The organism is Streptomyces sp. NPDC048434 (assembly GCF_043200375.1).
In the GTDB taxonomy this organism is placed as follows: domain Bacteria; phylum Actinomycetota; class Actinomycetes; order Streptomycetales; family Streptomycetaceae; genus Streptomyces.
In genome coordinates this window covers 122,128-235,540 of record NZ_JBICXQ010000005.1, presented here as the reverse complement: position 1 = coordinate 235,540, position 113,413 = coordinate 122,128, and the positions used below count along the sequence as shown (strand labels likewise).

At 70.3% G+C, this 113,413-nt stretch carries 100 protein-coding genes (1 of these 100 cut by a window edge); 49 read left to right on the top strand and 51 right to left on the bottom strand.

The genetic code is table 11. The features are described 5' to 3' along the window. The 3 genes in view from ACGFWI_RS08525 to ACGFWI_RS08515 are tightly spaced (at most 3 nt apart) and all read right to left on the bottom strand, a layout consistent with a single transcriptional unit that may run on beyond the window. Positions 1-2,316 carry the 5' portion of an FtsX-like permease family protein gene (locus tag ACGFWI_RS08525; RefSeq protein WP_393905154.1) on the bottom strand. It extends 24 nt beyond the left edge of the window, so only the first 2,316 of its 2,340 coding nucleotides appear in the window; its start codon is at positions 2,314-2,316; its stop codon lies beyond the left edge, outside the window. 3 nt (positions 2,317-2,319) lie between these two features. Further along, positions 2,320-3,081: an ABC transporter ATP-binding protein gene (locus ACGFWI_RS08520; RefSeq protein ID WP_393905153.1), complete on the bottom strand. Its 762-nt coding sequence runs from the start codon at positions 3,079-3,081 to the stop codon at positions 2,320-2,322. Next, positions 3,078-3,584, bottom strand: a complete 507-nt coding sequence (locus ACGFWI_RS08515) for a PadR family transcriptional regulator (RefSeq protein WP_393905152.1) — start codon at positions 3,582-3,584, stop codon at positions 3,078-3,080. The genes ACGFWI_RS08520 and ACGFWI_RS08515 overlap by 4 nt, the downstream gene beginning before the upstream one ends. A 172-nt stretch (positions 3,585-3,756) precedes the next feature. On the opposite strand from ACGFWI_RS08515, the gene ACGFWI_RS08510 reads away from it, so the two are divergent. The 6 genes from ACGFWI_RS08510 (at position 3,757) to ACGFWI_RS08485 (ending at position 11,546) form a co-directional block, all read left to right on the top strand. Next, a complete protein-coding gene (locus ACGFWI_RS08510; protein WP_393905243.1) occupies positions 3,757-5,028 on the top strand; it encodes an ABC transporter substrate-binding protein in 1,272 nt (423 codons plus the stop codon). Positions 5,029-5,234: 206 nt separating this feature from the next. Beyond that, positions 5,235-7,031 (top strand): glycoside hydrolase family 13 protein, encoded by a 1,797-nt coding sequence (locus ACGFWI_RS08505; protein WP_393905151.1) that lies wholly within the window; start codon positions 5,235-5,237, stop codon positions 7,029-7,031. A 55-nt stretch (positions 7,032-7,086) separates the two neighbouring features. After that, positions 7,087-8,421 carry an ABC transporter substrate-binding protein gene (locus tag ACGFWI_RS08500; RefSeq protein WP_393905150.1) on the top strand — a complete coding sequence of 445 codons (1,335 nt, stop codon included), beginning with the start codon at positions 7,087-7,089 and terminating at the stop codon, positions 8,419-8,421. 18 nt (positions 8,422-8,439) lie between these two features. Then, positions 8,440-9,843 carry an ABC transporter permease subunit gene (locus ACGFWI_RS08495; RefSeq protein WP_393905149.1) on the top strand — a complete coding sequence of 468 codons (1,404 nt, stop codon included), beginning with the start codon at positions 8,440-8,442 and terminating at the stop codon, positions 9,841-9,843. Next, positions 9,840-10,721, top strand: coding sequence for a carbohydrate ABC transporter permease (locus tag ACGFWI_RS08490; RefSeq protein ID WP_393905148.1), 882 nt, complete (start codon positions 9,840-9,842; stop codon positions 10,719-10,721). The genes ACGFWI_RS08495 and ACGFWI_RS08490 overlap by 4 nt, the downstream gene beginning before the upstream one ends. Positions 10,722-10,991: 270 nt before the next feature. Next, a complete protein-coding gene (locus ACGFWI_RS08485; protein WP_393905147.1) occupies positions 10,992-11,546 on the top strand; it encodes a GNAT family N-acetyltransferase in 555 nt (184 codons plus the stop codon). Positions 11,547-11,645: 99 nt separating this feature from the next. Here the strand turns inward: ACGFWI_RS08485 and ACGFWI_RS08480 are convergent, their stop codons facing one another. From ACGFWI_RS08480 to ACGFWI_RS08465, 4 genes are all read right to left on the bottom strand, one after another. Next, a complete protein-coding gene (locus tag ACGFWI_RS08480; protein WP_393905146.1) occupies positions 11,646-13,901 on the bottom strand; it encodes a HelD family protein in 2,256 nt (751 codons plus the stop codon). A gap of 217 nt (positions 13,902-14,118) precedes the next feature. Next, complete coding sequence (locus ACGFWI_RS08475; RefSeq protein ID WP_393905145.1) at positions 14,119-14,688, bottom strand: hypothetical protein; 570 nt, start codon at positions 14,686-14,688, stop codon at positions 14,119-14,121. Between the two features lie 286 nt (positions 14,689-14,974). Continuing rightward, the gene (locus ACGFWI_RS08470) at positions 14,975-15,763 is read right to left on the bottom strand and encodes a DeoR/GlpR family DNA-binding transcription regulator (protein WP_393905144.1); all 789 of its coding nucleotides are present in this window, start codon (positions 15,761-15,763) and stop codon (positions 14,975-14,977) included. A gap of 38 nt (positions 15,764-15,801) precedes the next feature. Continuing rightward, positions 15,802-16,842, bottom strand: a complete 1,041-nt coding sequence (locus tag ACGFWI_RS08465; protein WP_393905143.1) for an NAD(P)-dependent alcohol dehydrogenase — start codon at positions 16,840-16,842, stop codon at positions 15,802-15,804. Positions 16,843-17,083: 241 nt separating this feature from the next. On the opposite strand from ACGFWI_RS08465, the gene ACGFWI_RS08460 reads away from it, so the two are divergent. Continuing rightward, positions 17,084-18,433, top strand: coding sequence for an MFS transporter (locus tag ACGFWI_RS08460; protein ID WP_393905142.1), 1,350 nt, complete (start codon positions 17,084-17,086; stop codon positions 18,431-18,433). 14 nt (positions 18,434-18,447) lie between these two features. Here the strand turns inward: ACGFWI_RS08460 and ACGFWI_RS08455 are convergent, their stop codons facing one another. Further along, the gene (locus ACGFWI_RS08455; RefSeq protein WP_393905141.1) at positions 18,448-19,842 is read right to left on the bottom strand and encodes a tetratricopeptide repeat protein; all 1,395 of its coding nucleotides are present in this window, start codon (positions 19,840-19,842) and stop codon (positions 18,448-18,450) included. A 653-nt stretch (positions 19,843-20,495) separates the two neighbouring features. Between ACGFWI_RS08455 and ACGFWI_RS08450 the strand changes: the two genes are divergently transcribed. From ACGFWI_RS08450 to ACGFWI_RS08440, 3 genes are all read left to right on the top strand, one after another. Continuing rightward, on the top strand, positions 20,496-22,166 hold the full coding sequence (locus ACGFWI_RS08450) for a purine-cytosine permease family protein (RefSeq protein WP_393905140.1): 1,671 nt from the start codon (positions 20,496-20,498) through the stop codon (positions 22,164-22,166). Positions 22,167-22,342: 176 nt separating this feature from the next. After that, positions 22,343-22,582, top strand: coding sequence for a chaplin (locus ACGFWI_RS08445; protein ID WP_393905139.1), 240 nt, complete (start codon positions 22,343-22,345; stop codon positions 22,580-22,582). 148 nt (positions 22,583-22,730) lie between these two features. Beyond that, entirely contained in the window at positions 22,731-23,243 is a 513-nt protein-coding gene (locus ACGFWI_RS08440) for a DinB family protein (RefSeq protein WP_393905138.1), read from the top strand. A 16-nt stretch (positions 23,244-23,259) separates the two neighbouring features. On the opposite strand, the gene rho is transcribed toward ACGFWI_RS08440, so the two are convergent. Beyond that, positions 23,260-24,492, bottom strand: coding sequence for a transcription termination factor Rho (gene rho / locus ACGFWI_RS08435; RefSeq protein ID WP_393905137.1), 1,233 nt, complete (start codon positions 24,490-24,492; stop codon positions 23,260-23,262). 334 nt (positions 24,493-24,826) lie between these two features. On the opposite strand from rho, the gene ACGFWI_RS08430 reads away from it, so the two are divergent. After that, a complete protein-coding gene (locus ACGFWI_RS08430; protein ID WP_393905136.1) occupies positions 24,827-25,558 on the top strand; it encodes a class I SAM-dependent methyltransferase in 732 nt (243 codons plus the stop codon). A 15-nt stretch (positions 25,559-25,573) separates the two neighbouring features. Here ACGFWI_RS08430 and ACGFWI_RS08425 read toward each other — a convergent pair whose 3' ends face one another. Together ACGFWI_RS08425 and ACGFWI_RS08420 are read right to left on the bottom strand one after the other, a co-directional pair. Then, positions 25,574-26,485, bottom strand: a complete 912-nt coding sequence (locus tag ACGFWI_RS08425; RefSeq protein WP_393905135.1) for an MBL fold metallo-hydrolase — start codon at positions 26,483-26,485, stop codon at positions 25,574-25,576. Positions 26,486-26,888: 403 nt separating this feature from the next. Continuing rightward, positions 26,889-27,644 carry an alpha/beta fold hydrolase gene (locus tag ACGFWI_RS08420; RefSeq protein WP_393905134.1) on the bottom strand — a complete coding sequence of 252 codons (756 nt, stop codon included), beginning with the start codon at positions 27,642-27,644 and terminating at the stop codon, positions 26,889-26,891. A gap of 62 nt (positions 27,645-27,706) precedes the next feature. Here ACGFWI_RS08420 and ACGFWI_RS08415 point away from each other — a divergent pair, with 62 nt between their 5' ends. Both ACGFWI_RS08415 and ACGFWI_RS08410 read left to right on the top strand, forming a co-directional pair. Next, positions 27,707-28,297: a TetR/AcrR family transcriptional regulator gene (locus ACGFWI_RS08415; protein ID WP_393905133.1), complete on the top strand. Its 591-nt coding sequence runs from the start codon at positions 27,707-27,709 to the stop codon at positions 28,295-28,297. A 208-nt stretch (positions 28,298-28,505) separates the two neighbouring features. Continuing rightward, positions 28,506-29,180 (top strand): hypothetical protein, encoded by a 675-nt coding sequence (locus tag ACGFWI_RS08410; protein WP_393905132.1) that lies wholly within the window; start codon positions 28,506-28,508, stop codon positions 29,178-29,180. 244 nt (positions 29,181-29,424) lie between these two features. Here ACGFWI_RS08410 and ACGFWI_RS08405 read toward each other — a convergent pair whose 3' ends face one another. After that, positions 29,425-30,390 carry a 2-hydroxyacid dehydrogenase gene (locus ACGFWI_RS08405; RefSeq protein ID WP_393905131.1) on the bottom strand — a complete coding sequence of 322 codons (966 nt, stop codon included), beginning with the start codon at positions 30,388-30,390 and terminating at the stop codon, positions 29,425-29,427. A 167-nt stretch (positions 30,391-30,557) separates the two neighbouring features. On the opposite strand from ACGFWI_RS08405, the gene ACGFWI_RS08400 reads away from it, so the two are divergent. From ACGFWI_RS08400 to ACGFWI_RS08390, 3 genes are all read left to right on the top strand, one after another. Continuing rightward, the gene (locus ACGFWI_RS08400) at positions 30,558-31,949 is read left to right on the top strand and encodes an MFS transporter (protein ID WP_393905130.1); all 1,392 of its coding nucleotides are present in this window, start codon (positions 30,558-30,560) and stop codon (positions 31,947-31,949) included. A 121-nt stretch (positions 31,950-32,070) separates the two neighbouring features. Further along, positions 32,071-32,832: an IclR family transcriptional regulator gene (locus ACGFWI_RS08395; protein ID WP_393905129.1), complete on the top strand. Its 762-nt coding sequence runs from the start codon at positions 32,071-32,073 to the stop codon at positions 32,830-32,832. A gap of 106 nt (positions 32,833-32,938) precedes the next feature. Continuing rightward, positions 32,939-33,751, top strand: a complete 813-nt coding sequence (locus ACGFWI_RS08390; protein ID WP_393905242.1) for an endo alpha-1,4 polygalactosaminidase — start codon at positions 32,939-32,941, stop codon at positions 33,749-33,751. A 40-nt stretch (positions 33,752-33,791) separates the two neighbouring features. Here the strand turns inward: ACGFWI_RS08390 and ACGFWI_RS08385 are convergent, their stop codons facing one another. The 3 genes from ACGFWI_RS08385 to ACGFWI_RS08375 all read right to left on the bottom strand — a co-directional run bounded on the left by ACGFWI_RS08385 (position 33,792) and on the right by ACGFWI_RS08375 (position 37,249). After that, on the bottom strand, positions 33,792-34,913 hold the full coding sequence (locus tag ACGFWI_RS08385; protein WP_393905128.1) for a cytochrome d ubiquinol oxidase subunit II: 1,122 nt from the start codon (positions 34,911-34,913) through the stop codon (positions 33,792-33,794). After that, positions 34,910-36,394, bottom strand: coding sequence for a cytochrome ubiquinol oxidase subunit I (locus tag ACGFWI_RS08380; RefSeq protein WP_393905127.1), 1,485 nt, complete (start codon positions 36,392-36,394; stop codon positions 34,910-34,912). The genes ACGFWI_RS08385 and ACGFWI_RS08380 overlap by 4 nt, the downstream gene beginning before the upstream one ends. 516 nt (positions 36,395-36,910) lie before the next feature. Then, a complete protein-coding gene (locus ACGFWI_RS08375; RefSeq protein WP_393905126.1) occupies positions 36,911-37,249 on the bottom strand; it encodes a hypothetical protein in 339 nt (112 codons plus the stop codon). A 222-nt stretch (positions 37,250-37,471) separates the two neighbouring features. Here ACGFWI_RS08375 and ACGFWI_RS08370 point away from each other — a divergent pair, with 222 nt between their 5' ends. The 3 genes from ACGFWI_RS08370 (at position 37,472) to ACGFWI_RS08360 (ending at position 41,077) form a co-directional block, all read left to right on the top strand. Beyond that, on the top strand, positions 37,472-38,704 hold the full coding sequence (locus tag ACGFWI_RS08370; protein ID WP_393905125.1) for a PucR family transcriptional regulator: 1,233 nt from the start codon (positions 37,472-37,474) through the stop codon (positions 38,702-38,704). Positions 38,705-39,032: 328 nt separating this feature from the next. Continuing rightward, positions 39,033-39,518, top strand: a complete 486-nt coding sequence (locus ACGFWI_RS08365; protein ID WP_393905124.1) for an alanine racemase C-terminal domain-containing protein — start codon at positions 39,033-39,035, stop codon at positions 39,516-39,518. 98 nt (positions 39,519-39,616) lie between these two features. Further along, positions 39,617-41,077, top strand: a complete 1,461-nt coding sequence (locus ACGFWI_RS08360; RefSeq protein WP_393905123.1) for an amino acid permease — start codon at positions 39,617-39,619, stop codon at positions 41,075-41,077. Positions 41,078-41,213: 136 nt separating this feature from the next. On the opposite strand, the gene ACGFWI_RS08355 is transcribed toward ACGFWI_RS08360, so the two are convergent. The 3 genes from ACGFWI_RS08355 to ACGFWI_RS08345 are packed head-to-tail and all read right to left on the bottom strand — an operon-like array spanning position 41,214 to position 43,567. After that, on the bottom strand, positions 41,214-41,459 hold the full coding sequence (locus tag ACGFWI_RS08355) for a non-oxidative hydroxyarylic acid decarboxylases subunit D (RefSeq protein WP_393905122.1): 246 nt from the start codon (positions 41,457-41,459) through the stop codon (positions 41,214-41,216). A 60-nt stretch (positions 41,460-41,519) separates the two neighbouring features. Next, positions 41,520-42,944, bottom strand: a complete 1,425-nt coding sequence (locus tag ACGFWI_RS08350) for a non-oxidative hydroxyarylic acid decarboxylases subunit C (protein WP_393905121.1) — start codon at positions 42,942-42,944, stop codon at positions 41,520-41,522. A gap of 32 nt (positions 42,945-42,976) precedes the next feature. Continuing rightward, entirely contained in the window at positions 42,977-43,567 is a 591-nt protein-coding gene (locus tag ACGFWI_RS08345; protein WP_393905120.1) for a non-oxidative hydroxyarylic acid decarboxylases subunit B, read from the bottom strand. A 214-nt stretch (positions 43,568-43,781) separates the two neighbouring features. Here ACGFWI_RS08345 and ACGFWI_RS08340 point away from each other — a divergent pair, with 214 nt between their 5' ends. Together ACGFWI_RS08340 and ACGFWI_RS08335 are read left to right on the top strand one after the other, a co-directional pair. After that, a complete protein-coding gene (locus ACGFWI_RS08340; protein ID WP_393905119.1) occupies positions 43,782-44,672 on the top strand; it encodes a helix-turn-helix transcriptional regulator in 891 nt (296 codons plus the stop codon). Between the two features lie 48 nt (positions 44,673-44,720). Beyond that, the gene (locus ACGFWI_RS08335) at positions 44,721-45,077 is read left to right on the top strand and encodes a hypothetical protein (protein ID WP_393905118.1); all 357 of its coding nucleotides are present in this window, start codon (positions 44,721-44,723) and stop codon (positions 45,075-45,077) included. A gap of 81 nt (positions 45,078-45,158) precedes the next feature. On the opposite strand, the gene ACGFWI_RS08330 is transcribed toward ACGFWI_RS08335, so the two are convergent. Continuing rightward, on the bottom strand, positions 45,159-46,418 hold the full coding sequence (locus ACGFWI_RS08330; protein ID WP_393905117.1) for a LuxR C-terminal-related transcriptional regulator: 1,260 nt from the start codon (positions 46,416-46,418) through the stop codon (positions 45,159-45,161). A gap of 166 nt (positions 46,419-46,584) precedes the next feature. Between ACGFWI_RS08330 and ACGFWI_RS08325 the strand changes: the two genes are divergently transcribed. Together ACGFWI_RS08325 and ACGFWI_RS08320 are read left to right on the top strand one after the other, a co-directional pair. Next, positions 46,585-47,520 (top strand): NADP-dependent oxidoreductase, encoded by a 936-nt coding sequence (locus ACGFWI_RS08325; RefSeq protein ID WP_393905116.1) that lies wholly within the window; start codon positions 46,585-46,587, stop codon positions 47,518-47,520. 369 nt (positions 47,521-47,889) lie between these two features. Further along, positions 47,890-49,212 (top strand): M64 family metallopeptidase, encoded by a 1,323-nt coding sequence (locus ACGFWI_RS08320; RefSeq protein WP_393905115.1) that lies wholly within the window; start codon positions 47,890-47,892, stop codon positions 49,210-49,212. Positions 49,213-49,313: 101 nt separating this feature from the next. Here the strand turns inward: ACGFWI_RS08320 and ACGFWI_RS08315 are convergent, their stop codons facing one another. Next, positions 49,314-50,813, bottom strand: coding sequence for a sigma-70 family RNA polymerase sigma factor (locus ACGFWI_RS08315; protein ID WP_393905114.1), 1,500 nt, complete (start codon positions 50,811-50,813; stop codon positions 49,314-49,316). Between the two features lie 328 nt (positions 50,814-51,141). On the opposite strand from ACGFWI_RS08315, the gene ACGFWI_RS08310 reads away from it, so the two are divergent. Next, positions 51,142-52,068, top strand: a complete 927-nt coding sequence (locus tag ACGFWI_RS08310) for a CAP domain-containing protein (RefSeq protein WP_393905113.1) — start codon at positions 51,142-51,144, stop codon at positions 52,066-52,068. Positions 52,069-52,182: 114 nt separating this feature from the next. Here ACGFWI_RS08310 and ACGFWI_RS08305 read toward each other — a convergent pair whose 3' ends face one another. Beyond that, positions 52,183-52,992, bottom strand: coding sequence for an alpha/beta hydrolase (locus ACGFWI_RS08305; RefSeq protein ID WP_393905112.1), 810 nt, complete (start codon positions 52,990-52,992; stop codon positions 52,183-52,185). Positions 52,993-53,161: 169 nt separating this feature from the next. Between ACGFWI_RS08305 and ACGFWI_RS08300 the strand changes: the two genes are divergently transcribed. Then, positions 53,162-53,674: a MarR family winged helix-turn-helix transcriptional regulator gene (locus ACGFWI_RS08300; RefSeq protein WP_393905111.1), complete on the top strand. Its 513-nt coding sequence runs from the start codon at positions 53,162-53,164 to the stop codon at positions 53,672-53,674. 10 nt (positions 53,675-53,684) lie between these two features. Here the strand turns inward: ACGFWI_RS08300 and ACGFWI_RS08295 are convergent, their stop codons facing one another. The 8 genes from ACGFWI_RS08295 to ACGFWI_RS08260 all read right to left on the bottom strand — a co-directional run bounded on the left by ACGFWI_RS08295 (position 53,685) and on the right by ACGFWI_RS08260 (position 61,923). Further along, positions 53,685-54,947 carry an amidohydrolase family protein gene (locus ACGFWI_RS08295; protein WP_393905110.1) on the bottom strand — a complete coding sequence of 421 codons (1,263 nt, stop codon included), beginning with the start codon at positions 54,945-54,947 and terminating at the stop codon, positions 53,685-53,687. Continuing rightward, a complete protein-coding gene (locus ACGFWI_RS08290; RefSeq protein WP_393905109.1) occupies positions 54,944-55,471 on the bottom strand; it encodes a nuclear transport factor 2 family protein in 528 nt (175 codons plus the stop codon). The genes ACGFWI_RS08295 and ACGFWI_RS08290 overlap by 4 nt, the downstream gene beginning before the upstream one ends. 68 nt (positions 55,472-55,539) lie before the next feature. Next, on the bottom strand, positions 55,540-56,217 hold the full coding sequence (locus ACGFWI_RS08285) for an O-methyltransferase (protein WP_393905108.1): 678 nt from the start codon (positions 56,215-56,217) through the stop codon (positions 55,540-55,542). Further along, positions 56,214-57,155: a TauD/TfdA family dioxygenase gene (locus ACGFWI_RS08280; protein WP_393905107.1), complete on the bottom strand. Its 942-nt coding sequence runs from the start codon at positions 57,153-57,155 to the stop codon at positions 56,214-56,216. The genes ACGFWI_RS08285 and ACGFWI_RS08280 overlap by 4 nt, the downstream gene beginning before the upstream one ends. Then, positions 57,152-58,723, bottom strand: coding sequence for an AMP-binding protein (locus ACGFWI_RS08275; RefSeq protein ID WP_393905106.1), 1,572 nt, complete (start codon positions 58,721-58,723; stop codon positions 57,152-57,154). The genes ACGFWI_RS08280 and ACGFWI_RS08275 overlap by 4 nt, the downstream gene beginning before the upstream one ends. After that, positions 58,710-59,360 carry a thermostable hemolysin gene (locus tag ACGFWI_RS08270; RefSeq protein ID WP_393905105.1) on the bottom strand — a complete coding sequence of 217 codons (651 nt, stop codon included), beginning with the start codon at positions 59,358-59,360 and terminating at the stop codon, positions 58,710-58,712. Before ACGFWI_RS08270 ends, ACGFWI_RS08275 begins: the two co-directional genes overlap by 14 nt. A gap of 29 nt (positions 59,361-59,389) precedes the next feature. After that, entirely contained in the window at positions 59,390-60,394 is a 1,005-nt protein-coding gene (locus ACGFWI_RS08265; protein WP_393905104.1) for a methyltransferase, read from the bottom strand. A 917-nt stretch (positions 60,395-61,311) separates the two neighbouring features. Beyond that, on the bottom strand, positions 61,312-61,923 hold the full coding sequence (locus tag ACGFWI_RS08260) for a flavodoxin family protein (protein ID WP_393905103.1): 612 nt from the start codon (positions 61,921-61,923) through the stop codon (positions 61,312-61,314). A gap of 530 nt (positions 61,924-62,453) precedes the next feature. Between ACGFWI_RS08260 and ACGFWI_RS08255 the strand changes: the two genes are divergently transcribed. The 3 genes from ACGFWI_RS08255 (at position 62,454) to ACGFWI_RS08245 (ending at position 63,931) form a co-directional block, all read left to right on the top strand. Next, positions 62,454-62,753, top strand: a complete 300-nt coding sequence (locus ACGFWI_RS08255) for a hypothetical protein (protein ID WP_393905102.1) — start codon at positions 62,454-62,456, stop codon at positions 62,751-62,753. A gap of 412 nt (positions 62,754-63,165) precedes the next feature. Then, complete coding sequence (locus tag ACGFWI_RS08250) at positions 63,166-63,462, top strand: putative quinol monooxygenase (RefSeq protein WP_393905101.1); 297 nt, start codon at positions 63,166-63,168, stop codon at positions 63,460-63,462. Between the two features lie 157 nt (positions 63,463-63,619). After that, positions 63,620-63,931 (top strand): DUF4326 domain-containing protein, encoded by a 312-nt coding sequence (locus tag ACGFWI_RS08245; protein ID WP_393905100.1) that lies wholly within the window; start codon positions 63,620-63,622, stop codon positions 63,929-63,931. Positions 63,932-64,091: 160 nt separating this feature from the next. On the opposite strand, the gene ACGFWI_RS08240 is transcribed toward ACGFWI_RS08245, so the two are convergent. Next, positions 64,092-64,490 (bottom strand): DUF3662 domain-containing protein, encoded by a 399-nt coding sequence (locus ACGFWI_RS08240; RefSeq protein WP_393905099.1) that lies wholly within the window; start codon positions 64,488-64,490, stop codon positions 64,092-64,094. A 148-nt stretch (positions 64,491-64,638) separates the two neighbouring features. Between ACGFWI_RS08240 and ACGFWI_RS08235 the strand changes: the two genes are divergently transcribed. Further along, positions 64,639-65,205, top strand: a complete 567-nt coding sequence (locus ACGFWI_RS08235; protein WP_393905241.1) for a GNAT family N-acetyltransferase — start codon at positions 64,639-64,641, stop codon at positions 65,203-65,205. Positions 65,206-65,394: 189 nt separating this feature from the next. Next, the gene (locus tag ACGFWI_RS08230; protein ID WP_393905098.1) at positions 65,395-65,832 is read left to right on the top strand and encodes an HIT family protein; all 438 of its coding nucleotides are present in this window, start codon (positions 65,395-65,397) and stop codon (positions 65,830-65,832) included. A 16-nt stretch (positions 65,833-65,848) separates the two neighbouring features. On the opposite strand, the gene ACGFWI_RS08225 is transcribed toward ACGFWI_RS08230, so the two are convergent. The 7 genes from ACGFWI_RS08225 to ACGFWI_RS08195 all read right to left on the bottom strand — a co-directional run bounded on the left by ACGFWI_RS08225 (position 65,849) and on the right by ACGFWI_RS08195 (position 74,567). After that, on the bottom strand, positions 65,849-66,268 hold the full coding sequence (locus ACGFWI_RS08225; protein WP_393905097.1) for a hypothetical protein: 420 nt from the start codon (positions 66,266-66,268) through the stop codon (positions 65,849-65,851). Continuing rightward, a complete protein-coding gene (locus ACGFWI_RS08220) occupies positions 66,265-67,896 on the bottom strand; it encodes a hypothetical protein (protein ID WP_393905096.1) in 1,632 nt (543 codons plus the stop codon). Before ACGFWI_RS08220 ends, ACGFWI_RS08225 begins: the two co-directional genes overlap by 4 nt. 15 nt (positions 67,897-67,911) lie before the next feature. Next, positions 67,912-69,171: an OmpA family protein gene (locus ACGFWI_RS08215; RefSeq protein ID WP_393905095.1), complete on the bottom strand. Its 1,260-nt coding sequence runs from the start codon at positions 69,169-69,171 to the stop codon at positions 67,912-67,914. Further along, entirely contained in the window at positions 69,168-70,070 is a 903-nt protein-coding gene (locus ACGFWI_RS08210; protein ID WP_393905094.1) for a hypothetical protein, read from the bottom strand. The genes ACGFWI_RS08215 and ACGFWI_RS08210 overlap by 4 nt, the downstream gene beginning before the upstream one ends. Before the next feature lie 30 nt (positions 70,071-70,100). Then, entirely contained in the window at positions 70,101-72,416 is a 2,316-nt protein-coding gene (locus ACGFWI_RS08205) for a hypothetical protein (protein ID WP_393905093.1), read from the bottom strand. Further along, positions 72,413-73,021, bottom strand: a complete 609-nt coding sequence (locus ACGFWI_RS08200) for a toll/interleukin-1 receptor domain-containing protein (protein ID WP_393905092.1) — start codon at positions 73,019-73,021, stop codon at positions 72,413-72,415. Before ACGFWI_RS08200 ends, ACGFWI_RS08205 begins: the two co-directional genes overlap by 4 nt. A 232-nt stretch (positions 73,022-73,253) precedes the next feature. Next, positions 73,254-74,567 (bottom strand): helix-turn-helix domain-containing protein, encoded by a 1,314-nt coding sequence (locus ACGFWI_RS08195; RefSeq protein WP_393905091.1) that lies wholly within the window; start codon positions 74,565-74,567, stop codon positions 73,254-73,256. A gap of 1,117 nt (positions 74,568-75,684) precedes the next feature. Here ACGFWI_RS08195 and fabV point away from each other — a divergent pair. Then, a complete protein-coding gene (fabV, locus tag ACGFWI_RS08190; RefSeq protein WP_393905090.1) occupies positions 75,685-76,893 on the top strand; it encodes an enoyl-[acyl-carrier-protein] reductase FabV in 1,209 nt (402 codons plus the stop codon). Between the two features lie 398 nt (positions 76,894-77,291). On the opposite strand, the gene ACGFWI_RS08185 is transcribed toward fabV, so the two are convergent. The 4 genes from ACGFWI_RS08185 to ACGFWI_RS08170 form a co-directional block, all read right to left on the bottom strand. Next, positions 77,292-77,729, bottom strand: a complete 438-nt coding sequence (locus ACGFWI_RS08185) for an ATP-binding protein (RefSeq protein WP_393905089.1) — start codon at positions 77,727-77,729, stop codon at positions 77,292-77,294. Between the two features lie 547 nt (positions 77,730-78,276). After that, positions 78,277-79,380, bottom strand: a complete 1,104-nt coding sequence (locus tag ACGFWI_RS08180; protein WP_393905088.1) for a type II CAAX prenyl endopeptidase Rce1 family protein — start codon at positions 79,378-79,380, stop codon at positions 78,277-78,279. Positions 79,381-79,737: 357 nt separating this feature from the next. Continuing rightward, positions 79,738-81,156 (bottom strand): purine-cytosine permease family protein, encoded by a 1,419-nt coding sequence (locus ACGFWI_RS08175; protein WP_393905087.1) that lies wholly within the window; start codon positions 81,154-81,156, stop codon positions 79,738-79,740. A 287-nt stretch (positions 81,157-81,443) separates the two neighbouring features. Further along, positions 81,444-83,237 carry a coagulation factor 5/8 type domain-containing protein gene (locus ACGFWI_RS08170; RefSeq protein WP_393905086.1) on the bottom strand — a complete coding sequence of 598 codons (1,794 nt, stop codon included), beginning with the start codon at positions 83,235-83,237 and terminating at the stop codon, positions 81,444-81,446. A 246-nt stretch (positions 83,238-83,483) separates the two neighbouring features. Here ACGFWI_RS08170 and ACGFWI_RS08165 point away from each other — a divergent pair, with 246 nt between their 5' ends. Next, the gene (locus tag ACGFWI_RS08165) at positions 83,484-83,771 is read left to right on the top strand and encodes a hypothetical protein (RefSeq protein WP_393905085.1); all 288 of its coding nucleotides are present in this window, start codon (positions 83,484-83,486) and stop codon (positions 83,769-83,771) included. A 55-nt stretch (positions 83,772-83,826) separates the two neighbouring features. Here the strand turns inward: ACGFWI_RS08165 and ACGFWI_RS08160 are convergent, their stop codons facing one another. Beyond that, complete coding sequence (locus tag ACGFWI_RS08160) at positions 83,827-85,662, bottom strand: glycoside hydrolase family 15 protein (RefSeq protein WP_393905084.1); 1,836 nt, start codon at positions 85,660-85,662, stop codon at positions 83,827-83,829. 317 nt (positions 85,663-85,979) lie between these two features. Here ACGFWI_RS08160 and ACGFWI_RS08155 point away from each other — a divergent pair, with 317 nt between their 5' ends. The 4 genes from ACGFWI_RS08155 to ACGFWI_RS08140 all read left to right on the top strand — a co-directional run bounded on the left by ACGFWI_RS08155 (position 85,980) and on the right by ACGFWI_RS08140 (position 88,914). After that, positions 85,980-86,717, top strand: a complete 738-nt coding sequence (locus ACGFWI_RS08155) for an HAD family hydrolase (protein WP_393905083.1) — start codon at positions 85,980-85,982, stop codon at positions 86,715-86,717. A gap of 213 nt (positions 86,718-86,930) precedes the next feature. After that, a complete protein-coding gene (locus tag ACGFWI_RS08150; protein ID WP_393905082.1) occupies positions 86,931-87,941 on the top strand; it encodes a trypsin-like serine peptidase in 1,011 nt (336 codons plus the stop codon). 42 nt (positions 87,942-87,983) lie between these two features. Further along, positions 87,984-88,481, top strand: a complete 498-nt coding sequence (locus tag ACGFWI_RS08145) for a potassium channel family protein (protein ID WP_393905081.1) — start codon at positions 87,984-87,986, stop codon at positions 88,479-88,481. Between the two features lie 88 nt (positions 88,482-88,569). Further along, complete coding sequence (locus ACGFWI_RS08140; protein ID WP_393905080.1) at positions 88,570-88,914, top strand: MmcQ/YjbR family DNA-binding protein; 345 nt, start codon at positions 88,570-88,572, stop codon at positions 88,912-88,914. A gap of 210 nt (positions 88,915-89,124) precedes the next feature. Here ACGFWI_RS08140 and ACGFWI_RS08135 read toward each other — a convergent pair whose 3' ends face one another. Next, positions 89,125-89,277 (bottom strand): hypothetical protein, encoded by a 153-nt coding sequence (locus ACGFWI_RS08135; protein WP_393905079.1) that lies wholly within the window; start codon positions 89,275-89,277, stop codon positions 89,125-89,127. A 503-nt stretch (positions 89,278-89,780) separates the two neighbouring features. On the opposite strand from ACGFWI_RS08135, the gene ACGFWI_RS08130 reads away from it, so the two are divergent. The 6 genes from ACGFWI_RS08130 to ACGFWI_RS08105 all read left to right on the top strand — a co-directional run bounded on the left by ACGFWI_RS08130 (position 89,781) and on the right by ACGFWI_RS08105 (position 96,790). After that, positions 89,781-90,227: a hypothetical protein gene (locus tag ACGFWI_RS08130; protein WP_393905240.1), complete on the top strand. Its 447-nt coding sequence runs from the start codon at positions 89,781-89,783 to the stop codon at positions 90,225-90,227. 107 nt (positions 90,228-90,334) lie between these two features. Next, complete coding sequence (locus ACGFWI_RS08125; protein WP_393905078.1) at positions 90,335-90,730, top strand: nitroreductase/quinone reductase family protein; 396 nt, start codon at positions 90,335-90,337, stop codon at positions 90,728-90,730. Positions 90,731-90,818: 88 nt separating this feature from the next. Further along, positions 90,819-93,632, top strand: a complete 2,814-nt coding sequence (locus tag ACGFWI_RS08120; protein ID WP_393905077.1) for a LuxR C-terminal-related transcriptional regulator — start codon at positions 90,819-90,821, stop codon at positions 93,630-93,632. A 541-nt stretch (positions 93,633-94,173) separates the two neighbouring features. Next, positions 94,174-94,749: a dioxygenase gene (locus ACGFWI_RS08115; RefSeq protein WP_393905076.1), complete on the top strand. Its 576-nt coding sequence runs from the start codon at positions 94,174-94,176 to the stop codon at positions 94,747-94,749. A 68-nt stretch (positions 94,750-94,817) separates the two neighbouring features. Further along, positions 94,818-95,999, top strand: coding sequence for a hypothetical protein (locus tag ACGFWI_RS08110; protein WP_393905075.1), 1,182 nt, complete (start codon positions 94,818-94,820; stop codon positions 95,997-95,999). A 95-nt stretch (positions 96,000-96,094) separates the two neighbouring features. Then, positions 96,095-96,790 (top strand): hypothetical protein, encoded by a 696-nt coding sequence (locus ACGFWI_RS08105; RefSeq protein ID WP_393905074.1) that lies wholly within the window; start codon positions 96,095-96,097, stop codon positions 96,788-96,790. A 61-nt stretch (positions 96,791-96,851) separates the two neighbouring features. On the opposite strand, the gene hemC is transcribed toward ACGFWI_RS08105, so the two are convergent. Then, a complete protein-coding gene (gene hemC / locus ACGFWI_RS08100) occupies positions 96,852-97,787 on the bottom strand; it encodes a hydroxymethylbilane synthase (RefSeq protein WP_393905073.1) in 936 nt (311 codons plus the stop codon). A gap of 89 nt (positions 97,788-97,876) precedes the next feature. On the opposite strand from hemC, the gene ACGFWI_RS08095 reads away from it, so the two are divergent. After that, positions 97,877-98,533, top strand: coding sequence for a maleylpyruvate isomerase N-terminal domain-containing protein (locus ACGFWI_RS08095; RefSeq protein WP_393905072.1), 657 nt, complete (start codon positions 97,877-97,879; stop codon positions 98,531-98,533). Between the two features lie 91 nt (positions 98,534-98,624). Here the strand turns inward: ACGFWI_RS08095 and proP are convergent, their stop codons facing one another. From proP to ACGFWI_RS08075, 4 genes are all read right to left on the bottom strand, one after another. Continuing rightward, positions 98,625-100,136 carry a glycine betaine/L-proline transporter ProP gene (gene proP, locus ACGFWI_RS08090; RefSeq protein WP_393905071.1) on the bottom strand — a complete coding sequence of 504 codons (1,512 nt, stop codon included), beginning with the start codon at positions 100,134-100,136 and terminating at the stop codon, positions 98,625-98,627. Between the two features lie 1,258 nt (positions 100,137-101,394). Then, positions 101,395-102,093, bottom strand: a complete 699-nt coding sequence (locus ACGFWI_RS08085) for a class F sortase (protein ID WP_393905070.1) — start codon at positions 102,091-102,093, stop codon at positions 101,395-101,397. Between the two features lie 128 nt (positions 102,094-102,221). After that, entirely contained in the window at positions 102,222-103,046 is an 825-nt protein-coding gene (locus ACGFWI_RS08080; RefSeq protein WP_393905069.1) for a hypothetical protein, read from the bottom strand. 936 nt (positions 103,047-103,982) lie between these two features. Continuing rightward, a complete protein-coding gene (locus tag ACGFWI_RS08075) occupies positions 103,983-104,711 on the bottom strand; it encodes a Mut7-C RNAse domain-containing protein (protein WP_393905068.1) in 729 nt (242 codons plus the stop codon). Positions 104,712-105,183: 472 nt separating this feature from the next. Between ACGFWI_RS08075 and ACGFWI_RS08070 the strand changes: the two genes are divergently transcribed. Further along, on the top strand, positions 105,184-106,473 hold the full coding sequence (locus ACGFWI_RS08070; RefSeq protein ID WP_393905067.1) for an ATP-binding protein: 1,290 nt from the start codon (positions 105,184-105,186) through the stop codon (positions 106,471-106,473). 77 nt (positions 106,474-106,550) lie between these two features. Continuing rightward, positions 106,551-106,793 (top strand): hypothetical protein, encoded by a 243-nt coding sequence (locus tag ACGFWI_RS08065; protein ID WP_393905066.1) that lies wholly within the window; start codon positions 106,551-106,553, stop codon positions 106,791-106,793. Between the two features lie 19 nt (positions 106,794-106,812). On the opposite strand, the gene ACGFWI_RS08060 is transcribed toward ACGFWI_RS08065, so the two are convergent. Next, positions 106,813-107,574: a chitinase gene (locus ACGFWI_RS08060; protein ID WP_393905065.1), complete on the bottom strand. Its 762-nt coding sequence runs from the start codon at positions 107,572-107,574 to the stop codon at positions 106,813-106,815. 502 nt (positions 107,575-108,076) lie between these two features. Between ACGFWI_RS08060 and ACGFWI_RS08055 the strand changes: the two genes are divergently transcribed. After that, entirely contained in the window at positions 108,077-108,775 is a 699-nt protein-coding gene (locus ACGFWI_RS08055) for an aspartate/glutamate racemase family protein (protein ID WP_393905064.1), read from the top strand. 45 nt (positions 108,776-108,820) lie between these two features. On the opposite strand, the gene ACGFWI_RS08050 is transcribed toward ACGFWI_RS08055, so the two are convergent. Next, entirely contained in the window at positions 108,821-109,486 is a 666-nt protein-coding gene (locus ACGFWI_RS08050; RefSeq protein WP_393905063.1) for a GNAT family N-acetyltransferase, read from the bottom strand. A gap of 448 nt (positions 109,487-109,934) precedes the next feature. Here ACGFWI_RS08050 and ACGFWI_RS08045 point away from each other — a divergent pair, with 448 nt between their 5' ends. After that, a complete protein-coding gene (locus ACGFWI_RS08045; RefSeq protein ID WP_393905062.1) occupies positions 109,935-110,216 on the top strand; it encodes a hypothetical protein in 282 nt (93 codons plus the stop codon). A 318-nt stretch (positions 110,217-110,534) separates the two neighbouring features. Here the strand turns inward: ACGFWI_RS08045 and ACGFWI_RS08040 are convergent, their stop codons facing one another. After that, positions 110,535-110,765, bottom strand: a complete 231-nt coding sequence (locus ACGFWI_RS08040) for a DUF6296 family protein (protein ID WP_393905061.1) — start codon at positions 110,763-110,765, stop codon at positions 110,535-110,537. 600 nt (positions 110,766-111,365) lie between these two features. Between ACGFWI_RS08040 and ACGFWI_RS08035 the strand changes: the two genes are divergently transcribed. Both ACGFWI_RS08035 and ACGFWI_RS08030 read left to right on the top strand, forming a co-directional pair. Further along, positions 111,366-111,746, top strand: coding sequence for a VOC family protein (locus ACGFWI_RS08035; RefSeq protein WP_393905060.1), 381 nt, complete (start codon positions 111,366-111,368; stop codon positions 111,744-111,746). Between the two features lie 803 nt (positions 111,747-112,549). Then, positions 112,550-113,302 carry a hypothetical protein gene (locus ACGFWI_RS08030; RefSeq protein ID WP_393905059.1) on the top strand — a complete coding sequence of 251 codons (753 nt, stop codon included), beginning with the start codon at positions 112,550-112,552 and terminating at the stop codon, positions 113,300-113,302. The last annotated feature ends 111 nt before the right edge of the window (positions 113,303-113,413 follow it).

The window sequence follows — 113,413 nt, the reverse complement described above, 5'->3', positions numbered from 1 at the left end:
CGCGAGCCGGCGCCGGGCCGCGCGGGCGGCGGGCAGGGCCGAGGCGACTGCGGCGATCGTCACCGCGATGGCGATGACCAGCAGCAGGATGGCCGGGGCGGGGCGCTGGGCGATGCCGGTCCCCCAGCCGCTGGTGCGGCCCTGGAGGTTGATGAGCCACTCGGAGGCGAGGAGGCCCAGCGCCGTGCCGGCCAGCGCGGCGGCCAGCGTGATGAACGCGGTGGCCGAGACGATGACGGCGGTGATCTGGCGGGGCGTGAGCCCGACGGCCTTGAGCGCGAGCAGGTCGCGGCTGCGGTCGCGTACGCCGGCACCGACCGTCGTCGCGAGCTCCGCCAGCCCGATCAGAATCAGCACCGCGATCAGGCCGATGGCGACGGCACGGACCGCCGACAGCTGGTCGGCGGGGTTGGGGATCTCGCGCACTTCGAGACGGCCGGCCGACGCCTTGGTCAGGGCGTCGCGCGCCACCGTGGGGTCGGCACCGTGGTGCAGGACCAGGTTGTAGAAGTCCGGGCGGGGTGCAGGAGACGCAGCAGGCGTCGCGCCGGCGGTGTCGTCGTCGCGCAGGGTGTCCAGGGTGGTGGAGATGACCCGGCCGCCGTCCGCGGTTTCGATGTTGCGGCCGACGATGTGGAGGACGTGCGGTCGGCCGGCGACGGTCATCCGGACCCAGTCGCCGACGTGTGCGTCCAGGAGTTCCAGCAGGCCCTGTCCGGCGATCGCTTCGTCGGGACCGCGGGCGGCTCGGCCTTCCACGATGGCGAAGGGGTACGGCTTGGCATCCGTACCGAGTCCACGCAGGGTGATCGTCCCGGTTTGCCCCGGTACGAGCGCCTGCACCTCGGCTCCGGGGTAGGCGGTCATCCGTGGCTGGGAGGTGAGGAGTTGGCGTAGCTCCTGGTCGCCGAGGGTGTCGGAACGCGCGGTGAGCGCCGCGGGCAGGCCGACGTTCTCGGGGTGTGAGGTGAAGCGGTCCAGGGTGGTCCAGGTGCCCAGCGCGATGGTGATGAGCAGCAGTGGGACCGCCAGCCGGGCCACCGCCGCCGACGAGCGCAGCGGACGGTGGAAGGCCCCCCGCCAGCCGAGGACCAGGGCCGGTGGGACCCGGAGGCCGAGCGCCCGCCGGGTGAGGCCGGAGGCTCGGCCGCCGGTGGCCGTGGCGGCGCGGGCGACGGGCACCGGCGGTACCCGCCCGGCGCGCCACGCGGTCAGACAGGTCGCCGAGCCGATGAAGACCACCACTCCGCCGGAGATCACCAAGGACAGCCAGGCGTGCTCGGGAAGCTGCTGCCAGAGGACCATCGCCTCGCCGATCCGGCCGGGGACCAGCGTGCCGAGCACCTGGGTCACCAGTGCCCCGAGGGCGACGCCCAGCAGCGCGAAGCCGAGGTGGAGGGCGAGGAACATGCGGACCACCTGGCCGGGCGTGAACCCGATGGCCTTGAGGATCGAGATGTCCCGCAGATGTCCGCGGATCCGGGTGCTGATCGCGCCGCCCACCGCCAGCGCGGCGGCGAGCAGCGCGCCGAGCCCGAAGAGGCCGAGCAGCCGTCCCAGAAGCTGATTGTCACCCTCGGCTTCGGCCTTGGCCTGCCGCCAGGTGGAGACATCGGTGATCTGATCGGCGCCGAGCAGGGTGACCGCGCGCTGGACGACGTAGTCGGTGTCCGCGGGGTCGGTGAGCTGGAGGCCTATGGTGCGGCCGCGCTGGTCGCGGCCCGCGTCGGAGGCGGCGAGGGTCTTGGGGAGCACCCAGGCCACACCCGGGGATTCGCCCGCGCGGAAGGAGACCTCGGCGGTGTCCGCAACGCCCACCACGCGCAGATGTGCCGCGATACCGCTCAGCACGAGGGAGTCACCCGGCTTGGCCCACATCGCACGGGCCACCGAGCTGTCCAGCACGATGCCCTTGGTGGTACCCGCATCGGTGCCCGGGTCGAGCCAGCGGCCCGCAACGATGTGGGGGGCGGCGGTGGCGGGACGCTTCGCCACGCCGCGCAGCTCCAGTGTTGCCTTGGCGCCGCCGGGCTGGAGGCTCGCGGTGGTGCGGACCGTACGGAAGGGGCCGGAGGTGGCTCGCACCTCGTCCAGTCCGGCGAGCGACCCGGCGGCGGTGCCGGCTTGGGTGTGGATCCATACGTGGGCGCCGGAGGACTGGGTGAAGGCCCGTTGCCAGGGGTCGGTCGCGTAGGCGAACAGTGCGGTGGCCAGCAGCAGCGAGATGGTGATCCCGGCGGTGGCCAGCACGATGAGCACCGCGGCCGGTCGGTGTGCTCTGAGGTGCGCCTGTGTCCAGCGTGCCGCTGCTCGCACGGGTCAGCCCTTGAGCTTGAGTACGTCGGCCACACCGGCCGCGGGGCGGTGCCGGCTGCCGCCGAGGTGGGCATCGTCGGCCACCTGGCCGTCGTAGAAGCTGATCACCCGGTCCGCGGCGCTGGCCATCCTGGCGTCATGGGTGACGAGCAAGATCGTCTGGCCGCGCTGGTGGAAGCGGGCGAGCAGCCGCAGCACCTCCCTGGTGCCCTTGCTGTCCAGGCTGCCGGCGGGCTCATCGGCGAGCAGCAGGCTGGGGGTGTTGACCAGGGCGCGGGCCAGCGCGACGCGCTGCTGTTCGCCTCCGGACAGCTCGCCGGGTGTGCAGTTCTCCTTGCCCGTCAGGCCCAGTTCGTCGAGCAGCTCGGCCCGGTCGGTGCGGGCCTGCCGGGGGGACCTGCCGGCCAGCAGGGCGGGGAGTTCGACGTTGTCGGCGACGCTGAGGTTCGAGACCAGGTTGAAGAACTGGAAGACGATGCCGATGTGGTTGCGGCGCAGCTCCGCCCAGCGTGCCTCGCTGTAGGCGTCGACCTGGCGGCCGTCGAGCCAGAGCGAACCGCTGTCGGGCCGGTCGAGACCGCCGAGGAGGTGCAGCAGGGTGGATTTCCCGGCCCCCGAGGGCCCGGTGACGGCGACGAACTCGCCGCGCTCGATGCACAGATCGACACCCCGCACCGCATGGGCGGGGGCGCCGCCTTCCGGCCGGTGGGTCTTGACCAGGCCGGCTGCCCGGACTATCGGGCCGGACGGCTCGTCCCGGTTCATTCCAACTCCTCTTGACAGCGCTCCAGCCAGTCGAGATCCGCCTGCAGATGCAGCATCGCGCCCTCTATCAGCAGCTGCGCGACCCGGTTGTCCCGGTCCTCGCCCGCCGCGAGTTTCGACAGGTCACGCATGGTGTTGAGGTAGTGGCGGCGCTGCTTGTTGATCAGGGCGACCTGGTCCGCGGTCCCCGTGTGGGGGGCCAGGGCGAGTTTCATGAAGAATTCGTCCCGTACCCGCGGCTCTGCGGTGGATTCCTCGAACCACGCGTCCACCGTTTCGCGTCCCGCCTCGGTGATCCGGTAGATGCGCTTGTTCGGGCGGTCCGACTGCTCGACGTCCTCCCCTTCGATCAGGCGCGCCTTCTCCAGCCTGCCCAGGGTGACGTAGATCTGGCCGACATTTGGCTGAGGGTATGCCGCGCCCAGGAGGTTCTCAAGGGCTTGCTTGAGTTCATAGCCGTGTGCGGGGCCGTTGACCAACAGCGCCAGGAGTGGCAGCCGCACGCTCTCCCTCTCCCTCCCCGCCCTAGTTGACGGTCATCTGAACTCATCCGACTGTGAGCCGGGTCGCCGTCGTATCTTCCTGCAGCATCTAGTATCCCGCATGGCTAACAGGTATACATGGGGCGGGCTGTCGGTCCAGTGTCCCGTCGACGCCTGGTACGAGGAGGAGCCCATGCGGTGGAAGCGTGCCGCGGGAAGGGCTCTCCTGGTCTGCTCGCTGCTGTTCGCGGGCCATGCCGGTGCGCAGGCCGGGGAGCCGGCCGGCGGCTCGGAGGGACGGGGCCCGATCACCCTGGTGACGGGCGGCGACCTCACGGGCTATCTGCGGGGTGTCCTCAACGGCTGGAACGACCGGCACCCGCGCGAGAAGGTGACGCTGGTCGAGCTGCCCGACGCGGCCGACGAGGTGCGGGCGCAGATGGTCACCGAGCTGCGCTCCCACAGTGACCGCTTCGACGTGCTGAACATCGACGTGGCATGGACATCCGAGTTCGCGGCCGCGGGCTGGATCAAGCCCGTGAACGGCGACCAGTTCCCGCTGAAGCACTTCCTTCCCCCTGTGGTGGACACCGCCACCTTCCGGGGGCGGCTCTACGCGGTCCCGTATGTGACCAACGCGGGGCTGCTCTACTACCGCAAGGACGTGCTCGCCCGGGAAGGTGCCCGGCCGCCGCGCACCTGGGCCGAGTTGGAGCGGTTGGCGAAGACGGTCGCACCCAAGTACGGGATGGACGGTTACGCGGGCCAGTTCCTGCCGTACGAGGGGCTGACCGCCAATGTCGGCGAGGCCGTTCAGTCGGCGGGCGGCACGGTGCTCGCGGGCGAGGGCTCGCGCGTGACGGTGGACTCCCCCGCGGCTCGCCGGGGCCTGTCCTTCCTCCTCGACGGGGTGCGCGAGGGCTGGATCCCGCAGCGGGCGCTGGCGTACAAGGAAGAGGAGTCCCGCAAGGCCTTCCAGGACGGCCGGCTGCTGTTCCTGCGGAACTGGCCGTATGCGTACGCGCTGGCCAACGCCCGGCAGTCAAAGGTCGCGGGGAAGTTCGGCGCGGTGCCGCTGCCGGGTCCTGACGGGCCGGGCTCCAGCGCGCTGGGCGGCTCCAATCTTGCGGTCAATGCGCAGTCGCGGCATCAGAAGACCGCCACCGAGCTGATCTCCTATCTGACGACCAAGTCGGTCCAGCGCCGGGTGCTCACCGAGGGCGCGCTGCCACCGGTGTGGGCCGATCTGTACTCGGATCCGAAGCTGGTGCGCCGCTTCCCGTACCTTCCGACGCTCAAGCGGGGCGTCCTGGCGGCCAAGCCGCGCCTCAAGAGCCCGCAGTACGACCAGGTGAGCCTGGCGGTGCAGGCGGTCATGCATGACGCGCTGATCCATCGCCGGAGCACGGATGCCACCGTCGCGCGGCTGACACGGGAGCTGCGGGCCATCGTCGGCCGCGGCTGACCCTCGGCGCTCTCCGCAGTCGCATCCCACCCCAGCTCTACTTACTTGTTAAGTACAGGTGGGCCGCTCAATTCTCCATAATCCGGGCATCTCGCAGCGAGTTTCGACCTTTTCGTTGACACTCGAAAGACATCCCTACTTAACATGCATGCATAACAGCGATTGCAGCCGCACGGCATGCCCATGCAAGAACGGGATCACGGCAGATGCTCATAGCCACGGCAGAGAACGGCTCCTCGGCCGACTCCGCGCCCTCTCCCTCCCTCCCCGGACCGGCCTCCCCGGCGCTCACGCCGGCCGCCACCGGGTCCCCGGACACGGCACAGCGCTGGTGGCGCGATGCGGTGATCTACCAGGTCTACGTCCGCAGCTTCCTCGACAGCACCGGCGACGGCATCGGCGATCTGGCCGGCGTCCGCACGGGGTTGCCGTACCTCAAGAAGCTCGGGGTGGACGGCATCTGGCTCAGCCCCTTCTACCCCTCCCCCCAGCACGACCACGGCTATGACGTCGCCGACTACCGCGATGTGGACTCCGTATACGGCGACCTTGCCGAATTCGACCGCCTGGTGGCCGACGCCCACCGGCTGGGCCTGAAGGTGCTGCTGGACATCGTCCCCAACCACTGCTCCAGCGAGCACCCGTGGTTCCGGGCGGCACTGAAGGACGGGCCGGGCAGCACGGCCCGGTCACTGTTCCACTTCGCCGACGGGCGCGGGGAGGCCGGCGAGCTGCCGCCCAACAACTGGCGGGCCATGTTCGGCGGTCCCGCCTGGTCCCGGGTCACGGAGGCGGCAGGCGCCGAGGGCCAGTGGTACCTCCACATGTTCACGCCCGAGCAGCCCGACCTGAACTGGCGCAACCCCGCCGTGGCCGCCGACTTCGACCAGGTGCTGCGCTTCTGGCTGGACCGCGGTGTCGACGGCTTCCGCATCGATGTGGCCGCCGGGCTGTTCAAGCACCCCGAGCTCCCCGACTCCCCCGACCCCTCGGCCGACGAGCGGACCCGCGACTCGGTCAACCCGCTGGCCTGGAACCAGCCCGAGGTGCACCAGGTGTGGCGCGACTGGCGCGCACTGTGCGAGGAGTACACCGCCCGCGACGGCCACGACCGGCTGCTGGTCGGCGAGGTCTCCGTACGGACACCCGGCGAGCAGGCCGCCTACGTCCGGCCCGACGAGCTGCACCAGGCGTTCTTCTTCCACCTGCTGACCGCGCGCTGGGACGTCGGCACCTTCCGCCGGGTCATCTCCGAGGCGCTGACCGATATCGCGGGCACCGGTTCCACGGTCACCTGGGTGCTCAACAACCACGACCAGGTCCGGACCGTCACCCGCTACGCGGCCGAAGCCGGCGCCGGCGATGGGGGAACCGTCCCGGTGACAGCGCCCGGACGAAGCCTGGAGGAGGCGTCCGGCGGAGGGTTGGGCCCGGCGCGCGCCCGCGCCGCCGCCCTGCTGATGCTGGCGCTGCCCGGCGCCGCGTACATCTACCAGGGCGAGGAACTGGGCCTGCCGGAGGTCGTCGACCTGCCCGACGAGGTCCTGACCGACCCGATCTACCACCGTACGGGCAGCCGGGAGCACATCCGCGACGGCTGCCGGGTGCCGCTGCCCTGGTCCGGACACGCCTCCCCGTTCGGCTTCACCTCCGGTACCGACGCGGCGCGGCCCTGGCTGCCGCAGCCCGCCTGGTTCGCCGACCACGCCACGGACCGGGCGCTGGCCGACACCCGGTCGTTCTGGCATCTGTACCGCGAAGGGCTGCAGTTGCGCCGCAGCCTTCCGCAGCTCGGCGAAGGCACCCTGCGCTGGCTGGATTCCCCGCCCCAGGTGCTGGCCTTCGACCGTGGCGACGGTCTGGTCTGTGCCGTCAACTTCGGCACCGAGCCGGTGCCGGCTCCCGTACCCGGTGTCCCGCTGCTGGCGAGCGGCGACTGCCCCGCAGGAACGCTTCCGGGCTCCACCGCCGCCTGGTGGATGCACGCTCGCGCCCCCCGATAGCCCCACCCCTCTCCCCCTCTCCCCCTCCTCGTCAGTCCTCCGAAGGGAACCCACCATGAGACGACCCTCAGTTCGACACATCCGAGCCGCCGTGTCCGGCTCCGCCGTACTCGGTCTGGCGCTCTGTGCCACCGCATGCGGCGGCACCGTGTCCGCCGGTGGCAAGAAGCAGGAGCTCAACGGCCAGAACGTGACCGTGGCGGGCGTCTGGACCGGCGTGGAACAGCAGAACTTCAAGAAGGTCCTGGACGCGTTCTCCGAGAAGACCGGCGCGAAGGTCACCTTCGCCTCCACCGGCGACAACGTCTCGACCGTCATCGGCAGCCAGGTCGAGGGCGGCAACGCCCCCGATGTGGTGATGGTCCCCCAGGTCGGTGTGCTCCAGCAGTTCGCCAAGAAGGGCTGGCTGGCTCCCCTGTCGGCGGAGATCGGCGCCGAGGCCAAGAAGAACTTCGCGCAGGTGTGGAAGGACTACGGCACGGTCGACAAGACCTACTACGGCCTGTATTTCAAGGCCTCGCACAAGTCGACCGTCTGGTACAGCCCGGAGGCCTTCAGCCAGGCCGGGGTCACCCCCGCGAAGACATACCAGGAGCTGCTGAAGTCGGGCCGTACGCTGTCCGACTCGGGCGTGCCGGCCTTCTCCGTCGCGGGCGAGGCGGGCTGGCCGCTGACCGACTGGTTCGAGAACATCTACCTCTCCCAGGCCGGTCAGGAGAAGTACGACAAGCTCGCCGCCCACAAGATCCCGTGGACGGACCCCAGCGTGGTCAAGGCACTCACCGCGCTCGGCAAGCTGTTCAGCGACAAGAACCTGGTGGCGGGCGGCGGTTCGGGCGCGCTGCGCACCGACTTCCCCGAGTCCGTCCAGCAGGTCTTCGGCCCGGAGCCGGGGGCGGCCATGGTCTACGAGGGTGACTTCGTCAGCGCCCTGGTCACCGATGAGCTCCACAAGGAGGTCGGCAAGGACGCCAAGTTCTTCCCCTTCCCTGCGGTCGACGGTGGCAAGGCGCCGGTGGTCAGTGGCGGCGACGCCGCGGTGGTGCTCAAGGCAGGGAAGAACAAGAAGGCCGCGATGGAGCTGGTGAAGTATCTGGCCACTCCCGAGGCGGCCGGCGTCTGGGCCAAGGCGGGCGGCTATATCTCGCCCAACAAGAAGGTGCCCGCCGACGCGTACCACGATGAGGTCGCCCGCAAGGCCGCCCGGTCGCTGACCGGCGCCGGGAACTCCGTGCGCTTCGACATGTCCGACCAGGCCCCCGCGGCGTTCGGCGGAACCCAGGGCGCCGGCGAGTGGAAGCTCCTCCAGGACTTCCTGCGCGACCCCTCGGACCCCGAAGGCACGGCCCACAAGCTCGAGGCCGCCGCGGCCAAGGCGTACGGAAAGTAAGGACCAAGGGCCCGACCCATGCCTGTCACCACTCCCGCGGTGCCGCCCGCCACCACGCGCGGCACCGCGCCCCTCCCCCCGGGCGGCACGCCCGGCAGAGCAACCGACCCCATGCGGCGCGCCGCCCTGCGCCGTCGCCGGATCGCCGCGGTGTTCCTGTTTCCCGCACTGTTGCTGCTGGGCGCCCTGGTCGCGTACCCCATCGTGTTCTCGGTCGTCCGCAGCCTGTACGACGCCTCGGGCAACACCTTTGTCGGCGCCGGCAACTACTCCGCGATGTTCCAGGACCCCGCCACGCTGCGGGCCATCCGCAACAGCGCGATCTGGGTCGTCTTCGCCCCCGCGCTGCTGACCGGACTCGGTCTGGTCCTCGCCGTCCTGACCGAGAAGATCCGCTGGAAGACGGCGTTCAAGCTGCTGATGTTCATGCCCATGGCGATCTCCTTCCTCGCCGCGGGCATCATCTTCCGACTCGCCTACGAGCAGGACCCGCAGCGCGGTGTCCTCAACGCGATCACCGTCGGCGTCCACGACAAGGTCGAGAGGGAGTCCACCTCCTTCCCCACCGCCAAGGCGCGCCTCGGCGACAAGCGGCTGACCAAGGGCCACGACGGCTCCTACCGCACGGCGCACCGCACCGGCCCGGGAAACACCGTCAACCTCGGACTGGTCGGCGTCGCGCCCAAGGACATGCCGTCGCAGGCACGGCCCGCCGCACAGGCCGCCACGTCCCCGGCCGGCGACGGTGAACTGCGCGGTGTGGTCTACCTCGATTTCACCCCCGGCGGTGGCGGCGCCCCCGGCAGGGTGGACCGCGCCGAGCGCGGACTGCCGAAGCTCTCCGTCGAGGCGGTCGACTCCCGCGGCAAGGTGGTGGCCACGGCCACCACCGCGGCGGACGGCTCCTACCGCCTGCCCCATCTGGCTCCGGGGTCCTACGCCGTCCAGCTCCCCGCCAAGGATTTCGCCGCTCCCTACGAGGGCATCTCCTGGCTCGGCCCGGCCCTCATCACCCCCGCCATCATCGGCGCCTATATGTGGATCTGGACCGGCTTCGCGCTCGTCCTCATCGGCGCGGGACTCTCCTCCATGCCGCGTGACGTCCTGGAGGCCGCCCGGGTGGACGGCGCGAACGAGTGGCAGGTCTTCCGCAGGATCACCGTTCCGCTGCTCGGGCCGGTCCTCGGCGTGGTGTTCGTGACGATGGTGATCAATGTGATGAAGGTCTTCGACCTCGTCTACATCATCGCCCCCGGTCCCGTGCAGCAGGACGCCAATGTCCTGGCCCTGCAGATGTGGCTGGTCTCCTTCGGCGGCGGCAACAACCAGGGCCTCGGCAGCGCCCTCGGTGTCCTGTTGCTGCTCCTGGTGGTCCCAGCCATGGCCCTCAACATCCGACGCTTCCGCAGGAGCCAGTCATGACCACCGTCCCCGGAACCGCCGCGCACCGCAGGCGGACGACGGCACGGCCGGTGAAGCGCATCAGCCGCGGCGCGATCCAGCTGTTCCTGCTCGTCATCGGCCTGGTCTGGCTCACCCCTGCCGCCGGGCTCTTCCTCTCCTCCCTGCGTACGGAGGAGAAGAACGCGAGCAGTGGCTGGTGGACCGCTCTCACCGCGCCCGGCCAGCTGTCGCTGGACAACTACACGGCGCTGCTGAAGGACTCGGGCATCGTCCAGGCGTTCTGGAACACCGTGCTGATCTCGGTGCCCACCACCCTCGCCGTGGTCGTGATCGCCGCGCTGGCCGGGTACGCCTTCGCCTGGATGGACTTCCCCGGCCGGGACTGGATCTTCCTGGTGGTGGTCGCGATGCTGGTGGTGCCGGTCCAGATCGGGCTGCTGCCGGTGGCCAAACTGTTCGGTGCACTCGGGCTGTTCGGCTCCATCCCCGGCGTGGTCCTCTTCCACACCGCCTACGGCCTGCCGTTCGCCATCTTCCTGCTGCGCAACTACTTCGCGGAGATCCCCAAGGAGATGCTGGAGGCCGCCCGGATGGACGGCGGCGGGGAGTGGCGCATCTTCTCCCAACTGGTGCTGCCGCTTGGCCGCCCCGCCATCGCCAGCCTGGCCATCTTCCAGTTCCTGTGGGTCTGGAACGACATGCTGGTCGCGCTGCTCTTCGCCGACAACGAGTCGCAGCCGCTGACGGTGGCACTCCAGTCGCAGATGAGGCAGTTCGGCAGCAACATCGGCGTCCTGGCGCCGGGCGCCTTCCTGTCCCTGATCGTCCCGCTGATCGTGTTCTTCGCCTTCCAGCGGCACTTCGTGCAGGGGATCATGGCGGGTTCGGTCAAGTAGTCCATCCGCCGGTGGTGCGGTAACCGGGCCGTCCGGAGGGGCCGTTGAGGCGCGGGCGGGTCCGGCCGTCCGCGCCTGCCGGTGGCTGACGCCGTATGTATCGTTCTTGATCATGAGTACCGCGCTCGTCGTCGCCTCGCTCTCGACCTGGACATGTCCGGGCTCGAGGGCTGATGACGAGAGAATTCTTCCGCAGCGGTCCGAATCGGCACTGGTACGGGACGGCATTATTCGATCGTCTCCCGGACCTGAGCGGGTTAGGTTGGCGCGATGTCTGAACTGCGAACCGAGCGCCTGCTGCTGCGTGCCTGGCGGCATTCCGACCTTGCGCCCTGGGCGGCGATGAATGCCGATCCCGAGGTCCGTCAGCACTTCCCGGATGTCCTGACGCCTGAGCGGAGCGCGGCGTCCGTCGCTCGTTTCCAGGCCGATCTCGATGAGCGCGGCTGGGGGTGGTGGGCGGTCGAGGTGCGCGCCACAGGGGAGTTCATCGGATTCACCGGGCTGGATCCGGTGGAGGAGGACCTGCCCTTCACCGGCGTGGAGGCCGGATGGCGGCTGACCCGGTCGGCCTGGGGGCAGGGTTACGCCACCGAGGCCGCCGAGGCCGCCCTGGACTTCGGCTTCACCGCCCTCGGCCTGCCGGAGATCCTTGCGGTGACGACCGCCACCAACCTCCGCTCCCAGGCCGTGATGCGCCGCATCGGTATGGCCCGCGACCCCGCCGACGACTTCGACGATCCCGGCGTGCCCGACGGGCCGCTGCGCCGGATCGTGGTGTACCGGATCTCCGCCGGAGCGCAGCGGGCCAAGAAGCGAGCGTAAGGCCGGGCCGCGGTGCGGTCCGCAGGCCACGCCCGGCCCGTCAACTGCGGCTCACCCGGGGCGCCGCATCTCGCCGTACGGCGCCCCGGCAGCGTGCGGTCACCGGCCGGCGGGGGCGGCGTCCGGCGTCGGCAGCGTCTCCAGTCCCGCCGGCAAGGGCGTCGAATGTATGACGCCGAGCCGTTGCGTCGCCCGGGTGAGCGCGACGTAGAGGTCGCTGGCCCCGAGTTCCGCCGGTTCCACCACGATCACCGTGTCGAATTCCAGCCCCTTGGCCTGCCGTGGGTCGATCAGTACCACCGGGCTGGTCAGATCCGGGGAGGAGCCGGCGGAGGCGGCCGGGAGGGCGGCCGAGAGAGCCTCGTGGCGGGAATGGGGGGCGATCACGGCGAGGCGGCCTTCCCCGTCGGTCTCCCGTGCGACGGCCTCGGCGACGGCGCGCGCGAGGTCGTCGGTACGGTGCGCCCATGGGCGCACGCCGGTGGACCGGATCGAGCGCGGCGGTTCGAAGGCGGGGTCCGTGGCCCGCGGCACCTGCGCCGCGACAGCCATGATCTCGCTCGGCGTGCGGTAGTTGACCCCGAGCCTGACGTGCTGCCAGCGGTCACCGGCGTACGGCGCAAGGATGGTCTCCCACGAGCCGCAGCCGCCCGGCTCGGCGGTCTGTGCCGGGTCGCCGACCAGAGTCATCGAGCGGGTGGGGCAGCGGCGCATCAGCAACCGCCACATCATCGCGGACAGCTCTTGTGCCTCGTCCACGATGATGTGGCCGAACGCCCAGGTCCGGTCGGCCGCGGCGCGTTCGGCGGCGGTGCGGTGGTCGGCCTCCTCGTGCCGGTCGGCGAGCCGTTCCGCGTCCAGCAGGTCGTGCGCGGCCAGCACCTCCGACTCGTCATCCGCGCGGTCCTCGAACTCCTGGGTGCGGGAGCCGTAGGAGAGTTCGAGCACGCCGTGGGCATACTCGATCTGCTCCTGTCGTGCCGCCTCGGCGGCGGCGCGGGCCGCCGAATCGTCCTCGCCGAGGAGTTCGGCGGCCTCGTCCAGCAGGGGAATGTCCGCGGGGGTCCAGTCGCCGTCCGCGCGGCGGATCTTGTCCGCGTCGGTGTCCGGGAGGTGGGCGGGGGCGGCGAGGAAGTCGGCGACCAGCCGCTGTGGTGTGAGGACGGGCCACAACTCCTCGATGACGCGGTGCACTTCGGGGCTGGTGGCGATCGCCTTGCCGAGCTGGGCGAGGTCATCGGGGCCGAGGAAGTTCGGCCCGCCGAAGGGGTCCGCACCGAGCCGGTCGGCCACTTGCGCGGTGAGTGCGTCGATGATGCGGAACGCGAAGTGGGGACGGGCGAGGTTGTGCGGCAGCTTGGTCTCGCGGGCGAGGAGCCGCGCCTCGTGCGCCATGGCCGCGTCGAGCCGCAGCTCGCCGTCCTCGTGGTCGATCACGATCTCGGGGTCGGGCAGGGTCTGCCGCTCCCGTACGCATTCCGCCAGCGCGTCCGCCATCGCCGCACCGCCCTTGATCGCGGCGGCTTCGGCGGTATCGGTTCCGGTCGCGGTCACGCCCGGGAAGAGCTCACCGGGTGTGGCGAGCAGGACGCCCGTCTCGCCGAGCGAGGGCAGCACCTCCTCGATATAGCTGAGGAATGCGGGGTTGGGACCGACGATCAACACGGCGCGGCGGGCCAGCAGTTCACGATGCGCATAGAGCAGGTACGCCGCGCGGTGCAGCGCGACGACGGTCTTGCCGGTGCCGGGCCCGCCCTCCACGACGAGAATGCCGTGGTGCGGGGCGCGGATGATCGCGTCCTGCTCCGCCTGGATGGTCTGCACGATGTCGTGCATCCGTCCGGTGCGCGCCGCGTCCAGCGCGGACAGCAGTACGGCGTCCGCGTCGGCGCCCTCGTGTCCGGTGCGTACGGTGTCGGCGAGGTCGAGGATCTCGTCATGGAGGGCGGTGACCCGCCGGCCCTCCGTGGTGAGGTGGCGCCTGCGGCGCAGCCCCATCGGGGTGTGCCCGGTGGCGAGGTAGAACGGGCGGGCGACCTCGGCCCGCCAGTCGATGACCAGCGGGGTCCGGTCCGCGTCGTCGCGCCGGATTCCGATGCGGCCGATGTGGTGATCGTGGCCGTCCCGGAATACCAGCCGGCCGAAGCACAGGCCGTTCTCGCCGGCGTCGAACGCGGCCAGCAGGCCCGAGTGCTCGGCCACCAGGACATCCCGCTCCAGCCGCGCCTGGGCATTGTTCCCGCCCAGCGGCAGGGCTTCATTCACCGCTGTCTCGGCACCGGCCCGAAGTTCGGCGAGGCGTTCATAGAGCAGATCAATGAATTCCTGCTCGTGCCGCAATTCCTCGTTTGACAATTCAGCTCCGCTCGGATATAGTTCGGAATGAAGTTGGGCTTACTTCCCGTATCAGTGAAGACACAGAAGCCCTCAATATACACAGAGAAATACCCCGGCCGTCAATTCGGACCGGGGTATTTTTCTGTGTGCCGCCGGAGCTTTTACCCGAGAGTCAGGCGGGTCGCCTCGCCCCTTTCCGCGGAGCCGGGCGGGCGGCCCTAGGCGATGCGGCGGGTCACCACGTGTGGGCGACGTCCACGATCAGCTCATGACCGGACTGGAGTACCCGGAACGGCAGCTTGGCGCGCAGCCCCAGGCCGACCTGGGTCTGCCCCTCGAAGCTCGCCCCGAACTTGGTGTCCTTGAACGTCTTGTATCCGGTGAGGTTCACCCCCGGCAGCGGCTTGCCGGCCGTTGCGGCGTAGGTCTGCTTGCCGGTTGCCGGGTCGTGGCTGGGCGCGGACACATAAATCTGCAGGATGGCGCCACCCTTGACGGGTATCCGCTCGCCCGAGCCGTCCTGATGGAACGCATCGACGTACCCGACGTGGTAGCCGAGCTTGCCGGTTGCGCCGCCGATGTCGAAGACCATCCGGTCGTAGCAGGTGGTGTGGCTGGTCTTGATGTTCTTCAGCGGCTTGCTGTTCGCGTCCGTCGCCGACTTGCCTGCACTGCCCCAGGCGGTCGAGCAGGCCGCGGGGGCCTTGCCCGCCGGGCCGGTCGCGGCACCGGCCACTCCGGCCGCGCCCGCCACCCCGGCGCCCGCCAGCACGAGCGCCGCGGCCATTGTCCCCAACCGTCGCATGAATAACCTCCAGAGAAGAGTGCGTACAGGTGCGCGCAGTAGGACGGTCGGAGTTGCGGGGGCGTTGTCCGTCGGACGGCTTTTGGCCGACGACAGGGCCAAGTTGTCGCGAAATCGAAGCTGTTGATCAGTCGGCGCTTCCCTACCGGTCGGTGAGGCGGCGCACTCGGGTGGCGACGCATGCTGACAGGCTTGCTCGCCCCGTGACCGGAGTTGCCGTGCTCTGCGCCGAAGTGAGCGCGGGGGCCGCCCCCGCACGCACCGGCAGTACGGCGCCGCGGCGCCCTCAGGCGTCGGCCACGTCCACGGTGATGCCTCTGCGGCGCAGTTCGGCGAGCTCCCCGGACGGCGCGCCGCGGTCGGTGACGACCCGGTCGTAGCGGGCGATGTCGCTGTAGGCATGTGTGGCGGTCTTGCCGAACTTGGTGTGGTCCACCAGCAGCAGCGACCGCTGTGCGCAGTCCAGCATGGCTTCCTTGACCTCGGCGTAGTCGCGTAGGGGGTGGAAGAGCCGGCCGCCGAGCACGGACACCGCGGACATCACCGCGAGGTCGGCGTGGATACGGCCGAGGGCGCGGAGCACCTCGGGGCCGACGCAGGAGCCGAACTCGCCTCGGTAGCGGCCGCCGAGGAGGGTGACGTCGGCGCCCGGTGTCTCGTCGAACAGCCGGGCCACACCGAGGGAGTTGGTGACCACGGAGACCGCCTCGGTTCGCGCGATGCGGGCCGCGAGCGGGAACACCGTGGTCGAGTCGTCCAGCACGACGGTGCTGCCGGGCCGGATCTCGTCGGCGACGGCGGCGCACAGCGCCTCCTTCACCGAGTGGTTCACGCCGATGCGGAAGCGGGTGGCGGTCTCCATGGTGAGGGTCGGGAACGGCGCGGCCCGGCCGCGCTCCTTGCGCAGCAGCCGGCGTTCGGCGAGCTGGTCCAGATCGCGGTGCATGGTCGCGAGGCTGACCCCGAAGTGTCTGGCCAGTTCGTCGATGCGTACTTCTCCGTGCTCGACGACATGGGCCAGTACGTCCTGCCGTCGCCGGTCGACCTCGGCCAGCGACGACCGTGTGGAAGCCATCGGGGCCGCCCCTTTCCGGTCGGACAGCGGCAGCGCGCCTACCGCTGCGGGTAGATGACGGCCTTCACAGCAGTCGCGTCATGGGTGGCGACGGTCAGTGCGCTCTCGGCCTCGGCAAGACCGTAACCGTGCGAGACGAGGGAGTCGAGCCGGACCCTTCCCGACTCCACCAGGGCCGCCGCGGTGGGCCAGGTATGGGCGTAGCGGAAGGTACCGGTCAGCTCCAGTTCGTAGTTCTGCACCCGGCTCACGGGCAACGGCACCTCGGCGCCGCCCATACCGATGAGCACCACCCGCCCGGCCCGGCCGACGGTGCGGATCGCCTCGCTGCTCACGGCGGGCACGCCGGAGCACTCCAGGAGGACGGTGGGGGTGTACTCCGCCTCGGGCAGCGGGGTGCGGGAGACGTCGACGGCGGTGGCGCCGGTGGCCCTGGCGAGGTCGAGGCGGTGCGGGAGCACGTCGGTGACCAGTACGTCGCGCGCACCGAAGGCCCGTGCGGTCTGGGCGGCGACCAGGCCGATGGGCCCGGCGCCGGTGATCAGCACGCGGTCGCCGGGGGCGACGCGGGCCTTGCGGCAGGCCCAGACCGCCACGGACAGCGGTTCCAGCAGGGCGGCCTCCTCGACGGTGAGGGATGCGGGCACCTCGTGGGCGAAGTCCTCACGCACGGCCAGGTATTCGCAGAAGGCACCGTCGACCGGCGGTGTGGCGAGGAAGCGCATGTCCGGGCACAGGTTGTAGCGGCCCGGTCGGCATTCCGCGCAGCTGCCGCAGGGCGTGCCGGGCTCGATGGACACCCGCCGCCCCATCCGGCGTGCGTCGACGCCCGGACCACAGGCGACCACCGTGCCGGCGGCCTCGTGCCCCAGCACGAGCGGCTCGCGTACGACGAAGTCGCCGATGCGCCCGTGCCGGTAGTAGTGCACATCCGAGCCGCAGGTCCCGACCGCCTCGACACGGACCAGGACCTCACCCGGACCGGGGGCGGGAACGGGGCGTTCCTCGATGCTCAGCTGCTCGGGTCCGTGCAGTACGGCGGCACGCATGGTGGCGGGAATCCCGGATGTGGCGGTCATGGCGGGCTCACGGCTCCCTCGGGGTGCAGGGGTGGGGCGGGGGCGTTGCGCGATCCGGCTCCGGGCCGGTGCGCGCCCCTTGGGTTCGGCACGGTACCGCCTCTTTTTTTATCAGAGGAGTCTTGACTTCGCACAAAATATGAGAAGACTTGCGTCGGCTCACCCTCTGCCCGCGTACGCATGCGTCGGTGCGCCCCACCCCTTTGCTCACCCGATCAAGATCAACCCGCTTGGAGAGTCCATGAGCAGCCCCGCTCGCCCTCGAACGGCGCGGACACCGGCCACCGGCCCTCCGCCGGCCGTCCGCAGCCACTCCCGATGCGCCCGCCTGGGCATACCTCCGGCTCTGACCTGGGGATTCGTGGGAGTGCTGCTGTTCATGACCGGCGACGGCGTGGAGACCGGATTCTTCTCGAAGTACCTGGCCGACCAGGGCCTGGCCAAGGCCGATGCGGCGGTGGTCATCGCCGTCTACGGCATCACGGTCGCCGTCGGCGCCTGGCTCTCGGGAGCCCTCTCGGACCTGTGGGGACCACGCCGGGTGATGACCGCCGGCTTCGCCGTCTGGCTCGTCTTCCAGCTGCTCATGCTGACCGTGGCGCTGCCCGCCATGAACTATCCGTTGCTGCTGCTCATCTACGGGCTGCGCGGGTTCGGATACCCGCTGTTCGCCTACGGGTTCCTGGTGTGGGTCACCGCGGCGACGCCGCCGCAGCGGCTGGGAACGGCGGTCGGCTGGTACTGGTTCGCCTTCACCGGCGGCCTGCCGACCCTTGGCTCACTCGTCGCCAGTGCCACGATCCCGCTGGTCGGCGCCTACGACACCTTGTGGTGCGCGCTCGGCCTGGTGATGCTCGGCGGCCTGCTCGGCCTGCTGCTGGTGCGTGAGCCCACCGGCCGGACCGGACTCGCTCCGGACCGCGGGCGTCCGCTCGCGACACTGGCGGGCAGTGTCTCGATCATGCGGCGCCGCCCACGCGTGGCCATCGGAGCCGCGGTGCGCGTCTTCAGCACCGGTTCCCAGTTCGGTTTCCTGGTCTGTCTGCCGTTCTTCTTCACCGAGACGGTCGGCTTCAGCACCTCGGCCTGGCTGCGCCTGCTCAGCGTGATGTTCGCCGCGAACATCTTCGCCAACCTGTTCTTCGGAGCCGTCGGCGACCGCCTCGGATGGCAGCGCACCATGACCTGGTTCGGCGCCGTGGCCTGCGCGGTCACCTGCCTGGCGCTGTACTACGTACCGGTCGTGGCCGGCCCGCACTTCGCCGCCGCAGCGGTGGCCGCCGCCCTCTACGGCATCGCCCTCGCCGGCTATGTGCCGATCTCGGCGCTGGTCCCGGCACTGGCACCACGCCACAAGGGCCAGGCCATGTCCGCACTCAATCTGGGCGCCGGTGCGAGCACCTTCGCCGGGCCCGCCATCGTCGCCCTCGCCCTGGGCCCGGTCGGTGTGGAGGGCATCGTCTGGATCTTCGCCGCCCTGCATCTCGCCACCGCCGTCGCCATCCGATTCCTCGAACCCGACCCGGAGTTCACGGCGCCTGACGTCCCGCCGGCCGTCGATGACGCGGGCCTGCCCGCAGAACGTCACTGACCTCGCGGCACCACTCAGCCCGACGCCTGCGCGACGGCGCGGGCGCGGGCGGCCGCCGCCCGCGCCGGGTCGCCGAGCTGATCCTCGAGCCGGGCCTTGGCCGACCAGTTGTACGGGCAGACCGGGCGCAGGTGGATACGTTCGCTGAGCAGGGTCCGCGCCAGGTCGGCGCGGCCGGCCCGGAGGGATGCTTCGACGAGGGTGCGCTGGATCGCGTCCCGCTGGGCGTGACTGCCGCCGAAGGTATTCAGACGGTGGCGGACGGGCAGCAGCTGATCGACGGCCCGGCCGTATTCCTGCTGCCCGTAGGCGATCAGTGCGCGGCAGACGGGCAGTCCGACCTCGGCCGTCATGGCGTGGTTGGACACGCCGGACTCCGCCGCCACCCAGTTTTCCCGGTCCTGGACGAGGCGCCGCGCCTGGGCGAAGCGGCCTGCTCCCACATAGGCCATGACGGCGTGTGCGTCGTTGAAGGCATAGTGCGGGCCGTCCTGGCGGCTCTCCCAGGCGTCGGCGAGCCGGGCCCAGCGTGCACTCTGTTCGTCCTGCGCCAGGTACAGCCGCCACAACAGGGCCGCGGCGTCCAGCAGTTCCATCGCGACACCGGCCGAGGCGTCGTGGTGGAGCGCGGAGTCGTAGATCTCCAGGACCCGGGCGGTGTCACCGAGCTCCAGTGTGTAGAGGGCGTAGTGCCACCAGTTGTGGACGGTGAGCAAGCTGCCCTGGGCCCAGTCGTCCGTACGGGCGTCGAGAAAGCGGATCCCGTCCGTGAAGCGTCCCCGCATCTCGTAGGTGTGCACCACGCCGTGGATGCCCCACACGTCGCCCGGATGCTGCGCAAGGGCCGCCAGCCCGACCTCCTCCGCCCGTTCGTAATGGCCCGACTCCTCCAGGCCGAACGCATACATGCCGAGCAGTGGCCCGTGGTGGGGGTCGTCCTCGTCCCAGACGTCCAGTGCTCCGCCGACCCGGTCCCGGAGGCGCTGGGCGTCCCCGGTGAGGAAGTCGCGCTGGTGCCCCGCGAACAGTGCCAGCACATCGCGCGGGAAGGCGACGGTGAGGTCACCGAGGGTGCGGCCGGCACCGTGAAGGTCACCGTCCAGCCATGCCGTTGCGGCGGCAACATGCATACGTTCCCGGGGCGTCAGCCGCTCGGTGTCGAGGCCGGAGCGGAAGCGGACGAAGCGGTCCCGGGCCGCGGCGGCGTCCTTCTCCTCGGTGCCCAGCACCCCCAGATAGGCGGCCAGCGCCTGCCCCATCACCGACCGCGGCGAGGCCGCCAGTACCGCCTGCGACGTCTCCGCGATCCGGGGCCGGAAGAACAGCAAGTCGTCCAGCGCCTGTTCGTAATGGCCGAGGGCCTCGGCGCCGGTATCGCTCATCGGGTGCCCGTGTCGGTCCGCTGTCATGGTGACTCCTGCGGGGTGAATAAGGGGGATGGACGGGGCGGGTGGGGCCAGCCGGGCGACGCCAGGCACACCCCTTGCGGTGCCGGGCCGCTCCGCCGTCGGCAGCCTCCTCATGTCTACCCCCTCCACGGCACGAGCCGCGAGGACATGCCTCTCATGGCGCCATGATCCTCCCCCGGAGAAACCCGGCAGCACCCCACACGGCTGACGGCAGCGCACCGCCGGGACCGGTGTGCGCGAGAGCGCGGCGGCCGGCCGGCGGGGGACCGTCCGCCGCGGTGCCTGCCCGGCTTCGCACCGCCGCGGAAACGTCCGCTTCATCTGCGAAGACGTTGCGGGAAACACGCGCTCCCTAAGGTCCCCGCCATGGACACAGGACCGGATACGCAGTCCGCCACCTCACTGCGCCCACCGGCACATGCGCCTCACGGCCGAGGGTGCCGGGGGCTGCTGCCCCCGGCAACGGCCTCGGCCGTCGAGCCGCACAGCGGCACGTCCTGACCCGACGGTCCGGCAGCACCCCGTCCGGGTCCGATCCCCCTGCGCAGCACCGCACTCCCGCCTCGCCAACGCTGTCGCGCGCCACACGGTCTCCCCTGCCGTGGGCGTGGCACATCGCGTCGCATTCCCACCGCCCCCTCAGGAGGTCCGGCATGAGCGTCGAGCCACAACTGACCGCCCCCGACAGCAGTCATCGGCCCCCACCCACCGAGGCGCCGGTCGACAAAGCGGCCGACGAGACCCTGGAGGACTACACCCTCCGGTTCGCCCCGCGCAGCTACCGCCGCTGGACGCCGATGGTCGTGGCGACCACCGCGCTGGGCGGCATCGCGTACATGGCCGACTTCTCGATCGGTGCGGGCATCGGGCTCACCCATGGCACCGGGAACGCCTTGGCCGCGATCCTCGTCGCCGCGGTGGTCATCTTCATCACCGGCTTCCCCCTCGCCTACTACGGGGCGCGCTACAACATCGACCTGGACCTGATCACCCGGGGCTCGGGCTTCGGCTACTACGGTTCGGTCCTGACGAGCGTCATCTTCGCCAGCTTCACCTTCATCTTCTTCGCCCTCGAAGGCTCGATCATGGCGCAAGGCCTGAAGCTGGGCTTCGGTCTGCCCCTGTGGCTGGGCTATGTGATCTCGACCTTCATGGTCATCCCGTTGGTCATCTACGGGATGAAGGCGCTCAGCAAGCTTCAGGTCTGGACGACCCCGATCTGGCTGCTGCTGATGGTGGGGCCGCTGCTCTATCTGATCACCACGGACCCCGGCACGGTGCACACCTTCCTCTCCTACCGGGGCTCCGACGGCGACGGCGGGATCAACTCCGCGTCGGTGCTGCTGGGCGCGGGCGTCTGTCTATCGCTGATCGCGCAGATCGGCGAGCAGGTCGACTATCTGCGCTTCATGCCGCCCAAGACCGAGCAGAACGGGCGCACTTGGTGGACGGCCGTCGTGATGGCCGGGCCCGGATGGGTCGTGCTCGGCGCACTCAAGCAGGCCATCGGTGTCTTCCTGGCCGTCTACATCCTCTCCGAGGTGGGTGCGGCCTCCGCCACCGAGCCCATCCAGCAGTTCACCGGCGCCTTTGCGGCCATGATGCCGTCGTGGCTGGTCATCCCGCTGGCCGTGGTGCTGGTCGTGATCAGCCAGATCAAGATCAACGTGACCAATGCCTACTCCGGTTCGCTGGCATGGACGAACTCGTTCACGCGCGTCACCAAGCGCTACCCGGGCCGGATGGTGTTCGTGCTCGCCAATCTGGCCTTCGCGCTGATCCTGATGGAAGCGGACATGTTCAGCTTCCTCAACAGCATCCTGGGGTTCTATTCCAATTGCGCCATCGCCTGGATCGTCACCGTCGCCACCGACATCATCGTCAACAAGTACCTGCTGAAACTCTCCCCGCAGGCCCCCGAGTTCCGCCGCGGCATGCTCTATGCGGTCAACCCCGTCGGGGTGGTGGCCTTCACCGCCGCATCCGGCCTGTCGATCGCCATGTACTTCCACGCTCTGGGTGACACGCTCCAGCCGTACTCACCGGTCGCGGCGGCAGTGATCGCCTTCGTCCTCACACCCCTGATGGCCGTCCTGACCAAGGGCCGGTTCTACCTGCGGCGCACCAGCGACGGGATCGACGCTCCGCTGCTGGACCCGGACGGCAACCCCAGTTCGGCCCCGTACGAGTGCCATGTCTGCCAACAGGAGTTCGAGCGTCCGGACCTCGCCGCCTGCCAACGGCACGCCGCGGTGATCTGCTCGCTGTGCCTGAGCACCGACAAGACCGGCGCTCATGTCCTGCCGGCGGCCCCCGCTTCGTGAAGCAGCGGCCCGGCCGTCAACACAGACAGCCATATCACCTAAAAGTCTGCTCTTCGCGTCCTGTGCCTCTGGAGCGGGTGCCGGTGGGGAACGACAGCCACGTACAGGCGGCGCACAGCCGTGGTGCCTTCAGCGCCATGTGCCGCAGTTCCTCCACCAGTTAAGGAGACCGATCGATGGCTCACCGGATCAAGAGTGCCCTCGCGACCGCGGGTGCCTGCGCCGTCGTCCTCGGCGGTGCAGGTATCGCCACCGCCGACAGCGGCGCCCAGGCGGCATCCCTCAACTCACCCGGCATCGTGTCCGGCAACACCATCCAGGTTCCCATCCACATTCCGGTCAACGCCTGTGGCAACACCATCAGCATCATCGGGCTGCTCAACCCCACCTTCGGTAATCCCTGTATGAGCGACTGACGCCCCTTCGGCGCGCGGTCGTGCGGGGCGGTATATCCGTCTCCCGGCGCGCGTCGGCCCGAAGTGGCCCCCGGATACGGTCGCCGGGGGCCACCGCACACGCAAAATCCCGTGCGCGGCGTCGTCGGCCGGGCTAGCCTCTGCGCTCATGCCGCCCTCTCGTATTCGTCCTCCCTTCGACGCCGACGAGCGGACCCAGCTCATCGGGTGGTTCGACATGCAGCGCGCGATCATTCACTGGAAATGCGAGGGGCTGTCGGACGCCGACACCCACCGCTCCGTCCTGCCGAGCTCACCCCAGATGTCGATGGCGGGGCTCGTCTCCCACCTGCGTTGGGCCGAACACACCTGGTTCGAGGTCGTGCTTCTCGGCCGGCCCGCCGTGGGGCCGCAGTTCGACGACGGGCCCGAGGATGCCGACATGATGGTTGACGGGATCCCGCTCCCCCAGCTCCTTGCCGACTACGCACGGCAATGTGCGGTGTCGAACGAGATCATCGCTGCCCATGCGCTCGATGACGTGGGCAAACACCCCGACTTCCGGGTTGCTGCCGCGAGCCTACGGTGGATCATGTTCCACATGATCGAGGAAACCGCCCGGCACGCAGGTCATATGGATGCCGTCCGGGAGCTTCTCGACGGTGAAAAGGGTTACTACTGACCGGAGTTCGTGTCGGTCATCCGCCCGGGGCGGTTTGCTGTACCTGCCGCAGAAACGTCGCGTTGTCGGGCGTGCGCCGGACCTTGTCGAGCAGGGACTCCATGCTGGTCTGACCGTCCCCGGTCCGGAGGGCGCGACGCAGTCGGCGGATGGCCGCCAACTCGGTTTGCGGTAGCAGCAGTTCCTCGCGGCGGGTGCCCGAGGCGGTGATATTGACCGCTGGATAGAGCCGCCTGCCCGCGAGTTCACGGTCCAGACGGAGTTCCATATTGCCGGTGCTCTTCAATTCCTCGAAGAAGTAATCGTCGGCCCGGGAACCGGTCTCCACCAGGGCCGTGGCAAGGATGGTCAGCGAGCCGCCTTCCTCTGCGTGCCGCGCCGCGCCGAACAGCCTCTTGGGGCCGAGCAGCGCGCCGGCGTCGACGCCTCCGCTCAGGGTGCGGCCGCCCGACGTGGCGGCGTTGTTGTGCGCCCGGCACAGGCGGGTGAGGGAGTCGAAGAGGATGACGACGTCCTGTCCGAGCTCGACGAGTCGTTTGGCGCGTTCCACGGCCAGTTCGGCGAGGGCGATGTGCTCCTTCGGCGGCCGGTCGAAGGTCGAGGCGAGCACCTCTCCGCGTACCGAACGACGCATGTCGGTCACTTCTTCGGGCCGTTCGTCGATCAGCACCACCATCAGCCGGGATGCGGGGTGGTTCTCGGCGACGGCGGCGGCGAGTTGTTGCAGCAGCACCGTCTTGCCCGTCTTCGGGGGTGCCACGATCAGTCCTCGTTGGCCTTTACCGACCGGTGCGATCAGATCGACGATGCGCGGTGCCGGCCCGCCGGCCGCACTTTCCAGGCGCATACGGTGTTGCGGATGCAGCGGCGTCAGGTCACGGAAATGCGGCCGCCCGCGCACCGCATCCGGGCTTCGCCCGTTGACCGACTCGACCTGGGCGAGCGACCGCGGCCGTGTGCACGTCCCTTCGACGAAATCGCCCTTGCGCAGGCCCGCTTTACGGATCAGTGCAGCGGGCACCCGGACATCGCCGGACGAGGCAAGGCAGCCCTCCGCTCGAAGAAAACCCCCTTCCTGCCGGTCGTTCGCGATATCCAGGACCCCGGATGCCGATACGGCGGGGTTCTCCGAGGCCGCGACAGCGCGCTGCGGAAAGGGGCTGGAGGAGGGAGGAGAGGAAGAAGCGGCCTTTGCGGGCTGCCTGCTGACGTGGGGAGACGTGGGAAAAGTAGGTGAAGTACTGGTCATGGGGGTGTCCTGTGTCCTCTCGGGACGTGGGTCCGTGGGTCGAGGTGGAGGGGAAACCGGCAGGAAAGGGCGGTGAGTTCACGCCCTGCAGGCGGGCAGAGAGGCCCGCGCCGGAACGGGAAGGAGAGCCGCATCGCTGGACTGTGGAGGTCGAACAGTCGGTGCCTGCTGGATCGCCGGTCGTGAAGGACGGGCGCCACAGCGAGGGGAAGGCGATGGGGGAACATGACGCACCGGCGCCGTAAGAGCGGCAAGCAAAAGTGCGTTCCGTTCGGACGGTACCACACGGCGCGGCCGAAGCGGCGAGGTGTGGACCAGTTCTATGCTGAGGTCAATGTTCGCACCTCAGGGCCCCACCTTCCGTGAACTCGCCGTGCAGGCGCTGTCCTCCATCGAGCGCGGCTATGACCTGCTCGCGCCGAAATTCGACCACACGCCGTTCCGGACCCCGGACGCGATCCTGACGCCCGTGTCGCGGGCGCTGCAGCGGCTGGGACCGTTCAACAGTGGCCTCGACCTGTGCTGCGGCACCGGGGCGGGCATGGACGTGCTGCGGCAGATCTGCCGGGAGCGGGTCACGGGTGTCGACCTCAGTGCGGGAATGCTCGCCGAGGGCCGCGCCCGAGAGCGGGTGACCGCGGGCGTACCGCGTGCCGAGTGGGTGCGTGCGGACGCTCGGGCGCTCCCCTTCGGACCGGTCTTCGATCTCGCGGTGAGCTTCGGTGCGTTCGGGCATTTTCTGCCCCGGGAGCGGCCGGGGCTGTTCTCGCAGGTGCACTCCGTACTGCGGCCCGGCGGCCGGTTCGTCTTCCCGATCGGGGCTCCTGCGCGGCCGGGGTCGCCCGGCTACTGGACGTTGCTGGCTTTTGACGCGGCGATGCGGGTCCGCAACGCACTGTGGCGGCCGAGCTTCGTCATGTACTACCGGACGTTCCCGCTCGCCGAGGTGCGGGCGGAGCTGACGCGGACCGGTTTCGATGTGCAGCTCTGCGCCCTGCCTGAGCTCGGCCGGCGCCCCGACGGCAGCCCGCGGTGCCGGCTGGTGGTGGCCACCCGGGCCGCCTGAGGGACGGGTGCGCCGTCACCAACGGACCGCGGTGAAGTCGACGGGCTGCGGCCGGAGTTCGTGAGTGCGGGCCGTCAACTGCCGGAGGCGGTACGCCATGTCCGCGGCGGGGAGCCGCTTGCGGTCGCCGTGGCCGGGCAGCACCCATTCGAAGCGCAGCCGAGGGGCGGTCCGGGTCAGGGACGCGGCCAGTTCCACGATCGAGTACCAGGTGACGGTGGCGGCCACCTCCAGATCGGCTGTGGTGCGCGACCAGTAGAAACTGTCCCCGCTGAAGCAGTACCGCGTATCGGCGAGGTAGAGCACGCTGCCGCGCGTATGGCCGGGGAGCGGATACGCCGTAACGCCCTCCCCGATCTCGACCGGGTCGGTGCCCCGCAGGATGCGGTCCGCGTCCGGAGCGGCGTCGAGATCGCCCTCGTGGATCCACAGCCGGGCCCCGAACCGGTCGGCGTAGCGGCGGCCGTGCGCCGCGTGGTCCCGGTGTGTGAGCAAGACATCGGTGATGGGGCCCAGTGCCTCGTACCGGGCGGCCAGACCGCTGCTCCACCGGGGCGTATCGATCATCATCGAGTGTCCCGTGGGCCGGCGCAGCAAGTAGGAGTTCGCACCCGCCGTGTGGGGGGAGTTGTGGCCGCAGAGCTGGACGGTGTCGTCCAGTGCGAGGGGGAAGGGGTCGAGGTCGGGGGTGAGGCGTTGCGCGGGGTGACGGATCGACCGGGTGTGGCAGGCGAAAGCGGCGGCATACAACTGCCGGGCCTCCGACTCGCTTTGCGGCTGCCGGATCACTTCCGCCCGGCCGTTCTTCTCGCGGATCACATCGGGGGCGAGCTGCCTGGCGACATCACAGTTGGTGCAGCGCGCGTCGACGTGCCAGCCGCCGGCCCCCTCCTCCGGCACCGCCTCGGGTAGCGGGTTGTCGGTCATGACAGGTCCGTCCTTCCTGGTCCGGGTGGGAGGTGAAGGTGCGGTGGGTGCGCACAGGAACCAGAAGTACCCCGCTGTGGACCAAAAGGGGAAGAGGGGGCGGATCTTGCGCTTTGCGCCCGGAACGTCTCTTCCGGGCGGCTGTCACCTGCGGGGTTGGTGGGCGTTTTGTGGCTTATGGCCGGTCTGTTGGCCGGACCGCGGGAGCGGCTCGGCGGCGCCTGGGCCCGGAACGGTTCAGGGGGCCGTCCGGCTCCCGGCGTCCGGTCGGGGGAGAGTCATCCGTATGCCGGTGCGGTGGTGTGCGGCGCGCCGGGCGGCCGGGGTTCCGGCGAAAACCGGGCCCACGGCGCGCGGCGGGACGGGGACTTCCAGGGTTCCTCCACGCTCCACACTCGGGCGGTCACCGCGCTCCCTCCGGCGTCGAGGAGCCGTATGTCCGGGCCGTGACGACCGCGGCGGCATCGAGGACTTGACGGGTGAGGGCCGTCGTATCGGTGAGGCTGGTGAGGTGTCCGCACCCTGGCCGGATCACGAGGCGACCGTCGCGGCAGGCCCGGAGGAAGAGGCGTTCGTTGCGGCGGAAGTGGTCGCGCTCGCCGTTCACCAGCCAGACCGGGCCCGGGTACGCGGAGAGCGACGCCAGCGGGTCCATCTCGCGCACGGCCTTGACGACGCCCGGAGTCGCCTCGCAGCTCAGGCCGCCCGCGACCATGGCGTGCGCCTGAGCGCGGGACAGGACGCGGCGGAACGCGAACGCGCTGAGCCGATCGGCCTCTTGGGGATGTCCGGCCGCGAGCCGGGCCACTCCCCGGTAGACGGCACCGAACAGTCCGCGCGGGAGCGCCGTGCAGCCCATGGCCACCGCGCCGAGGACACGGTCCGGGTGGGCACCGGCGGTGGCGATCGCCACATAGCCGCCCAGGGACAGCCCTACGAGCAGGGCGCGGCCGCCGAGTTCGTCCACGGCCTCGGCCACCGCCTCCACTGCGCCGGGGAGGCTGAACGGCTCACCTCGCAGCTTCCCGTGGCCGGGCAGGTCGGGCGCCGCCGTGGGATGACGCCGTCCGATGGCGTGGATCACGGGTCGCCACATCGTGGCGCTCACCCGCGTGCCGTGCACGAAAACGATGGGCAGACCGGCTTCATTGGACTCCATGCCCGGCACGCTACCTCAAATGCAACGCAACGTTGCGTTGTTTTTGATGCTAATCTCCTCCCATGAGCGAGGAGCGGAGCGGGACACGGCGAAGCGGCGGCCCACGGAAAGCGCAGGAGATCTTCGACGCCACACTGGATCTGCTCGCGGAGAAGGGTTACGAGGGGCTGACCATTGAGGGAGTCGCCCAGCGATCCGGCGTCAACAAGACCACGATCTACCGCTGGTGGCCTTCCAAGGGGGCGCTCCTGGGCGCCGCACTCATCGGCGCCCGCCAATTGGAGCTCACGGCTCCCGACACCGGCAGCCTCGAAGGGGACTTGGAGGCCCTGCTGCACACGATGGTGACCCTGCTCACCACGCGGCCCGCCTCCGACATTGCCGTGTCCGTACTGGGCGCCGTCACCCACAGCCCGGAACTCGCCGCCCACGTACAGGACTTCTTCGCCGACCGGATCGCCCGCGAGCAGCCTGTTTTCGACCGGGCCGTGGCACGCGGCGAGATCGCGGCGGACACCGACCCCATGCTGCTGGTGGACCTGCTGGCCGGAGCCGCGTGGGTGCGTGTCGTGCTGCGCCAACTCCCCCTTGAGGAAGGCTTTGTGGCGCGGGCCGTGCATACCGTCCTCAACGGGGCGCGCGCCGCCGGGTAACACCCGGCGACCAGCCCTCCGGAGCTACGGCGAGACCTGATGCTGCCTCCGTTTCGGTCCCCTGTAAAGGGTCTGTTTCGCTATCAACTACAACTTTACTAATCCTTGGTGTAGTTGTCACAGATTTCACACCAGTCTCAAACGCAACAGCGACGAATACCACACGTACTCGTCGCTTCCACAAGGCTGGGCGAGAGGCAACAGCACGATGACGAAAAGCAGAACGATCCGCCACGGAAGCCGGCTGCTGGCGCTGTCCACGGCGTCACTGGGCCTGGTCGCGGCGATGGCCATACCGGCTGCCGCGGCCGACGAACCGACCCGGGACCAGCTCAAAGCCGACTGCGCTTCCGGTGAGGGGAAGTGCAGCTTCAACGAGCCGACCCTCGGCAAGGCATACCTCGGGGACTTCCGCCAGGTCTCCAACTCCCTCTACAACTGCAGCACTTCGGATGCCACCCAGTCGATGGGCTGGGCGGACACCGTGGGCTCCACGGACTCCGCAGGCGTCTCCGTCACCGCCGGCGGAAACATCGCCGGTCTCATCGATCTCAGTGTCACCGCGACCTACAGCCACACCTGGACGAGTTCGCACACCGAGAACAGCTCCCTGAACATGACGGTGAAGCCCGGCGAGGTGGGCTGGATCTCCCGCGCACAGGTGATGCAGGCCGTCTCCGGCACCTGGCAGACGCACTACGACAGCCCGAAGTGGGGTCACTACTTCTGGTTCGTCCCGGACACGGTCACCGGGCCGGCGGACAACGGCACGGACGGGCAGAGCAATGCGGTGACCGTCAAGACCCGCAAGATGACCACTGCGGAGCAGACGTCCTGCTCTTCCGAAGCGAAGAAGGGCCAGGCGTTCGTGGTCAAACGCTGAGCCGACCACGGCGGAGCCGCACGGTTGCACCGGGGGGCCGCCCCGCGCCTGCGGGCACGGGACGGACGAATGCACCCAACGGCCACCGTGCCTCCCGGCCCGCTCCTCCGGGCCGGGAGGCACACTCTTCCCGGGATCTCCCCCACTCGCCGGCGCTCCCTGCGCCTCGCCCGCGCCCGGCTCCGCCGGCGGGCCGACGGCCGCAGCAATACCACCCCCGGCGCCGGTCCGGCCGGTCGCCCGGTCAGACGGGGTACGCGTTGTCCAGTGGCAGGCCGGCCGCGAAGCGGCGCACCTGCTCGACCACCAGCCGTTCGGCTCTCGGGCGGAACGCGGCCGACCCGCCCGCCACATGCGGGGTGATCAGGACGCCCGGAGCGGTGCGCAGCGGATGACCGGCGGGCAGCGGCTCGGGGTCGGTGACATCGAGTGCGGCGCGCAGCCGGCCGGCGCCGGCCTCCCGCAGCAGCGCCGCCGTGTCCAGGGTGCGGCCGCGCCCCACATTCACGACCAACGCGCCGTCCGGCAGCGCCGCCAGCTCCTTCGCCCCGAAGAGGCCCGTGGTCGCGGGCGTTTCCGGGAGCACCAGCACGGCGATGTCCACCTCGGGCAGCAGCGCGGGCAGTTCGTCGACGGCATGGACCTTCTCCTGGGGCCTGGCCCGGCGGGCGACCCGCACCACGTCCGTCTCGCAGGCGAGCAGGCGTCGCTCCAGGGCCGCGCCGATCGACCCGTATCCGATCACCGCGACACGTGAGTCGGCCAGCGACCGGGTGAAGTGCGGCTCCCACCGGCCGGCGCGCTGGTCGGCGACCCACCGGGGCAGATCGCGCTGGGCCGCCAGGATCAGACCGAGCGCATGCTCGGCGGTGCTCGCGTCATGCAGACCACGGCCGTTGTGCAGCGCCACCTCCGACGGCAGCAGCGGGACCAGCTTCTCCACCCCCGCGCTCAGTGACTGCACCGCCCGCAGCGCCGGCAGCCGCGGCAGCAGCCGCTCGGCACTCGGCACGGCGTACGGCAGCACCCACAGGCCGACCCGGCGCAGCGTCTCGTCGGACAGTTCCCCGGCCGGGGTGAGCCCGTCCCACACATGGACGCCGGTCCCGGCCGGCCAGGCGCCGTGGCGCCGGTCCAGGTCGGGCCAGGGCACGAGGACGTCCACGCCGTGCCGGCCGGCCGCACCGGCCGGGGCGGGGGTGTGCTGCATCTGCTGCTCGCTCTCGCTGATACGCGGCAGGGGCCGGACGGCCGCCGTCCGCGGACGGATGTGGGCCGGGCCACGCTGCCGAACCCATTGACCCGTCGGCGTCGCCCTCATAACGTCTTCCCGCCCAGTGAAACACTTTCCATCACACGGAAATAAGGGGGTCTGGGATGACGATGACGTCTCCCTCCCGTCCCGCCGCGGGATTCTGGTCGTCGAGCCGTGCCCGGCATCTGATGCCGATCGCGTTCGTCACGTACTCGCTCGCGTACCTGGACAAGTCCAACTACGCGATCGCCTCGGCGGGCGGGATGGCCAAGGAGCTCGGACTGTCCGCCGGACTCGACTCGCTGATCGCCGCCTCCTTCTTCCTCGGCTACTTCCTCTTCCAGATCCCCGGGACCCTCTACGCCGAGCAGCGCAGCGCCCGCCGGCTCGTCGCGTGGTGCACCGTCACCTGGGGTCTGCTGGCCGTGCTGCAGGGCCTGCTCAGCAGCCCCGGCCAGCTCATCGCGGTGCGCTTCGCGCTGGGCATGGTCGAGGGGGCGGTGCTCCCGTCGATGGTGATGCTGCTGGGCCGGTGGTTCACCAAGGGCGAGCGGGGCCGGGCCAACACCCTGCTGATCCTGGGCAATCCCGTCACCGTCATGTGGCTGTCGGCGGTCTCGGGCTGGCTGATCTCCGTCTCCGACTGGCGCCTGATGTTCGTCCTGGAGGGCGCCCCCTCGGTCGTGTGGGGCCTGCTGTGCCTGCGGCTGCTCAAGGACCGGCCCGCGGACGCCCGCTGGCTGGGCGACGCCGAACGCACCGCGCTGGAGACCGCGCTGACCGCGGAGCGGCACACCGCCGGGGCCGTCGTCCCCGTGCCGTCCCCCTCCGCCGGCGACACCGGGCGGGTGTACCGCAAGGTGCTGCGCTCCCGGCCGATCCTCCTGCTGGCCGCGCAGTACTTCTTCTGGTCCTTCGGCATGTACGGCTTCATCTTCTGGCTGCCCGCCATCATCAAGGAGGGCTCCGGTGACGGCATCGGGGCGACGGGCCTGCTGTCGGCCGTGCCGTATGCGTTCGCCGCGGTGGCGATGCTGCTCAACTCCCGCCTGTCCGACCGCAGCGGACGCCGCCGGATCGCGGTCTGGCCCTGGCTCGCGGCCGGGGCCCTGGCCCTCCTCGGCAGCTACGCGGCCGGCTCGCACTTCCCGCTCGCGCTGGCGCTGCTGGTGGTCGCCGGTCTGTGTATGTACGCGCCGTACGGCCCCTACTTCGCGCTCGTCTCCGAGCTGGCGCCGGCCGGTGTCTCCGGCGCCGCGGTAGCCCTCGTCAACTCCCTGGGTGCGCTCGGTTCGTTCGCCGGCACCTACCTCGTCGGCTGGGTGCGCGGCACCGGTCTCGGCAATGCGGGGGCCTTCGGCTTCATGGCCGCCTGCACCCTGGTGTCCGCCGCCCTGATGCTCACCGTTCGCGAGCCCCGGGCCGCGGCGCCCGGATCCGCTGCCGCGCATCCAACGGGTACGGTGAACCGGCCGGAGCACCAGCACACACCGGCGGGCGGACCGTGCGGATGATGCGGCCCGGGCAGATGACGGGCAGGACGCGGGCGAGGCGGGTGGCCGGGAGGCCGTCACCCGCCCGCGGCGCGGCCCCGGGCAGGGACGGAACGGCGACAGTGACCAGGAGAGCGCAGCGGTGAGCGGGCAATCGGGCGACGACATGCTCGGCCGTGGACTGCGGCTGCTGACCGTGCTGTCCGAGCTGCCCGCGGGCGCCGGTGTCAGCGCGATCGCCCGCAGTGCGCAGCTCCCCGTGAGCACCGCGCACCGGCTGCTCGGGCGGCTGGCCGAAGAGGGCTTCGTCGCCTACGACGAGGACACCCGGCGGTTTGCGCTCGGCGTGCGCGTCCTGGAACTCGCCCGCGGCTTCCAGCGGTCCGATGCCGGGTGGTCCGCCGCATCGGGCCCCATGCGCCGCCTGGCCGCCCGTACCGGTCTCCCCGCCATCGCCGGAGTTCTGGACGGGAGCGAGGTCCTTCTCGTCCTCACCCTTGAGGGCACCCAGCATCTGCAGCTGCGCAGCGCCGAGGGGACCCGCAACCCGTGGCATGCAACGTCCTTGGGAAAGGCCCTGGTTGCGGCGCAGACCGAGCGTGAGCGGGAGGCACTGATGACCGCCCCGCTCCCGCCCGTCACCCCCCGTACGGTCACCACCCGCGACGCCTTGCGCGAGGAGCTGACACGGGTGCGGGACCAGGGCTGGGCGGAGGCCGACGAGGAGAACGAGGTCGGGGTGCGGTCCGTCGCGGTCGCCGTGCCGGGCAGCGAGTCCTCCGGCCGTCCGCCGCTGGCCGTATCCCTCGGCGCGACCGTCGTCCTCACCTCGCGGGACGAACTGCTCAGCCACCTGCCCGCGCTGCACACCTGCGCCCAGGAGATCGCCGCCCGTCTGGTGTGAACCGTCCCTGAGGGCGTCATCACCGGCCGTTGGGCGCGCCACCCGCCCGTAAGCTCCGCCTGTGCACTCTCCACGCCCCCTCGCCGTCGGCGCCTTCGTCCTGGTCATGGCGCTCAGCACGGCGTGCTCCGGCGCTCGCACTCCGGAAGCCGCCGGCTCCCGGACATCTGCGCCGACCGGCGGGGCGACCGCCCCGACCGCGGTACGGCCGCCGACGGCGAACGCCGTCTTCGACTATCAGCTCGGCGGCGCCTATCCCCCGCCCGCCGGGGTCCGGGCCGTGTCCCGGGACCGTACGGCCCGGCCCGCCCCCGGTCTCTACAACATCTGCTACGTCAACGCCTTCCAGGCACAGCCCGACGCGGCCGGCGTATGGAAGGAGCGCCACCCCGAGCTGCTGTTGCGGGATGGGCGCGGCGAGCCCGTCATCGACGAGGACTGGAACGAGCCCCTGCTCGACATTTCCACCGGCGCCAAACGCCGCGCACTCATGGACATCGTCGGTCCCTGGATCGACGGCTGTGCCAAGGCCGGTTTTGACGCCGTGGAACCCGACAACCTCGACTCCTACGAGCGGTCCGGCGGCAAGCTCACCTCCCGGCATGCCGCGGCCTTCGCCCAGCTCCTGGCCCACCGCGCCCACCGGCGGCATCTGGCCATCGCCCAGAAGAACACCACCGGCCTGCTGCCGCAACACCGTCGCATCGGCTTCGACTTCGCCGTCGTCGAGGAGTGCGCCCGCTACCAGGAGTTCACCGACTTCGCCGAGGCCTACGCCCAGCGGATCTTCGTCATCGAATACGAGAAGAAGGACTTCACCACAGCCTGCCGCGCCTGGGGGAAGGCCCTCTCGATCTCTCTGCGCGATCGCGAGGTCCGCCCCGCCGGCGCCGAGCGCCACGTCGCGGAGCGCTGCTGACAACTGCCGTGCAGGAGAGGCCCGCTCCCGGCGTCGTCGGTCAGGGCGACGGATCCTTCGGTTCGCCGCTGGCCGGATCGTGGGTGCCGCCGTGTCCCGCAAGGGGCGGGTCATCGCGGCCCGGCTCGGTCCGGTACAGGTCGGGTTGGTGCAGGTCGGCGCCGGAGAGCGGTTCCAGCTCGCCGTGGGTGTCCAGCCAGTACAGGAAGGCCACCGCCGGGCAGACGAGCACCACGGCCACGAGGGTGACCAGGCCGACCCACCGCAGGCTGCTGGGAGCGCCGGCGCCCTCGGCCACGGTCAGGGATGTGGGGATGAGATAGGGGCGTTGGGCGGCTCCCCAGGCGATGACCGCCGCGGCGACGACGCCGACGGCGGTAAGCCGGGACCAGGTTCCGGAGCGGCGCAGCAGGAGCCACCCGGTGGCGAGGGAACAGACTCCGGCCAGGATGACGAGGCCGAGGCCGACGCCGTGGGTGAGTCCGTGCCAGACGTGCGGGGCGTCGCTCCGGGTGACGGTCAGCATGATCGCCGCGAGTACGGCGAGCGCGACGAGGCTGCCCAGCGCCCGCCGCCGGAAGTAGCCGACCAGGTCGGGTGCGCCGTAGCGGGCGGCGTCGGCCGCCAGGAACACGGCGCCGAGGAAGGCCGTCGACACGATGGCGATCAGCCCGAAGAGGATGGAGGTCGGGTTGGCCCAGGCGTGAGCCGACGCCTCCGTTCCCGGTACCGCCCGTCCCGAGGCGATACCGCCGACGGCCGCGCCGAGGAAGAACGGGGTGAGCAGCGAGGAGATGGCGAAGACGGCGCCGTACAGGCGTCGTCCCGCGATGCGGCGGACGGGCTTGCGCAGTGCGAAGCCGGCGCCGCGCAGGACCAGGCCGACGGCGGCCAGGGCCAAGGGGAGCCACATCGCCGAGAACACGGTCTGGAAGAGAACCGGGAACCCGGTCCACATGATGACGAAGAGGAAGACCAGCCAGACGTTGTTGACCTCCCATACGGGGGCCATGGCATGGTCGATCAGCCATCGGGGGCGCTTGCCGCGCTCCGCGCCACCTGCGGTCAGGTCCCAGAACCCGGCTCCGTAGTCGGTGCCGCCGGCGCAGGCGTAGGCGGCCACGGCGAGCAGCATCGCCACGGCGATGACGGCGGCGATCATGGCCGGCCGTCCTCGGCCGGTTCCGCCCCCGTCCCGTCGGACGACGGAGGCCGGCCGGCCGGCACCGGCGAGCGCGGCCCGTAGGGGGTGTCGGTCTCCGGTCCCTCGTGCCGCTCCCCCGCCGCCGGTCGCGCGTCGGCGAGCCGCCAGCCGGTACGCATCTTGAGCAGCACGGCGAGCAGCGAGCCGAAGATGAACACGTACACCACCATCACCAGACCGAGCATGATCCACAGACTGGTCGAGCGGGTCGCCGTCACCGCCTCGCCGATCCGCATGTGCTGGTAGACGATCCAGGGCTGGCGTCCCACTTCGGCGGTGACCCAGCCGCATTCGACGGCGACGACGGAGGCGACACCCGCGCACGCCGCACCGCGGAAGAACCACGGTGACCGGGGCAGCCGACGGCGCCGCAGCCGGCACCAGCCGTACCAGAGTGCGAGGAGGAGCAGCAGTGAGCCGATCACGACCATGAGGTCGAAGGCCCAGTGCGCGATGGTGGCCTGGGCGGCCGTCGGTCGGTCGCTCGCCGGGACGGAGGTCAGCCCGGTCACCTTCGTCTTGGTGGTGAACCCGGCCAGAACGGAGTCGAGTTGGGGGATTTTGATGCCGCCGGAGATGCTGCCGTCGGGGTGCAGACGGCCGAAAATGTACTCCGGTACGTGGGTGTCGGTCCGCCAGACCATCTCCGTCGCGGCGAACTTCACCGGCTGCTTGTGGAAGACCGACCGGGCGATGGAGTCACCGAGCAGCATCTGTACGGGGGTGAACACCGCGGCGAGGGTGAAGGGAACGGTGAAGCCGAGCCGGTGATAGCGGTCGCGGCGGCCGCGCAGCCAGCCGGCGGCGTAGACGCCGGCGACGGTGTATCCCGCGGTGACCAGCATCGCCACGACGAAGTGCCAGTACTGGGGGCCGAACATGGGGGTGAAGATCGCCGACCAGATGTGGACGTCCGCTGGCTTGCCGTCGGCATCGAGGGTGAATCCTTGGGGCGTGTTCATCCACGAGTTGGCCGCCAGGATTCCGAACGCGCCGAGCAGGGCAGCGGCCGGAAGGGGCAGGCCGAGCAGGAAGTGGGTGCCAGGCTTCAGCCGCCGCCAGCCGTAGAGATAGATGGAGATGAGCACCGCTTCGAGGAAGAAGGCCCATGCCTCGACGCCGAACCCGATCCCGAAGACACCGCCCCACTTGCCCATCAGGCCCGGCCAGAGCAGCCCGAACTCGAAGGACAGCACGGTGCCGGTGACGACGCCGACCGCGAACTGCACCGCCATGACCGCCGACCAGCGTCGGGCGAGGAGCAGTGCCACGGGGTCGTTCCGACGCAGGCCGCGATAGTGCATCACCAAGGTGATCAGCGGCAGGGCCACGCCGAGCGGCACCAGAATGATGTGGGAAGCCAGGGTGAATGCCATCAGCTGCCTGGCCGGGAGCAGTTGGGCCGGAGCGTCCGCCAGCAGTGTGACCGTGGTGTGCATGCCTACGTGCCTTTGCTGCTCGGGACGTTCAGGAGAGGGCCGCCTCGGTGTCACCGGCGGGCGGGCCACGCCGCCGGCCGGGTCCGCCGGGCCGGATGTCCCGTAGCCGCGCCGGCGCCGGCTCTCGTACTGCACCGGCGGTGGAGTTCACGATGGGCTGCCTCCTCGGTGCTCGGCCCCGTCCTGGCGGGACACAGCGCCGGTCGCGCCCGGCTCGTCACAGCATCACCGGCGCGGCCCGGGCAGCACGCACTGCGGGCCCGCGTTGAGCCGTTGGGCCGAGGATCTTCGCTCGGTCGGCCCAGCCTGCGGTTCTTGGCGGAGCGCTTCGGCGGGGCAGGGAAGGCCGCCTGCCTTCGGCCGGGCGGTGGCCGCTCGCTCCGCTACGGACAGGATCGGAGGTCCGGCGCAGCGCAGGAAAACACAGCGGGCAGGGGGTTCGGCAGTTCCATGCTGCCGGACCCCCTGCCCCAGGAGACCAGGATTCTTCGCCGCCCTCCTCAGTGCGTCGCCGCGCTACGCCGTCTCATGACCGGTGCTGCCATTGATCTTCTCTATCGCTTGGCGAGCCTGCTCCTGAGGGGAACGGGACGGCAGGGGCGACACCGTCGTGGACGCCACCGCGGGCTGCGCCCGCTCCTGTCCCACCGTCTTGGCATGAGTGGCCGGCGGGCGCATGCGCAGCCGCTGGCTGGCAGCTTCATCCAGGGTCACCGGGCGCTTCCACCGGGCAGCCAGCCTGGCGGCGTCCTGACCGAGCGCGGCAACGTCCTCCCACTGCAGACGAATCACCAGCGAAACTTCGGCGTCTCCGTCCGGCAGAGCCTGGAGCTGCGGGATACCAGGGTCAGTCATGGTGCCCTCCTCACATCGCGGACCGGTGCCCCACGGGGCACGGATATGGAGAGATACGGTGCCGTGGCCGCAACCGTTCAATTCCCGCCACCGGAACGTGATTTCCGCGGAGTCCTCCCGAGGTCCGCGGGTGTCGGCGCCTGGGCGCCCCGTGCGGGCGCCGCACCTGCAAGGCGGCTCACGAGCCGTCCGGGAGTGGTGCACACGCACCGTCATGCGGCCGTGCCGATCGGTTTCCCTGCGGAAACCGCAGGTGCAGGCGCGGGAGAGCCGGCTGCCGGACCGGTTCGTGGCCGCATCGAGGACCGCAGCTCACGGGTCCTCGCCTACTCCGCGCGGCAGGAGCGCGGGGACGAGGCGCGGGTCGCGACGATCATGGGACGGCACGTCCCCGACGACGTGAACGCCCACTTCCGGCGGCACGGTGTCTTTCACAAGATCGCCCAGGACACCGGCCCCATCTATGTGCCCGCGGTGGTGGAAGGGACCAAGCCCCGGCTGGTGGTGCCGGTGCACGCCGGCGGGGATGTGCTCGGCTCGATCTGGGCGATCGTGCCGGGACCGGTGGCCGCCGAGCGGGCCGAGGCGTTCGCCGACACCGCGGCGGTGGCCGCCCTGCATTTGCTGCGCCGCCGGGCCGGCGCGGACGTGGAACGCCTGGTCCTGACCGACATGGTCGCCACGGTCCTGCACGGCCAGGAGGGGGCGGCGGACGCGGCGCGACGCCTGGGCCTCACGACCGGCCCCTGGCGGGTGATCGCGGTGGGGGTGCGCTGCGAGGACGACGACGAGGCGGAGCGGCAACGGCTGACCGCTTGGGAGCGGATGTCCCGGTTCCGCGGGTCCCGTCTTCGCTCCCCCGCGGCGGTCGTCGGCGGGGTGGTGTACGGAATCGTTCCCGCGGAAATGGTCACCCCGGCCACCGACGGTGGGTCCGCTTGGCTGGAGACACTTCGCGGGTCCACCGGGCAGCCCACTCCCCTGGTCGCGGTCGGCGGACTCGCGGCGTCGGTCCCCGGACTCGCCCGCTCGCGTGAGCAGGCCGATGACACCCTCGACCTGCTCCGGACGGGCCTGATCGCGAGCACCCGGGCAGTCCACGACGAGGTGTGGGCCACGGTCGTGCTCCGCCATGTCGCACGGTCCGCCGCGGCGGCCCGGATCGCAGCCGTCGGGCCACTGCAGCAGTTGGTGGACCACGACCGTGCGTACGGCACGAGCTGTGTGCCCACGCTTCATGCCTGGCTGCAGGAGATGGGCGACCCACGGGCCGCCGCGGCCCGGCAGCACATCCACCCCAACACTCTGCGGCACCGGATGCGCCGCCTCCAGGACGTCGTGGCGCTGCCACTGGACGATCCCCAGGTCCGTACCGCGCTGCTGCTCCAGCTCACCGCCCGCCAATACGGCGCGGAGGGCGGCTCGGAGACCGGCACCGAGGCCCGCTCGGGCTGAGGCGCGGGCGCCTCCGGGGACGGTCCCCGGCCCGAATTCCCGGACGGTCATGGGCGTCGTCGGCACGGCGCACCGCCCCGCCCGGACGACACCGGCCCGTCCGCTGCCCGACCTCGCCCGTCCACCGTCGCCTGTCCGAGTCCGTCCACATCGCCCGCGGCCCGAGATCTCCACCGCCCACGTCTCCCCCGCCGCCCGTTGTGCCCGTCCCACTCCCGAGCGCCCGGAGACAGTGCCGATCGAACGATGACGGCCCGTTCCCCCGTCGAAACCATGGCTCCACCCGCGGCTCACCGGGCAACAACGGATTCCATGGAAGGACGGTGGCATGACATTCGGCATTCCCCGCGAGGCCGAGAGCGTCGAAGCCGGACACGGAGCGGCGGTGACCGCCGTCGCGGACATACGTTCTGCCGCGGCGTGCGGCGGTGCGGCCGGAGGGCCCGCCCCGGCCGCGGCACCAGGGGTGCTCCCGGCCGGCGGATCCGCTCTCGCACACCACGACGGGGAGCCGCACCGGGCCGGAACACCGCACGCCCAGGCCCGTATTGACCTCGCGGCGATCCGCGCCAACGTCAGCCGGCTGTGCGACGCGGCGGGCTCCGCGGAGGTGATGGCCGTGGTCAAGGCGGACGGCTACGGGCACGTCACGCCCGGCGACGAGGTCGTGCTCTTCGGGCCCGGCGACCGCGGGGAGCCCGGCGCGCAGGACTGGGCCCGCGCCGCCCACACCATCGCGCACGAAATCGTCAGCCGCATCGGCGCCCGCGTTCCGCGCGCCTACACCGGTGGCACGACCGTGGACGCACGCTGAACCGATACCGACCACCGCCCCACCCCGTTGGATCACCGAAACCGTCCCCTCCCTTGCCTCATTTGCCTCATTTCCGCCCCCGACGAGAGAGCCCCACCATGACGCACCGGCCTCCACCGTCCCCGCCACGTCCCACCGGCCATGACGACCCCGGCTCCGAGCACCTCCACCGGGGTCTGCAGCCCCGTCACATCCAGATGATCGCCATCGGAGGGACGATCGGCGTCGGTCTGTTCCTCGGTTCCGCCGAAGCCCTCCACGACGCCGGCCCGGGTCTGCTGATCACCTACGCGCTGGCGGGCCTGGTCGTCTTCTTCGTGATGCGTGCCCTCGGTGAGCTCCTGGTGTACCGGCCGGTGTCCGGCTCGTTCGCCACCTACGCGGAGGAGTTCATCGGCAACTGGGCCGGGTTCGCCACCGGCTGGAGCTACTGGCTGATGTGGGTCGTCACCGGCACCGCTGAGCTGACCGCGGCCGGGATCTATGTCCGCTACTGGTGGCCCGAGGTGCCCCAGTGGCTGCCCGGCCTCATCGCCCTGGCGATCCTCGGCGTGGCCAATCTCCTGGCGGTCCGGCTGTTCGGGGAGTTCGAGTTCTGGTTCGCCATCATCAAAGTGCTCACCATCGTCATCCTGCTGATCATGGCCGCCGCCATCCTGATCTTCGGCTTCGGCCCCCTGGGGAAGACCGCTTCGCTGAGCAACATCTGGACGCACGGTGGCTTCTTCCCCCACGGCATGGCGGGACCGCTCCTCGCCCTCCAAGTGGTCGTGTTCGCCTTCGTCGGCGTCGAACTGCTCGGGGTGACCGCCGGGGAGAGCAAGGACCCCGAAAAGACCCTTCCCTCCGCCGTGCGCCGGGTGATCTGGCGGATCGCGCTGTTCTACCTCGGCGCCCTCACCGCCGTCATGGCGCTGGTCCCCTGGACCCAACTCGACCCGAATGTCAGCCCGTTCGTGCTGGTCTTCGCCAAGGTCGGGGTTCCCGCGGCAGCCGGAGTGGTGAACATGGTCGTACTCACCGCGGCGCTGTCCTCCTGCAACAGCGGGGTGTTCTCCACCGGCCGCATGCTGCTCACCCTGGCCCGGGACCGACACGCGCCGGCCGCGTTCGGGAAGGTCAGCCGCCAGGGTGTCCCCGCCGCGGGGATCCTCGCGTCCATGATCGTCATGCTGCTGGGCGTGGCCGCGAACTACTTCGTGCCGCAGAAGGCCTTCGTGTACGTGACGAGCGTGGCGACCATCGCCGCCGTCTTCACCTGGGGAATCATCGTCTGCGCCCATCTGCGCTACCGGGCTGCGGTCCGTGCCGGGCAACTTCGGCAGGTCGCCTTCCGCATGCCGCTGGCACCCGCCTCGAACTACTTCGTCCTCGCCTTTCTCGGCCTCGTTCTCGTCCTGCTCGGCTTCGACGCGGAGAACAGAATCGCGCTGTACGTGGCTCCGGTCTGGGCGGTGATCCTCGTGGCCGGCTATCGCTTCACCCGTCGCACCCGGGCCGCCGGTCCCCAGGCCGTACCGCCCGACGAGGAGATTCCGGAGCCGTCGCGGCTTACCTGAACGGGCGGCGGGGCGATCCGGGCTCCGTGACCGGTAGCTGGATGTCGTGGGGGTCCGCGGTGGTACTGCGGACCCCCACGACATCCGTCGGCACGCCTGAATCCCCGGCAGGACCCCCTGTTACCGGGGCCGCTCCTCACCCGGCGGTCCGCAAGGGCGGGACGGCAGGCCCCTCAGGGGCGTTGTCGAGGTCGTCGACGGTCAGCCGGAAGCTGTCGGGGTAGGCGTCGCGGCGGGTGCGGCGGTCGGGTTCGGTGGTGCGCCAGCAGTACAGGCACCGCTCGCACTGCAGGACGTCCCAGACGCCGGGGACGGGTGAGGTCGAGAGGTGCTCGATGATGGTGTGTGCGCAGCGTGGGCAGCAAGTGGCGGCGTCGGGCATGAGGCTGTCCCTTTCGTCAAGTGGGGTGGGAGGGCGGTGAGTTGAGCCGAAGGAGCGCCGTCAGCGGTGGGCGGCGAGCTGCTGGAGCTTGGCGAGCCAGGCTCCCGCCTCGGGCAGGTCGCGTACCTGGTTGCCGTAGTTCCCGCGGCCGTCGGGTTCGACGGGAGTGGTGGCGTCGATGATGAGCTTGTCGACGATGCCGGGGGGCTGCGCCTGTGGGGCCAGTTCGAGGACGGGCAGATGGGGGACCTGGATGAGGTCGCCTGCCGGGTTCATCTTGGTGGACAGGGCCCACATCACCTGCGGCAGGCTGAAGGGGTCGACGTCCTCGTCGACGACGATGACCGTGGCGGCGTAGCCGAGTCCGTGCGGGGTGGTCAGCACCCGCATGCCGACCGCCTTGGCGAAGCCTCCGTAGCGCTTCTTCGTCGAGACGATGACGACCAGGCCGTGGGTGTACATGGCGTTGACCGCCTGGACCTCGGGGAAGTCCGTCGTCAGCTGCTGGTACAGCGGCACGCAGGTGTTCGCGGCTATCAGGTAGTCGACCTCGGTCCATGGCATGCCGAGGTAGAGGTGCTCGAAAACGGGCCCGGTGCGGTAGGAAATCTTGTCGATGCGGAGGACGGGCATCTTGCGGCCGCCGGAGTAGTGGCCGGTGAACTCGCCGAAGGGGCCCTCGATTTCGCGCTTGCGGCCCTCGATGACGCCTTCGATGACCACTTCCGATCCCCACGGCACCGGGAGACCGGTCAGCGGCGCCCTCGCGAGCGGTGCCGGGGCGCCGCGCAGGGCGCCGGCCAGCTCGTACTCGTTCTCGTCGTACTTCATCGGGGTCGCGGCGACGAGGGAGATGACCGGGTCGTTGCCGAGGGTGAGGGCAACCGGCAGGTCCTCCCCGGCCTCCTCCGCCTTGTGCAGATGCCGGGCGATGTCATGCATCGGCACCGGCTGCAGCGCGAGCCTGCGCTTGCCCTTGACCTCGATGCGGTAGATGCCGACGTTCTGCTTGCCGCTGTGGCCGGGGTCCTCGGGATCCTTGGAGACGACCGCGGCCTTGTCCAGGTAGAAGCCGCCGTCGCCGTCGTTCAGGCGGATCAGCGGGAGCACCTGGAAGATGTCGACGGCGTCGCCGTCCATGGTGTTCTCGGCCCACGGCGGATCGCTCCGCCACTCGGGCGCGACGGGGAACTCCGCCCAGCGGCGGATGAACTCCGCCACCTGCTCCTTGGTGCCGGTCTCCTTCGGCAGACCCAGCGCGAGGGCGTGATTGGCCCAGGAGCCGTGCACATTCATGGCGATACGGGCGTCGGTGAAGCCCCGTACGTGGTCGAAGTACAGCGCCGGCGCCGCGTCGCCCAGCCGCGGGGCCGCGTTGGCGGCCGCGGCGATGTCCGGCTCGGGCCTCACCTCTTCGGTGATGCGCAGCAGCTGGCCCTCCTTGTCGAGGGCCGCCAGAAAGCTGCGGAGGTCGTCGTATGCCATGGGAACTCCTCGGTGGGGCGGGGGTGTCGGGGTCAGGCGACGGGCTTGACCGCGCGGGCGGCGCGCATGCCGTCCCATCGCTTGGCGGCGGGCGCGGGCAGGTCGAACTGGTCGAGGATGCGGGCCGTGAGGTGGTCGACGAGGTCGTCCACCGACTGCGGGTGGTGGTAGAAAGCGGGCATGGGCGGCACCATCTGCACGCCCTTGCGCGCGAGATCGAGCATGTTCTCCAGATGGATCTCGCTCAGCGGTGTCTCACGCGGCACGAGCACGAGCGGGCGGCGCTCCTTGAGCACCACGTCCGCCGCCCGCCCCACCAGCCCGTCGGCACAGCCGGCCCGGATACCCGCCAGCGTCTTCATGGAGCACGGCGCAATCACCATGCCGTCCGTCCGGAAGGAGCCCGACGAAATGGTCGCGCCCTGGTCCTCGGACCGGTGGGTGACATCGGCGAGTGCGCTCACCTCGGCGACGGAACGTCCGGTCTCCAGCTCGATCGTGGCCCGCGCCCAGCGGGAGAGGACGAGATGGGTCTCGACGTCCGGCAGCTCGGCCAGGGCCTCCAGCAGCCGGACACCGAACACGGCACCCGTCGCTCCCGTCATCCCCACGATCAGTCGCACAGTGGTCAGCTCCCTCGGTTCGTCGGACAGCACAAAGGCCGGTCAAGGCCGGTGCACGGCAGGCCGAGGCCGGTGCGAGTGCAATGAAGGTTTCGGTCACCGCATCGTCACCGCGGATTTGTGCCACGTCAGCCCGCACTTGGCCTGACCGGCCCCGTCACCTCTCACGCTAGGCGCGAGCCACCCCTTCGAAGCAGTACGCTGAGGACACGCTATGGACAGAAACGGACCCGCTGACGTCACCGAGGTCCCCTTCAGGGCCTCTCCGGGAGCCCCGCCCGGCGCGGAGGTCTTCGGCTTCGCCGACCTGCTCGCCCGCGCCCGCGGGCATGACATCGACCCGTACGCCACCAAACGGCTGGCCTTCCACGAGCTGATCTCGGTGCGCTCCGGCACCCTGCGCTGCTCCGTCGACTTCACCGAGCACGAGCTGACCCCGGGCAACTGGCTGTGGGTGCGGCCCGGCCAGATCAGTCAGTACCGCTCCGACCTCACCCTGGCCGAGGGCACCATCGTCCTCTTCCTTCCGGGCTTCCTGAGCCCCGCCACCGTGGAGGCCGCCCGCGTCGACCAGCACGACGGGAAGCTGCCGCTGACCCCTCAAGGCGCGGAGGGGGATGCCGTACGGCATGTCCTGGAGCTACTGGAGAGCGAGTACCGGCAGCTGGCCGGCCTGCCCCTGGAGGTGCATATCGAGGTGCTGCGCCATCTGCTCGCCGTGCTCGTCCTACGGCTGGCCCATGTGCGCGGCACGCAGGGCGGCGACGAGGTGGGCAGTGCGGCATTCCGGAGTTTCCAGCAGGCCGTGGAGCGTGACTTCACCCGCACGCACCGGGTGGAGGAGTACGCCGGACAGCTGGGCTACAGCGTCCGCACGCTCACCCGCGCCACCCACGCCGCCGCCGGGTGCGGCGCCAAGCGCTATATCGACGATCGGGTCCTCCTGGAGGCCAAGCGCCTCCTGGTGCACACCGGCCTCACCGCCACCGCCATCGGCGACCGGCTCGGCTTCCCGGACGCCACGGTCTTCACCAAGTTCTTCCGGCAACGGGCCGGCGAGACCCCCGCCACCTTCCGCAACCATGCACGGGGGAACCGGCCGTGACCCGGCGCGGGGCCCCGCTGCGCACTGCGGCCCCCTACGCTCGGACACATGCGGAAAGATCATCAACTTCGGCGTCTGGTCATCGGCGAGGAAACCTGGCTGTGGTCGGTCCGCCACCAGCACCCCGAATGCCGCGAGATTCTCTCGCTCCACCACGACGCCACTCGGGCAACCCTGCGGATCGTCTTCCGTGCCCGGCCGGGGCGTCTCGTCCCTGACGGCCTCCTGCACTCCGGTGCGGTCGCCGCCCACAACGGCGGTGTGCTCAATCTGCACGAGCCGGGTGTGGTCCGCCGGATCTTCGACGAGGTGGCCTCGCAAGGCCGCTTGCCCACCGCAGCCGGGGAGAAGGAGCTGGACGGCTGGCCGCTCTTCGATGTGCTCGTGGCGCGCGACGGCGGCTGAACACGGGGGCCGGGTACGGCAGTTCACCGTCGGCCGCGGGACGGCTGGGCAGCCGCGTCGCCGAGTGGACCCGGCAGCCGGCTATGCCACGGCGTGGAAGAGCGCCGCCGCCTCGCCCCGCGACTCGACGCCCAGTTTGGTGAGGATCTTCGCGACATGGAACTTCACCGTCGACTCGCTGATGTGCAGCTCCTGGGCGATCGCTCGGTTGCGGTGCCCGAGCGCCAGCCGGCCGAGCACCTGTAGTTCCCGCTCTCCCAGCCCGGTGAGCGGGTCGGGGGCGGGGTCCTGGGAGACCCGCAGCGGGATCGTCGCCAACACCGTGGTCCCCCAGCCGGGTACCGCGTCGACGTCCAGCCGCCCGTCCAGCACGTCAAGTCGCTCGGAGACCCCTCCGTGGGCCAGGCCGCCGAGGGTCAGGGTGCCGGGCCCGTCGTCGCGTACCGTCGCGCGCAGTGCGTCGTCGGTGATCTGCCAGCCGACGTGAACGCGGCTCACCGCCTCCTGTTCCAGCACCTTCAGCAGCAGCGTCCGGACGATGACACGCGCGGTGTGTGCCACGTCGGCGGCCACCGTCCGCGTGGAGTCGGGCCCGCCCAGCTCCAGCCGTACGGGGCTGTAGCGCACCAGCGGGCGCAGCGAGTCAGCGAGCCGGGCGAAGGCCTGTCCGGCCGGTTCCTCGGCGATCTCCTGGTCGCGATCCGCCTCCGCACGCAGCTCCACCAGGGCCGACACCGCCAGATCCGTGGCGGTGGCGCGGGCCGCCGCATCGTCGAGGGCGCGGCTGCGCAGAACGCCCAGCACTCCGGTGAGCGCGGCCGAGTAGGCCTCGCCCAGCTCCGCGATCACCCGGGCCCGGGTTCCGGCGGCGGTCCGCGAGCGGGCCAGCGCACCGGGCATGGCCTCCGCCGCCAACCGGTCGAAGTGGCTGGTGACCACGTCCCACAGCGCCTGTACGAGGGCGGCGGCGGGTTCGTCGACGGGGGTGGCACCGCCGTCCCGCACTAGCAGCAGGACGGCGCCCCGGAGCGTCGCACGGCTCGTCACGGCGAGGACGGGCCGCTCGGCGCCGGCGAGCGTGAGGGTGCCCTGCCACGGGCGGCCCGGGATGCCCGAGGCGAGCAGCGGCGCCAGGTGGGCGGTGGACAGCCTGCCGGTGAGCTCCGCATCGCCGTACGTCTTGAACGGGGAGTGCGCGCAGTGTGTGGAGAGTTCCGCGGCCGCCCGGTGCGGCACCAACTCGGTCAGGACGGCGGAGAGCCGGGGCAGGATCTCGCCCAGTGGCTGGCGGATCACCTCGTATGCGGCGGTCAGGGCGGGCACGGATCCGGTCAACTCCATGTGCCTCAGCGTAGCCAGGGGCGCCGGGGCAGGTGCTGGCCTTTCGGCCAGGCCGGACTGTCCCGATGACCGGCGCCGTGCCCCGTCCCGGGGGCGAGGCTGAAGCCATCAATCCCTTGCCTCCCAGACATCCCGTATAACCCATGCAAAGAACGGGGAGACCGCCATGCGAGCGATCATCTACAACGAATTCGGCGGCACAGAGGTGCTCAGCCTCGGGCACATGGACAAGCCGGTGCCAGGACCGGGGGAAGTACGCGTGAAGGTGGTGACGGTCGGCGTCAATCCACTGGACTACAAACGGCGTTACGGGTGGGTGGAGCACTTCTACCCGACGACGTTTCCCGCCGTGCCGGGGCTGGAGTTCGCCGGGGTGGTGGACGCGGTCGGCGACGGGGACGGTCCCGGCCGCGTGCCGGGGGACGCTCTCGCCGTCGGCGACGAGGTCTTCGGCTGGACCAGCACCGGTGCCTACGCGGAGTACGCCCTCGCGGGGGACATCGTGCGCAAGCCCGCCGCGCTCTCCTTCGAAACCGCGGCGGCCCTCCCGGTCGCCGGTGAGACGGCGCAGCGCGTCCTCGACCTGCTGGGACTGCAAGAGGGCGAAACCCTGTTGTTGCACGGTGCGGCGGGCGCCGTCGGCCAGGTCGCGGTCCAGCTCGCGGTGGCGAGGGGTGCCACGGTGGTCGGCACGGCGTCCCCGGCCAACCACGACTTCCTGCGCGCGCTGGGCGCGGTCCCGGTGGCGTACGGAACGGGCCTTGCCGATCGGGTCCGGGCGGCCGCCCCGCAGGGCGTCGACGCGGTCTTCGACGCGGCCGGCCAGGACGCGCTGCCGGACTCGATCGCCCTGCTCGGCGGAGCGACCGACCGCATCGTCACCATCGCCGACACGCACGCGGCGGATCATGGCGTGGTCTTCTCCGGGGGCGGCACCCCGTCGGAGAAAGTCCGGGCAGGCATGACCGCGCATGCCCGCCTCGCCGTCGAGGGGCGGCTCGCCGTCCCGGTCGTCGAGACCTTCGCGCTCGCCGACGCCGCCAAGGCCCAGGAGTTGAGCGAGGAGGGGCATGTGCGCGGAAAACTGATCATCAAGGTCTGAGGGCCGCGCCTCGTTCGGTGTGCTCCCACATGGCGGTGCGCCACAGGCGCACCGCCTGTGGCACACCGCTTACCGGAAGCACCGGCCGGTGAGGGGATGGCTCCTCACCGGTCACGTCCGTACGAGGTCAGCGGCGGCGCCCCCACGCCACGGTGTCGACGACGTAGTGGTCACCGACCGCGACACCCCCTACACGTATCGGGGCCGAACGGGGCACCCCCGCGCACACCGGCCTCTCCCCCAACTCATCCGCATAATCGGCCACTTGGGCATCATCCGTTGCCTGGAGCCCCCGGAGCCTCTACGTTGAGCGCGCCTGAATTCAGCTCAGCCCGCCGCTCCTGCGGCGGGCTTCGGGAGGAACCCCCCATGCGCAGACGCACCTCCAGACGCACTTCCATACGTACCGCCGTGTCGGCCGGCCTCGCCGCGGTGGCGCTGGCGGCGACCGCCGCCGCGGCCTCCGCCCAAGGCGCCACCACGGCGCCGTCCCCGCACGGGCAACGCACCCAGCACGTCGAGTACTTCACCGGAGCGGCCGGTCACCCCCGGCACACCACCGTCCCGGCCTCGAAACCGCTCTCCCCCTCCGACAAGGCCGCGATCGCCGGCGACGGCGACGTCACCTCGATCGTGCAGAACGGCCCGGTCGGCACCAAGCTCGATGTGGTCTTCATCGGTGACGGCTACACCGCCGCCCAGCAGGAGGACTTCCACGCAGACGTCCGCGCCAAGTGGGCCAAGATCTCCGCCGTCGAGCCCTACGCCTCGTACGCCGGACTGTTCAACGTCTGGGCCGTCGACGCCGTATCCAACGAGTCCGGCGTCTCCGGGGACCCGACGAAGGACGTGGTGCACGACACCGCGCTCGACTCCGCCTTCTTCTGCGACGGCACCGAGCGGCTGCTGTGCGTCGACACCGGCAAGGTCGAGTCGTACGCCTCCAAGGCCCCGGCCGCGGACCTCGTCGTGATGCTCGCCAACTCCACCAAGTACGGCGGTGCGGGTTACAACGACGTCTCCTCACAGGTCGGTTACGACGGGATCGCCACCGCCTCCTCCGACAACGACCGGTCCGACCAGATCGCGGTGCACGAGACCGGTCACTCGCTCGGCAAGCTCGCCGACGAGTACGACTACGGCCAGTCCGGCACCTACTCCGGTCCCGAGCCCGCCGAGGCCAACCTCACCACGCTCTCCGCCGACCAGATGACCGCCCAGCAGCAGAAGTGGTACCGCTGGATCGGCCAGGAGTCGCCGGACGGCGGCGCGGTCGGCGCGTTCGAGGGCGGCGGCTACTACCAGTACGGACTCAACCGCCCCACCGAGAACTCGATCATGCGGACGCTCGGCCGGGAGTTCAACCTTCCCGGCCGTGAGGCGATGATCGCGGGCTTCTACCGCTATGCGAGCGTGCTGAGCAGCCCGGTGGCCACCGACCGCACGGTGCCGCGCACGGCTCGTCTCCGTGTCAGCGCGCCCGACTCCGCACAGGTGAAGTGGTATGTCGACGGCCGCGAGCGCAAGGCCGCGCGCGGCAGGTCCACGGTCATGGTGCGGGCCCTCGGCGTCCCGGCCGACGGTCGCACCCACACGGTCACGGCGAGGGCCACCGACCGGACGGCCGCGGTCCGTGACCCGGCGCTGCGCAAACCGCTGTCCGGATCGCTGAGTTGGCGGGTGTCCCGCTAGGACGGGCCCGCACAGTCCGCACCGGGGCGGCTCTCACTCGCTGCCCCGGTGCCGGGCGGACTCGGTCGACGTGCCCGCCCGGCCCACCCCGGCCGTGAAGGTCAGCGCGGTGCCGCGAGGTCCTGGGTCCACCAGGGCCCGCCCGCCCCCTCGACGACGCCGATGCCGACTGCCGTGAACTTGCAGTCGAGCAGGTTGTCGCGGTGCATGGAGTCGCCCATCCAGTCGTTCACCGCCGCGGCGGCGGTTCGCGGACCGCGGTCGAGGTTCTCGCCCCAGCTGCTCCACCGATATCCGGCGGCGGTGATCCGCTCGTCGGGGCCGGTACCGTCCGGGGTGTCGTGCTCGTAGTACTGACGTGCCGCCATGTCGGCGGAGTGGCGCCGCGCCGCGGTGTGCAGTCTCCGGTCGATGTGCAGAGGCCCGCAGCCGGCCCGGGCCCGCCGGATGTTGATGAGCGTGGTGGCCTGTTCTTCGAGGCTGGGCGGGGTGGGCGGCGGCGGGGCGGACGGGGTGGCGGACGCGCTCGGGGTACGCGACGGGGTCGGGGTGGGTGTGGGGTGTGGGGTCGGTGGGGGCGCGGCCACGGTACGTGCCGCCTTCGGCTCGTCCTTCCGCTCAGCCGGCGGCGTACCGGGCGACCACCACAGTGCGGCGGTGACGGCCACGGCGAGCGTGGCGGTGCCGGTCACGGCGGTGCCCTTCTTCACCCGGCGCGGCCGGGGCAGCCGCTTCGGCAAGGGGTGTGCGCCGGACACGCCGGATGCGTGGTGTGCGGGTGCCGAAGTCGCCGGCGCCGTCGCGGCGGTGGGTGCCAGGCCCGTGGGCGGCGTGAGATGCGAAGGCAGCGGCAGCAGGGCGAGGCCGGCCAGCAGTCCTTCGGCGGGCAGGAGGTCGCTCCAGTGTCCGGAGCAGGCCGCGCACTGACGCGCATGGCGGGATATGCGTTTGCGCCAGAGGGCGCAGGGTTCCTCGTCCCAAGTGGCGGTCAAGTGGGCCAGATCGGGGCACGGCGGAGTCGCCGAGAGCGCACGGACCACCACGCGTCCGGCCTCCAGTTGCTCCTTCATGCGCTGCACCCGGACCGCCGCGTGGCGTGAGTCGATCCCGACCGCGGCGACCAGCTCCGGCCTGGTGATCTCACCGGCGGCCTCCAGCCACCACAGCGACAGCAGTGACCGGTCCCCCTCGTCCAGCCACCGGGTGGCCGCGGCCACTTCCCGGCGCTGGCCGGACAGCCCCAGTTTCAGGATGGTGAGGTCCGCGAAATCGGCGGAGCGGTCGGCCCGCTCCGGCGCCTCGTCCAGGCCGACGACGGGCGCCTTGCGGTCGGCGGTCCACCGGCGGCGTACCTGGTTCATGGCGATCGCCACCAGCCAGGAGCGGAAGGATGCCGGCTCCCGTAGGTCCGCCAGCGACTCCAGGACGCGCAGCATGGTCTCCTGCACCACGTCGTCCACGTCCGCATGGCCGTCCAGTGCGCGGCCCACGACGTTGTAGATCAGCGGCAGGTAGGAGGCGATGAGTTCCTCCCGGGCATGTTCGTCCCCGGCCTTGGCGGCCTCGACAGCCGCCGTCCCGTTTTCCTGCTTCACGCCCATTCATCCCTGTTCATTCGTGCGTACTCGTAGCCCCCGCACTCAGGTGACCCCGCGGGCTCATCGCGATAACAGAAAAAACCTACGCGGATCCGGAAAGCGCCCACGGTCCGGGCCACGCCCCTGGCTCGGTCCGGGTGCCGGCGACATGTCGTGGCAGTCGGCCCCTGGCCGGGGACCGGAGGCCTCTGAGGGACCGCGGCACATTTCTTGCGAGCTTTCCGTTATCGGGGCCCGCCCCCGGGATCTCCCATGTGTCGGCCACCTCGGAGCGCGCACCACGCGGCACCGCCGGCCGGCAGATCCCTCGGCCCCCACAGGAAACGGAACCATGGACAACGACCACCTTCAGACCGAGTTCCACGACGAGGCCCCGACGGGGAGCGGCGGCCGGGCGAACGAGTCCGCCGCGCACCGGCGTTCGGGCGGGTCCGGCGCCGGCAGTCGCTCGGGAAGCCGGCATGGACGCACCGGTGGCCTGCACCGCGGCGGCAGCCATCCCCGGCGGAAGGCCACACTGCTGGCGGTGACTTCCGTGATCGTCGTGGGCGGGTCCTGTGTGATGCTGATGCGGCCCGACTCCGGAGCCGACCAGGCGCTCGCGGCAGAGCAGTCCGCGCCGTCCGCATCGGCCGCCACCACCTCCACTCCCCCGGCGCCGACCGCCTCGCGCCCGCGCAAGAGCCGCAAGCCCTCGGCCTCCCCGTCCGAGGCCGAACGACACGGCAAGCGGCACTCCGCGCCCCGGCCGCACACCTCCCGCCCCGGCCGCAGTGCGGACACCGCCAAGAGCACAACGCCCCGCGCGGCCCACCCCGAGTCCGGAGCAGGGGCCACGGACCCGGCCGGAACGCGGGCGGCGACGGGCACCGCCGCGGCGTTCGCGCAGAAGATCGTCGAGCTGGTCAACGCCCAGCGGGCGCAGCACGGCTGCGGCCCGCTCACCGTCGACCGCCGACTGCAGGCCGCGGCACAGGCCCACTCGGACGACATGGCCGCCCGCAACTACTACGAGCACAACACCCCGGAAGGCGTCGACCCGGGAACCCGGATGACCAAAGCCGGTTTCCCGTGGGGCAGCTGGGCCGAGAACATCTTCAAGAGCCCCAAGGATCCGTCGACGGCGATGAAGGGCTGGATGGACAGCCCCGGCCACCGCGACAACATCCTCAACTGCTCCTACAAAGCCACCGGTGTGGGCGTCAACCTCAGCGCCAACGGCCCGTGGTGGACCCAGGACTTCGCCACCCACTCCTGACCGACCCGGACGGTCGGCGCCGCCTCCGCCTCCTCTCGGGCCGGGGCGGTGCCAGGGGTTCCAGCAGTTCGGGCCGGGCCGGGCCGGACTGCTGGGGCCTGCGGCACCGAGGCTTCAGCCGCCGGCCGGGGCGAAGGTGCGGTCGAGGAAGCCGTCGAGGCTGTGGCGGGCCGCGTCACCGTGCGGGCCGGCGAAGATCTCGGCGGCGTGGCGGGTGCCCGGCAGGACCGTGACCTCTGCCTGGGGAAAGCTATGGGCGACCTCGCGCAGCCGTCCTTCGTCGGAGAGCGGATCGTCGGCCGTCCCCAGGAGCAGCAGTTCGCCGTCGTAGGAGGTGCCGCTCCCGGCGGTGTAGCCACCCAGCGAGGCCAGCGGGCTGATACCGGCGACGCCGGCCGGCCGGGCGGTGCGGTCCGGCAGCATGCCGAGCATGAGCGTGCCGCCCATACAACCGCCCACCCACGCCACGCTCGTGGTGCCGCGCGAACGCAGCAGCCGGGTCGCGTCGGACACGGTCCGGCGGCGGTCCGTTCCCCAGTCGAAGGTGACGACGTGGTAGCCGCGGGTCGCGAGCCGCTTGGCCTCGGCCGCCCATTCACAGGCATCGCCCCAGGAGATGGGCGCGAAGACGACCCCGCGAGGTCCGCTGCCCACGGTGACCAGCCGGCCTCGCCCCGAGGAACCGGGCAGACGGTACGCGGTGGCGTCCCGGGCGCCGCGGAAGCACGACGGCAGCCGGTCCGGTGCGGCGCTGAACTCTCGCATTCCCACGGTTCCTTCCTCGGTGGAGCGGCGGTTTTCCGCCATTGCGCCCCCTTGTGGGGCCTTGTCCGCGGCGCGGCCGGCGCAGGAAGTGATGCCGGTCAGCGCCAGAGCCAGGACCGCCGTCATGGCCAGAGCACGCTTCGACTCACGCTTGAACATGGGAGAAGCATAGAGAGGAAGCATTGAGAAAAGCTATATTGAAAGGTACATGGAAAGCTTTTCACAGTGTCTACATCTGACAACCACACCGTCTCCCCAGGTCAGAACGTGCCTGTCCGGACAGTGGGATATCTTTGAACTGAGCTATTAGGTAGAGGGAAGGCGGTTCATGGTGGAGCCTGACCACGTAGACGAGATCATTTCGGCATGGGGGCATGAACTGCCCGAAATCGCCGGTCTCCCGCTGGAACTCGCCAAACGGACCGCCCTGTTGGTTTCGGCCTTCGACATCGCCGCCGGCGCCGAACTGGAGAAGCTGGGGCTCACCCAGGCCGAGTACGGAGTGCTCGCCACCCTGCGGAGGATCGGCGCCCCCTACCGCCTCAAGCCGACCGACCTCACGCACGCCCTCCTGCTGTCCTCCGGTGGCACCAGCAATGTCATCAAGCGCTTGGTGGCCGCCGGCTATGTCACCCGCGCGGCGGCCGAGGACGATGCGCGCAGCAGCTGGGTGCAGCTCACGCCGAGCGGGGTGGAGACCGCCGAGGCGGCGGTGCGCGCCACCACCGCCGTGCATGCCCGGCTCGTCGACCGCATTCCGGAACGCACCGCGAAGGCCCTCAGCGAACAGCTGCGGATCGCGCTCGCCGCCATCGAGGAGGGCGTGCTGATCCGCCGCTGACGCAGTGGTGTCAGTGAGCGGCCAGCCGGTCGCGCACGTCCTGTGCCCGTGCCAGCAGCCGCGGCAGCCCCGCGTACTGCAGCTGCCCCCGCCGCTTCGCGATCCGCCCGGCGACCATCACGGTGTCGACATCGGCGCGGTCCATCGCCGACACGACGGCCGCGGTGGCGTCGTACACCGGCGCCACACCGGGCCGGTCGGTGCGCAACAGGATCAGATCGGCCTGCTTGCCCGGGGTGAGCGAGCCGATGAGGTCCGTCATCCCGAGCGCCTCGGCGCCGCCGAGCGTGGCGAACTCCAGAACATCCCGCGCGGTGAGCAGCGGTGCATCCGGGCCCGCATGGCCCTGCAGCGCCGCGAAGCGCCCGATCTGCAGGGCGGCGCGCAGCTGCGTGAACATATCGCTGGGCGCGGCGACTTCGACGTCCACGCTGAGGCTGGGGCGCAATCCGGCGGCCCTCGCGGCGGCGAACGGGGGCAGCCCGTGGCCCATGGTCATTTCGATGGCGGGCGCGACCGACAGTGCCCCACCGCTGTCGTGGATCAGCTGCAGCTCACCGGCGTCCATGCCGGTGCCGTGGATGAACACCGTCCCGGGGCGCAGCACGCCGAGGCGGCGCAGCCGGGAAACCGGGCTGCCGCCCCGGACGTGCAGGGCGGTCGGCAGGTCCAGTTCACGTGCCAGGGCCCAGCCTCGACGGACGGTCTCATCGCTGCCGGCCTCGGCGTTGAGCGCCATGGTCACCAGGCCGTCCTTGGCGTGCAGCCGCCGGGTACGGACCCGGCGGGCGTCCTGTGCCGTGCCGTGTCCGTAGGCGAAGACGCTGCGCAGCCCGGAGTCGGTGAGCGCATCGAGCAGGGCGTCGGTGTGCTCCTCGGTCGGCTTGGCGACGTTGGAGATGTCCTGGACGGTGGTCACCCCCGCGTCCAGGGCGCCCAGCGCGCTCAGCAGGTTCCCCGTATGGAGATCGTCGGCGGTCAGCCGGGGTGCCAGGGTCTGCAGTACGGTCGCGAAATACTGGTCGAGGGTCTGGTCGGCGCCACTGCCGCGCAGTGCCGCCTGCCACATGTGGCGGTGGGTGTCGACGAAGCCGGGGAGCACGAGGCACCCGTGGGCATCGATCCGCTCGTCCACCCCGGTGGCGTCGATGTCCGGGCGTACTGCCGTGATCCGGCCGTCCTCCACCAGGATGTCGGCGGACGGCAGTTCACCGATGGCCGGGTCCATGCTGAGGACGCGGCCACCGGTGATCAGCGAACGAGCGGGGATCATGCAGTGCCCCACCCCTGAGGCGGTGCCAACCGGCCCATCTGGAGGTTCCAGTACTCGGTGTTGCGCCGGCAGCGGCCATCGGCGGCGAAGAGCAGGATGTTGGTCTCCAGGAAGGTGACCCAGTGGTCGCCGTCCGGGTTGATGGCGGGGGCCCGCAGGGTGACCCAGAGTTCGACGGCCGCCCGATTGCCGGTGACGACAGGGGTGCCGTGACGGCCGGTCATCTCCGTTTGGCCTGCGGTGATGTCGCGCCAGTAGCGGCCGATGGCATCGCGACCGCGGAAGGTCTGCGCCGGAATGCCGGGCACCGCCTCGTACACGGCGTCGGGGGTGAACAGCCGGACCGCTGCGGCGTCGTTCTTGGTCCGCCAGGCCTCCAGATAGGCGTCGGTCCAGCAGGAGACATCGGCGGCGGTGAGCCGGCCGGTCCGCTCGGCGGCGTGTGCGGCCGGTGCCGCTGCCGCCAGGGGAAGCGCGGCGAAGCCGGCCCGGAGCAGGGTGCGGCGATGGGTGCGGGGGTTCACGGGTGTTCAGTGCCCTTTCCGTGTGTACGGGGTGGCGCGGCATCCGGCGGGTTCACCCGGCCGCGGCGTCATGCCTCTTCCTGGAGGCGGAGCGAGAACTCGATGCCGTCTCCCAGCGGAAGCTGCTGGGAGAGGTAGCCGTTGCCGGCGGTGCGGACGTGGTCGGTGAACTCGGGCGGCAGCATCGGCAGGTTGTCGGAGACGATCAGGGAGCCGGCCCGCAGTGCGGGTTCGAGCACCTTGAGGACCGGGAGGTAGAGCTCCTTCCATCCGTCCAGCAGCACCAGATCGACCGGAACGGGAAGAGCGGTGAGCTGTTCGCGGGCGTCGCCGGTCCTGATCTCGGCGAAGGCACCGAGCCCCGCGCGCTCCAGATGGCCGCGTGCACGGTCGGCCTTGCCGGGGTGCAGCTCCGAGCCGATGATGCGGCCGCCGCCATTGTCGCGCAGCGCGGCCGCCGCATAGAGCGTCGAAGCGCCGAAGGAGGTGCCGAACTCCACGACGAGGGCCGGGCGCAGGCTCCGTACGAGCTGGTAAAGGAAGGTGCCGACCTGCGGGTGCACGGGCAGCGCGGCCTGGGCACACAGCTCGGCGGCCTGCCGGGCAGTGGGCGGCTGCGGCCAGTCGGCCGCGGTGGCGTAGGCGCGCTTCATCACGTCCGGGTCGTTGTGCTCGGCGGTGTGGGCGATCTCGTCCAGCACGGCGCCCACGCGCGCGTCGTCCAGCCCGGAGGGAGGGGTGGTCACCGCTGCGCCCTCCCGTCCCGCACGGCGGCCAGCAGGGTGGGGTCGAGGTAGCTCTGTGCGTTGTAGATGGTCCGGTCGGTGTCGAGGATCTCGCGTCGGCCGTGCATCACCCGGGTGTTGTCGATCAGCGCCAGGTCGCCGTCCTGCCAGTCCAGTTCCTCGGTCAGTTCGGTGGTGAGCCGACGGAATTCGGCGAGGAGTTCCTCGGGAATGTCGGTGCCGTCGGCGAAGGTGATGCGCGGGGCCTCGTAGTTGTACGAGGGGCCGAAGATGCTGTTGGCCCAGGAGAGCCGGCTGCCGAAGAGCGTGGTGTGGGCGGCGCCGGTGCGGTACGCGTAGTGGATGGAGCCGTCGTCGTTGAGCTGGAGGGTGGTGGACACACTGCCGTCCACCAGCTCCTTCATATCGGCGAAGGTGACGTCGTCGAGGTCCTTGCGGCCTTCCGTCTGGTGGCAGACGAACGCCTTCCACTTGGGCTCCTCCACCCGGCGGCTGTACATGATGTCCTTGATGCCGAAGACCGCGCGGGCCGTGTCGCCGGCCGCGTCCCAGACGCGGTAGCCATCGCAGACGGTGGTCCGGGAGCCGCTGGAGGCGGCCTTCTCGCACAGGAACCAGGTCAGGTCGGGGCCGAAGGGGCTGTTGCCGTTCTCCAGGTGGAGGCCGACGGCGTTGGTGCCCGCGTCCACCTTCTGCGCGACCTCACCGCCGTGGAAGGAGCGCGCCGGGTCGAGGGTGATCCGGCCGGAGTGTGCCTTCACGAACGAGGTGAACTCCTCCAGGTCGGTGTGGAAGCCGCGGAAGAGCAGAAAGCCGGCGTCGGCGAGCAGACCGGTGACCCATGCGGGGTCCAGCGCCCGGAGCGAGCTGTCCCCGGCGGGCAGGACGAGCCGGCCGGTGGCGGCGCCGTAGGGCCGGACGTCAGCGATCGTGGTCATGCGTCAGCTCCTTGGTGGTCGTACAGCGTTCCGTTGGACAAGGCGGTGCGGATGGCTGCCCGCATGGGCCGGCCGGTGACGGTGAAGAACCTGCGGTAGAGGCGCTCGTCGGCCACGGTGAGGTGCGGTACGGCGACCCGCTCCACCTCGGAGAGGTGTGCCGCGCCGAACTCCCGGACGGCCGCCTCGGCCGCCGCGAGGTCGGTGGACCCGTCCACGAGGAAGAGCCCGTGGAGGACGGTGAGTCCGTCACCGAACACCGCGACGGCGCGGACGAAGGGGAGTTGGGCGTACTGCGCCTCGACCCACTCGGGGGCCACGTTGCGGCCCGCCGCGGTGATGATGACGTTCTTCTTGCGTCCGGTGATGCTGAGGAATCCCTCCCCGTCGACCCGAGCCAGGTCGCCGGTGCGGAGCCAGCCGTCGGCGTCGAGGACGAGGCTGGAGGGGTCGTCGCGGGTGTAGCCGGCGAACAACGAGGTGCTGTTGACCAGGAGTTCGCCATCGTCGGCGATCCTGACGCGGACGTGCGGCAGGGGGCGGCCCACGGTGCCGAGGCGCCGGGCGGCCGGGGTGTTCCAGCTGACCACGGAGCTGTTCTCGGACAACCCGTACCCCTCGTGGACCGGGAGGCCGTGCTCCTCCAGGCGGCGCAGCAGCTCGGGGTGCACGGGCGCACCGCCGCAGCAGATGAGCGGCGCCTCCGGACTCCCGAAGAGGGCCGGCGCCACGGCCCGTCCGCTGCCCGCGGCCTCGTCCGCGGCCGTGGCGAAGGCATCGACGAGCGCGGGCGTGGCGACCATCGCGGTCGGGCGGGACGCCGCCACATACGGCATGGCGTCGGTGGCGGCCGACGCCGCGGTGCCGACCAGGGCCTTGCCCGGCGGCATCAGGACGAGCGTCCCGCCGTCGAGCAGGACCATGTAGAGGCCGGTGACCTGCTCGATGAGCAGGCTGAAGGGAACGACGGAGAGATAGCGGGCGAAGGCGCCCCGGGGCATCACCGACCGCAGTGAGCCCAGCAGTTCATTCAGCGCCGCTGCCCGGATCCGCACCCCCTTGGGACGCGAGGTGGTCCCGGACGTGTGGATGGCCTTGCACTCCCAGTCCGTCCGGCCGGCGCCGGCCGGCCGCAGCACCAACGGCGCGGACGGCACGGGCTCGTCCGTGGACAGCGGCAGCACCGTACAGTCCGGGCGCAGCACCCGGTCCCTCCCCCACTGCGTCAGACGCTCCTGCCCGGCCGCGTCCGCCAGACACAGATCGGTCTCCTCCAGCAGGCCGGCGGCCTGTTCCGCGGAGAAGGCGAGCGGGACCGGCACCTCGATGGCGCGGGCGGCGATCAGCGCTAGGTCGGCGACCACGAATTCGGGAGTGTTGCCGCAGACCACTCCGATGCGCAGCGGCCGGCCGTCCCCCTGGCCGATCCGTTCGGCGAGATCGGCGGCCCGGCGCGTCACCTCCTGGTAGCTGAGGGTCCGTGCCGGGACGCCGTCCTCCCCCAGCACCTCGATCATCGGGCGCGCCGACTCACCGAACCTGACCAGGCTCTCCCTAATGGCCCGCATGACCGGCCACCTCCATTGCGCTGATGCTCAGTTGGAGGTCGGTGACGGAGTAGCGCCCGGTGGTGTCGGAGAACAGCCGGTCCAGGGCGTTCAGCGCGATGACGCCGACCTGTGGCTCATGGTCGTAGTACGAGCCCCAGCGCGCCGCCTCGTCGGGAGCCAGCCGGCTGGGGTCGGCGGGTCCGAACGGCACGAAGCAGATGCCGGTACGGCCCAGTGTCGTGATCAGGCTCCGGGTGACGGTGCACAGGATGTACTCCATGCCCAGGCACCAGGAGATGATCGGTGTCGCTCTGATCAGTTCGCGGCCGACCGAGACGCGGCGGGTGGCCAGCGCCCCCACCTCCACCACCCGCCTCCGGTCCACCGTGACCCCGAGGTGGGCCAGTGCGGCGGCCTCGACTCCGGTGTCGAGATACCGCTCGGAGAACAACTCCTGGTCCCTGCCGAAGGTGAGCCCCGCACAGGCCAGTGGCGCGCAGGGCTCCACCGCCCCGCCGCAGGCCGGGCGGGCGACGATGAACGAGTCGGGCCGGGGCGCCACATCGGCGCCATATGCCTGGGCGTACACCTCACGAGCGAGGTCCGCGGCGTCCACCCATGAGCTGGTCGACCGGTGTGCCAGATCGATCTGCACGGTGCTCCCCCCTTCCCCGGCTGCCGGCTCTACTTGGTGCCGACGACCAGAGAGACGGATGAGGGCAGTGCGATCCGCTCGACGGTCTTCAGGCCCGCCCCGGTGAGCCAGCCGGAGATCTCCGGCAGGCTGTAGGTGCGGTCACCGGAGCAGGCGTACATCGCCAGGGAGAACGCCGCGTTGTGCTCGTCGAGCTGCTCGCCGCGTACGTCTTCCAGCACCACGATCCGGCCGCCGGGCCGCAGCGCCTTGGCGGCCCGCGCGATCAGGTCCCGGTTCTCCTCGTCGGTGTGGTTGTGCACGATCTCGAAGAGGAAGACCGCGTCATATCCGGTGCCGAGGTCGCCGCTGAGGAAACTGCCGCGCCGCAGGCTGATCCGGTCGGCCAGCCCCGCCTCCGCGATCGCGGCGCCGGTGTCGGCGAGCGCCTCGGGCAGGTCGACGATGGTCGCGGACAGCGCGGGGTGCCGCCGGCACATGGCCATGGAGTGCAGTCCGTGCGATCCTCCCAGGTCCAGGAGGCGCCGCGCCCCTTCGGGCAGCGGTACGGCGTCGACGATGGCCTGCACGGTCAGCCGCGACTTGACCCGCATGTATGCCGAGAAGTCCCGCCCGGCCTCGGGGTTGTCGGCCCAGCGCTCCCACAGCGAACGGTCGGGCTTGCCGTCCCGTACGGCCTGCGGCAGGTCCCACATGACATTGGTGAGTTCGTACGCCCACAGCAGGGCGGGGGTGAAGTCGTACTCGGCGTTCTTGCCCAGCCAGCGTTCGGCGAGCGGGCCATTGCGGTAGCGCCCGTCCTCCAGGGTGAGCCAGCCCAGGACGGCGGCGACGTCGGCCACCGCACGGGTGCCGTCGGTGCCGGCGCCGATCGCCGTGGCCAGCTCGTCGAGGGTCTTGGGGCCGCCCTCCTCCAGTGCGGTGAAGATGCCGAGCTTGGCGGCGGAGGTGAGCGCCGCGTAGCGGATGGTGGAACCGATCACCTCGTCGATCGGGTTGCCGGCCAACTCGGCATCGGTGGTGGTCTTGAACATGGCTGATCTCCTCGGAATGGCAGGTGGCAACGGCCGCGTGGACGGACGCGGCCAGGACGTGCCGTGCTCGCGGCGGCCCGCGGGCACGGTGCAGGTGATGGAACTGCCGAACGGGGACGAGCTTCAGCCGGCCGGGAGGGGGGAACCGGGACGCCCTGGGGCGCATCGGTTCCGGCCGTGCCACGAGGGTGAGCGGAATACGCTCCGCGCCGTGGCGGCCGTGGTGCTCCACACCGGTGGGCGGGGCCACCGGGTGGTGTTCAGCTTCGGTCCGGCCGGGACGCCGGTGACGGCGCGCTGTCCGGTACGGCGGCGCGGGGACCGGCCGCCTGGATGTCGCAGAAACACCGGGCCTCATCGGCCCCGGCAGTTCTCCGGTGGCCTCGTGGCCGAAGCCGGTGCGGAACCGGGGGACAGCGTCCCCCGCCGGAGTGTGCGGTCGAGAGGAAGGGATCCGGTGCGGGGCCGGGCGGCCCGGCGTCCCGGAGTCGGTGCGGCGGCGATGCCATGACGTGCCGGACGACCGCCGCTCCATCCGGAATCGAGCGGCTTACGGCACAGTCGATTCCACTCGCCCCGCCGTTCACCGGATCGTCGCCGTCGGGGCCGGCGAGCCGGGTGCGGGACCGGGCGGGCTCGCACCCGGCGATCCCGCAACAGGAGGCGGTGGTGCGGAGCGGATCGCCCGTCGCGCCGGCTCGGGCGACGGCGGTGGGCCCGGACAAGGCCCCCCTACCGGCACGGCACGGGCTGCCGTGCCCCGTGCGACAGCAGCCGCCGCGCTGCATACGTGACGGCTGACCGCATCGCCGGTGGCCACCTCGGACTGTACGTCCGTGTGCGGCACCACCGGCTTCTGACGGCTGTTCATCGGGTCCCCCTCCCGGTCGCAGCTGCCTAAGTACGGGTCGTGGAGGTCAGGCTGAGACCCCGTCGAACCCGACGGCTGCGCGGCCGGCCCGGTGTACGTGGGCGGTCTCGGCGATCCGGCGGCCGAGTGCCTCGGCGGTACGCAGATCGCTGGCGCAGGGGGTGACATCGGCCCCCTCGTCGTTGTTCGACTGGGACATGGCGCCCAACCAGCTGCCGAGCCGGTTGAGGTCCTCGGGGCTGCCGGCGGAAGTGTTCCAGCCGCCGTACTCGGCGAGACCGACCCAGATCATGCCGTGCTGAGCGGCGAACAGCGTGATGTCGATCAGCGCGTTGAGCTTGTCGCCCGCCATGTTGCCGCTGTTGGTGAAGCCACCGGCGATCTTGTTCTTCCAGCGCATGTTGTCGCCCCAGACCTGGCTGGTGGCCTCGACGAAGGCACGGAAGACGGCGCTGCTGCCGCCCATGTAGGTCGGCGTGCCGAAGATCAGCGCGTCGGACTCCTGCAGCACCTCCCACAGTTCGTCGTTCAGCTCGGCGAGGGAGACCAGGCGTACCTGGGTGTCGGGAACCTTCTCCGCGCCGGCCGCGACAGCCGCCGCCTGCTTTGCGGTGTGGCCGTATCCACTGTGGTACGCCACCGCAACCTTGATCTGCATGCTTCTCCCCCACCCGGGATCAATACGATGTTTAGCTTTCACTAAAGCTGTCCAGAAAGCTTTAGGTGCTGGTTACGCTATCCATGCCCGCGCTTCCAAGGCAAGCGCCTCCGGACAACACCCTGAAAAGAACAGGTAAACCGGCAGGTCGGAATAGTTCGCCCGGCAACCTCCGCTTCTCTTCGCCGGGCGACCGCGCACGACACCGGACACCCCGTCACCACGGCCGATCCATCGGCGACTTCGGCCCGGCCGGACGAAATCGGACGCCGCGGCACACTTCACGATCAGACGTACACGGTCGCCGTGGCGAGACGCTTCTCCGTCAAATAGCTTTTCGGCCACGGCAGTTCACGCCCACCGGGGCGGCGGCCCAGGGGCCGGGCGCACGAGGAAGAGGGCAGGCAGCCCCCCGTCGCGCTACATGTGACCCACGTCACATGACGACGTGTCATACAGCGAAGGGGCCTCATCCGTATGCAGGGTGACGGGCTCGCAAGGGGCCCGCCACAACGGGGAAAGGACATCACGTGCGTAACAGGCGAATTCTCACCACTGCGCTCGCTGCCGCCGCGCTCACGGTCGTCGGGCTGGGTGGCGCCGCTCAGGCCCACGCCACCACCGGAGCCGAGGCCGCCGCACCGGCCGCCCTCCACACCCAGGCCAAGCCGATGGACGGCCCGCCCGGAACCGTGTGGACCGGCAAGAAGTTCTGGACTCTCGGCGGCTGCCAGGCCGCGGGCACCGACCTGGTCAGCAGCGGCAAGTGGGCCGACCCCTTCTGCGACGGCGGGGGCCTCCAGTGGGACCTGTGGGCCCGACCCCTGTAAACCCATCGCCGGTTCCGGCAGCTCACGGGTAGTCGCAGCCAGCAATCCCGGGCCGGGCGTCCGTCCCCGCGCGAGTGGTGCGCGGGGACGGGGGGATGACCGCCCGGTCGGTCGCGGGGGGGGCGGCTGATCGGTCGCCGGGGGGGCGGCTGATCGGTCGCGTGGGACGGCCGGCCCACGGGGGACGGCCAATCGGTCACGGGGGACGGCCGATCCGTCATGGGGGACGGCCGATCGGCCCACGGGGGAGGCGGCCGTCCGGTCGGTCACGGGAGGGGGACGGCCGCCCGGTCGGTCGCGAGCCGAGAGGGCCGCGCGGGTACGGAGCCCCGCACCGGCCCTGACACGAGGTCGGCCGGGTGGGCGGCACGGGGCGTGCGGTCACACATCCGGACCGCGGAAGGTCACGCACATGAAGATCGGGCTGCTGGCACGCATCGAGGCACAGCCGGAGTACACCGAGCAGGTCGCGGCGCTGCTGGGCGACGCGCTGGAGCTCGCGCGGCAGGAGGAGCACACCGTCACGTGGTTCGCGTTCCGCGAGGACGCCACCACGTTCGGGGTCTTCGACACCTTTCACGACGAGGAGGGCCGGACCGGTCATCTGCAGGGCCGGATCGCCGCGGCGCTGACACAAGCGGCAGGCACCATGCTCCGCTCGGCCCCCGACATCCGTCCCGTCGACCTGCTGGCCGTCAAGCTCCCCTGAAAGCCGGCCGGTCCCGGGACCACACCACCGGAAGCGAACGACAGATGACACAGTCCACAGTCCACGCGCATCCGCCCGGGGCGCTCGCACAAGGCGGCCACGACCCGCACGCGGCCGTCGCACTGCCGGATGCGGTCGGCGGCATGAGGATGAAGGCATGAAGCGCACGACGGTCGTCAACCTCAAGGGCCACCGGGACGACCCGGAGTACGCCGACGTGGTCTATGTAGGGCGGGCGATGAACCGTGGCGGCTGGCACCTCAAGGCGTCGCCGCTGGCCAGTCCGTTCCGCCCGGGCCGGGACGGCTCGCGCGCGGAGGTCCTGGCGAAGTACCGCGCCTATCTGCTGGAACGCCCCGATCTGCTGGCGCTCCTGCCGGAACTGCGCGGACGCCGGCTCGGCTGCTGGTGCCTCCCGGAGCCCTGCCATGCCCAGGTGATTGCCGAGATCGCCGATTCGACGGAGTGAGGAGTCCGATGGGACGCGGAGGGGCCGGCCGTTCTGAGGCCCGGCCCCTCCGCTGTCAGCACCATGCACCCATCGATGTCAGTAGTACGCACCCCTCAATGCGGCAGACCACTGCGGTTACCCGGCACTCTCCGCCGGATCAAGTGACACCGGCTTCTGGTCACCCTCCGCGGGGACCTGCGGCACCGACGGGGATGTGCGCGAGGGCCGCGCTCGATATGCGGTACCGGCCGTTCGGCACTTCGGCGGCGGCGACGTGGACGGTGAGCGGGCCTGCCCATTCGTACCCGCGCTCGGCGGCGTGCCGGTCCAGCACGTCGGTCAGTTCTCGCCCCACCTGCCCGCCGCGTGCGGCCAGTTCATCGTGCACCTCTTCCGCGAGTTCGACGGTGTAGTCATTGGGCACGAGGACGCGGCGCTGGCTGCAGACGAGTGCATGGTTGTCGCACTCCTGCCGTAGCGCGTCGAACAGCTGGACCGGGTCGGTCCGGAAAATCTTGGCCAGCAGCGCGCTCTCGCAATCCTCCACCGCACGTTCCCAACGCCTCAGCAATCCCATGGAGATCGTCTGCCCTGGGCCGACGTGCACATGCAGCGATGAGGTCGGTCCTCGATCATCAGCGGCCCACAAGAGGCCAGGTGCGGCCGGTCACAGGAAAACCCTTGGCCCCCCTTGCACGGGCAGTCACAATGGGTGGGTGCCGATCATGACATTCCCGGAAGCCGATGTCCCGCCCGCATTGCGTACGCAGGTGGCGGAGCTGCGGGACGAGGCCTGGCCACCGGACTCCCCTTCGGCGCCCGGCACGTTCGCCCACGACCCTGCGTTGCGGCCGGTGTCGATGCTGCTCGTCGACGGTGCCACGGTGCTCGCCGCCCTGGACATCCTCACCAAGCAGATCGTCCATGACGGAGAGCGCTACCAGGCCGCGGGGCTGAGCACGGTGGTGACCCGTGGCGCCGCCCGCGGCCAGGGCCACGGCCGCCGTCTGGTGACGGCGGCCCGCGAAGCCATGGCGGCCATGAATCTGGACGTCGGTCTGTTCACCTGCGACCGCCCGCTTCAGCCCTTCTACGAAGGCGCGGGCTGGCATCAGCTGCCCGGCGCGGTGCTCGTCGGCGGTACGCCCCTGGCCCCCTTCCCCAGCGACCGCCCCGGCTTCGACAAGGTCACCATGGCCGGCTTCTTCTCGCCCCGGGGCCGGCGGCATCGTTCCGCCTTCCCGCACTCCCGCATCGAGGTGTACCCGGGCGAGATCGACAAGCTCTGGTGACAAGGACCGCTCGGACCGGGAACACGGCGTTCACCCGGCGGGAAGAAGACGAAGCCGCTCACGAGCGGATTCCATGGTCGATTATTGATCCGGCGGACGCGGCGCCCGACGGCCCGGCGGTATCTGCCCGGCCGGCCCGTCCCGGTACGACCGGCCCGACCGGTCCGAGCAGCCCCGTGCGGAGGATTCATGGTCAGTCATGGGGAGTTCCACGAGGCGACCGGTGACGCGCCGGACGCCTGCCCGCGAAATCCGCGGACTTCCCGCGCTCAGCGGCCGGGGTGCCCCTTCTGCCTCATCGTCCGGGGCCAGGCACCGGCAACGGTGCTGCGCGAGTGGCCGGAGACCATCGCCATCCGGCCACGCCACGGAGGGGTCACCGACGGACATGTGCTGGTCATCCCCAGGGTGCATGTCGCCGATGTCGCCGAGGACCCGGAGGTGTCCGCGACCACCATGCTGCGCGCGGCCGAACTCGCGGGAGAGGCCGGCGACTGCAATGTGATCACCTCACGCGGTCCGTCGGCCACACAAACCGTCCGCCACCTTCATCTCCATGTCGTCCCGCGTGCCGACGGCGACGGTCTGCTGCTGCCGTGGACCGCCGCCCGGCCCGCGGGGAGATGACCTCTGCTCAACGGCATCAGGCGAGAAAGATGACCGTCATGGTGTCGATGGCGACCAGGACCCCGTAGGAGAGCAGCATGGTCCTGGACAGCGCCACATCACGCCAGGGCACCCGGTCGCCGTACTGCTCGGCGTCCATCGTGAACGGCATCACCTGCGGGGTGCGGCGGTCGGCGACCTTTTCGTAGAGGGTGCGGAACCTCCGCTCCTGGCGGAGGTAGTAGCTGTCGAGCAGCCAGAATCCCGCCGCCAGTCCCACGGCGACCGCGGCCGTCTTCCAGCTCGGGCCGCGGGTGGCCACCGCGATAAAGGCGCCGCTGACGGTCATGGCCCAGCTCTTGACGAGGAAGGAGGTATTGGCATGACGGGCAATCACGGCCTGGAGGAATTCCAGGTGTTTCACTTCCTCCGGGCAAAAGCGCGGTGGCACGGTCACCCTGCCGTCCCTCCTTCCGCATCCGGCGGGCTGTCCGCGGCGGCGTGACGGGGCTCCGCCGGTGGTGCCGTCCTGGGCTCACCGGGTGGCCGGTCAGCCTCGGGAATCCGGTGCTCGTCGGGTATGTGGGCGCCGTCGGCTGTCCCGGCCTCGCCGGCTGCCGGGACCGCGCCGGGTACCTCGGCCTCGCCGGGTATCCCCGCCTTGTCGGCCACGGGGGCCTCACCGGCTACCGGGGCGTTCCCGGGTGTCGCTGCGTCGGGTTGCTCTGCGGGCTGACGGGGGGACGCACGGAACTGTCCGTTCAGGTCATCGGCGATGCCGCCGATGCGGTCTTCCAGCGGCTCGGGGGCGTAGCGGACGAGCACGGTGTAGGCGTGATCGAGGAGTTCGAGACGGGCCCGGGGCGGTGTGGGACGGAGGGGCGCCCGGTCGTCGGTGGCCGGGGCGGCGCCGTTGCGTGCCGGGGTGGGGTACGGCCAGGCGGGCATGGTGAGCGGAAAGTCGTGTCGGCCGGCCACGCCGGTGCGGGCGCGCTCCTCGACGATGCGGATGCATGCCTCTTCGAGCGTGCGGTGGGTGTCACTCGCCGCCGCCTCGACGGCGGCTCGCAGCCGCCACCAGGTCTCGGTGTGCCCCACCAGCCTGCGCCGTGCCTCCGCCAGCAGTTCCTTACCGCGTTTCTCCGCCGCGGCGACGGACCGTTCGGCCTCCCGGTCGCTGTCGGCACAGGGGTTGTGGGCGAGCACCTTGACCACGATCGCGGCGGTGCTGAGCACCAGGGTGAGGATGATGACGGCGCCCTGATCCGGTGCCAGGTCCACCTGCTCGCGTACCGCGTCGGCCGCACGCATACGGGCCCAGATGCCGACCATCGTCAGGATGGCCAGGGCGAAGAGCACCGGGCCTGCCGCGTTCGGCCAGGGCAGTTCGCCGGCTCTGCGCCGCTCCGTACGCGGGCTCTTGGGCCAGACCGCTTCGCGCAGTGCGGCGACCGGACCGCGGTGGGTCCGCTCCAGCGTGCGGGCGGTCCGGGTACGCCGCCGGAAGACGGACTCGGCCAGCAGACTGCCCGCGGCCAGCAGGCAGACGGCGACCCCGAATCCGGGCAGGTACGCCAGGTGGTAGGCGAGGGCTTGATCCTCGCCGAGGCCGAAGAACCGCTGCATCAGGGTGCCGATGAACATCGTGTCGAAGGCCACCCCGGCGACCAGGGTGGGCCACAGCAGGCGCCGCCAGAGCACCGGCCGACGGCGCAGGCTCTCCGGACCGTCGTCGGCATGCCGGGCGCGCAGTTCCCCGATGTGCTCCTGGGCCTGCTGGGACGACCGGGCGGCGGTGAACCGCTCGGCCGCTTCGATGGTGGTCTGCGCCTCCTGGAAGGTGCGGGCGACCGCGGTTGCCGCGGTTCCGAGCCCCGGCTGTGCCGCGGTCAGTACGGTGTTGGCGTCGGTGAAGGCACGCATGAGGGCGGCCTGTTCCCGGTTGTCGGTCTGGTCAGCCGGCCGGGAGGACGGTCTCTTCTTGACGTCCAGTCCGACGAAGGCGGGGTCACTGCCGGGGCAGTCGACCGCCGCCTGATAGCGGGCGGCCGGCTCCGGCCGGTGCTTTCCGTTGGTGGTGTTCATCGCTGCCCGCCACCCTCACTTTCTGATGATGTCGATGTCGACGCGCCGGTCGCACTGGAGCCTGTCCTCGGCCGTCATCCGGCCCGCAGCGGTGGGGGCCGGCTTCGCGCACCCGGTCGGCAGACCCCGGCCGTGTGCCGTCACCCGCGTCACCCCGAGCCCGGTCAGGACCTTCCGCACCGCGTTCGCCCGTGCCTGCGACAGCTGTTGGTTGTTGTCCGGCCGGCCGCGCGGGTCGACATAGCCGAAGACGGCGACCCTGCTGCCGGGGGTGGTACGTGCCCTGACCGCGACATCGTTGAGCAGCGGCAGCGCCTGGGGGCGTACGACGGATGAGTTGGTGTCGAAGAGTGCGGCGCCGGGGAGTTGGTAGGTCTCGGGCCGGTCGTTGGCGTAGTCGACCACTGGGTCCTGCGGCGGCTTCTTCCGCGGCGTGTGGTGTCCGGCCGTGCCGATGGCCGTCGGGGCAATGGTGCAGGAGGTGCCCGGGGCGGCCGTGTCCGCGGCACGGCACAGTTTGCGCCACAGGGTGTTCAGCCAGGTGCGCTGGGCCGCCGTGGGAGCGGGCTGGTCGGCGGCCGGCTGGCCCAGTCCGGCGAGCGTGAGGTCCACTCCGGTCAGGGACGGTGTCTCGTCGCGGGCGGCGCAGACCCGGGCGATGGCGTTGCTCTCGCTCGTGTCCCGGAATGCGGCCCCACGCAGATCGGCGCAGCCCGTGGTGGAGAACCCGTCGGTCAGTACGAGAAGGCTGCGGTCGCCGGATGTGGCCTCCAGTGAGGAGACGCCTGCCGTGAGGGCCGCGAGGACGTTGCTGCCACCGCTCTGGGGGACGGCGCTTTCGGCCTTGCCGACGAGGCCGGTCAGGCAGCCGACCGCTTGCTGCTTTCGCTTCCGCTGATTGATGGTGTTGTCGTTGTTCGTGGCCCAGTCGGTCGAACGGTCCTTGGCGAGCCAGGTGATCTGCGCCGAGTCGCCGCTGAAGCTGCCCACCGAGACCGTGTCCTTGCGCTCGGCCACCGCCGCGAGGAGCGGGCCGACGCTGTGGGCGTAGTCGCGTCCGGCGGCCGTGCCCCGTACGGAGGCGGAGGCGTCGACGAGGACCACCGTTCGGCCGGCGGGCTCCACGGGTTCCTTCATCCAAGCGCAGGCGTCCAGGCGTGGGGAGTCGCCGCATGCGCCGATGAGGCCGGCCATCAGCACCATTCCCAGAGCCCCGGCGAGGGGCGCTGCGCGGCGGCGCCCGGGCCGGGGCGCTGCGGTGTCCGCGCGGTTCACGGGGCCAGCTCCTCGACGTCGGTCACGGTGTCCACCCACGAGAAGGGGCTGAGTCCCATTTGGCGGCAGAATTCGCTCAGTGCCTTGTCGTAGGCGTTGGCGTACTCGAACAGGCCCACCTGCTCGTGGTGCTTGGTCGCGGCCGTGAGGACATCGGCGAGCGCCTCGGCCCCGTTGCGGCGGGTGTTCTTGAGCGCCTGCATGACCTTGAAGAAGTCCTCGTCGGCGAGTGCCGCGGCGAACGGCACCAACAGCCGCCGCTCGGCCGGGCCCAGGGTGCCGAGGAGCTCCAGTTCACGTATCACCTGCAGCCAGCGCTCGGTGCGCGCCTGCACCTGTCCCGCCTTGAGCTCGCCGAGGCGGTGCTCCTCCGTCAGTCTCACTTCGGCGAGGTGGAAGGGCAGCACATGTTCGCGCAGGGCCGGGTCGATGCGCATCCGGACCGACGGCCGGCAGCGGATCAGGCCCTTCTCGTCGTTGTAGCACCAGCCGCCGCGCAGCTCCTTGTTGACGGCTTTCTCCGCGGCCACCGGATCGCCGGGGTCACAGGTCCGGGCGATGGCCCAGGCGCGTCGCAGCAGCTTGCCCCGGGCTGCCTCCTCGTGGATCGCCGCGCGCTCGCGCAGGGTGTCCAGCGTCATCTCCCGGCTGCTCCAGCGGAAGTGCGGAACGAGTTCAAAGGCGAACACATCCCCGCGGGCCGCCACCGACAGCGCTTCGTCGCCCGGTGGCAGCTCCACCCCCACCTCGGCCCGCGCCGCCTGGCCGCCGGCCGAGGTGTCGGGGGCCTCCGTCTCGTCGACGGGCTCGGGACCGTCGACGTTCTCCGCATCGTTCTTGCCCGTTACCCGGCGCCACCAGTTGCGGAGCCTGGCGCGCAGTCCTTTGCGCTCTGTCATGGTCGTTCTCCTCTTGTTGCGGGGTGTCGGTCAGGACACGGAGTCGGTGGCGAGGCCGCCGCGGGCCGGCTGGTGACGGAGCCGGCGTATGGTGCGCGAGTCCGGATGGCGGCCGGCCCACATACCGAGGTAGAACCCGGCACGCAGGGACAGCGGCCGGGCGCAGATGCGCGGGACGAGTGCCTCCAGGAAGGCGGCGAGTTCTTTGTCCGCGTCCCCTGCGAGCAGCCAGCGCCGCAGCAGATCCCAGGCGCGTGCCGAGCTGTCCTTCCCCATCAGGGCATGGCGCCAGAGGCGTACCAGGGCATCGGCACGTTCCTGGTCGGTCATGGCGGTGTCGGCGAGTACGGGCCGGTCGCGTCGGTCCGGGCCGGCGCCGTAGCGGCTGAGGATCAGCAGGGTGCGGATCGCGTGCCGGTTCAGATGGTCGTTGTCCGAGGTGATCCAGCGGTCCAGGGCGTCGGCCGTCGGGCCCGGGGCACCGGCGAGATAGAGCCAGGACATCGAGAAGGCCACCGAGCTGCTGAACGCCAGCTCCGGACGGGTGCCCAGTTCACGCAGCGCCCAGAGGGTGCCGGGGACGTCCTGCGCGCCGACCAGGGTTCCGTACGCCCGGGCCGCGCTGTCCTGGAGCTGCCACCGGGGGCTGCCCAGCCAGCTTCTGATCTGCCCGCGTACCCGGTCCACCAGCCGAGGGTCGTGGGCCGCCATCTCCAGGGCCAGCGCGGCGGACTGGCGATAGGCCGCGGACTCGCCGGCCCAGTGCCGGATCAGGTCCCGGTAGACGCTGTCGAAGTCATGGCTGAGCAGGATCCCCGCGATCTGCGCGGCACGGACCCGGATCCGCTCCAGCGGGCCGGCGACCAGCGCCGTCAGCCACTCCCGCAAGGGGTCGCGCAGACTGTCATAGTCGTGCCAGACGACCTCGATGACGGCGTGCATCAGCTCCTCGTCCACCAGCCTGGCGCGGCGGGGGTTGTCGTCGGCGCGGCCACCGGGCGTGGTGTCCGCGGAGGCGCGCATCTCCTGCGGGATCAGCTGGTCCAGTTCCCGCTCGAAGACGTGGTTGGTGGGCGCCGGTTCGCGGGTCTCGTAGCGCGGCAGGACGGTCGCGCTGAGGACCTCGCCCGCCTCGAAGACATCGGAGAGCGGATGGCCGTGGAAGAACGCATAGGCGATACGGAACGCCTGGCGGTGCGGATCGAGGACCGGGCCCTGCGAGGTCTCCGCGGGGACGTGCAGCAGCTGTTTCGCCAGCCGACGCAGCCGGTCACGCCATTGACCGATGACGTCGCTGAGGCTGGTGTCCTCGGAGTGGACGCTCTGCGCCAGGACCTCCGCGAACTCCACGACGCTGCGTACGGACGGGGCCCCGTCGAGGGTGCGCTGCACCTGCTGTGACTCCAGCATCCGGGTGAGGAACGCCGTGGTGTGCTCGGCGGTGCAGTCCTGCTGGGCGCAGACGCCGGGGTGCCCCGCGAGCAGTCGGCGCAGGTGCACCGCCAGGACGTCGCCGAGGGCGGGGCGCCGGTGCTCGAAGGCATGGGGCCGCAGCCGGTCGGGGTCCACCGGGCCCGATTCGCCGATGACGACGAGGAAGGCGCGCTGCTTGCGGGCGAGATGGCCCAGCGTTTCGAGCGTCGACAGCTTCAGTGGCTGGTCGTCCAGGTCCACCACGAAGCCGCCCGGGGTGAGCAGTTCGTCCGCACGCCTGCACAACGCCTGGAGGATGCCCGGGGCCTCGCTGTGCAAGATCTTGATCCGGTCGTCGGGACAGCAGCCGGCGAGCAGGGTCAGTGCCGTGGACTGGCGACCGCTGCCCGGCTTCCCGGCGAGCACCAGGACGTGCTGTGCCGCGAGCCGGGCGCTCATCTGTGCCTGCTGATCGATGTCCTGATGGGAGTCCAGTTGCTGGGCGACGGTCAGCTCGGAGACGCTCAGCACCTGGATCTCGATGCCGGTGTCTCCGCCGATGGTCAGCTGCTCGGCGTAGAAAGCGGAGCCGCTGCCATGGGCGACGGCACTGCGCTTGAGCTTGTTCAGGGCGTTCTGCTGCCGGGCCTGCTGGTAGCGGGTGAAGTCGCCGCCGTCGCCGGTTTCGCGCCGAGGAGCTGCCCGGCCGGTGTCCTGGGCCGACGGGCGGCTGTCGCCGTTCTTGGCTGCGGCTTGCCCGCTCGGGGCGCTCGCGGCGGTGGCTTCGGGGGCATCGGACGGTGGGGCCGCTCCCGGCTCCACCGGTTCGGCCGTACTCTGCGCCGGTTCGTCCGGGGTGGCGGACGAGAGGTCCCCACCCGGTATGTCCTCCGGCGCGGCACTGTCCGCGCCGGGCTGTTCGATGTCGCTCACTGCTGCCCTCCGCTCTTTGCGTCCCGGTTCTCGTGGTACGTGGAGTTGCCGCCGTAACTGACGGCGCTCCTCTTGTGGATGACGTCCCCGCGCGCCTGGAGGGGCCCGCCGACGGGTGGCGCCGGCTGCTGGGCCGTCCTGCTCACCGGTACGTGGCTGCGCAGGGCCTCCGTGATGACGGGGAGGTCGAGATGCGCGTACGGCACTCGCAGATGCATCACCTGATGTTCCGCCAGCTCGCCGATAGCGGTGGGCAGTTGACTCCTGGAGGGCAGCACGGCCGCGTCGATCAGCACGGGGATGACGGTCTTGCGCCACTCCAGTGCGCAGCGGATCTCGTCGTGGACGTAGTCACCCGCTACGTCGATCCGGCGCCGGCCGTCGTCGTCGCGCAGCGCGAGCCAGTTCGGGCCGATGAGGACGAGGAGAACCCCGCAGCTTTCGAGGTGCCGCCACAGGTCGGGCGGAAAGTGTGCCCCGGCCGGAATGGCGCGGCGGTCCCGGAAGACGTTCTCCGGGCCGAATACGTCCTTCAATTCCTCATCGAGCAGGACGGCTGCTTCAGCGCCGTCGCCGGTCCGGTAGTTGATGAAAACGCCGGCCATGATGTTCTGCCTTTCCTCAGGATGACAGCGGTGGATTACGGCAGCCGGGTGCTGCACGGGCCACTCGGGCTGTCGCTGGGCACAGGGGGATGAAGCCGAGATTCACAGGGGTTTCAAGCACGGTCAACGCGTTGCCCTCGGCCTTTTGACCGGGCAACGGAACACCGCGGATACGGCAGCACTGCGGCTCTTCGGGCGGCCTTCTGCGTGGGGCCGGCCGGTGGGCGAGAAGTCAGGCCGGAGTTCCCGGCCCGGTCCGGTTGGTGTGCAGGCCCATCGCGATATGCGGAAGGGTCCGACGGACGGTGGGATTCTTTGGCCAACGATTGAGTGCCCGACTCAGGCGCAGAAGATCGGCACGGATGGTGGCCGAGTCGATGAGGGCAACATGAGAGGCGACCAATTCGGCGATCTGGCAAGCCTGTTCGATCTCGCCGACGTTCGCCAGAGCAAGCGCGAGCCGGGCGCCATATCGGGCTCTGGCCCGCCGGGATTCCGGCGGAATGGCGTCCAGGCCGTCCCCGAGCAGGGTGACCGCCTCAGCCGGGGAACCGAGGTCGTGCATGCACCAGCCCGCGACGAAAGCCGTCAGATCCGGCAGATGGATGCTGCCGAGAACCGGCTCCCCGCCGCCCGGTGGCGCCGCGCCGGACGTCAGCTCCGCACCGCGGTCGAGAGCCCGGCGGCATGCGTCGCGGTCCCCCACCAGTGCGTGCCCCTGCGCCTCGCGCTGCGCGGCGAGCCCGCGGATGCGCGCACTGCGGGCCTGCTGTCCGGCCCGCCGGGCCAGCTGGACGGTGGCCACCGAATCGCCCGTGTACAGGGCCAGTTCCGCCCTGCGGACCAGGGCGTAGGCGGCCAGTTCGTCATCACCGCTGTCCGCGGCCAGCTGGACCGCCTGCTCGGTCCACCAGAGCGACGCCGCGTCGCTGCCCGCCTCCTGCGCCATCCATCCCGTGTACTCGGCGAACCGGGAGGCGAGCCGGAGCACGGCGTCCCGGTGGGCCGGCTGTGCCTGGTGCGCCATGCCCCGCAGCGCGCTGGTGGCCGCGATGCAGAGCTGGGCGACGACCGCGGGCCCGAAGAGCTGGCCCATCCGGCGGAACTCGTCGAAGACAGTGCGGAAGTGCGGCAACGCCGAATTCGTCTCCCCGCTTTCGAAGGGAGGGGGTGCGAGGGACCAACTGACAATGGTGGAGGGCACGGTACCGGCACCGAGCGATGCACGGTCGAATGCCACGAAGTCGCTCTCGCCGCCGGCGTGCATACGTAATGTCCAGGGCGTAGCGACATCCGCTTCGGCAATGGGTGACGCGACGGTGCTGCGCTCAGGCGCGGAAATCAGGCTGCTGAGTTGCCCTTCGGCGTTCAGAGCACTGTCGCATAACTGGGCAAGATCGTGGCTGGGCGCCTTCACACCACGCTCGATCTTGCTCAAGTGGCCTTTGGAAAAGCAAATCAGGGTCGCCAGTTCTCCCAGCGACAGCCCCGCTTCGATCCTTCGCCGGCGTAACTCCGCCCCGAACCACACAGGAATCCGCTGCACCCCGCCCGCCCCCCTCGTCGCTCGCGACCGGTGAAGGGAGTGTGCCACGCATCACACCAACTCTCACATCCTCTTCACACATTGCTTGCTATCGGTTTCATCACGCTCCGCTTCACGCGAGGTAAATCCTCTTCTCCGCAGGAAGGGCCCCTTGCGCAACGGTCACTTCGCCGCGCTCCGCCGTTCCGCAAGTGTGGAGATCATGGGTGGTGACGGGCAGTCGGCACGCATCCGCAGCCCCGGAAACGGCTACCGGTCGGCCCGGCCGGGCTGCTGCGTGGGGTCCTGCGCAGCACTCCTGGCCGGCAGTTCGCCGCCTCCATGGACCACAGTGCACGCCATGACGACGGCCTCTGGCCTCTCTGCACGTGCCACGAAGCAGGCGCAACGCGCGAGATCAGGGAGAGGTCAGGTCAACCGGCTTGATGGGCAGGGAAGTTGATCCCCCATCGACGAAGAACAGATCTTCCCTGCGGCTGGTGCAGGTCCCGGTGTGGCGCACGCGGAAGGCAGAGGTCCGACTGCGTCCTCCCCAGGGCCAGGGGGCCGCCTCGCCCAGCCCCAGGGCGACAAAATCGGCCCACTCGGCTTCGCCGGGTCGGCGATCAAGCAGCAGACGCCGCCCGCCCACGCTGCCCGCGCCGGATGTCGCTGCGGGTGCCCCGCCGGACGGTCGCCGACGCCGGACGGCCCGACGTTTCCTCGGCCGGAGTACCGAAAGCACGGGCTGCGCCGGCTGCACCGGACGACGGATCGCCCGACAGATTGACCCGACGGGTTGCGGGGGGGGGCGTCTCCTGCGAGCCGGGACGTGTGCGGCAGCCGGTCGGCTCGCCGGGGCCTGGCGGCCGAGGGAGGCACGGCAACACACCGCCGCCTCGTCGCCACCTCGCCCTCGCCGCACCCGGAAAGACATGCGCCCGTCCCGGCACGGGGCACCCCCAGGCCCGCGCGGCAGACCCGTCACCGCTCGAACTGAGGGAAAACCTCCAAATCCGTCACTCCAACACTGTGGCCGCCAAGACGATCATGGGGAGGTATGGGGTCGCACACTTGCAGGGGCGGTGTGCTCCGGTGGCGGCCCGCCTCCTCCGCGACGACCTGAAGGACGTGCGTCATGAGCGAACGTGTCATCACCCCGCGCAGCCGCGGGTTCCTCTTCCTCGACTCCCACCCGGCCGGCTGCGCGCGCCTGGTGCAGGAGATGTGGCAGGCCGCTCCCTCGCCCGCCCGGGTCCCGGACGACGCTCCGGTGGCACTCGTCGTCGGCTCCTCAGCCGGCTACGGGCTGGCCGCGATGATCGCCGGCCTCGCCCGGTCGGGGATCCGCGGCATCGGAGTCTGCTTCGAGAAGGCCCCTACCGAGCGGCGCACGGCCACGGCCGGCTGGTACCGCACCGCCGCCACCGCTGAACTCGCCCGCCGGCACGGTCACGAGATGGTGTTCCTCAACGGCGATGCGTTCTCCGACGAGATGAAGGACCAGGTCGCCGATCTCCTCCGGCAGCGCTTCGGCCGTCTGGACCACTTGGTGTACTCGGTTGCCGCACCACGGCGCACCGACCCGGAGACCGGTGCCACCTACGCCTCGGTTCTCAAGCCCATCGGCCAGGCGTACCGCACCAAGACCCTCGTCTTCGACGGGGACGGGACTCCGGAGGTCAAGGAGGTGGAGACACCACCGGCCGAGGGTGATGACATCGAGCAGACCGTGGCGGTGATGGGTGGCATCGACTGGGAGCGGTGGGTCGGCCATCTCGCCGACCGCGGTCTGCTCGCCGACGGATTCACCACGGCAGCCTTGTCGTACGTCGGTTCGCCTCTGACGGACGGGATCTACCGACAGGGCACCATCGGCGCCGCCAAGTCCCACCTCGAAGCCACCGCCCGCGCGCTCGACGAGCGCCTGGACAAGCTGGTCGGCGGCCGCGCGGTGACCTCCGTCAACGGGGCCGCGGTCACCCAGTCCTCCACCGCCATCCCCGGCATCGCCCTCTACGTCGGTCTGCTGCGCGGTGCGCTCGGCGAGGCTGTGGTGCCACCGATTGCACAGTTGGCCGACCTGTGGGACCAGCTGACCGGCGTCCGGCCCCTCGAAACCGATGACGACGGCCGGGTCCGTCTCGACGGCTGGGAACTCAACAGTGCGGTGCAGGCCGCCGTCACCGAAAGGTGGGACTCGTCCACCACCGAGACCATCTCCCGGCTCGCCGACCTCGACTGGTTCCGCGCCGAGGTCCAGCGCCTCTACGGTTTCGCGGTACCGGGCATCGACTACTCGGCCCCGACCGCCACCCAAGTTCCCTGGCCGGACGCCTCTGCCTGATCCCCGGGAAACCACCGACCGGAATTCGCATGGTGGGCTTCGGACGGCCACCGCCTGATCACCGACGGGAACGACTTCGCCATCGGATTGACGAAAGAACGCGCGTTCACTGCGGAAATCCCGCCCTGACAAGGGAAGTTTTCCTGCTGACGGGGCGGGGCCGGAGCGCGGCCCCGGAGTGCCGTTCGCGAGCGTGCACGGCGAATTCGCCTACACCGTCAAGGAATTCGGGCGGTTGGCCACTTGTCGCCTGGTGCCGAGTCCCTCGTGGGGAAATCGGGCGGTCGAGCGGTGGCGATATCCATCACGTCATTCCGGGACCGATCGGTCGGCCCGGCCGTCCGCCGCGACAAGCGCGGTGCGCTCAGGTCGTGGCGCATCGGCCACGGCCCGGCCGGTCACTGTGAGCCGGGCCCCTGGCGGGGGATGATCGCGGTCACGGTTTTACCGGCCGGCTCTCTCCTGATCTTCACGGCGGTCGCGATGCGGCAGACCATCGACCAACCGAATCCGCCGCCCTCTCCGGTGACGTCGGGAGTGCGGGGGCGAGGAAGAACAGGGCTGGAATCGCCCACGGCCACCACCACCGACTCCGGGCCGGCCCTCATCCGCAGTGTGCAGGTCTCGCCGCCCGCGTGCCGTACCGCGTTGGTCACCAGTTCGGAGACCACCAAGATCACGGCCTCCCTGGTGTCCCTTTCCACGGAGGGCTCCAGTTGCTCCAGGAAGCCGGCGGCAAGGTGCCGCGCGGGCCCGACGGCTTCGGAGTGACAGTCCAGTTGAAGCTCCAGCACCGGCGACGCCGTAACGGTGCGCGGAGCCTCGGCCGTGCTCATGATAAAGCTCACCCCATATCGCGTCGTCTCGCCTTCAGGCCGGAGAGCGTGCCCTCTTCCCGGGCTACCAACCACAATTCTCCGAGGTCGGACGAAATGGTTGGTTCGCCACGCGGGCGAAAAGACCGGCCCCCATTCATCCCGAGCGGACAAGGACAAGCGGGAGTGCTGTGAAACACCTCACGCCACCTCGGCAGCAGGACGGCGGGCACGGTCACCGCCGTGCCCATAAGGCCTGCTGTGCACCTCCGCGCCGAAAAGATCAACGCGAGAGCGACACCAGCAGAAGCGGAACCACCGTCATCATCCTCCGGACAAGCGCGTGCCCGTATCTGCCGCGCGCAATCGGAAATTACCCCTGTTTGCTTCACAGGCCGATGGGTAAGAGCCGATTCCTTCCGGCCGTTGCAGGCGGAGAGGGCGAAAGGCCTTCGGTATTGCTCGCCGAGCCCGGCGCCACTTTCCGCGCCGGGCTCGGCAGCACCTCACCGATCAGATCCGCCGTGTCCGAATAAATACGGGCAATTGCCCCAGGGCCGTCAAACCGTCAAACTCCACTACGTCGGATGACGCGCGCCCCTCGATCATGTGACGGCCACTCCCGGCGGACGCGCGACGGGCCCTCCCGCCCGGCGCCCGATGACGGCCACTCCCGCCCGGCCGGGACGAGCAGCGGTGCAGTACCGGCCCAGTTGCCCACGCTGTGTGTGGTCGCCGCCGACGGGTGCCCGGACCGGCGCCGATGCACCCGCGCCCGAAGACGGGACGCCACCAGCCTCGCCCCGACGAAGACCATCGCCGTGGCCGCCAGATACCCCAGTTCGAGCACCGCGGCATGGGTCGGGGCAACCCTCGCCGACCAGCCCGCACCACGCTGTACGCCCTCGAACACGACACGGTTGACGCTGAGGAAGGCCACATGTGTGCCGATCGCCGCCCACAGCGGTGCGGCTCCCGGCGCCGTCCGTGCGGCCACCAGCGTGAGACCGAAGAGCGAGAGCAACACCAAATAAGCGACAGGGTCCTGACCCGCCGGGGTTAGCCCCATGGGCGCGGATGTCACGCCCACCAGAGGGGACACCGCGGCCTGCACCACGGTGGACGCCGCCGGTACCAGCAAGAAGACCGCCGTCGCCCCCAGGGCGGAGATGACTCCGCCGAGCCGGTCGCGCAAGGAGGCCCAGGCATAGCCACGCAACGTCGCCTCCTCGGGCAGCGCCTCCAGCAGCAGGGCCACCCACGCGTTGCTCACCAGGAACGAGGCAAGGGCTGCCGGGTCCAGGCCGGACCAGCTGACCCAGCCGAGCGCCGTACCGGCCCCGAGGACGACGGCAGCGCAGGAGGCGGTGACGGCCAGGCCGCGGAAGAAGCCGAGTGGCGCCGAGGTGAGGGGCCCAATACCCAACGGAAGGCACCGTGTTGACCGCGCGGCCCGTAACCCCAGTACGGCGGGGACGGCGAGCGCACTCACCAGTGCGGCAGGCAGCAGCTGCCGCAGATAGCCGTCGGCACCGAGCATCCGGGCGAGCGCCTCCCCCAGCGCATTTCCCGCTCCCAGCGCACCCGCCATCACCGCACCACCGAGCAGCGCCCTCCCCCAGGCCCGCCACGCGGAGCCCCGAGCCGGCGTCGTGCCGTAGGTCGTAGCCATCGGCTTCCCTTCACGTTCGGCGGGAGAGGCGTCCGGCCGCGTCCGCCGGAATCGTCCGTGCGCAGCGAACCGGCCTGATGGGGCTCGTCACCCGACACCGGGCCGGCACCGGACCGCCACACCCCGCAAGCTCGTCGAGAGCTACGTGTGCCCGCGGCATCGACGATGAAGCGGCACCCTGGCGCGCCCGACACGAACGGCTCCGCAAACCCTCCTGCGGCATGACCTACCGCGGCAGGGGACTACATCCCTCGATCCAGCGGCCGTACCCGAAGCGGCAGAGCAGACCGATGACGGCGTGGACGAGGGCGACGCCATGCCCTCCGTGCTCGGCGTCGCCCGGACGGTGAGCCCGGCTCATCCACCCGCGCCCGGCACCGCCACGACCGGCTCCGCCTTCCGTGCCGCGTGGGCACCGACGAGGAGCCTCAAAGGGACATAGACCACCACGGAAACCATGAACGCGACGTAGTACGCGAGATCGGCGCCATGCAGTGCGGCCGCAATCGGGCCGACGAACAGGGTCGTGTCCATGAAGGGCACGGCCGCGGCGAACGCGACGACGAAAGCGGCGCACGCGGGCCACCACGGCTGGGGACGGGCGAACTCGGCCTCGACGTCGATCGCCGCACCGCGCCGGGCCTTGGCGCGCAGCCTCGCATCGACGAGCACGATGCCCACGAAACCGGGGATCCAGTAGCCCACGAACAACAGCAGGTTCTGGAAGCGGAGCGTGGTGTCGGCAGCGTGCATCCACAGCACGAGCAGGAAGCCGAGCACGGCCGCTGCGGCCGCGGCGAGCGGCCTGGGCACCCGTAGGCCGGCGGCCTGCAGCGCCAGGGAGCCGCTGTAGTCGTTCATCGCGTTGCTGCACACCGCCGCGGCCGCAATGGCCAGCAGACCGAAGGCGCCGAGCACCCCGCCGCCCAGCAGCCCGTGCACCCCGGCGGCGGTCTGGTCGGTGAACAGCTTGGCTCCCCACAGCCCCAGCGCCTGCACCCAGGCGAAGGAGAGCACCATGCCGAGCACGGAGTACCAGAACATCCGGGGCCGGGACGTCGCGCGGGGCAAGTAGCGGCTGAAGTCGGACGCGTAGGGGGCCCACGAGATGGCCAGGCTGAGCGCAATGGTGCTGGTCAGGACAAAGGCACCGAGACGATCGGCGCCGTGCGCCGAGCTCGATACGGGAAGCGGCACACCGGAGAGCAGCTTGACGCTCAGGACCAGGAATGCGGCGCCCAGCACAAAGGTCATCACCGTTTGGAGCTGATGGAGCGCCTCGTAGCCGAAGACGCCGACGGCGCCCTGGAGCAGCAGGACCACCAGTGCGCCCAGCCAGAACGGCCAGCCGAGCAGCTGGGCCAGCGCCTCGCCGCCGAAGAGACCGATCAGCGCATCCCAGGCGACGGAGGAGAGCCACTGCATGATGCCGGGCAGCGCCACACCACGGCCGAAGGCCAGCCGCGACAGCGGCAGCTGACCGGTCCCGGTCTGGCTGCCCCAGGTGCCGAGGTACGCGGCGGGCACCGCGCCGACGATCGTGCCGAGCACCATGGCCGTGAAGGCCGTCCAGAAGTCCAGCCCCAGGGTGACGCCCACGGTGCCGGAGAAGACTCCGGTCATCGTGAGGTTGGGGGCGAACCATACGGTGAAAAGGCGGGCGGACTTGCCGTAGCGGTTGCTTTCGGGCACCGGCTCGATGCCGTGCCGCTCGACCGCCAGGTCGCCGGACCGGGCAGGCATCCGCCCTCGGAAGGCGGATTCTTCGATGGTCATGACTCTCCAGGCTCTACAGATGCGCCGCCCTACGGTAGGCCGCGCGGCCGGCCCGCCCGTAACGGCCCCCTGGCACGGTGCCGCCGACCGTTGCCGAACGGAGGCGCGGGCCGTCCCAGGGGGCGGTCGGGGAGGAGGGCGATCCGAGGGATCCGGGGTCACGGATCCGGGAGCCAGGGAGCCAGGGAGCCAGGGAGTCAGGGATCGGGATGATCAGGATCAGGGGCGGCGATCACGAACCGGGGGTCACGGTCACGGGTCGCGGGTCACGGGTCACGAGTCACGGGTCACGGATAGGACACCACCGTCGACGGCACCGTCGAGGTACCCGAGGTGGGTGCGCCGATGCCGTCGATCACGTGCTCGTACTGGCCCTTGCCCCCCAGGGAGACCACGAGCAGGTCGTGGAACTTCACGCCCGGCTTGTTCGGAGCCTCGAAGCCGTGGTCCTGGCGGATGGTGGGATCCACGTTGTAGAAGCAGTAGCTGCCCAGGCCCCACCCTTCGTGAGTGGTCACCTCGTCAGCGATCTTGTACGCGGCGTACCCCTTGGTGCTGCCGTTCTGCACCGCGGCCTGATTGGGCGCGTCGTACGCCTTCTCGTTCTGGAAGAAGACCGTGCGTCCCCGCTCGCCGCGCCACTCCACGTCGTACTTGTTGAAGTGCTCGACGAAGAGCCCGGTCGCCAGGACGTCGTCACCGTTGACGCGGACCCCGTAGTCGGCCCGGTTGGTCTCCCAGCCCACGCCCTCGCCGTGGTCGGCGCGCCAGACCCAGGTGTGATCGACGATGGTGTGGTTGCTGTTGATCACCATGCTGGTGGTCGCCTTGCCGGCGCCCGCCCCGCCGATCCGGATGAAGACGTCCTGCACCGTGGTCGGGTTGGCGGCGTGGTTTGCGGAGGCACCCTGGGGGCCGACCTCCAGCAGCGTGGCGGAGTTGACCGGGCCGGCGTCGAGCAGGAACCCGGCGAGCCGCACACCGTCGACGTCGGCGACCTTCAAGGCCGTCACACCGTTCTCCGGAACCAGGGTCGCGTACCCCAGCCCCAGGACCACCGTGTTCGCGCGCTGGACCTCGATCGGCCGGTCGACGCGGTAAATCCCGGGTGTGAGAAGCACGTTGAGCCCCTGCGCCAGCGCGGCGTTGAGGGTCGCCGCGTCGACACCGGGCTTGGCCACATAGAACTGGCCGAGCGGCAGGGACTCGCCCCGTGGTGTGCCGTTGCCCCAGGTGGTGCCGCGGGAGTTGGTGCGCTTCTCGGGCAGGAAGACCTTGTAGTCGGCCCCGTCGAGATAGAGGAAGGGCTTTTCGCGGGAGACGGGGGTGGTGTCGAGCGTGGTGTACGGGGGGTCGGGGAAGCTCTGGGCGGGGGCTCCCTCGACCCCTGAGAACACCATGTTCCACACGGCGTTGTTCCAGCCACCCACCGAGCTGTCACGGGTGTACCACTGCTGCTGGGAGTACGGCCCCACCGTGCCGTCGATCCGGCTGTCGGCGATGTAGCCGCCGCTCGCCCAGCCGTAGCCGTCGGGGGACAGATTCAGTCCGCCCTTGACGTGCATCCGCCGGAACGGCGCCGCCTGGGCCACGGCCCACCGGTTGGTGCCGTTGACGGGACGGAGCGCGAGGTTCTCCGCCGAGCGCCAGAAGTTCTGTGTCGCATTGCCGTTGAACCAGCCCGCGTCGACGGTGACATCACCGTTGATGGTGGTGTCGTCGGGCGACAGCCCGAGGCCCGCGATGGAGGTGTAGAAGCCGAGCTGGGCGTTCAGACCGTTGTAGGTGCCCGGCTTGAAGAGGAGTGCGTACCTCCCGTTGCCGAACTGGGCCGACTCCTGCTGCTTGAAGATCTCGTCCAGTTTTCCCTGGATGTCCGGCGTGGCGGGATCGAAGACCAGCACATTGGGGCCGAGATCGCCGCCGCCCGGCAGCGCGGCGGCAGCAGGGGCCGCGGACGCCCGGGAGGAGAGCACCGGCAGACTTGCGGCGGGGAGCGCGGCTGCCATCGCGGCCAGGACTCTGCGACGTGAGGGCCTCGGCGTGCGGGAAGCCGTGGCGTCTGTGGGGGGTGTGGGCATAGCAGCTCTCCTGATTCAGGAAGTGAACGAGTGATGTTCATGGGAGCGCTCTCTTGCCCGATGCATGTTCATCACATGTGAACGGTGCGTCAAGACTTCTGTCGGGAATCCGAAAACTTGGTACTGACCATCCATCAAACTTGAGGCAATTTAGGCAAGTTGATGCCGAATACGGCCGAGCGACAGATCGCTTGCGGAGGCCTTCTCGCGTTCAGGAGATGTCGATGGAACCCGAGGCAGGCGGACTTGCGTACACTGCGGCCCCATGTCCATGCCACAGAACTCCCGGCCCCGGACGCCACCGTGGTGCGCACCGGACGCCGTGGCGCGCTGACCGTCATCCCCATCGACGAGGAGCCGGTCGCCCCCGGTCTGCCGCGCCTGCGCTACCGGCTACCGCTGCCGCCCGGCAGCAGGGACAAGGTGACGGCGGCGATCCGCCAGTACCTCCCGCCGCACCTGTGGTGGGGCGAGGAGCAACGCGCACCCGGCCACCTCGGCCGCCCGGACATGAGCCGGCGCCCCAGGCTCTGAGGCGCCGGTTTCTCCGGTGCGCACCGCACGACGTCGGCGACACGGCTACGGCGCTTCAGCCCAGGGCCCGGTCGAGGTTGAAGGCGGCGCTGATGAGCCCAAGATGGGTGAAGGCCTGGGGGAAGTTGCCGATCTGTTCGCCGGTATGGCCGATCTCTTCGGCGTACAACCCCAGGTGGTTGCCGTAGGTGAGCATCTTCTCGAAGGCGAGCCGGGCCTCGTCCACCCGGCCCGCGCGGGACAGCGCCTCGACGTACCAGAACGAGCAGACCGAGAAGGTGCCCTCCTGACCGCGCAACCCGTCCGGGCTGCGGCGGGGGTCATAGCGGTAGACTAGGGAGTCGGATACCAGCTCCTCGCCCAACGCGTCCAGCGTGGACAGCCATTTCGGGTCGGTGGGAGAGATGAACTTGGCCAGCGGCATCATCAGGACGGACGCGTCGAGGACGTCGTCGCCCTCGTGCTGGACGAATGCTTGTCGCTTGTCGGACCAGCCACTCTCCATGATCCGCTGGTAGATCGCGTCGCGGGCATGCGCCCAGCGGGGCATGTCCGCCGGCAGACCCCGGTGAGTGGCGATCCGCATCGCGCGCTCGATCGCCACCCAGCACATCAGCTGTGAGTACAGAAAGCGCTGGGCCTTGCCGCGGGTCTCCCAAATGCCTTCGTCCGGCTGGTCCCAGTTGTCACAGACCCAGTTGACCAGGGTTCCGACGGTGGTCCAGTGGTCGCTGGACAGCGGCTCCCCCCACTTGTCGTAGAGGTAGAGGGAGTCGATGAGGGCCCCGTAGATGTCCAGTTGGAGCTGGTTGACGGCTTCGTTGCCGACCCGGACGGGCGACGAGCCCAAGTGACCCTCCAGATGGAGGAGTTCTTCTTCGGGGAGTTCGCTGCGGCCGTCGATGCCGTACATAATCTGCAGCGGTCCGTCAGCGCCGTGATGGAGGCCGACGTTCTCGGACAGGAAGTGCACAAAGGCCTGGGCCTCGTCGGTGAAGCCCAGTCTGAGCAGTGCGTAGATGCAGAACGCGGCGTCTCTCACCCACGCATAGCGGTAGTCCCAGTTGCGCTCGCCGCCGACCTGTTCGGGCAGGCTGGTCGTGGGAGCTGCCACGATGGCGCCGGTCGGGGCGTACGTGAGGAGCTTGAGGGTGAGCGCGGAGCGGTGCACCATCTCCCGCCAGCGCCCTCGGTAGCGGGAGCGCGACAGCCACTTGCGCCAGTACCGCACCGTGGCGCCGAACAGCTCTTCCGCCTCCGTCACCGGGCAGGCCCGCGGCTCCAGCCCGCCCCCGATCCGGTCGAGCGCGAACACCGCGGCCTCCCCCTCGCCCAGCGTGAACGAGGAAGTGGCGTCCGGGCCGTCGATCTCGACCGGGACGCTGGAGGTCAGCGCCAGTGAGAGATCCGGGGAGTCGAACACGGTCTGGCCCTGCCGCGTACTCACCGTGTGTGTGCTGCGCCCGTAGTCGAAGCGGGGAGCCACCCGGGCGGTGAACGGCAGCGACCCCCGCACGCAGAGCACCCGACGGATCAGCCGGTGACGGTCCGCCTCGCGTGAGTCGTCGACGATCGGCATGAAGTCCTGGACCTCGCCGACGCCGTGGTCCGCGAAGAACCGCGTGATCAGGATGTTGGTGTCGGGGAAGTAGAACTGCTTCGTGCGGGCGGGTACGTCCGGGGCCAGCTCGAAGGCCCCGCCCCGGTCGGCGTCCAGGATCGCCGCGAAGACACTGGGTGCGTCGAAGCGGGTGCAGCAATACCAGTCGATGGTGCCGTTGGTGCCGACGAGCGCGGCCGTACGCATGTCCCCGATCAGACCGTGCTCGGCGATGGGGTTGTAGCGGAGTGCGTCCGCCTTGCTGGGGCGGAGGCTCACAGCAGCGGTCATGCGACCTCCCCGGGACGGGGCTGCGGGAGCAGTGGATTCAGGTTACCTCCGGTCGGTTGTGGGCGGCGAGCGAGCGGCGCGGGCCTGGGCCCGCCCGATGTATCACTGTGTGTGATCGATGTTCACGGAGGGAGCCGGCAGGGTCACCGCCGCAGCCACCGGACAAGGCCTGGAGGTGGGAGATGAGGGGGTGGCCGGTCCAGTGGAAAGTGGGCAGAAGGGCCGCCGTGCGAAACCAGGAGCCGGCCCCACCGCTACCCGTGCCGCGAAGACGGTTCATCCCGTCGCGCCCAGCTGAACCGCGGTAGGAAGAACGCATGAGTTTCCTCCCTGTCTGCGGTCCCGAAGGGCCCCTCCGCGTCACCGCCGCCTCGCCAGCAGCAGCCCCGGCCGCCGTCCGGGCCGTGCTCTTCGACTTCTCCGGCACGCTGTTCCAGATCGGAGCGTACGAGGACAGGATCCGGGCAGCCTCCGACCGGCCGGTGGACGACGCGACGATGGACCGTCTGCTGAGCGGGCTGGAAGCAGGGCTGTCCGACCCCGAGGTCATCCAGGCCCAACGAGCGCGGGACGTCTCCTCGAAGGCTCACCGGCATGCCTTCACCACGTGGTACGCCTCGGTCCCCGAACTCGCTCCGCTCGCCGAGGCGCTCTACGAACAACTGCAGGCTCCCGAGCAGTGGCTGCCCTATGCGGACACCGCATCCACGCTCGCCCACCTCGCACAGAGCGGCCTGGCCCTGGGGGTGGTGAGCGACGTCGGCTGGGATCTGCGGGCGACCTTCGCCCACCATGATCTGGACCGGTACTTCTCGGCCTGGGTGCACTCCTACGAGCACCACACGGAAAAGCCCGACCCGCTGCTGTTCCGGCACGCCTGCCGCGAGCTGGGCGCGGATCCGTCGGAGACGCTCATGGTGGGTGACAACCCCGCCAAGGACGGCGGAGCGGTCGGCGCGGGCCTGCGTTCGTATGTGCTTCCCGCGGGATCAGCGCCCGGCTCGCTGCGCGGCCTCGACGCGGTGCTGCGACTGGCCGGACTGGCCTCGGCCTGAGCACGGACGCGGAGGAAGCACGGCGCGGCGGCCCCGGCTCTTGGTGGTCCCCCGGCTGAAGGAGGCCGCTATCGGCCGCCCGTGCCAACTCCCCACCACCAGCAGGAATTCCGGCCCGGCCTCTCGCCATACGCCTCCCCGCCGTAGGACCATGGCACGCTCGCTCGCACCTGTCCCCGTCCCGTACGCCAGGCCTTGGGGAGGACCCGGATCATGAGCAGACCGACTGCTGCACGCGGCCGTTCGACTCTGCGGCTCACCACCCTGCTACTCGGACTGTCGCTCGCCCTGCCGCCCGGACCGCTCGCGCAGGCGGCGGGTACCCCGGACGGCCCCGGTCACCCGGCCGCGTCGGCCGGCACGTACTGGAGCCCGCAGCGGATGAGGGCAGCCGAACCGGCCGTCGTCACCCGGAGTTCGCAGGCGCGGCGCCCGGCGGCGGGCCCCACTCCGCCGAGCCACCCGTTCGACGGTCTCCCCCAGGTGGGGACCTTCTTCTGGACGGACGGCAGCAACACCGGCCGGTTCTGTGGCGGCACGGTCGTACGCAGCCCGCACCGCGACCTCGTGGTCAGTGCCGCCCACTGTCTGCGCTCCCCCGACCCGAAGCGCCACCTGTCCTTCGTGCCGCAGTACCACGACGGGCTGAAGCCGCACGGCATCTACCCCGTCGACCGCATCTACCTCGACCAGCGGTACTACGACCTCGGTACGAACGCGGGTGCCCGCTGGGACTACGCGGTGGTCCGGCTCGGGGCGAGGGAGGACGGGGCCGAGGTGGAGGAAGTGACGGGCGGCTTCGACCTCCTTCCGTACCCGGGGTACGACCACCGGAACGTGCGGCTCATCGGCTACCCCGGCAACAGCGACACCACCCACCCCAAACCCCTGGACTGCAGCTCCTCCACACATCGCTACACCAGTACCGACCCGGCCGCCCCCGGCGACTTCCTGGAGATTGCCTGCGCGGGCTATATCGGCGGCACCTCCGGCGGGCCGTTCCTGGTACGGGACTTCACCGGTTACGCCCTGATCGGGGTCATCGGCGGCTACCACACGGGAGGCGACATCCCGGACGTCTCCTACAGCTCGTATTTCACGACCGACACGCTGGCGCTCTATGTACATGCCGTCCGCGGCGACACCCCTGCTGCACCGCGCCGGAATCCGCCATCGACATATCCGGGCATGGCGTTGGGTGCTGTTAATGTCAGCGATGGCTAAGGGCCGGATGCCCAGCAGGCCCGCAGTGGAAGGTGACGCCCGTTGGTGCCGTCGTTTCTCTCGTCCGTACTGAATCGCCTCTTCGGCAATGAAGCGTGGCGCCGGCTTCATGCACAAGCGGCGCTCTGGGTCACCCTGGTCATGACCGCGGTACTTCTCGGAGGTGCCGCTCTTGTCGTGGTCGCCGAATCCGGTGCGCCCCGCGCCAATATCACGTCTTATCCGAGGGCATTGTGGTGGTCAATCGAAACAGCGACCACAGTGGGATACGGGGATTTCTATCCGGTCACGCTGTGGGGCCGCATCATTGCTTCCTTCTTGATGCTCAGCGCCATTACGGCGTTCGGGGTCATCACGGCCGCCCTGGCCACCTGGTTCGTCGGCCGCGCTGAGCAGGACATGGTCCGCGTGGGCAAGGCGGTGGGGAACCATGCACGCGAGGATGCGGAGGCGCTTCGTTCGGAGCTGCACACGCTGCACGCGCGGTTCGACCACGTCGAGAATCTGATCCGGGACAAAGGTTCACACTCCCCCTCCTGACCGAGGAACGTTGTGGTCCTTGACCGAGGAGCCTTGTGGTCCCTGACGGGGGTACGTGGCGTTCCGTGCCCCAGGTAGGTTGGTGGCCGTGATCGATTCCGCTGATGTCCGCCGTATCGCCCTTTCCCTGCCCGAGACGGTGGAGAAGGAAGCCTGGGACATGCCCACATTCCGGGTCGCCGGAAAGATGTTCATCACGATCCCCGACGATGAGACATCGTTCGCCGTGCGCTGCCCGATGCATGAGCGGCAAGAGTTGATTGCCGCGGAACCGGCGAAGTTCTGGGTGCCGCCGCACGAGGCCGGCTCCGCCTGGGTGCGGGTGCGGCTGGCCGAGCTGGAGGATCTGGACGAGCTACAGGACATCCTCGTGGACTCCTGGAAGCAAGCAGCTCCGGCGCGGCTCGTGGATGCTTTTCCCCGGACGGACTGAGTCCGCACATCCTGCGCGACGCCACTCCCCCGACGGAATCACCCACCACGTCCCGCCGAGGGACGCCGAGCCAGACGGAACAGCTCGGAGTCCTCAGGGGTGCAACGCATTTCCACATCCCGACGGGCTACCGCCAAGCCATCGCCGCAGGGCTCTGATGACGGCTGCACGGCTCGGACAGCGAGGGCTGCCGGCGCAAGGCCGCAGAAATCAATGTCGGCGTCGCAGATCGCTCCAGTCCAGCGCTTGGGTGGCCGTCTGCTGGGAACGCTCGGCGGCCTCGCGGGCTTCGGCGAGGATGTCGCCGTGTTCCTCGACGAGCTCTTCGTAGATGGGGGTAGGGCTGGAGGTGGAGGTAGTCATGTCGGCGTCCCGTTCCCTTGTGATCCTGTGACTGCGGCTTGGTGCGTTCTCGCCGCCCCGGGAAGTAGGGAGCACCACAGTTTGCAAACTCGGTGCACAAAGGGAGGTTGTCCCCACTCGTCCACCGCTCCCCCGCGCGGGCGCTGGACATCGTGTCATGAGCGCGGCGGGCGCGCAAAGATCATCCCAGGGGCCGAGACCGTTGACGGGGCAACGTCCGGTGGAACCCGAGACCGTTGACGCGGGAACGTCCGGTGGAACCCGAGACCGTTCACGGGGGAACGTCCGGTTCGCGCTCCCGGCCGGCTCCGCTCCGGCCGCAGCAGGCGTCTCCCGTTCCCGAGCTGGTCCCGCCCCGCGCGATCCGTCCAACGCTGGGCCGCGGACCGATGAGCGATGACCGATGAGCGATGACCGACCGGCAGGACCTCCAGCCCCTGAGCCGGGTCCCGAATGTGCGAAGAAGCGTGAGGTGCCGGAGCCTCCTCGACGAAGATGGGTCCATGCCGCACACCGTGAGAGTCATCGGGGACCAGAAGAACATCACGCTGTACGTAAGGTTTCAGGGGGCCAGGCGTAATCCGAGAGGTCATTTCCCCGGCATCTTCGGCCTCGCCAACGGCCTTGCCCGGCAGGGCAAGTTGAGCGACGAGCAGTACCGCTTCTGGCGCGCCGGCAACGACTGGTACGACGCCACGTACACCAACCCCTCGCACATCGACCCCACTGTCTACGATCGCGAACTCAACCCGGGGGCCGCGGCGTGGTTCAAGGCTCACGCGGTGCATCTCATCGACCGGGTGGACGGCTACTTGGAGCTGCTGGCCGCGCATGACGTGGCCTGCGAGCGGATCGAGTCCACAAATCCGGGAAAGATTATTTATGAGGATGACGAGCAGGTCGTTGTCGTGCCGTGGGAGAAGGAGAGCCCGGGGGCAGCGAGGCCGTGATCCGGGGACAATGGTGACATCGTGACGAGTCATGCCGCGGCGCATCCGCGCACTCTGACGGCCTGACCATCGCCGAGGAATTCCAGCAATGAACGGATGGGCCACGGATGTCGCGCTATCGCGAGATGAAATTTCGGACTGTGACGTCGTTCCAGAGGCGGATCGGCAACCCGATCCTCGCTCGGCTGCCGCACCAGACCCTCCTGGAGACGACCGGACGAAAGTCCGGATTGCCCCGTCGGACACCGATCGGCGGTCGCCGCGTCGGGAATGAATTCTGGTTCGTTTCCGAGTACGGCGACAAGTCACAGTACGTACGGAACATCCAGGCGCATTCCCGGGTCCGGGTCCGGGTCAAGGGACGGTGGCATGTCGGCACCGCTCATCCGGTCCCACAGGACGACGCTCGGGCGCGGCTCAAGGCCTTGCCGCGGTTCAACAGCGCTGCGGTCCGGGCGCTCGGGACCAATCTGCTGACGTTCCGGGTCGATCTCCTCGACTGAGGCGCCTGGGCGACGGAAGTGTGGCCGCCTGCCGGTGCGGGGCGGCCACCACGTGCAACGCTGGTGCGAAGGACGCCTGTTGTGCAGGATGCCTGGTGTGGCGAAGTCGTGGGGATGTGAAGCATGTGGTGCGCCGCTCCCGACGCCCTCACGGGCTGCAAGCGGCGGCACGGCTCGGGGCGGCCGGCCCGCGCGGTACTGCTCCAGTGCCTGTCGGCAACGCGCGTTCCGGGAGCGCGCGGAGCGTCGCGTCCCGCCTCGAACGGAGCTGACGGGGCGCGGACTGCCGCCCGCGCTCGACGCGTTCGTGGGTCGTGAGCGGGAGCTGTCGCGATTACGTGCGCTGCTGAGTTCCTCGCGCCTGCTGACGCTGACGGGCCCGGGAGGGGTGGGCAAGACACGTCTGGCACTGGAGCTGGCGGGCAGCGTACGGGGCGCACACGCGGGCCGTGCCCACTGGGCCGCACTCGACTCGCTGCAGGACAGCGAGCTGCTGCCGCAGGCTCTTGCCACCACCCTCGGGGTGCGCGAGCGCGGCGGCCGGGCAGGCGTCGAGGCGCTGGTGCATGCGCTGGGCACTCGCACAATGCTCGTCGTGCTGGATAACTGCGAGCATCTGGCGGACGCCTGCGCGCAGCTGGCCGCCACGCTGCTCGCCCGTTGCCCCCGCCTGCGGATTCTCGCCACCAGCCGGGAGCCGCTGCGCGTCCCCGGCGAGGTCGTCTTCCGTGTCGGCGAACTGTCGCTGTCGCCAGCAGGCGAGGACCACGACACCGCTGAGCTGCTGCAGTCGGAGGCAGCCAGGCTGTTCCTGGAGCGCGCCCGGAGAAGCGACGCGGCGTTCGGGCTCGGGCCCGACGAGGCCCGTACGGTGGCCGAGATCTGCCGACGGCTGGACGGGCTGCCGCTGGCCATCGAACTGGCGGCGGGCAGGGCGGGCTCACTCTCCCTGCCGGGCATTCTGCACGGCCTGGACGATCAGCTGTCGCTGCTGACCGATGGCAGTCGGACCGGGCCGGGCCGGCATCGCGAGTTGGGGGCCGCGATCGACTGGAGTCATCGCTTGCTGGATCCGTTGGAGAGAGTGGTCTTCCGGCGGCTGTCGGTCCTCGGGGGCGGCTTCGACGCCCAGGGAGCCGCCGCGGTCTGCGCCGACGGAGCGGAAAACCGGGACGGAGACGAGGGCAACAACGAGCACGGGGGCGACGGCGGAGGCGAGGACAGAGACCGGCACGGAGAGGAGGACGGAGACCGGGAACGCGGCAGCGGACGGGACGAATACGGATACGTCCGCGAGGCGAGTGGCGCCGGCCACAGGGGCGAAGTCCACCGCAAGGACGACGTCCACCGCAAGGACGAAGTCCACCGCAGGGACGGCATCGACCATAGGGACGGCATCGCTCCCCGGGACGGCGTCCACCACACGGAAAGCCCCGGTCACCGAGCCGCCCCGCACCGCACCGTGCGCCCGGAGCAGGTCTTGCGCGTGGTCTGCGCGCTGGAGGCCAAATCTCTGGTCGTGAGGGTACGGGGGGATGAGCCGCGGGGCCCGGCGAGGTTCCGGCAGCTGAGCGCGATCCGGGCCTACGGGATGGCGCGGCTCGCGGAAGCCGGGGAGCTGAATGACACATGGGACCGGGCGCTGGACTGGCTGGCCGGGCAGGCCGCGGGAGCCGTCGCACCGGGGACATTCCCCGACACCACCGAGGGGCCCCTCGCCCAGGAGCAGGAGAACCTCGCGGCAGCCGTCGCCTACTCCGCCTCCCGTTCCGACCGTCGGCACGCCCCGCTCGCCGTTGCTCTGGCCCGGTTGCAGTACCACCAGGAGCAGTTGACGGCCGCGCGCACGCTGTTGTCGGGGGTGTGGGAGCAGATGCAGGACCGCGAAGACCGCGGCGCGGCATTGGCACTGGCCGCGCGGTCGGCCTGTCTGCAGGACGACCATGCCGCGGCCCTCGCCTTCGCTCAAGAAGCCGTCGCCGTCGGGCGCAGGGGACGGGATCCCGCCAGGCTGGCCAATGCCTTGGACGCACTGGCGGCCGCTCGGCTGTGCCGGGGTGAGTTCTCCGAGGCCGTCGCTGTTTTCGCCGAGTGCCTCGACGTGGTCCATACGCTCGGCCGCCCACTGGACCTCGCGCTCTGCCGGCACCATCTGGCCTGGGCGCTGCTCCAAACGGGCGGGGTCGCACGGGCCGAGCAGCTGATGCAGGAGTGCCTGCCCGAGTTGGAGGCGAGTGCGCCGCCAAGCCAGTTGACGGCCGCTCTGCACACCGCAGGGGCGATCCGGCTGGCGCAGGGCGATGTGGATGCCGCCGAGCGGAGGTTCGCCGAAGTACTGCTCAAGACGCCGCCCGGCGAGAGCTTCCATGCGCTCTACCCGCTGGAGGGGCTGGCCATCGTGGCGGCGGAGCGGGGGGACCTGGAGCGGTCGTTACGGCTGTACGCGGCCGCCGCCGCGATACGGCGGCGGATCGACACGGAGCCGGAAGCGCACTGGTGGGGGCAGGTGGAGGCGGCCGTGGCACGGGTCAAGGAGCGGGTCCACCCCTCCGGGGTCAGCGCGGCGATGGCGGCCGGTCGCCGACTGCGCGGAACGCGGTTGGTCGCGTATGCACTGCGCGGTACGCAGATCCGTTCCGTAGGACGCGACAGTGATCACGAAGGGCACCCCGGCCGGGTCGGCGTGGCCGGGCAGCCCCTGCTGACCGGGCGCGAGTCGACGGTCGCCGAGCTGGTCGCCGAGGGCATGACCAACCAGCAGATCGCCTCACATCTCGGCCTCTCCAAGAGCACCGTGGCCAGCCATCTGGACCGGGTCCGGGACAAGTTGGGGGTCAGGTCCCGTACGCAGATCGCCGTCCGGGTCGCGGGACGGACACCGGACGCCGAGTCCGGCCCCTGAGCGGACCGGAAGCCGGCGACGGCTGTTCGCCCGGCGCCGGTCGTTTCGTCACGCGCACAACTCGTAGGTCATCCGACCGATGCGGGGGCCGATACGGCATCGGAGGCTGAGCGGGAGAGCGCACCCGACGGGCCGATCACCCCACGGCCGTCCCAAGCCGTCCCACCGGATGGCCGTCACACGGACGATCGTCACAGGAACAGCGAACGATCGTCATCAGCAGGGCCGTCACAAGGACACCACCAAGGACACCCACCTTCAGCCGTTCGTCACGTCACCAGCGCTGACCCCGGCCGTCCATACCGGCCTGCCCTCGTCGGGTGCCCCGTCAACGAGTTCCTTCCGGCAAGGAGATGCGATGCGGTACGCCGACGATATGAGCCCGGGGTCTGACACCGGCCCGCGGCCCCCGGCACGGGCAGGCGGCGAACAGGGAAGTTCGAGGAGGTCCTTCATCAGGTCCACTTCCGCGGGCGTGACCACCGTGGCCCTCGGGGCGAGCCTGGCTGCCTCGGCCGGCTCTGCGGCCGAGGCTTCGGAGGTGAGCCGGCCAACAGCGGCACGCCGCGGGGCACGCCCGCTCGCCGTCACCCCCGCCTGCTCGGGCCAGGAGACTCCGGACTCCATCGAGGGCCCGTTGTTCAAGCCCAACTCCCCCGCACGGGGCGATCTGATCACCCCGGCCACCCGCGGGGTACGGCTCGACCTCAGCGGAGTCGTGTACGACACCAGCTGCAAGCCGCTGCCCGAAACACTCATCGAGTTCTGGCAGTGCGATCAGAACGGCGACTACGACACCTCGGGGTTCTCGCTCCGCGGGCACCAGTACACGGACAGCAGGGGCGCCTACCTGCTCCGGACGATCATCCCCCGTGACTACTGGGGCCGTTGGGGCCAACGCGCGCCGCACATCCACACCCAGGTGCAGGCGTCCGGCGGCCCCGTGCTCGTCACCCAGCTGTACTTCCCCGACGACACGCAGGCGTACGGCCGGGACTTCGCCGCCCTCAACGCCGCCGACCGGCTGTTCAACCGCGCCTGCGCCATCGGGCTCACCGGCCCGAAGGACGGCAGCTACACCGGCACATTCGACTTCGTGATCACCACCAAGGTCTAGCGAGCAGGCGGGCGCCCATCAACCGCCCCCGTGCGCTGACCTGATCCCCACCAGACAAGGAAATGCCTATGCCATCGACTAACTCCCTGCCCAGGCGGCGTCCCGGCCGGATACCGCTGCTGCTGGCATCGCTTGCCGGCACCGTGGTCACCGGGGCACTGGTCCTGACCGGCATCAACGGTGGACCGGCCGCATCCGCAGCAGCCACCGTTCCCACCTCGTCCGACACCGCTCCCGCCTCCTCGGCATCCCGCGCGGACGGGTGGCAGGCAACACAGGTGCCCGTGAAGAAGGGCGATCTCACCGCGATAGCCGCTCTGAGTGACAAGCAGGCCTGGGCAGTGGGCTATCGGCTGAAGAGTGCCACCGCTCTCGAGGCCGTCGCACTGCGCTGGGACGGGACGTCCTGGACCCAGGAGTCCACACTGCCGGAGAACAGCTTTCCGCAGGCCCTCGCCGTCCGCTCGGCCACCGATATCTGGGCGGTGGGCAGCGCTTCCGTGCACTGGGACGGCTCCAAATGGACCACACACCAGCTGGCCCGCGATCCGGGCGGCCATGTCGTCCCCGACGCCGTGACGACGACGTCCGACGGCAAGGCCTGGACGGTGGGCCGGGCGATGAGCCGTTCGATCAAGGACGGAGTCCCGGCCATCCAGTCGTGGGACGGCACGAGCTGGCAACGGCAGACCCTGCCCGATGTGGGCACGGGCGAACTCAGCAGCGTAACGGCCGTCGCTCCGGACGATATCTGGGCGGCCGGTGCCGCGTATGCCGCCGACGCCACGTCACCGCAGACGGCGCTGCTGCTGCATTGGGACGGCACCAGCTGGAAGCGGGTCACCGTGCCGGGCCCTCAGAAGTCCCACAACTGGCTCGGCGGAGTCACCGCGTTCGCCTCCGACGACATCTGGGCGGTGGGCGGCAGCACGTCCGGTAGCGCGGATCGTCCCCTCGCGGTGCACTGGAACGGCACCGCCTGGACAGCGGCAAAAACGCCGGACGTGGCGGACGGCCGGCTGCGTGCCGTCGGCAAGGCGGCGAACGGCGATCTGTGGGCCGTCGGCGGTAAGGGCCCCGCGACCGTGGCCCTGCGGTGGAACGGGAAGACGAACCAGTGGGACACGGCTTCCACTCCGGGCATCGTCGTACGGAGCTTCACCACGGTGCCCAAGAGCGCCGACCTCTGGGCCGCCGGCATCTCCGAACAAGGAGACCTCGTACCGGCAATCACCCGCCTGAAGGGCTGAGCCGACGGCCGTCGTTGGGGTGGACAGAGCATGCCCGTCCACCCCAACGGTGGTCCCCTCCGACCCCAACACAGCCACGCGGCATGATGACCGCCATGATGGAGATACCCGGGTACGCATGCGGACCGCTCACACCCGAGCCGGAACTGCTCAAGCCAGCCCTCTTCTGGCCCGGCCACCTGTACTCCATCGCTCAGCGCGAGGAGACGGAAGAGCTGCTCTTCGGCGCCGACCACGACGCGGCCGAGGAGTTCCACCGGCAGTTGACGGAACGAGTGAACTGGCCCGTCTTCACGATCCCGCTGGGCGCGGAGCACCGTCTCCACGTCGTCTATCGCACCGACAACGACGACCCCGGTGTCGACTACCTCCTGCACCACCCGGCCTGGGAACGTGCCCTGCTTCTCGCGCGGGACGACGGGCATTTCATGGGACCGGCCATGTCCTGGTCCGAGCTGATCAGCGCTGCCGACAACGGCCTGGCCGGGGGCAGCACCACCGACCCACACGCCCGCCTCCTGCTTCTGCTGCCCGCCATGGGAGACGACGAGCTCCCGGATAGCGCGATGCCACGCCTGGCAGCCGCACTCGATGCCCGCACCTCCGCCGAGGCGCCTCACGACCTTGCGGCTGCGCTCGTCGAAGATCAAGGCCCGACCGGCCCCACTTCCTGGACCACCCACAACGGAGTTCTCGCCAACGACGGCACGCACTCCTACCGAAATCCGGCCAGTACCTTCGCCTTCACCACAGAGGACCAAGCCCGCGTATCAGCAGCATTCGCCCGCTGAAGGCCCCCCAACCGGTCTCCCACCTCGGTCAGAGCTCGCCGGCCCAGGTGGGACACGGACCTCAGTGCGCGATCCCGTCGATCAGCTCGCGGGCGCCCTGACGCAGCAGGGCGACGGCCACGGACGTGCCGAGCGTCTCCGGGGTGAGCGGGCCGGCCCATTCGTGCGCGTTGAGAACCGTCTTGCCGTCCGGGGTGAACACACAGGCCCGCAGCGACAGTTCACCGCGGCCGTCGGTCTTGGCGTAACCGGCGATGGGGCTGTTGCAGTGGCCCTGCAGCACGTGCAGCAGCATGCGTTCGGCGGTGGTCTCCTGGAAGGTCCGGGGATGGCCGAGACCGCTGACGGCGTCGATGGTGTCGGTGTCGCCCTCGCGGCACTGGAGCGCCAGCACGCCCGCGCCGATGGGCGGGCACATCTCGTCCACCGACAGGATCTGGGTGATCACGTCCGTACGGCCGATGCGTTCGAGACCGGAGACGGCCAGCAGCAGTGCATCCGCCTCACCGGCCGCGAGCTTCTCCATGCGGCGGTTGGCGTTGCCGCGCATCGGCACACACTGCAGGTGCGGATGGGAAGCGGCGAGCTGCGCGATCCGGCGGACCGAGGAGGTACCGATCCGGGTGCCGTCGGGCAGTTCGTCGAGAGTGAGCCCGTCGGGGTGGATCAGCGCGTCCCGGACGTCATCGCGTTCGAGGAACGCGGCAAAGGTGGTGCCGGCCGGCAGCGGGCGGTCGCCCGGGATGTCCTTGACGCAGTGCACCGCGAGGTCCGCCTCACCGGCCAGGAGGGCGGCGTCGACCTCCTTGGTGAACGCTCCCTTCCCCTCGACCTGGGAGAGGGCGCCCATCCAGCGGTCGCCGGTCGTCTTGACCGGGATGACCTCGGTGGCGATGCCGGGGTGGAGGGCGCCGAGTTCGGCGCGGACGCGCTCCACCTGGGCCAGGGCCATCGGCGAGTCGCGGGAGACGATACGGATCAGTTCAGGCGCGGACATGCGCCTACGATAGACCGTCAGATCCGTAGCACGACCACCAGCGGGCCCGGTCGGCCCGCACTCCCCCGCGCTCGCGGTACGGTCCCCGTATGTCCCGATCAACCGAAGTCGCACTCCAGCCGGCCGCCGTCGCCGCGGACGATCTTGACCGCGCCGTACAGCTCGCGGTGGCCGTATTGCGCGAGGCGCCGCCGGCGGCGTGGGACCGCAAGGCAGGCTCGCTGGAGTGGGACTGCTGGGAGACCGTCGAGCACCTCAGCGACGATCTCTTCGCCTACGCCGCCCAACTGGGCCCCCGGAGGCCGCCGTTGGAGGGCAATGTGCCCTTTGTGTGGGAGAGCCGGCGGCCCGGCGGCCCCGCGAACGCCGTGCATGCCGACCGTGCGGCGGGCCCTGCGGGGCTGCTGCAGGTGCTGGAGGCGAGCGGCGCTCTGCTGGTGGCCATGGCGCGGACGACGCCGCCGAAGGTGCGTGCCCACCACGTGTTCGGGGTGTCGGACCCCGAGGGCTTCGCCGCCATGGGCACCGTGGAGACCCTCGTGCACGCCTACGACCTGGCGGAGGGGCTCCAGCTCTCCTGGAACCCGCCCGCCGACGTGTGCGCACGGGTGCTCGCCCGGCTGTTTCCGGACGCCCCGGAGGCCGCCGATCCCTGGCACACGCTGCTGTGGGCCACCGGACGCGCCGAACTACCGGGGCACCCTCGCCGCACCAGCTGGCGCTGGTACGGCAGAGTTCAGGGATAGCTCCCGGGCGTTGGACCGGTCCGGGTGGTTGCGCCGGCCGGGTGAGCGACGGGCACCGTCACGCCACTGAGCCTCCTGCCCGTCGTCACGCTCAATGCCGCGCCCATGGGTGCCGCAACCGGAGCCAGAGGTCCCTGGCCCGCCGCCCCGCTTCGGTGCGGCTCTTGGCCACCAGCTCCTGAGCCTGCTCCTCGCTCTCCACCATCGGGCCGGAGCCACGCAGCGGCTTTCCGGCCGTTTCGTGGAGGAAGAAGGTGGCGATGAGCCCGATGACGCCGGCGACCATGAGGTAGTAGGCGGGGATCATGTCGTTGCCGGTCGCCTGCACCAGCGCGGAGGCGATGAGCGGGGTGGTGCCGCCGAAGAGCGAGACCGAGATGTTGAAGGCGATCGACAGCGCGCCGTAGCGCAGCCGGGTCGGGAACAGTGCGGGCAGGGTCGAGGCGGACGTACCCGCGAAGCACACCAGCAGGAGCCCCAGGATCAGGCACCCGAAGGCCGGCAGCAGGATGCCGCCGGCGCGGATGAGAAGCATCGCGGGGACGGCGAGGACGATCATGGCGGCGCTGCCCGCCATGAAGACGGGCCGGCGGCCCCATCGGTCGGAGGTACGGCCCACGGTGGTGATGGTGAGCACCACAACGATCATGGTGCCGAGGATGAGCAGCTGGGCGGTGGTGGCGTCCTGACCGAGCGTCTCGGCCATGAACGTCGGCAGGTACGAGGTCACCATGTAGTTGGTGACGTTGTAGAGCAGCACCAGGCCCATACAGATCAGCACGGCCTCCCAGTGCTGGGTGAAGATCTCCTTCAGCCGCCCCTTACCGGACTGGCGGGCCTCCTCCACCGGGTCCTCGCCGCCCGCCGCGACGGCCTCCTCCGCATCGTGATGTGCCTGTTCGGCCTCACGCTGGAAGGCCGGGGTCTCCTCCAGCCTCAGCCGCATGTACAGGCCGATGAGCCCCAGCGGTCCGGCGACGAGGAACGGCAGCCGCCAGCCCCAGTCCACCAAGCCGTCCGCACCGAGCACCGCCGTGAGGAGGGTCACCAGTCCGGAGCCGAGCGCATATCCGACGAAGGTGCCGAAGTCGAGCCAGCTGCCGAGGAATCCGCGGCGGGTGTCCGGTGCGTATTCGGCAATGTAGGTGGTGGCTCCCGCATATTCCCCGCCGGTGGAGAACCCCTGAACCAGACGGCAGATCAGCAACAGAACGGGCGCCGCGAAGCCGATGGTGTTGTAGGTGGGCAGAAATCCGACGGCGAAGGTGCTGATCGCCATCATGATCATGGTGGCGGCGAGCACGCGTTTACGGCCGATACGGTCGCCGAGCGGGCCGAATACCAAGCCGCCGAGCGGCCGGACGAGAAATGCCGCAGCGAATGTGGCGAAGGTCGACACCACCTGGGCCCCGGGGGAACTCGACGGGAAGAAGACCTTGCCCAAGGTGCCGGCCAGATAGGCGTAGACCCCGAAGTCGAACCACTCCATGGTGTTGCCGAGGGCCGCTGCCGACACCGCCTGGCGTACGGCGGGTCTGTCGGTGATCGTCACATCCTCGGCGCTCAGCGGCTGTTTGCGGCGGCGCAGCAGAATGCGGAGCATGCGGTCGGTGGCGGGAGTGCCTCCGCGGGCCGGCTTCCGGCCCCTGCGCGGGTGCGACGGTCCTTGGCGTCCAGCGCTCATTTCTTCCCGTCAACAGGGCGGCATCGGGTGCCTCATGAATACACTCGGGAACATCATGGGCGCGCCCATGGTTTCTTCGACGGTTCATTATTTCCCCGGGCATTCCGTATCGGGAGAAAGCCACGGCACCGCGTGTCGCACGACGGCCTGACAGGCTGTCGGCTTAAGGGGCCGGGGCGGATTTCCGGAAGCCGAGGGTGGGTGAAATCTCACCGCCGTTCCATGGGCCGTCGGACATCTGACGGGCAGTACGACGAGGGCCTTGGTCCCCGGGCGGGCCTCGGTGCCAGGCGGCCTCGGTGCCGGGCGGCCTCGGTACCGGGCGGGCCTCGGTGCCAGGCGGCCTCGGTGCCAGGCGGCCTCGGTACCGGACGGCCTCGGTACCGGACGGGCATCGATGTCAGGCGGCCTCGCCACCGGGTGAGCATCGGCGCCGGGCGGCGTCGGTCTCCGGCGGGCCACGGTCCCGGGCAGCCTCCGTGCCGGCCTCGCAGGCGGTCCCGGCCCCGGGCAGCCCGGCGAGGCCGATGTGGTGCGCACGGCGGCCCGATTGCCGCGGAGGCCGTCCCCCGGCCCCGCGGCCGGGCCCGGCGGCGCCGACGCGCCGCCGCAGTCCTCTTGCCCGATGCCACCCACCCCACAGCCGTCAGCTGTCCCCTTCCCGTTCTCCGCCGGGGTGGCAGAGCGCGTGATCTGGTAAGGCCATGGAGGGCCATGGGTGCTGGACCGCGACCGGCAAGGCGAACCGGAAAAGTTGCGCGACGGGGTCGTTACCCCGTTCACGGAAGACGGACAGTTCCCATGTGTCGAGCTGCCCGGCCGCCTCTGGATGCGGCGCGCCCCCGCGAGGCCGGCTCGCCCCGACCATGTGACCCAACCGACGGGTGTACCTCAGCACCGAGCACGGCCCCGTCCCGGCCGCTGCCTCGTATGCGACGAGCCGCCTGACCGGACCTCACCAGCCCGCGATCGGCCCGGCCCACCCCGTCGACCCGCGCAACGCCCGCCCATGCCCCGCGCGCGAGCGGCTCGCCCCTCCCCCTTCTGCTGCCACTCCCACCCCGGCCCCGGCCATGACAAAGCCCAGGCCGACGAGGGGGTCGGCCTGGGCTTGTCCTGGCGTGTCTGTGTTTGCCTCGGGGATAGAGGGAGAGCCCCTCGGGCGTGTCGGAAAGGCTCAGACGTGTCGGTACGAGGCGAGGTGGGCGAACACCACGATGTTGTCGACGTAGTCCTTGACCTTCCTGTCGTAAGCACCACCGCAGGTGATCACGCGGAGCTGCGCGGTGGGAGCATCGGCGTAGACCTGGTCGCTGGGGAACTTCGCCTTGCTGTAGGTCTCGATGGAGTCGACCTTGAAGCTCGCGACCATGCCGTCCTCACGGGTGATGTTGATCAGGGCACCGGGCTTGAGCGCTTCAAGTTGCAGGAACACCGCCGGTCCGGTCTTGGTGTCCACATGACCGGCGATGATCGCCGAGCCGCGCTCGCCCGGCGTCGCACCGTCCTTGTACCAGCCGACGAGGTTCTTGTCCCCCGCGGGCGGCGCGTCGAGCTGCCCGGTCGGGCCGATGGTCAGCGGGGTGAAGGGCGCGTCCACGGCGATCGTCGGGATCGACACGCGCTTCGGAGCGGAACGGGGCAGGGCCAGATCAGGAACTGCCGCGGCGGCGGAGGGCCGCGGTGTGGCGGAGGAAGCCACGGTGTGGTGGGACGGCGGCTTGGGGTCCGCCGAGGTGTCCACCGAGTTGTAGACGAGGAGGGAGCCCAGCAGGAACGCTCCCGCAGACCACAGCAGACCGCGGCCGACGGGGCGGGACGCGGGGGTGGTCCGGGACGGGTTCGAATTCGGCTGGGGCGACTGCTGGGCGGTCATTGAGGGTGCCTTTCATGAACCGGGGGACGACGAGGCGTGAGGGGCAGCGGTGATGCAATCGCCGCGGCCACCGTCCACGAGGAACGGTGGCCGCGACAGCGCAGCGGCCCCCGTGTGGGGCAGCCGGGTCAGGCCGCCGCAGCGCCCGAGGTGTTGCGACGACGCAGCATGTACGCACCAGCACCGAGACCACCGAGCATCAGCACGGAGCCGGCGGCCAGACCGCTGCCGGTCGCCATGCCGCCACCACCGGTGTGGATGCCACCGTGAGGCTTGCGGTCGCCGCGGCCGTAGTCGCCGTAGCCACCCTTGTCGTGGTCACCGTCGCCGTAGCCACCCCGGCCGTGGTCGCGGTCACGGTCGCCGTACCCGCCGCGGCCGTGGTCGCGGTCGCCGCCGCCGTGGTCACGGTCGCCGCGGCCGTGTTCGCGGTCGCCACGCCCGTGCTTGTCGTGGTCGTCGCCGTAGCCGCTGCCCTGGTCCCAGTCACCGATCACGGTCTTGGCCATGGCGCCGCCGCCGGTGTGCACACCGCCGCTCGGCATCCGGTCGTCGCGGCAGTGGGCGCCGCCGTGGTCACCGCCGTGGTCACGGTCGCCGTAGCCACCGCGGCCGTGGTCACCTCCGTTGTCACGTCCGTTGCCGCGACCGTTGTCATGTCCGTTGTCACGTCCGCTGTCACGTCCGCTGTCACGTCCGTTGCCGCGACCGTTGTCACGTCCGTTGTCACGGCCGTGGTCACGGTCGCCGTAGCCGCCGCGGCCGTGGTCGCGGCAGTTGTCGTTGCCCCGACCGTGGTCGCGGTCGCCGTTCCTGTCGTGGTCGTTGTTGGTGGCGGAAGAAGCGCTGTCCGAGGCAATGTCCGCCGTGATCATGGCGTTCGCAGCGGGAGCGGAGATTGCAAGCACCGCCGTAATGGCGGCTGAGGCGAACAGGGTGCGAGCAGTGCGCATGGGGACAAGTTCCTTTCGACGCGACTGCGAAGGCTGACTCTTTGCCGGCTCATCGGATCGCAGTGGCGACGTGATCACCGTCAGCCTGATTGCGACCTCGCACCACCGGAGAACGTCGCATTCGAGGGACGCCATGGGCTCTTCGGGTGGCCGGAGGCGGCGGATTCACCCGTTGGATGGCGCGCGTCGTCGGCGTGTCGCGCAACGAGTGGGCTAGAGGCACTTCGGCGCCCCTCCACGGCACCGCAATTCAGCCCTGAACGAGCCCGCCGAGCGGGATTCTCCGCGACACGCCGAAGGCCCCGATGGCTGTGCTGACCGCGGTGACGGCGACTGCGGCGAACGGTGACTGCGACAACTGCGACGACACGAGGGCGTTCGGCGATGGGTTGCGTGGGTGAACTCAACGCGGTCGATACGGACGTGGCCGACGAGCCCGTGTGCCTGCGGTCGCAGCCCTGGCGGGATGCGGTCACTCCGTACTACGCGAAGAGCAGGCAAGGGACGAACTCCCCGACAGGGAAGGTTCGTTCCGCGGCCCGCCGCGCAGCGGAACCCGATGCGGAAACCGTGGTCCACTATGGCGGCACCAGTGAGACGGACCGGTAGCGGTCCGGTAGCCCATGGTCCGGAACGCCTCGGCTCGCCCGGTCCCGATCTTCAAACTCCGAAATGCCCTGCCGTCAGAGCCAGTTGAGGCACAGTCCGCAACCGATCCGCACGAACTTCGCCGTGCGTCCGGTGCCGTGATCACCCGGCAATTAATGGACACGCACGTGGACCGTCCTCCACGGGCGCTCCGCGGGTCGTCACGGGTGCGCCACAGGAGCCCCAAGGCCGCCCTCACCCGAACTGAGGAATTCGTACGGCCGACGGGTGGAGCCGGCAGGCGGTCTCACGTCCCCATGAAATATCGAGTGTCGGTCCGCCCTCACCTCAGGTCGTGCTGTCCCGGAGCGCCTTTTCGACGATTGCCTCCAGCCGTGCGTGGTGTGCCCCTCGCCAGTAGACGCGCCCGCAGGCAGTGCACTGCGCGAAGACGTCATACGTACGTTGAGTGCCGTGTTCAAGCTGCTCCCGGACCGAGTTCTTGTCCGCGTCCGCCAGCCGTCCGTTGCAGGCGGTGCAGCGCGTCCACGGGGCGAGTGTGGGGGCGAAGCGGCCCAGTACGTCCCGGAGTTGGTCGTCGGGCCGGTCGCTGTAGACGAATGCGCCCGCCCAGATCTCCCGGCGTCGCAGCAGTCCCCGGTCCCGGGAGAGCAGCACCCGTCGCTCCTTCGCCGAGAGCGCGGCCAGCGCCGCGTCACCGGGGTCCTCGTTCGTGTACGCCGCGTCGACGCCGAGCAGCCGCAACCTGCGGGCCAGGGTGCCGAGGTGCACATCCAGCAGGAACCTCAGGGGCGCGCCGGCGATCCGCTGCGGGCGCTCGACGGCCTGTACCTCGATGTTCTCGCCCGCCCCAGGGACATGGGAGACGGCAACCTCGACGCCGTCCACGACGAGTCGCCCCACCTCCGTGAGCGGGACACCGAGCGACTCGACGACATGGCCGAGCGTCGATGACCCGTCGGTCACCACAGACGCAGGGGTGGTCGTGGTGTGCTCCGAGGCGACGAATAGGTGCAGCTCAGCGGCGAAGCTGACATGGATCTCAGGTCCGTTCACGCCGGACAGCATGCCATCGGCCGGGCCTGGCCAGCCAGCCGATTCCTGCCGGTCAGAGGGGGGACCCCTGCCTCGGGTGCACCGCGCTCCCCTCCCCGTATCGCGCTCGAATCCGGATGACCGCCAGCGACTCGCTTGGCCGGGCATCACCCACACCGACGTCAGGATGCGACCGATGCAGACGCGGTAGAGCCAATGCACCGCCGACCCACCCCCGCATCGTCGAGCCGCGCACCGTGGGGCTGCCCGCCCACCGCACCTCGTCGAGCTCCCGCGCGTCTCGTGGAGCTGCCGGCCGAGCGGTCCGGGTGAACGCGACCGGGCTTCGACCGTGGCCGCGGCGGATCTGGCTACATACGGACCGTAGCGATCCACGCCCCGGATTGTTCACGATGGAGCGGGACCCGCTCCGCCGCCGCCCCTAGCCTCACTGCCACCACATCACCAACATCACCAATGAGGGGCGGTACCGGTGAACTGGCTCATCCACGACTACCGCGAGAACGATCTCGCCGAAGTGGTCCACCTGATCGACTCCACGGCCGAGCTCGGGCAGGAGTCCGTCTTCTCGCTCGCCGAGTGCATCAGTGCGCTGACCTCTCGGCAGCCCGCCGTGGTGGCCGTCCACCAGGGTGCGCCCATCGGCACGGCGCTCGCGTGTGTGGCGGGTGAGCGGGGCTGGGTGATGCGGATCGCGATCTCGTCGGCCTGGCGTGGCCGGGGGCTGGCGAGTGCGCTGCTGGTGGAGCTGGAGCGGCGGCTGATCGCGGCCCGGGTGAGCCGTATCGCCTATGTGCTCCCCGAAGAGGATCTGCTCGGGGAGGGACTGCTCAACGCGGGCTATACGCGGCAGCCCGCCGTCGCCTACTTCGAGAAGGTCGAGCCGCACCACGGGCCCGCGGCCAGCCTCCTGGAAGACCTCGGCGGACGGTTCCTGCCCACCGACCTGTGGGCCAAGGTGGCCGGCATGGAAGCGGAGAAGGACCTCATCGAGCGGCGTGTCGTGCTGCCGCTGGCGGAGCCGGAGCGAGCCGCCCGGCACGGCGTCCGGCCACCGCGGGCGATCGCGCTGTTCGGTCCGCCGGGAACCGGGAAGACCACCTTCGCCCGGGGTATCGCCGCCAGACTCGGCTGGCCGTTCGTCGAGCTGCTTCCGTCCCGTCTGGCCGACGAGGGCAATCTGGCGGCGGCCCTGCGCAGCGCATTCGCCCGGATCGCGGAACTGGAACGGGTCCTCGTCTTCATCGACGAGGTCGAGGAGATTGCGCCGGTCCGCGGCGAGCCCGCGCAGCCGGGCGGGCTGCACGGTGTGACCAATGAGCTGCTCAAGCTCATACCGGGTTTCCGGGAGCGGGACGAACGGCTGCTGGTGTGCGCGACCAACTCCGTCCGCTCGCTCGACCCGGCGTTTCTGCGCCCCGGTCGGTTCGACTACCTGATCCCGATCGGTACGCCGGACACGGCGGCCCGGTCGGCGATCTGGTCCCGGTACACGGACGGCAGGGCCGAGGTGGATGTCGCGGCGCTGGTGGCGGCCAGCGAGCTGTTCACCCCGGCCGACATCGAGCACACCGCCCGGGTGGCCGCCCAGACGTCTTTCGAGCGGGACCTGGAGGCGATCGGCGTCGGTGCGGGGGCGCACGGTCGGCTCGGGGCGACCACCGAGGACTATCTCGCCGCCATCGCCCAGTGCCGGCCGACCGTCACCCCCGCAATGATCGACGAATTCAGTGCGGACATCACCGCCCACGCTCGCTGCTGACGACCTATGCGCGGCACAACCAGCTCGGGGACGGCGGGCAGCGCCCCGCCCCGACCTGGCCATGGAGCCATGGAGCCATGGACACCGGGCTCGTCGGACTGGTCGGCTCGTCAGGCTCGTCGGACTGGTCGGCTCGTCAGGCTCGTCAGCTCGTCGGGCTCGTCGGGCTCGTCCAGCGCACCGGAATGCTGGACCGGGGAACGGAACACCGTCCGGTGCGCTGGAACGGCCGGCGGCCGGCAAGGCGGCCGCCGCTCACGACCAGCCCCTGTACGTATGCCGACCGTCGGAATGCCGACCACCGATATGTCGACCACTGATTGCCGACCGCACCACTCGTCAGCAGCTCAAGTTGCCGCCAGGCGTGGTCCCCAGGATCTGTACGAAGCTCTGGTAGCTGTTGATCCGGCTCTGTACCTGGCCGGGGTTGCCGCCGTTGCATTCGAGGGAGCCGTTGATGCTGCGGATGGTCTCACCAAACCCGGCGCCGCTGACCATGGCCTGGTGCGGGGTCATGGTGCCCGGCCCGGTCTGCGTGTTCCAGTACCAAAGGGCGGTCTTCCAGGCGACGGCGGCGTCCTGTTCCACCAGATAGGGATTGTGCAGCAGGTCGATGCCGAGCGCATCGCCCGCGGCCTTGTAGTTGAAGTTCCAGCTGAGCTGAATCGGACCACGGCCGTAGTAGGCGGCCTGACCCGCCGGGCACCCGTACGGCTGGCTGGCGTCACAGTAGTGGGGGTAGTTCGCGGTGTTCTGCTCCACCACGTACACGAGGCCACCGGTCTCGTGACTGACGTTCGCGAGGAAGGCCGCGGCCTCCTGGCGCTTCACGGTGTCGCTCCCGGTGTTCGCGAACTCCGGATAAGCGCTGAGGGCCGCGGTCAGGCCACTGTAGGTGTAGAACGAATTCCGGTTCGGGAACATCTGGTTGAACTGCGCCTCGCTGACGACGAACCCCTCCGCCCGGGCATCAGCCCCGGCGGGAGCCGCGGCGCAGTCGGAGCAGCCCACCGTGGCGGCCGCAGGCACCGTCGGCACGACGAGGGCCACGCTCGCGGCTACGGCGGCGGCGCTCAGCAATGCGGCAATACGTGATCTCATTGCGGTGACTCCTTCGCGCGGCCGCACTCCGGGCAGGAGGGGCCACTGCGTGTGGGGGGATGGCCGAGTTGACGAATCGCCTTACGGACTCCGCCAGTTGACGACGTGTGGTCGGAGATGCCGCAACCGTCCTCGCGGTACGGGCGTGGGGACACGGATCATCAAGCGACACGTTCACGGACAAGGACGAGTAGGACGGCAACGCACGGCAGCTTCAACTACAGCTGCAACCAGAACTGCGGCAACGACCGCCAGAGCTGCGGTCTAGACCAACGTCAGGTTATGGGCAGCGCATTGAACATGTCCATACCAATGCATCGATCCCATCGGCGCTCGCCCCGGCCGGCGCCCGCACGGCATCCCCCATGCGGATCAAGCCGTTGTCGGCCTCCACCCGCGAGAGGCTCAGGACGACGGCATAACACCCTCGGCGAGTTGCGGTGAGCAACGGCGCCCGGGTTGAGATGACGTAACAGCCCGCATCCTGTGCAAGGGTGGCCCGATGAAGACCATCGGGTTGCTCGGAGGCATGAGCTGGGAGTCCACGGCGGAGTACTACCGGCTGCTGAATCAGCTGACGCGCGAGCGTCTGGGCGGCCTGCACTCCTCGAAGTGTGTGCTCTACTCCGTGGACTTCGCGGAGATCGAACGGCTGCAGGTTGAAGGTCGCTGGGAGCAGGCCGGCGAGGTGCTCGCCGAGGCCGCCGGAGCACTGGAGTCGGCCGGCGCGGACATGCTGCTGCTCTGCACCAACACCATGCACAAGGTCGCCGACCAAGTGTCCGCTGCCGTCACCGTCCCGCTGCTGCATCTCGCCGACACCACGGCAGACGCCGTACGTACCAGCGGCCTGCACCGCGTCGGATTGCTGGGCACCGCCTTCACCATGGAGCAGGACTTCTACCGCGGCCGACTCGAAAGCCATGGGCTGGATGTGCTCGTCCCGGACGCCGCCGGGAGAAGCACCGTCCATCGCGTGATCTACGAGGAACTGTGCCTCGGCATCGTCCGCGAGGAATCCCGGAAGTCGTTCCAGGCCGTCATCGGTGACCTCGTCGCTGCCGGAGCGGAGGGCATCGTGCTGGGCTGCACCGAGATCGAGCTGCTCATCGAACCGGAGCACAGCCCGGTTCCGCTCTTTCCGACCACCCGGCTGCACGCCGAAGCGGCCGTCACCCGCGCTCTCGCCGACGCCCCGTAACCCGTACGGCCGTGGCGCATCACGGGTGACGGACGTCCGCGAGCCCTACTCGGCGGGCTCGGCGATCAGTGCGGTGGCCACGAAGCGGAAGCCGAGCCGGGCGTAGATCCGCGCGACATCGTCGTCGCCCGCGGACAGGAAGAGGGTCTCGACGCCTCGCGATCGCGCGTCGGACACCAGCGCCGCGGTGACCGCGAGCCCCAGACCACGGCGGCGTGCGGTCGGCAGAGTTCCGACGCCGACGATCTCGCTGACCTTCCCGACCGGCTGGTGCTGACCGGCGCACAGCGCCCTGCCGTCCGCCACCGCGGCGGCGACACACGTCAGACCGGCCCGGATGCGTGCGGCCGAGCGTTCCACCGTGCCGTCTCCGGCACTGCCCCGGACCGCCTCGGCCAGTTCCCGCACCCCAGCCACACCGACACCGGTCCCGGGATCGGCGAAGGCCAGGTGCGGGACGGCCAGTGCGCTGGGCAGCACAGGATCGTCCGGCCCGACGGTCCGCAGCTCCACACCGTCGGCCACCTTGGACACATCGGGGGTCGGGACGTCCCGGCCCAGCACCATCAAGGGATGTGCGCGCACCGAAAGCCCCGCCTGCTCGACCGCGGCCTTCAGCGTGGGCGCAGTCTCGGCCACCCACTCAAAACTCTCCGGAATGCCCAGTTCCCGCTGCCGGGCGCGCACCCGGTTCACCTCGGCAGCACTCACCTCTCCGCGCCACCCCAGGGCCGGGCGGGCATAGAAGGGCCATCCCTCCCCTCCCGGACGAACAACGTCAGCGCCCCGAAGTCCTCGGTCCGGGCACCGGATCGGGGCACGGCATCGTAGTAATGCTCCAGCCGTTCCAGCAGTTCACGACGGTCAGCCAGCTCCAAGGAAGTCACACCGCGCATCCAAGCAGCGGGTCGCGAACCGCTGCCACGCATTTCTCCACCGCACTACGCCACCGCACTACGCCACCGCCCAACGCCCCGCCAGGGAGGGACGTGTTGGACGGAATACTGCTCAACTGCCGACACCGGGCTCGCGAACCAGGTCGTACGTGTGGGAGTCCGACAGCCCGCCGGGTTGAGGGTGATGCGTCCGCCAACTCCCCTATCGTCACGGATTCTTGGGTCGTGCCGAGGTTTGAACTCACGGCAGGTACGCTGACGTGGTGTCGCGTAGCGAGTTAGAACGACTGGCCAGGATCCGGATGCAGGTCACCGGTGAGACGCTCGAACGCGCCATGGCCGTGCTGGGAGGCCAGACGCCTTCCTCCGCATCGCCATCCGAACCCGACGCCGAGCCCGACCCCGCCGAGAACGGTGAGGTCAGCGAGGCCGGCACGGACAGCGAAGGCACTGAGGACCGCCGGAACACCTGGGGCAGCGGGAAGGTGACAATGCCCGACGGCCGACGGACGCCTCAAAAACGAAACCATCTGCGGGGCCTCTGAGCCGCAGCGCGGACCAGTCGATACTCCTGGGGTCAGTGTGCGGATGTGCGGATCAGGCTGACGCGCCTGGCGTGCGCATGCCGATCGGGGGGCGACGCGTCTGGCGTGCGTGTGCCGATCGGGGGGGGCGACGCGCCCCTGTGCGCACGGCATGGGGGGAGCGACGAACACGGCATGCAGCTGACTGCCGAGAGATCTATCGCTCCGAGGTGCGCCACGCGGACTCAGCGCCCGGAAACACACCCAGTGCAAAGTTTCCGCAACACAGCGTGACGGTGAGCGCGCGTTCCCGTCCGCCGGACAGGCTCCTGCGAGACCTCACGGGGTCAGGGGTCGCGCCAGCAGCGGCGTCCGCAGCATCTGATGTCCCCCGCTGGCCTGCATGCGAACTTCACCCCGGTCGCTGATCTCCGCGCGGACGATTCCGGATTCGTCCTCGTAGACCGGATAGCCGCCCGCTCCAGCCCGCTCGGTACGATGGACGATCACCACGTCGTCCTCGACGGCAGGGGCTTGAAATACCAGCTCATAGCATTCCGGATAATCCATCGGGGCCTCCCGACACGATTCGGCAGGTGCTCCAAGCGTCGCTCCCCCACCGCCGCTGCACGGGCGCCGCTGCACCTCGGCCATTCCATCGTCACCCACACCCGCCCGGCGCGCCTGAGGAGGACGCGAAAACGTCCGTTTCCCCGCCGAGGACCGACCAGGGCTGGGATCAAGGTCGCCCCCACCGCGTCGCGCATCACTTAGCTCCGCGTGCCGACCGGATTGGTGGCCCCGCTCCCGTGCGCTGTTCACGGAAGCGGGGCGGGTCCGAGAAGCGCCAGCAGCTCGGATATTTACGAGAGCCACGGTAGGGGGCACCACTGACAACGACGGGTCCGGCGGAACTCGGCGGTGTGCTCGTGGAGCGCCACCTCGACCGAGATCGACCCGAAAACGATGAGGCTGCGCTCGCTTACACATGCGTGACGACGAGGATGCGGCCGTCGGAATCCGGTCGCGACGGCGGCTTCACACCTCACCCGATTGGGGTAACGCTCGTGTGGCCACGGCGCGGACCTCCTCGTCGGCCTGGGCACGCCACGATCAGGGGGCCGAGCCGTATGGTCAGGTGCCGGTGTGTGGATGGGGGCGATGGGAGCAATGGCGATGGGGAAGCCTTGGTTTTCGCTTGCGACGGTGGCGCTGGATTGCCCGGATGCCCATGCGCTTGCGGAGTTCTATCAGCGGCTCCTCGGATGGGAGGTGAAGTCCAGTGAACCGGACTGGGTACTGCTCAGCTGCCCGGACGGAGGTACGGGGCTCTCGTTCCAGTCCGAGCCGGGATATCAAGCCCCCGTGTGGCCGGAACGTCCTGAGGAACAGCAGAAGATGCTGCATCTCGACATTCGGGTCGATGACCTTGCGGAGGCCGAGGCGTATGCCGTCGCGGCGGGTGCGTCACGCCCCGAATTCCAGCCGCAGGACGATGTCCGGGTGCTTCTTGATCCGGCGGGGCACCCGTTCTGCCTCTTCCTCCATTGAAGGCGGAGCTGTGGGTGAGTGGGCTTGTCGGCGATGCCCGCCCGGAGTTGGCGTGCAGGCTTCCTCCGTCACCCCGGGTGATCGCGGAGCGTGTGGGAATGGACACATGCGGACAGTGGGGCCGCGCGGAGGGCCGACTGTCTTTGCTGGTCAAGAAGTTGAGGTGACGTAGGGACATCGGCAGGGGCACCCGCTGCGGGCACGGGGACGCCGCGCGTGGGTCTGCGTTGTCAGTGTCTGCCCCTAGCATGGCTCATATGTCCCCAACTCCTTCTGCCCCTACGGGTGCGCCCGTTCCTGCTTCCGAAGCGAATGAATCGATCCGGCGATTTGTACGCGCCCGTCGCGGAATCGCGTGGTCGGCTCAGGACATGGCGGAGTATGCGGTGCTGCTGGAGATCTGGACGCTTGCGGTGCGCTCGGAGGTCGTCGAGGCGGCGTAGGACCCCACACGGCCAACGCAACGGCCCGCGCACGCCCTTCCCGGCTGCCGGCTGCCGGCTCCTGCCTCCTGCCTCCTGCCTCCTGCCTCCTGCCTCCTGCCTCCTGCCTGGAAAGCGTCTGCGGAAGACCCCGGTCCGAGGGTCAGTTTCCGGTGAACACACGGAAACGGAAGCTGCGTTAGTGGTGCGTTAGTGGATCGGCAACGGCCATGACCAAGCTGGTTATGCACCGCTACCGAAAGCGGTAGCTACGCCATGTCCGAAGCCCGTGGCCGAAACCAACGCGCACGCCCACGCCAACGCAGCAACGGCGCGATTCCGCCGAGACGCTGTGCGGCAGAGTGCACACAAAGGGGATTCATGTCCTGGAACAAGGCCTCCGAGGTCGACGCAGACGCCAACAGCACCGCCGCGTCAGCCACCGCCGACGGCACCGCCTTACGCCGCGGGCGTCGGATCGTCGCCGCTTCACTGGTGGCCGTTGCCGCACTCTCGTTGACCGCCTGCGGCAGCGGCGACGACGACACGAAGGCGAGCACCAAGGTGTCCTCGCGCCCCGATCCTTCGGATCTGTCGGACGAGGCCGCAGCCCTCGGCGACGTAGCGGCCGAACCGGGGTCCAAGGATGAGTCGGCGTCGAGCCGGAAGCCGTCTCAGGCCGGGAAGGGCGGCGGTGACGGCGCCGGGGCGAGTAAGGGCAAGACGGGTCGCGACAGCACGGCGAGCGGCGGCAGCGGAACGGGCGGCACCAACGGCACGAGCGGTGCCGGCGCGGGCTCCGGCTCGGCGGACGACGCCGGCTCGGCGCCCCACGGCAAGGGCGTGAGCGGCACCTGGAACGGCGTCCTGAAGTACCTGGCACCCGGCAAGCTGACCGTGGCCCCGGCCTCCGGACCCGAGCAGGCGTTCTTCGTCGGCTCACAGACCAAGGCCCTGGGAGCCGCCGCGATGTGCACGTCGAACGGCAATGTCACCATGGACGACAGCGGTTACGGCACCTCCCCGTGCACCGCAGCACAGCTGGAGAAGGCCGCCAAGATGAACTCCCTCGACGTCCGGGTCACCGTCGAGGACGGCGTCGCGACGAAGATCGCCGAGCACTACCACCCCTGAGTGTCGACGGTACGGCCTGGAGAGGGCGGCGGGGGGGGGCGGGGCGGGGGGGGGGGTGGAGGCCGCGGGGGGGGGGGGGGGGCGCGGAGACGCCGGCCGGCGCCCCCCCCG

Excerpts from the sequence above, each read along its gene's own strand:
- ACGFWI_RS08095 (WP_393905072.1), top strand. The coding sequence starts at position 97,877 with ATGTCCCGATCAACCGAAGTCGCACTCCAGCCGGCCGCCGTCGCCGCG.
- ACGFWI_RS08110 (WP_393905075.1), top strand. The coding sequence starts at position 94,818 with ATGCCATCGACTAACTCCCTGCCCAGGCGGCGTCCCGGCCGGATACCG.
- ACGFWI_RS08130 (WP_393905240.1), top strand. The coding sequence starts at position 89,781 with ATGCCGCACACCGTGAGAGTCATCGGGGACCAGAAGAACATCACGCTG.
- ACGFWI_RS08170 (WP_393905086.1), bottom strand. The coding sequence starts at position 83,237 with ATGCCCACACCCCCCACAGACGCCACGGCTTCCCGCACGCCGAGGCCC.
- ACGFWI_RS08320 (WP_393905115.1), top strand. The coding sequence starts at position 47,890 with ATGCGCAGACGCACCTCCAGACGCACTTCCATACGTACCGCCGTGTCG.
- ACGFWI_RS08470 (WP_393905144.1), bottom strand. The coding sequence starts at position 15,763 with ATGGCTTCCACACGGTCGTCGCTGGCCGAGGTCGACCGGCGACGGCAG.
- ACGFWI_RS08400 (WP_393905130.1), top strand. The coding sequence starts at position 30,558 with ATGACGATGACGTCTCCCTCCCGTCCCGCCGCGGGATTCTGGTCGTCG.
- ACGFWI_RS08180 (WP_393905088.1), bottom strand. The coding sequence starts at position 79,380 with ATGGCTACGACCTACGGCACGACGCCGGCTCGGGGCTCCGCGTGGCGG.
- ACGFWI_RS08210 (WP_393905094.1), bottom strand. The coding sequence starts at position 70,070 with ATGACAGAGCGCAAAGGACTGCGCGCCAGGCTCCGCAACTGGTGGCGC.
- ACGFWI_RS08390 (WP_393905242.1), top strand. The coding sequence starts at position 32,939 with ATGGCGCTCAGCACGGCGTGCTCCGGCGCTCGCACTCCGGAAGCCGCC.
- ACGFWI_RS08235 (WP_393905241.1), top strand. The coding sequence starts at position 64,639 with ATGACATTCCCGGAAGCCGATGTCCCGCCCGCATTGCGTACGCAGGTG.
- ACGFWI_RS08150 (WP_393905082.1), top strand. The coding sequence starts at position 86,931 with ATGAGCAGACCGACTGCTGCACGCGGCCGTTCGACTCTGCGGCTCACC.
- ACGFWI_RS08365 (WP_393905124.1), top strand. The coding sequence starts at position 39,033 with ATGACATTCGGCATTCCCCGCGAGGCCGAGAGCGTCGAAGCCGGACAC.
- ACGFWI_RS08260 (WP_393905103.1), bottom strand. The coding sequence starts at position 61,923 with ATGCAGATCAAGGTTGCGGTGGCGTACCACAGTGGATACGGCCACACC.
- ACGFWI_RS08330 (WP_393905117.1), bottom strand. The coding sequence starts at position 46,418 with ATGGAGTTGACCGGATCCGTGCCCGCCCTGACCGCCGCATACGAGGTG.
- ACGFWI_RS08305 (WP_393905112.1), bottom strand. The coding sequence starts at position 52,992 with ATGTTCAAGCGTGAGTCGAAGCGTGCTCTGGCCATGACGGCGGTCCTG.
- ACGFWI_RS08105 (WP_393905074.1), top strand. The coding sequence starts at position 96,095 with ATGATGGAGATACCCGGGTACGCATGCGGACCGCTCACACCCGAGCCG.
- ACGFWI_RS08505 (WP_393905151.1), top strand. The coding sequence starts at position 5,235 with ATGCTCATAGCCACGGCAGAGAACGGCTCCTCGGCCGACTCCGCGCCC.
- ACGFWI_RS08335 (WP_393905118.1), top strand. The coding sequence starts at position 44,721 with ATGCGGAAAGATCATCAACTTCGGCGTCTGGTCATCGGCGAGGAAACC.
- ACGFWI_RS08055 (WP_393905064.1), top strand. The coding sequence starts at position 108,077 with ATGAAGACCATCGGGTTGCTCGGAGGCATGAGCTGGGAGTCCACGGCG.
- ACGFWI_RS08430 (WP_393905136.1), top strand. The coding sequence starts at position 24,827 with ATGTTCGCACCTCAGGGCCCCACCTTCCGTGAACTCGCCGTGCAGGCG.
- ACGFWI_RS08060 (WP_393905065.1), bottom strand. The coding sequence starts at position 107,574 with ATGAGATCACGTATTGCCGCATTGCTGAGCGCCGCCGCCGTAGCCGCG.
- ACGFWI_RS08350 (WP_393905121.1), bottom strand. The coding sequence starts at position 42,944 with ATGGCATACGACGACCTCCGCAGCTTTCTGGCGGCCCTCGACAAGGAG.
- ACGFWI_RS08155 (WP_393905083.1), top strand. The coding sequence starts at position 85,980 with ATGAGTTTCCTCCCTGTCTGCGGTCCCGAAGGGCCCCTCCGCGTCACC.
- ACGFWI_RS08250 (WP_393905101.1), top strand. The coding sequence starts at position 63,166 with ATGAAGATCGGGCTGCTGGCACGCATCGAGGCACAGCCGGAGTACACC.
- ACGFWI_RS08230 (WP_393905098.1), top strand. The coding sequence starts at position 65,395 with ATGGTCAGTCATGGGGAGTTCCACGAGGCGACCGGTGACGCGCCGGAC.
- ACGFWI_RS08160 (WP_393905084.1), bottom strand. The coding sequence starts at position 85,662 with ATGACCGCTGCTGTGAGCCTCCGCCCCAGCAAGGCGGACGCACTCCGC.
- ACGFWI_RS08420 (WP_393905134.1), bottom strand. The coding sequence starts at position 27,644 with ATGGAGTCCAATGAAGCCGGTCTGCCCATCGTTTTCGTGCACGGCACG.
- ACGFWI_RS08355 (WP_393905122.1), bottom strand. The coding sequence starts at position 41,459 with ATGCCCGACGCCGCCACTTGCTGCCCACGCTGCGCACACACCATCATC.
- ACGFWI_RS08340 (WP_393905119.1), top strand. The coding sequence starts at position 43,782 with ATGGACAGAAACGGACCCGCTGACGTCACCGAGGTCCCCTTCAGGGCC.
- ACGFWI_RS08460 (WP_393905142.1), top strand. The coding sequence starts at position 17,084 with ATGAGCAGCCCCGCTCGCCCTCGAACGGCGCGGACACCGGCCACCGGC.
- ACGFWI_RS08175 (WP_393905087.1), bottom strand. The coding sequence starts at position 81,156 with ATGACCATCGAAGAATCCGCCTTCCGAGGGCGGATGCCTGCCCGGTCC.
- hemC (WP_393905073.1), bottom strand. The coding sequence starts at position 97,787 with ATGTCCGCGCCTGAACTGATCCGTATCGTCTCCCGCGACTCGCCGATG.
- ACGFWI_RS08485 (WP_393905147.1), top strand. The coding sequence starts at position 10,992 with ATGTCTGAACTGCGAACCGAGCGCCTGCTGCTGCGTGCCTGGCGGCAT.
- ACGFWI_RS08425 (WP_393905135.1), bottom strand. The coding sequence starts at position 26,485 with ATGACCGACAACCCGCTACCCGAGGCGGTGCCGGAGGAGGGGGCCGGC.
- ACGFWI_RS08035 (WP_393905060.1), top strand. The coding sequence starts at position 111,366 with ATGGCGATGGGGAAGCCTTGGTTTTCGCTTGCGACGGTGGCGCTGGAT.
- ACGFWI_RS08415 (WP_393905133.1), top strand. The coding sequence starts at position 27,707 with ATGAGCGAGGAGCGGAGCGGGACACGGCGAAGCGGCGGCCCACGGAAA.
- ACGFWI_RS08360 (WP_393905123.1), top strand. The coding sequence starts at position 39,617 with ATGACGCACCGGCCTCCACCGTCCCCGCCACGTCCCACCGGCCATGAC.
- ACGFWI_RS08385 (WP_393905128.1), bottom strand. The coding sequence starts at position 34,913 with ATGATCGCCGCCGTCATCGCCGTGGCGATGCTGCTCGCCGTGGCCGCC.
- proP (WP_393905071.1), bottom strand. The coding sequence starts at position 100,136 with ATGCTCCGCATTCTGCTGCGCCGCCGCAAACAGCCGCTGAGCGCCGAG.
- ACGFWI_RS08410 (WP_393905132.1), top strand. The coding sequence starts at position 28,506 with ATGACGAAAAGCAGAACGATCCGCCACGGAAGCCGGCTGCTGGCGCTG.
- ACGFWI_RS08245 (WP_393905100.1), top strand. The coding sequence starts at position 63,620 with ATGAAGCGCACGACGGTCGTCAACCTCAAGGGCCACCGGGACGACCCG.
- ACGFWI_RS08240 (WP_393905099.1), bottom strand. The coding sequence starts at position 64,490 with ATGGGATTGCTGAGGCGTTGGGAACGTGCGGTGGAGGATTGCGAGAGC.
- ACGFWI_RS08085 (WP_393905070.1), bottom strand. The coding sequence starts at position 102,093 with ATGACCGCCCAGCAGTCGCCCCAGCCGAATTCGAACCCGTCCCGGACC.
- ACGFWI_RS08445 (WP_393905139.1), top strand. The coding sequence starts at position 22,343 with ATGGCTCACCGGATCAAGAGTGCCCTCGCGACCGCGGGTGCCTGCGCC.
- ACGFWI_RS08440 (WP_393905138.1), top strand. The coding sequence starts at position 22,731 with ATGCCGCCCTCTCGTATTCGTCCTCCCTTCGACGCCGACGAGCGGACC.
- ACGFWI_RS08120 (WP_393905077.1), top strand. The coding sequence starts at position 90,819 with ATGCCTGGTGTGGCGAAGTCGTGGGGATGTGAAGCATGTGGTGCGCCG.
- ACGFWI_RS08315 (WP_393905114.1), bottom strand. The coding sequence starts at position 50,813 with ATGGGCGTGAAGCAGGAAAACGGGACGGCGGCTGTCGAGGCCGCCAAG.
- ACGFWI_RS08300 (WP_393905111.1), top strand. The coding sequence starts at position 53,162 with ATGGTGGAGCCTGACCACGTAGACGAGATCATTTCGGCATGGGGGCAT.
- ACGFWI_RS08200 (WP_393905092.1), bottom strand. The coding sequence starts at position 73,021 with ATGGCCGGCGTTTTCATCAACTACCGGACCGGCGACGGCGCTGAAGCA.
- ACGFWI_RS08265 (WP_393905104.1), bottom strand. The coding sequence starts at position 60,394 with ATGTTCAAGACCACCACCGATGCCGAGTTGGCCGGCAACCCGATCGAC.
- ACGFWI_RS08040 (WP_393905061.1), bottom strand. The coding sequence starts at position 110,765 with ATGGATTATCCGGAATGCTATGAGCTGGTATTTCAAGCCCCTGCCGTC.
- ACGFWI_RS08475 (WP_393905145.1), bottom strand. The coding sequence starts at position 14,688 with ATGCGACGGTTGGGGACAATGGCCGCGGCGCTCGTGCTGGCGGGCGCC.
- ACGFWI_RS08375 (WP_393905126.1), bottom strand. The coding sequence starts at position 37,249 with ATGACTGACCCTGGTATCCCGCAGCTCCAGGCTCTGCCGGACGGAGAC.
- ACGFWI_RS08275 (WP_393905106.1), bottom strand. The coding sequence starts at position 58,723 with ATGCGGGCCATTAGGGAGAGCCTGGTCAGGTTCGGTGAGTCGGCGCGC.
- ACGFWI_RS08510 (WP_393905243.1), top strand. The coding sequence starts at position 3,757 with ATGCGGTGGAAGCGTGCCGCGGGAAGGGCTCTCCTGGTCTGCTCGCTG.
- ACGFWI_RS08080 (WP_393905069.1), bottom strand. The coding sequence starts at position 103,046 with ATGCGCACTGCTCGCACCCTGTTCGCCTCAGCCGCCATTACGGCGGTG.
- ACGFWI_RS08465 (WP_393905143.1), bottom strand. The coding sequence starts at position 16,842 with ATGACCGCCACATCCGGGATTCCCGCCACCATGCGTGCCGCCGTACTG.
- ACGFWI_RS08135 (WP_393905079.1), bottom strand. The coding sequence starts at position 89,277 with ATGACTACCTCCACCTCCAGCCCTACCCCCATCTACGAAGAGCTCGTC.
- ACGFWI_RS08125 (WP_393905078.1), top strand. The coding sequence starts at position 90,335 with ATGTCGCGCTATCGCGAGATGAAATTTCGGACTGTGACGTCGTTCCAG.
- fabV (WP_393905090.1), top strand. The coding sequence starts at position 75,685 with ATGAGCGAACGTGTCATCACCCCGCGCAGCCGCGGGTTCCTCTTCCTC.
- ACGFWI_RS08495 (WP_393905149.1), top strand. The coding sequence starts at position 8,440 with ATGCCTGTCACCACTCCCGCGGTGCCGCCCGCCACCACGCGCGGCACC.
- ACGFWI_RS08455 (WP_393905141.1), bottom strand. The coding sequence starts at position 19,842 with ATGACAGCGGACCGACACGGGCACCCGATGAGCGATACCGGCGCCGAG.
- ACGFWI_RS08405 (WP_393905131.1), bottom strand. The coding sequence starts at position 30,390 with ATGCAGCACACCCCCGCCCCGGCCGGTGCGGCCGGCCGGCACGGCGTG.
- ACGFWI_RS08325 (WP_393905116.1), top strand. The coding sequence starts at position 46,585 with ATGCGAGCGATCATCTACAACGAATTCGGCGGCACAGAGGTGCTCAGC.
- ACGFWI_RS08380 (WP_393905127.1), bottom strand. The coding sequence starts at position 36,394 with ATGCACACCACGGTCACACTGCTGGCGGACGCTCCGGCCCAACTGCTC.
- ACGFWI_RS08295 (WP_393905110.1), bottom strand. The coding sequence starts at position 54,947 with ATGATCCCCGCTCGTTCGCTGATCACCGGTGGCCGCGTCCTCAGCATG.
- ACGFWI_RS08450 (WP_393905140.1), top strand. The coding sequence starts at position 20,496 with ATGAGCGTCGAGCCACAACTGACCGCCCCCGACAGCAGTCATCGGCCC.
- ACGFWI_RS08185 (WP_393905089.1), bottom strand. The coding sequence starts at position 77,729 with ATGAGCACGGCCGAGGCTCCGCGCACCGTTACGGCGTCGCCGGTGCTG.
- ACGFWI_RS08280 (WP_393905107.1), bottom strand. The coding sequence starts at position 57,155 with ATGACCACGATCGCTGACGTCCGGCCCTACGGCGCCGCCACCGGCCGG.
- ACGFWI_RS08030 (WP_393905059.1), top strand. The coding sequence starts at position 112,550 with ATGTCCTGGAACAAGGCCTCCGAGGTCGACGCAGACGCCAACAGCACC.
- ACGFWI_RS08065 (WP_393905066.1), top strand. The coding sequence starts at position 106,551 with ATGGACACCGGGCTCGTCGGACTGGTCGGCTCGTCAGGCTCGTCGGAC.
- ACGFWI_RS08490 (WP_393905148.1), top strand. The coding sequence starts at position 9,840 with ATGACCACCGTCCCCGGAACCGCCGCGCACCGCAGGCGGACGACGGCA.
- rho (WP_393905137.1), bottom strand. The coding sequence starts at position 24,492 with ATGACCAGTACTTCACCTACTTTTCCCACGTCTCCCCACGTCAGCAGG.
- ACGFWI_RS08220 (WP_393905096.1), bottom strand. The coding sequence starts at position 67,896 with ATGAACACCACCAACGGAAAGCACCGGCCGGAGCCGGCCGCCCGCTAT.
- ACGFWI_RS08310 (WP_393905113.1), top strand. The coding sequence starts at position 51,142 with ATGGACAACGACCACCTTCAGACCGAGTTCCACGACGAGGCCCCGACG.
- ACGFWI_RS08520 (WP_393905153.1), bottom strand. The coding sequence starts at position 3,081 with ATGAACCGGGACGAGCCGTCCGGCCCGATAGTCCGGGCAGCCGGCCTG.
- ACGFWI_RS08500 (WP_393905150.1), top strand. The coding sequence starts at position 7,087 with ATGAGACGACCCTCAGTTCGACACATCCGAGCCGCCGTGTCCGGCTCC.